Raw genomic sequence first — 115343 nt, forward strand, 5'->3', positions numbered from 1 at the left:
GCCTTAGCGATTTTTGTAGGCGCCATTGTTTTAGCTTACGCCGTGTTGAAGTTGTATGATGAGCCGGTTAGGAAGTGGTTGCGGCAAAAGTTGGGATAAATAAAACATCATAAACCAATAAAGCCTCGATACACATCGGGGCTTTGTTATTTATGTGCGGAAGAAGGGACTCGAACCCCTATAAACAACAAAGCCCCCCGATTTCTCGAGAGGCTTTGTACCCAGCGCCGGAGTCGAACCGGCACGGTTTCCCACAGGTGTTTGAGACCAGCGCGTCTACCAATTCCGCCAGCTGGGCATGCTTGTCTGAAAATGTCTTTCAACCCTCAGAAGCGGGATGCAAATGTATCTAAACTCTCTTTAATTCGCAACAGATATTTTTGCCTAAAGTAAATATTTGCAATTTCGTTGAGGCGACTTTCTTTGGCTGTATCGTTAATTTGTTCGTAATCGGCGGTCAACTGCGCCAGCTCTTCGTTTATATCCCCCTCTATTGCAAGCACTTCGTTGGTAATATTAGCCAGATCATCAGCGTCGTCAATTTCCATCAGGCGTTCGTTAATGTCCATCATCTCCATTAAAAAATCTGCAGGCAATTGCGGTTTTGCGCCATCAGATACCAAATTATGCAGGCGTAAAACATATTCCAGGCGCTTATTGGCGTCGGATAATGTTTGATAGGCCTTATTATTTAGCGTAGATAATTCGAGTATTTCCTGTTGTTTAGCCTCATCCTCGTTGGCATAAAAATCCGGGTGATATTGCTTGCTTAACTCGTAAAATTTCTTCTTCAACGCAGCAGCATCGGGAGCAAATGATTCGGGTATGGCGTAAAAATCGAAATAGTTGATCATGAAGCAAAAGTAGGAGTTTAGTAATTAAGGATAGCGACTAATATTAAGCGCAAAGTAAAATTAGATGATTGACATAGAAGCTAAACAACAAAGGGGCCGCTAATACGGCCCCTTTGCTATAATTGGTTTGAATATTTTCTATCCTTGAACAGTTGGATCTTCCGCTTCGTTAATGATATCATACGGCGATCTTTCTTTCTTAAATATCGCAGCACCTATAAGCCCTATAACAGTACCTACTACCGCGCTCCAAATAGCGGCGCCAAATGCCATGGTAACCACGCCCCATGAACTATGATAAAATGACATGGCCTTATCCATCTGCGATTGTGGCGCATTTCCCTTTTCCATTTCTGCCGATATAAATTCCAAAAGTTTATCGTACTGATCCGGACTTAAAAATTTATAGTACAAAAAAGTAAATACAGCCACCAAAAGCCCTGCAAAAACCGAATATCTGAAAGCAGTAGAAAAGCCCTGGCCAAAAGTCATATATCCGCCTAGTTCGTCTCTAAACTCCTTTTGCGCTAAAAACAGGAAGCCAAAATAGGGTAATAACGTAATATATTTAAGCGATGACGCCGGGTCGGCATCTAAAAACTCTAACGCGTAAGTTACAACTATAGCTGCCGCGGTATAGATCAGCGCCCATTTGGTAGCTACTTTTGTAGCATTTGGCTTAGGGGCCCTTGCCGTTAAATTCTCTTCCATTGTTAATTGATTTAAAGGTTATATAAACGATTGCAGTATGGCCAACACAGCCATATCGTATTCCTTGTTTACGGCCTTATCGGCTATCATGTTCTTTTCATCATCCGTTACATCCGGGTTTTGGAAGAAACACATCATTGGATAAAACAGATCCTTCAGTTCAGAATCTTCCGGTAAGCTCGCAGCTACTTTGGCTATCTCATCTACGGGGCTTTCCATTAATATCTGGTTGGCAATTACCGGTTCGTAAATACGGTATTCGTCCTGGAACTCGTCCTCATCAACCAGCAAAAACTCTTTTAAATAATCGTCCAGTTCGGGCTCAATGTCCTCGTCCTCGCACTCGTTAAGATATAGCAGCAGGTTAAGCAGTTCGGTACCTCTGTCCAGCGTATCTTCTTCAATTTGCTCCCACTCGGGGCTATCAAGGTAATCTTCTTCCAGCTTTTTTACATCGGCGCTAAAAAAATTGATCATCAGCATATCAAACAAGGTTTCGCGCAGCACCTCCATACGTGGGTTATTGTCGAAAACTTCATCTAGAGCGTCGGCTTTCTTCAGGAAGGGAGCATCAAGTGCAAATACCTTTTCAAAATCGGGCAGCAACTTGTTGGCGCTAAAATCGCTATAGGTCGAAAATGCCTGCAAGGCAGCCTTAAGCGCGGCTTGGATTTTTGGATCGATCATTTTAGTTATTCGATTTAAATACTTGTTTATTGTTACAGGTTAACAACACTTTACCTTTTAAGGTTTGGCCTATAAACGGCGAGTTGTTTGATGCTGAATAGTTATTATCGTTAGTGTAGGCCCAATCCGCGTTCGCGTCAAGCACCACTAAATTAGCCTGCTCGCCAGCTTTTATCGCCGCCGCGTCAACATTTAAAATAGCGCGCGGATTAACAGCCAGCTTCTGCACGATCAGTTCAATAGCTAAACCGGCCTGAACCGCCAGTGAGAATGCCGTTTGCAAACCTATCATACCAAATTCCGCCACTTCAAACTCCACCGCTTTAAACTCTATCTCGTGCGGGGTATGTTGCGATACAATGGCATCAATGGTACCATCATTTAAACCCGCTATAAGCGCGTCAACATCCGCCTGTATACGCAAAGGTGGTTTTACTTTATAAAGGCTGTCAAAGCCCAGTAAAGCTTCATCGGTCAACACCAAATGGTGCGCTGCCACATCGCAGCTTACCTGTAATCCTTTTTTCTTCGCTTCGCGGATCAACTCCACCGAACGCGCGGTTGACACCGTGCTGAAGTGAATTTTTGAACCGGTATATTCGGCCAGGTACAGGTCGCGGGCTATCATCAGTTCCTCGGCCAGGGCCGGGATGCCTTTCATACCTAAATAAGTACTTACTTCACCCTCATTAACTTTAGCCTTTCCAGCAATGGCAGTGTCTTCAGGATAAGAAAACACCAGGGCTTCAAAGTTTTTACTGTACAGCATCGCTCGTTCCATCAAACCGGCATCCTGTACAGGTTTAGTACCGTCGGTAAAAGCTTTAGCGCCGCTTAAGTACATGTCATACATTTCGGCAAGATCCTTGCCCTCGCGTTTGTAAGAGATGGTTCCTAAAGGATAAATGCTAACCAGGTTTCCTTGTGCGCGGTTGCGCAGGTATTCTACTTCGGTTTTAGAATGTACCGGCGGTTGGGTGTTAGGCATTAGTGCTAAGCCGGTAAAACCACCCGCGGCGGCAGCTTGGGTACCGGTTGCTAAAGTTTCTTTAGTTTCCAAACCAAGTTCGCCAATGTTGCAATTCAGGTCGAAAAAGCCGGGAGATACGTGTTTACCTTGCGCGTCAAACACTTCAACATCGGCATTAATGCTTGATGCTATCTCGGCAATTACACCGTCTTTAATTAAAATATCAGCAATTTGTTGGTTAAATGTAGAGTTGGGATCAACGATGGTAGCGTGTTTAATGAGTAAATTCATTAGCGTTGCTTTATGTGTGGATTGGTTTTGATCCGTCGGTTTGCAGTAGCACCGTGTTATCGGCTTTAAAGAAGCGTATCAGCAGTATTTCGGCAGCCAGACAAATCAATGCCAAAATTATACAAAGTTTCCATAATTGCACACCGAAATTTGTTTCATTCACCACATCTTTTAACGAAACTTTGGTAGTTTGTATAACACTGCTTGCGCCGGGTACTATTTTTTCCATATCGGCAGCTGTGTAATAGCTCATGTCCGATTCGCTGCGGTTATCATTAAAAGCCATAACCGCTACGGTGCTATCCTGTTTTTTAAGATCGTACAAGCCGGTTTCCTGCAATTGGTCTGATACGTATAACAGCGTGCTTCCTTCCTGTTGCCTTACATCAGGTATGATGCTTTGATTGCCTTTTGCCAGTTTTAACAATTGTTTTTCGGATGTTTGAACCGGGGCTGTCTCAATCACATCATCATGCCCAATGGTATAAAACAAAGGCTGGTCATATCCGCTTAACAAAGCCACCCTGAACATGATAGGCACAAACAAGGCATGGCGTGGGAAATTACTATTTTCCTCAACCAATGGGACCGCCGATAAATATACCCTACCCTTGCCAGTATTATAAACCGATAAAAAGCTTTTACCGTTTTGCAGAGCCATTAGGTTTTCGCTACGGCTACCTGAATTTGCGCTTAACTGGAAATATTTTTTTACTACCGGCAGATCAGGATTTTGCGGGAAGCTTTCGAAAATGCTTTTAAATACAGCGTTCTGCAGGTTTAGTGCCGATACTTTGGTATTCTCTTCAACTATCTTTTCCGGATAAGCCGCGCCTAGTCCTTGCAGAAATGAACGGTAACTTTGCAGATCGCCGTCCGTTGCAGGGAATACTACCAGGTTGCCGCCTTTAGTGACGTATACTTTTAATTGTTGAGCCAATCCCGGCGAGATAGCTTTAACATCGCTTACAACAATAAGCGGATAGGTGGATAAGGATGCGTAATCAACATTACCATCGGGCACCCTATTGGCCGCAAAAAACTGATCAGCACCAAAAACAGCTTTCAGGAAACTGTTAGGTATCCCGCCATCAATTAACAGCACCGGCATTTGCTGTTTTACATTAAAACTGAAGTAAAACTTATTATCAAAAGTTACCGGGTTATCCTGCAGCGTTATTTCGCCATTCTGCCAGCCGGGTGTCTGGCCCGAGAAAGTCAGCGTATCCGTTTGTGTGCCGTTGGCATCAATAGTAAAGCCGCCTAAAGCTTTTTGCTCACCATTAACCGATAGTTTTAAAGGTATTTTGGTTGATGCCTGGCTGGAATAGTTGTGCAGTTTAACAACCAGTTTCTCCGGTTCGCCGGGGCGATGGATAGCACTTAGCAACCATACAGAATCAACCGCCACATTGGCCGGTGTATTTGTTTTTAGTTGGATAAGATTAACGTTGATACCCGTATCCGTTTTTATTGGGTTGCCCTGGGCGATGTTTTTTTGAAAATCAGAAACTATATATATCGACCTGTCAGTCCCCGGTTGCATACTCAACAGGTTTTCCTGCCGACTGATAACCTGCGCCAGACTACGGCTGCGCGGACTGATCTTCACGGCATCCACCGCGTCATTAAATTCTTCCTTACTCAACAAACGCTGGTGCTTACCCTCAAAATCCTGCGTAAGCAACTGAAAGCGATCGTTCATGCTATATGCCGAGGCTATTTCTTTAGCCCGTTGCTTAGCTTCATCTAATAAAGCCCCCTCGCGGTTAAGGGTCTGCATTGAGTAAGAATTATCTACAAATACACTCACTGTCCGCTGCGCGCCCAAATTAGCCGTGTTTTGACCAGGTATATAAGGCCGTGCAAAGGCCAGCACCAAAAACAAAAGTGCCAGCAAGCGCGCCAACAATATCAAACGCTCCTTTAAATTGCGGCGCGACGACTGCTGTTCCTGTATATCTTTTAAAAACTGTACGTTGCTGAAATATACCTTTTGGTATCTGCGAAAATTAAATAAGTGAACCAATACCGGGATGGCCAGTGTTGCTAATGCAAATAAAAAGGCGGGATATAAAAATTGCATTCCGGTTTTGTGTTGTTATTTGTTCTGGCTCATTATTGTTGTGGCGGGATGCTATCCGCGCCTGCGTTTCTTTTTGGTACTGGTAGTTTTTTTCTTTTTGCTTGATGTTGATTTTTTAGCTTTTGGCTTTTCCGACGTTTCTTTTTTAACAACCGGTGCCGGTTCAGCTTTATCCATCTGGGTAGAATCTTTTTCCAGCGTGGTTATCGAAAAATTGTTATCCTGCAAACCATATTCAAAACGATACTTACCGCCCGTTAATTTACCGGTTTTATCGTTAGATGTATACGACGGAAACTCGCGGATCAGCTTACCTTCTTTAATATAGAAATTATCATTACCACGATAGTTTTTCTTTGAAGATGCCAGTTTCGGGAAATCCAATTCGCGTGCTTTGTTATCATTAAACTCATAAGCATAAATATGTGTAAAGTTTATGCTGTCGGTACCTTTAGCTTGTATAATAAGTTCGGGATTGCCGTCAAGATCCATATCCGAGTTATACACATCGGATATCGCGCCGTCCAGGTCGCCGGTTGTTGTAGTGTATTTCTTTCCTGTCGAATCAGAATGTAATATCAGATAAGAGCTTTCATTACCTGCGCCCCTTCCCCAACTTACCACGTCATAGTATTGGCCCGGTGATACCTCCATTAATTTATGAAATTTGAACGGAGCCATTAAGGTCTCTCCTTTTGGAGTTTGCGCGGCTTTAACGGCGGGCTTATCATTACCTCCGCATCCGTAAACTAATGCACAAGCAGCTAAAGCAAAAAAATAGAACCTGGTTTTCATGTTAGTTAAATAATATATCCGGTGATAATTCGCCCATTGGCCTGCCCGGGATAGTCATGTACACGCGCAAACTGCCCGTAATACCTGTGTTAAAATATTTTAAAGTAAAGCGGTGAAATCCTCTTTGCAAAGCAACAGAACCGTTTTTGCCAACCAAAGGATGCTTACCATCATTATCAACCACCGGCTGATCATCTATCAATAAAACCGAACCGTCATCCGAAGTGGTCGAAAAGCCATAAACACCATCCGTATCAATACGAATATACCCCGTGTAAATAATACCAAACGAAGGCAGCTTTTTAAATGGTGTTACATTGAAACTTTTAATGATCAATGAATCGGCTCCTAACGATGAAAGTTTAAAATCATTAACCGAAGTATATTCGCCCGGGAATAATTGGTAACGCAAGCCCGGGTTATTAACCGTATAATCTACAGCCGGTAGCATCGACTTATTGTACACCACAGTTTTGGTAACCACACTACGCTTGCCGGTTGGAGTTACTACGATGGTTTGCAACTCGCGGTATTGATCAGGCGGTATGGTGTATATTTTAGGATATTCGTATACTATATCTGTTTCGCGCGGCGTATAACCATCCATGGTGTAATATATCTTGGCACCTTTTACTGGTGGTTTCAGATCAACTTTTATTTCGTTAGCAAAGTAAACCGTGTCTTTAGCCCCGATAGCCTGCGGCACGCGGAAGAAACGATTCGTTTTTTCTATCCATGCAAGGTGTGCCGGCATGCGGGTTTCAGCAAAGTCCTGGTAGTTTTTGTTGGCTAAGGGAGTCCATGCAATTTCGGCAACCGCCATTAATCGCGGCAGCAACATATACTCCACTTTGTTTTCGGTTGCTATATACTCGCACCATAAATTGGCCTGTACGCCTTTGATGAATTTCTTTTGGGCTTCCGGCAATTCTTCAGGAACCGGATCATATCGGTATATTTTTTGCGGAGTTGAGTTTCCACCGATAGTAAGCGGCTCGGTTGTTAATTTGCCTTGCGCGTGGTCAAGGTACAAACCCTGGTTGCCTGGCGTCATAATTACATCGTGGTTTTGTTTTGCTGCCGCGATGCCACCTTCCTCACCTCTCCAACTCATTACTGTTGCATTCGGCGCTAAACCACCTTCCAATATCTCATCCCAACCTATAATACTGCGACCTTTGGCGTTTACAAATTTCTCGATACGCTGTATAAAATAGCTTTGCAAACCATGCTCATCCTTCAGTTTCAGCTTCTTGATCAGTTGCTGGCAGAAAGGAGATTTTTTCCAAACTTCTTTCGGTGCCTCATCCCCACCTATGTGGATATATTTGCTCGGGAATAGTGCGATAACTTCAGTCAACACGTTTTCCAGGAAGGTGAAGGTTTCCTCTCTCGGGCAAAAAATATTTTCAAACACGCCCCAGGTGCCCTGCACTTTGTAACCGCTTCCAGGTTCGCAGCCTAGTTCCGGGTACGCAGCCAGCGCAGCCATGGCATGACCCGGCATTTCAATTTCGGGCACTACAGTTACATAGCGGTCGGCGGCGTATTTAATAACGTCTTTGATCTCCTCCTGGGTGTAAAATCCACCTACCGGGGTGTCATCATATTGCTGTGGTTTGCGGTCGTGATAATTACCCAGAACGGTGGCATCTCGCTTTGAGCCAATCTCGGTAAGCTTTGGATATTTTTTGATCTCTATCCGCCAGCCCTGGTCATCTGTTAAGTGCCAGTGGAAGGTATTCAGTTTATAATGTGCTATCAGGTCGATATATTTCTTTACAAATTGCACCGAAAAGAAATGACGGCAAACATCCAGCATTAAACCACGGTAACCAAAACGCGGGTAATCCTCGATCTCCGCACAAGGCAATTTCACCGAACCGGCCCGCTCCAAAGGCATCATTTGAATTAATGACTGCACCCCATAAAACACACCAGAGCCTTTGGCGGCTATTGTAATTTTACCAGGCGTAATAGTCAGGCGATAACCTTCGGCAGGTAAACCTTCGCTGCCGGCACCAGTAATTACAATGCTGCTGGCCAGGCTTTGCCCGGTGTTTTGCTTTAGCGCCACTTTAAGCATGGCGGTGTTTTGCAGGTAATCGTTTAAAAAGGCTACGGCTTTGTTATTCAGGGTATCGGCTAAAAGCACAGTTTCCTGGCTTAACACAAAGGTGCCTGCCGATTTTTTAACCGATACCGGCGCCGGGATAATTCCCAGATTGGGGTCTGCATCCTGGGCTTTGGTGGTGGTAACAGAAAAAGTAAAAGAAGCTATTAATATCAGGATGGCCTTTTTGTACATAGATCTCGCTCGGTATAGACTAAATCGGTTTTAAAGATTGTGAAGTTAAAAGAATAATGAAAAAATAACGCATCGCCACTGTAAAAATTATGGCACAAAAAAGGCCGCCCGGTAAGGCAGCCTATATTTTGTAAGCTTAAGTTATGTTATGCAGTTACCACATGTTCTTTGGCAGCAAGGTAACGCTCGGCATCAATGGCGGCCATACAGCCTGTGCCGGCAGCGGTAATTGCCTGGCGGTAAATATGATCCTGCGCATCGCCGCAGCAAAATACGCCTTCCACATTGGTTTGGGTTGAACCCGGTTTGGTAATGATATAACCGGTTTCGTCCATAGTTAACCAATCTGCAAATATTTTGGTGTTAGGCTCATGACCAATAGCCACAAAGAAACCGGTTACGTCAAGCACGCGCTCTTCGTTGGTGGTTCTGTTTACAACTTTTACGGCGTTAACGCTTTGGCCATCGCCTAAAATTTCTTTGGTTTCGGTTTCGTAAAGCACTTCAATATTATGGGTGTTAAGCACGCGGTGTACCATGGCTTTTGAGGCACGGAACTCATCGCGGCGAACGATCATGTAAACCTTACGGCAAAGTTTAGCCAGGTAAGTGGCTTCTTCAGCCGCGGTGTCACCGGCTCCTACTATGGCAACGTCTTGACCTTTAAAGAAAAAGCCATCGCATACCGCGCAGGCAGATACGCCGAAACCGCTATATTTTTGCTCGCTCTCTAAACCTAACCATTTTGCTGATGCGCCGGTTGAGATGATCACCGTGTCGGCCAGGATGGTTTTGGTTTCGTCAACCACTACCTTGTGAGGCAGGCTTGAAAAATCAACAGAACTTACGTAACCGAAACGGATATCGGTGCCCAAACGCTCGGCCTGGTGACGAAAATCTTCCATCATCTCAGGGCCCATTACGCCTTTCGGGTAACCGGGGAAATTCTCAACGTCGGTGGTTTGGGTAAGCTGGCCGCCGGCTAACATACCGGTGTACAATACGGGTTTCAAATCAGCGCGTGAGGCATATATGGCAGCGGTGTAACCCGCAGGACCTGACCCAATGATCAGGCATTTTACATGTTCGGTAATTTCAGACATTTTGTTAAAAAGTGAAGAGCAAAAGTAACATTAATTGCGCTGTCAGGCAATAGGCATTGGTCACCATATTGCCATTACATAGCCATACCAATGTAAGCGCGCGGTGGCGCAAGTGTAGCGGCGTATGCGTAGCACGCTACACCGCTACACCCTATGTAGCATGCGCTACACCTCATCATCCCGGGAACGTTTCCGTAAATAGGCTTGTAACAAGTTCAAAACATTTGGTTAAGTGTTGATCATTTTAGGGATTATTGTTGCTGCTAAAAGAATAACCAATTTACTCAACACTTAACATGAAGACACTTTACCTGCGTGGCGCTGCCCTGCTGTTTTGCTTAGGCAATACCGTTGTGGCCCTGGCCCAAACATCCGGCATCACATCCGGCGCTATTTACACTTTAACTTCAAAGGCTAACAATAAACAGCTGGATATAAGCAATGCTTCGATAGCTAACGGAGCAACAGCTAATACCTGGACAGATACACATAGCGACGCCCAACGCTGGATAGTTAAACTTGCCGGTAAAAACCTGTATACGCTTACCAATGTTGGCAGCGGCAAACTGTTACACGTTGGCGATACGCCAGCTGATTCGGCCAAAGTTGATCAAAACGACGATACAAACGGCAATGATGTAAAATGGACCATCAAAAAAGTATCAGCCGGCGTTTACACGCTGCAACCTGCTGCCGACGCGGCTTATGCATTAAACCTGCATGCGGGCGGCACTGCCAATGGCACCAAAGTTAATTTAGCTAAAGCCGGAAAAGTGCCTGCACAGCAATGGTTGTTTAAAAAGGTGGATGCGCAGCAATCGCCCCTTACCCTACCCGTAGCTAACAAAGCGTTTGACGACTGGTATAATACTTTTAAACTGGAAGAGCGAAAAGGTTTTTGGGACCAGGCCGAGATGATGGAAGTTGTATTGGATGCTTATGAGGTTACCAAGGACCCTAAATACAAAACTAAATTTGATGCCTTGTACACCAACTTTATTGCAAAAAACAAAGAAGACTGGATGTACAATAAATACAACGATGATATTAGCTGGGCAGTGTTGTTCTGTGTAAGAGGCTATAATATGTTCGGAAATAAAGCTTATTTGGAGAAAGCTAAAGACCAATACGACAAGATGTTTGCCCGTGCCTTTACCAATAGCTATGGCGGCGGCTTGATCTGGTATGAAACCAAAACATCAAAAAACGCCTGTATTGAAGGCCCGGCTATGGTAGCGGCCTGCTATTTGGCGCAAGCAACCGGCGATAAAACTTATTATGATAAAGCCATCGCGCTGTATAGCTGGTCTAAAATTTACCTGTTTAACCCGGCTACCGGCAAGGTGAATGATAATATCGACCTCAACAAAACTACCGGCAAACTGCGTGGCAGCGATTGGAGTTCCACCTATAACCAGGGAACTTACCTTGGTGCAGCGGTGATGCTGTATAATTACACCAAAGAGTATACTTATTTAGAGGAAGCCGAGCGCATTGCCAAATACGCGCGCGATGTAATGTATAAAGGCGGCGTGATGAACAACGAAGAAGGCGGCAACGACCTGCCCGGCTTTAAAGGTATTTTTGCCCGCTACGCGCGTATGTATACCCTCGAAACTAAAAAAACCGACTTGGTAGACTGGTTGCAACTAAACGCTAAAGTGGCCTATAATAACCGCAACGAGCAAGGCATTATCCAAACCAATTGGGGCACACGCACCGGCGAAACCAAGCCACGCGGCGCGTTTGGAGCTTCAACAGCGGTATCATTGTTCTTCAACACTTATGGGATGACGAAATAGTGATCTACCATGATATAAAACAAAAAAAGCCGCTTGTGATAGCGGCTCTTTTTGTTTATGCTTTTGCTGTCGCGAAGCCATCGGGTAGCCCGTCGTCATTATAATTAAGCCATTCTACAAATAGCAGGTTGGGTACCCAGCTTAAAAATGCGATGATGACATAGTTGTTTTCGAAATTGATGCCCGAACCCAATACCGAAAACAGGAAGATATACAGGCGCAACGTTACCGCCGCAAATGCCAGCGCGTAGCTTCTGCGCATCATTTTAACATGGCTGTTTACCCTTCCATTTTTGATGTGTACAAACGCCATCACGGTAAACAATACCCACAAGGTGTTTTGAATAAAGAACGAGGTGGTTACCCACGTCCCCCGGCCAATAAAGCACGTCATGATGTAAGCACCGGGTGCGGCAAAAAACAATACGCCCCATACATACAGGTTCCCGAGCAATTTGTGGAGCGGCCTGTTTTGGTAAACCTTTTTAATGAACTGGAAAAAGCCGGCCAACAAAATAATGCTGCTGCCAATAATGTGTAAGTAAAAGCCGGGCAAATACCAGCCGGTTTTAATGGCCTGTTGTTTCAGATCCAGAAAAGCGCCGTGGTCTTTAAAATCATAGTATTGCAAAAAGGTAGCGATACTTAATATCGCTACCCAAAAAAATGCAAAATACCATAGCCAGCGCCCTATATGCTTCATTTAGCAGCTAACGCGACAGCTTTGCCGGCGTTAAGTTTTTTGTTAATAAAATCAATATTATACTTGTCTATCACCGTTAATGAGTCGTCAACATTGGCGTTGTACTTTCGCTTGCCATCTTTGTCATAATCGTAAAATTCCGACTCCTCAAATACAGCTTCCCAACGCTTGTCTTTAAACTTATAGCCGTAACTGGCATAAATTTCGTTTTTCATCATACGTAGCATTCCAGGCGTTACCTTGCTTACTACACGCTCCCCGCCTTGATTTTTAAGGATATAGCACCCGTTTAGATGATCGTCCGTCATTTGCACATATTTGGTAAAGCCAAATATCCGCCTGTTGTTCAATTCAACCAGGCTATTATTTTTAATAACCATATACTGATAGTAAGGCCCACCGGTAATCATTGTTGTATTATCATATAACAAGCTATTTAATCTGCTACCTATTTTAAATTCAAACAGTGAATCATTTACCATCCTAACACCATTTATATCACAAATGCCTTCCAACCGTACCGAGCCCTCGAAGCTATGATCAGGCCAAAATGATGACTGGAACACCCTGTTCTTTTTTTTATCTACGATAACAACTTTGGTATTATCATAAAACTCCGAACGGCCATCAACAAAATAATCTCTGATTGCATAAAAACTGACCGTAAACCAATTCTTATCCTCCGCGCTTCCCACTTCCTTTTTCTCCATATCTTTTACGGTATACGAACGAGGATGCCCGCTGACATAGCCAACATTCTTCCGCAGAGGGTTATCCAGTTGCTTTATGGCTGTTACCAAGCCCAGGTCTACTAAATAAGACGGAGCCATATACACACTTTCGTGCTGCTCGCGCGAATTACATTCTATCAAACTGCTTTTGGTATTCCCTACGATATTAAACGCTTCAGAACGCTTTAACGTCGGGATAACGTCGGCTAGTTTTACATCGGTTGCGTTGGCGGTAGTGTAATCTTTCTTTAGCCACAAAAAGTCGCTTCCTTTGGTTAGTAAGGCAAGGTTCTCTTCATGATCAACCGGGTAAATATGGTCATACTCCACTGGTATAACTACTTTTCCTGTTAAATCATAAAAGCCCCTTTTCGAATCTTTTTCAACCTCTATCAATCCGTCAAATGTGGCGCCCAGGTTATGTATCAGTGCATACTCAACCGGTATCACCAGTTTTGTATCAGGACCTACCAAACCCATTTTACATTTCTTTACCGAGTCTGCCCCATAATTATACATATCCCAATCACCGTTTACCACATAAAAATAGGTTTGATTGTTTACGTGCGAGAACCACACCACCGTATCGTACGACGCCTTGAGGCGGTCGGCAGTTTTAAATGCGGCTAAAGTTATTGGCTGATAGATGTCAGAATCCTTTAATGTTTTTGATACAATAAAGTTTTCGTAGCCGGTGTAGGTATCTATAAAGTGGTCGATATCTATTCTTTTTATTTTGTACTTGCCCGGCGCTTCCTGATATAGGTTAAGTAAAACAGAGGTTTCTTTGGTTTGAAACGGATCGTGCTCAAGATTTACCGGCACCTTAACAATCAGGCCACCCGTGCCGCTGTTGCTTATTTCAGCTATATCAACCAATAAGGCAATTTTAATTATAGGGGGCTTGCCATCTACTACGCCTTCTTTACCGCATAGCACGTCCACAAACTTTTTTATATAACTATTTTGCTGCTCATTATCAAAGCAAGCCAATACAGAATCTGTTCTGCCGGCTATAACATAGCCATTAAGTTGCGTCAAAAAAACCGCGATATCGTCGTTTGGCGCTGTCCCGGAATTTCGTCCTTTAACGTAAAAAAATATACCGGCAATCAATACAACAACTATTGATGCGATAAGGATAATAGGTTTGGTTTTCATACTATCAAATATATATTTTGTTTGGATATCCAATCCACTTCGCCCTAAAATAAAATTGGCATAGGTTAAGCTAATTTGTTAATTTGGGAGTATGAAATTAACTGAACTTACTATTGCATTAAATGGCCGCCGTAAAGCTACTACCTTTGCCGCGGCCCTGTTGCTATTAAGCAGCAGCACCTTTGCCCAAACGCCCAATAAAGCTGTTATTGACGGTATTATGGCCGAGGGTATGAACAACTCGCAACTGGAGCAACTGGCCCATGAGCTTTTAGATGGTATTGGCCCGCGTTTAGTGGGAAGCCCGCAAATGAAAAAAGCTAACGATTGGGCCGTTGAAAAATACAAAAGCTGGGGCGTTACTGCCCGTAACGAACAATGGGGCGAATGGCGCGGCTGGGAACGTGGCGTATCGCACATTGATATGATATCGCCCCGCGTAAAATCATTAGAAGGTACGCAGCTGGCCTGGAGCCCGGGCATGGGTAAAAAAACAGCTGTTGCGCAAACCGTTGTATTGCCTGATCTGGCGGATTCTATCGCTTTTAAAAACTGGCTGCCTACTGTTAAAGGTAAATTTGTACTGATATCTGTTTGCCAGCCAACCGGCAGGGATGATGCCAACTGGAAAGAGTTTGCTTTACCTGAGACCTTTGAGAAAATGAAAGCCGCCCGTACCGCCGCTACCGCTGCCTGGGCCAATCGTATTAAAAAAACAGGTTTAACTGCACGTACCCTTCCGGTAGCTTTAGAGAATGCGGGCGCTTTGGGTATTTTCACCAATAACTGGTCGGCTGGTTTTGGGGTTGATAAAATATTCAGCGCTTATACTAAAAAGGTGCCTACGGTTGATATTGCTTTGGAAGATTATACTTTGTTGTACCGCCTGACCGAATCGGGCAACGCCCCTACCATCAGCTTGCATACCGAATCAAAAGAACTAGGCAAAGTGCCAACCTACAACACCATTGCCGAAATTAAAGGCAGCGAAAAACCTAACGAATACGTGATGCTATCGGCACACTTTGATTCGTGGGATGGCGGCACCGGCGCTACTGATAACGGCACGGGAACGCTTACCATGATGGAAGCTTTGCGCCTGCTGAAGAAATTCTACCCTAACCCAAAACGCACGATATTGGTTGGCCATTGGGGCAGCGAAGAACAAGGATTAAACGGTTCGCGCGCTTTTGTGGAAGATCATCCTGAAATAGTTAAAAATCTGCAGGCATTGTTTAACCAGGATAACGGCACAGGCCGTGTTACCAGCCTGGCGGGACAAGGCTTTGTAGAACCGAAAGACTATTTAACCCGTTGGATAGCGGCGGTGCCCGATACCATAAAAAATCGTATTAAATTATCATTCCCTGGTCAGCCGGGTGGCGGCGGATCGGACTTTGCATCATTTGTTGCTGCGGGTGCTCCGGGCTTTTCATTAAGTTCGTTAAACTGGGCTTACGGCACTTACACCTGGCATACTAACCGCGATACTTATGATAAGATAGTATTTGACGAGGTCCGCAATAATGCCATACTGGCCGCTATTATGGTTTACATGGCCTGCGAAGACCCGGCTAAAACTGTGAATACTAAAACTGAGGGTTTGAAATGGCCTGCACAAACGAAGGCTACGCGGAAGGGAATGTTGGAATAAAAGTTATACGTTTTACGATTACTTGTAAGCGTTGGTGTTAAAAAGAAAACGGGTGTTAGTCAAAAACTAGCACCCGTTTTTAAATTAATGCAATATCAACGTATCACGTAAGACGTCTAACGTACAACCCTTCTAAGCTGAGTTTCTTTTCGGTTCCAGCTTTACTACGCTGGGTACTTCCGTATCTGTAGGGGGGTTGAATTTTGGTTTAGCCTTACCCAGTACTTTGGCTTTGATCAACTCGTACACAAACGCGGGGCCGTAATATAGGTAACGCCTTGCCATACGTTTTGGCTCTTTCACTAAACGAATGAACCACTCCAGGCCAAGGTTTACCCAGAAACTTGACGGGCGGGTAACGGTTTCGGCATAAAAATCAAACACAGCGCCTATCGGGGCTATAATGGTAGCATCCAGTTCATCACGGAATTTGTAAGACCATTTTTCCTGCTTAGGGGCCGTCATGCCTACAAACAGTACACTCGGTTTAAAATCGTTAACCACTTTGATCATCTCCGCATTCTCCTCATCACTAAACTGCGATTTAAATGGCGGCGAGTAAGTGCCTACTTTTATCTTGGGGAATTCTTTAGAAAGTTTCTTTTTGATCTTAGCCAACGTTTCGTCTGATGCGCCCAGGTAGAAGCATTTGCCCCCTTCGGAGTTTAGCTTTTTTAATAGGTGTTCGTGCAAATCGGCACCGGCAATTTTTTTGATGGTCTCGCCGTTCAGCATACGGGCCGCAGCCACTATTCCTACTCCGTCAGGCAATAAAATATCTGATCCCAACAACGCGTTCTTAAACTCCTCATCCTTCTCTGCAATCATATACGAATATTGATTTACAGTGCTTATCAGACTCTTTTTATCAAAACGTAAGTTGCTCAAACTGCTATTAAAAATAGAATAGTCGAGCACATCTACAGTGGAATAATCGAGGATTTTCTTGAGCGTAAATGTTGTCATTAGTTTTTTTGGTAGTTCGTCGTGTTTATAGTTAAACAAATACCAGACCTAAATTCAAAAATCAAATAAATTATCTAATAATACGTAAAAAATACGTTTTAGTGCTAAAACAATATGGTTGTAGGCCATCTCGTGTTTAACAAGCTCTCTACAAGCGGGGTCTTCATTACCCAATCTGTGCCCCAATTCTCTGCCTCATTTCTACGCTAAAGATACACAGTTATACAGATATGAAATATACTTAACAATATTTTAATGATCTGTATTTATTGCCATAATCTAACTAAACGCATATACCGTTATAAAAACGAAAGGCCGGTTGTTTGCCGGCCTTTCGTTTACTGATCTATATTTTTTAAAAACTATTTCCAGATTGAGTTTTAAAGTTAAAATCGTTCAGATTAGTAATAGCACCGGTTACGGTATTATTAATTAGCGTTAGGTTAAAAATTTGATTGGTGTTACCGCTTATACCCCAAACCCGTGAACCGCCGGCGGTGATATCATTCCCGTTTATGGTGTTATTGCTAACTGTGGTGTTATCGGTACCTATCATGATACCTGTTTCGGTACCCGAACCGCCGTTTGCTGAACTGCTGTAAGTGATAGTGTTATTATCCAGCGTTAAATTTTGGGCACCTGCGTTGTGTGGCAGTTCTGTGTAGGATTCAATTCCTCTGCGATCCTGCTTGTTTGGTGTGGTGAAGGAAATATTGTTATCCACCACATCAAGCTTGTAATCTGGTGATGCACCGTCAATGTGTATGCCTTTAGCTACCGGGTTTTTAATAGTATTACCTTGAACAACGCTTTGGTGAGTGTTATCGCCAAATACAAATATGGCTATCTGGGTACCATTAATAGTATTATTAGTTACTGTTGAACCATTGTGCTGCGCCCTGGCTGCCAGTGAGTCACGTACGTTAACGATAATACCCACCGCAAGGCCCTGGCTATCGTTGATAATATTACTATCAATGGTTTGATGACGGTTAGATGCCGATTCGATGTAATAGGTCTGGCAATCGGTTATACGGTTACCTACCACTTTTGAGTTAACACCTACTACTGATATACCCATACCGTCGGCTTTGTTTGCGGCATCTTTGCCGGTACCGGTTATGGTGTTATTACGGATGATAGTGCCATCGATATTTCCCCAATCCTCAATACCCATGATGCCGGAGTTTTCGATCGTATTATTAACGATCACGTTGCCGGTGCAGTAGGTTGATGTATTGCCATGGCCTACTATACCATCGTGCGGGGCATGTTTTATGGTGTTACCGTCTACCGTAGTACGGCTTGCACCGTCTTCGCAGTATTCAATGCCTACGTTATTCATTACGTTACCTTTGATCAGGTTATCGCTTGATCCTTCGCCGCTAACCCATACGCCCATTAAACCATTACGGTTATATGGCAGGGTAAATGAGAAGGTGTTGTATTTAATAACAGTATTTGTGCTGTGATAAACCAAAATAACGGAATTATACCAATTGCTTAACTTATAAGCTTTGGTTGATTGCGCGAAGGTTAAATTGTTTATTAAGCAATTATCATCATTAGTAAGGTTGATGTAACGACCGTTGCTTAATAAGGTTCCGCTCATGCTATTGCCGCCTTTTAAGGTGGCGCCGGTGGCAGCATATATCTTAACACCCGAACGCATATCAAGCGTTTTGTTAATAATAAATGTGCCTTTTGATAGTGTGATAACGCCCTCGGCGTTAATGGCGTTTTGGATTGCTTTGGTATCGTCGGTAATACCGTCGCCTTTGGCGCCGTATTTTTTTACATTTACCGCGTTTGCCGGCACGAGCGTATCTGCAGGTGAAGGGACCAGGATTGGTACGATTGTTGATAAAGTATTATCAACGATGCCGGTTAACGGATCTAATGGTAATATTCCGTTTAAACTAAACTCCTGTTTTTTGCAAGAGCATAATGAGAACAGAATAGCCAAAATTAACATAGGGGTATAATTCTTAGCCATAATATTGTAACTGTCTGACCTATTACGGTATAGACTGCTGCAAAGTTACAGCTATGTCCTTTTTTTTCTACATTTTTTTCTAAAACACAACCGTTAGTTTTGTTTATTTCAAAATAGCGTATTTTATCAAACTAATAGTTAATTCGTTTTATCCCAGCTTGCTACATTGTAGGCACCGTCCCATATTTTAATGAACAAAGAAGCTAAAATACCAGGCACTTTGCGCTTTTGATTTTGAATTTGAGGAATGGCTGCGAGTAAGCTTTTCCCCATATTTTCATAATTCATCTGGTTGATGAGCTGTAAAGACGTCGAGCCCATATTTTTTTTTGCAGCTTCATCAAGGTTTATGAACTTTAAAATTTGGGCGGCCATCTGTTCAATATCCAACGGGTCGAAGCTGTAACCGTTCTCCCCTTCTTTTAATAATGGTACTGCGGCGTTTATCTTATTGCTTAGCAAAACAGGCAGTTGGGCCGCCATTGCTTCGTTTACGACAAGGCCCCAGCTTTCACTTAAACTGGCTAGTAAAAACGCGTCAGCATTAAACAATTGCTGCGGAAGCTCGTTGTTGGGTACCATGCCCGCAAACTCAATCCGTTCTATGTTAAGCTCGGTCACCAACTTGTTTAGGGTGTCTTGCTCGGGGCCGGTGCCTATTATCTTTAGTTTGTAAGCGCTGCTATTGGTCTCTACAATTTTCCACGCTCTAAACAGGCGTTCCAGGTTTTTAATATAAACCAACCGGCCTATGTATATCAAAGTATTATGGTTGAACCGCTTTTCGCCTTCTACTTTAAAAAGCTCGTTATCGATGGTATTGTAACCATAGAACGTTAAGGTACGCGTATTGAAAAGCCCCACATATTCACTATCATAATCGGGCGATGGCAGCCATAGCGCATCAACCTGGCTTGTTATGGTATTTTTTACGAAGTTGGTAACGAAACTGCGTTTCAAACCCGAAGGTTTGCCATCATCAAACATCACAAACCTTTTGTTATTTTTTTTACACCAACGCAAACCTAACGCGCCTGCAAAAAAAACTATCGAGCCACCTATGATGATATCAGGATTGATCTCGTCAAGCTTTTGAAACAGCTTTTGTTTGATATCGGCCTTGGCAAGCTCTTCATGGCTATTATTGGGGAACAGGCAATTATCGCTGTCAAGGGCGTCAAAAGCATAGGGCGAACCTTTGCCAAACAATTCAATAGACGCCAGTTTAATATCATGCCCCGCTAAAAGCTTACGCAGGTAAGCGATGCGGCCTTTCCAGTAAACACGCAGGTCATTGTGAAGTATCAGAATGGTCATACAGCCTATGGTATTGATTTTTTATACTTATCCCAAATACCCGGGAACAGCGTTTTCATCCACAGTTTAAAAAATGCCTCAGGGTAATATAGCGGGAAAAACTTACGGATGTATTTCAGATAGCCTTTAGACTCTAAACCCTTAGGGCTATGCAGGAAAGCGATACGCTCTTTCAAAGTGCTGCCCGGAGACAGCCATGAGTTACCATGATCAAACTCGCAAACGCCATAGTAACCCGGCGCTACCCAAACTTTCGAGCCGTGGCGTTTGGCGTTAAGCGTGTAATCGTAATCGGCAATTCCGTGTATATAGTCGCCGGAAAGGATACCTATTTTCTCCACAGTGCCTTTGTCAACCATCATGATGTTAGCATTACCCAGGTCGCATTCCAGCAATTTAGTATCATCCGGTTCAACCCAAACAGCGTCGCCATTGTAGCCGTTCAGCAATTTACGTCCACCGTAGGTGATACCTGTATGCTCAAAGTTTTTAACCGAACCGACTACTACGTTATCTTTGTTGGGAGACAGTTTATAGGCTTCTAACAACCTCGCTACAGCACCTTCAAACAGCTTCACATCATCATTAAACAAAATATAAAAGTCGTAATCGTCATGCTCGCGCACTTTGCCCCATAACTGACGCATGCCGCCTGCCCAGTACAAACGACCGGTACCTATAATCAAGTGTACCTGCGGAAAATGCTCGCGCACATGATCGGCAGTACCATCCGGCGACTGGTCATCCAGCAAAAAGACATCCATTTTATACTCGGCCGGTAAAACCTGTGATGTAACGCTTTCTAAAAAAGACGTGGTTTTTTTTATCCGGTTGTATGAGGCTGCCATGGCAGCTATTTTTAAAACTTTATTTGCCACTTTTTTATCGTTATACTTTGTTTAAAACCTGGTTATAAATAAGCAGCAAATCGTTGCTTATTTTCTCGACGTTGTGCCTTACTAAACCTCTTATGCGTGCGTTTCTGCCTAATTTGGCGGCCAGTTCATAGTTATTGGCCAGTTCCATTATAGCGCCGGCCATAGAGTACGGATCGCCATCCTGTATCAAAATGCCATCTTGATTTTCATCAATCAGGCTATTGGTACCGCCGGCATGGGTTGCTATACATGGCAGGCCCATCAGCAGCGCTTCACATAAACTATTAGGACTATTCTCGATGTGCGATGTGCCGATATATATATTAGTAGTCATCAAATGTTCGACCAATTGCTGCTCGCTAAGGCCGCCCATAAATAAAATATTTTTTGACAAAGGTTTGCCGGTGCTTTTTAAGGCAATATTAATGATCTCATGATCGGCAGGAATACCTGCTACACGCCATTTAAATTTAATGCCGTTTTTCTCTAACAGATCGGCACTATACATTATCGTTTCGATGCCTTTATACAGGTTGGGCCCGTTAATAGTCATCAAATTCAACTCATCGCCGGGCTTGCAGTTCCACTCCTGTGTGTAAAAGGCATCGCGCAGTATCTCATCATTATGATAATAAGCTGCTTTGGGTGCTAACACTAGTGATACCCGCCTATCCCAGGCCGTACGACCTATTAAATGTTTTGAATGCTTAAATATCTCCAACTCGCGCTCGCGCATTTTGGTGAACATATTGAATACGTTATTATAAGCACGAAAGAACAGCTGGCTTTTAAGGCTGGCATGCTTCATTACATCCCACCAGGTTATCTTGGAGTAAAAACGGTAATGATAAACGGTTATAATACCTTGTAGGGAAATAACTGTTGGTATATCGGTATATTTTTGGATCAGCCCGAATGCGCCTTCCGAGCCATGTACATGTATTACATCCGGTTTTACCTGGTTTATGATCTGTACAAAACGGTCAACATGCTGCTGCGGTTCCAGCCTGTTAAATACCCGGCGGGTGATCTTTGACCATTCGCCGTGAATCAGATCTTTTACGGGATAATAAGTGGTATCGCCATACTTAAAAGGCTCCATGTCTTGGTCGTGATAAAACACAACCGAAAGCTCAACCTTGGTCTGCAGGCTTTTCTCTAAGGATTTGATCCAGCCCCCGCCCATCGGCTTATCATTCAGATACGATTCGGCTAATGATGGGTATAAAGAAAACCACAGTACTTTCAAAATATAAATATTTAATGGTTACAAATTATGCGGCTAATACCACTTTTGCCTCACTGTCCTCGTCCACTTCGTCATTAGCCGGTTTTACGTAATAATATAAAAAGCAAAAAGCCGTAATTATCGGTAATATAAATATCGCTTCAGAAAAACCTTGTATTAAAATCAGCAGGATACAGTAGAACACCTGTTCAAAATTATAAACAAAGTTCTTGAAAAACAACCCGGCTCTACGCATAACAAATGCTAATCCAATTACGCCGAACCTTGCAAAATAATCAATCAAACCGTTAGATAAACTGATGTTTTTCATCAACGGGATACTTTCATCGTAGATGTTGGACATACCCCATATCAGGTGCTCCCTAAGCGCATGGTACAGAAACAGAATACTCGAGAAACGGTTGAGCGGCATAGTTATACCCATTTTGATATAATAATCAGCCAGGAACTCAATACGCGTTAAATCCTCCATATCCTGGTGGTAGGTCTCGATGATCTTTCCGGCCAAAAACGGCAGCGTGGTAGCAGCTATAACACCTAAGGGGACCGCTATAGCCATTACGGTTGACATTTTGGCTCCCCTGGCCCTAAAGTATAGCAAAAACACCACTACCAGGCCAAGATACGTGGTGGTAGACATAGTAGTAATTACCGCGAACACAACTAGTTTGGCGCGCTTATCAAACTGAAAGTTATTATACAAAAAGTGCAGAATAAGGCCCAGGTTTAAAAAAAAACCAAAAGCGCCGGGCTCCCATGAAAAACCGGCATTTTGAAAATGGTGTATGGGGATGTAGGTAAAAATGACAAAGTTGGTATAGTCATACCCCATATCGGGCGGCAGGTTTATGGCGCGGCCGATGGAATACAGCGCGTCGCCGGCTACAACCTGCAAAAAGAAAAGCGGTATGGAAATGATAGCGCCGTCAACTATAAGCCGGGATAAATAATATAAGGCCTTGTCTTTTAAAACCGCGCAGAACAGGAAGGCCGGCAATATATATTTAAACAGGTACACAATGTCGCTCACTAAAAAACGCACCGGCAAGTGTACTAAAAAGGTTGACCTGAATAAACAGTAACCGATATAGATAAACGAAAATTGCGCAAACAGGCGGATATCACGCTTGGTAAACCTGTTATACTCCAGCCCTACCCAGATAAATATAAAATCAAGTATAAACCAATTGATATTATAGAAATACAGGAACGTAGCTTTTGCCGAAAGAAGCAGGAAAAGAAGCGTTACAAAGTAAAACATAACAAATGGTTAAAAAATTCAATTCGCGAAGCTTAAACAGCATTGCCTGTTTCGGGCGAAGCTGCTGCGTGCCGCTCGCGTAAAATTACAGCTATTTCTCGCCGCCACATTACAACCTGTATGGCACTCCACAATATACTTGCATAAACAATAGAGCTTAAACCCCAGTGCAAATGATCAATAAAGAATAAAACTACAGGTATATGCAGTACTGCTGTAATAATTGACACTATTGATTGCATTTTAACCTTACCTGTACCATTTAAAACAATGGTATATACCTGCGTAAACAAACTGATAGCAAAGTAAATTGCCATATCAATACTTAAGTCAAACGGCACCACAATGGCATCCCCCACCCAAATTTTAAATACCGGGTTTACCAGTAAAACCTGAACTACTATAACCGCCACAAATAGTATAGCTATTTTAACCAGCTTTTTAATACCATTCTCTATCCACACAAAATCTTTCAACGCATAGGCATTGGTAAATGCACTCCAGTAGCTCGCCAATATAATGTTAATAGCCATCATGGTGGCCGAATAGTATTTATATAGCGAAACATATACCGCAACCTCGTGTCCGCCAAATTCGCGCGCTACTATCAGCTCTGTGGTTGAGTACAGGAATACGCCCGCAATCTGTACGATAAAGAATCCTATGCTTAACTGGAAAAGCGACTTGCTTTTTTTCAAGTCGACCAGGCTAACAGCGGGGCTTATATTTTTATATCGCTTTGCAAAAAGAATAAGGGTATAAACAAATAGTACAAAAACCGGCAAAATGGTTTGCGCTATAGCCAGGTAAACCATTGATCCGTGCAAATACTTAGCACCAACTATAATAGGCACTAGCGGTATAAAATTGCAAATCAGTTGGATCTGGTTGGCTTTGTATATTTTTTGATCACCCTGCAGAATAGATGAAATAGGTTTTAATATAAACTGAAATGATAAGCCCCCGAAAACTACAATCAATGTGTAAAGTAGTTCATCGTTATCCAGATGCGTGTTAAAAACGCTGTTCCAGTTTATTAAATGCGCTGCTATGGTAAATATTATTACTATAGGCACTATAATAAGTGTTAAAATAGCATAGGTAGACGATACGGCAACTTTGGCTTCTTTATACTCTTCTAAAGCTATATACTCGGCCACTTTATTGCGCAAGCCATTAGCCAGGCCAATATCTAATATGCTTATCCAGCTTACTGTAGAAGATATGGCCAGCCATATACCATACTTGTTAGTATCAAGTAGTTTTAATGAATATGGAACGATAAGGTAAGAAACCACAACGCTGATGGCCCTTATCAGGAAGGATACGCCTATATTAAAATTTACACTGCCTGTGCGCGCTTTATCGCCGCCTAATAACCCTTGTAAGTAAGCTTTACCTGATTCTATAATACCCATTAACCATTTGCTCTGTCGGGAAAGTAATCCCGGTATCCATCTCTAACTTTATCAACACCATTAAATATGATACCCATATTCGGCAACTGCTGATCTTCGTATAATTTCGTAATAAATGGTAATTCGGTTTTTGAGGTGAAATTTTTACGTACCAGGTACAAGGTAATATCGCACAAACGCGCCACTATGGTTGCATCGCCAATAACCTCTAACGGCGAGGTGTCTATCAGGATGTGATCATAGTTAAGGCGAAGCCAATCTATCAGTACTTCAATACGTTTACGATCAAGTAATTCAGAAAAGTTTGGCAAAAACTGTCCGGCTGTAATAATGTCCAGGTTTCGGTATGTTGACGAGTTTTGTATCACTTCCTCTTTTAACGAAGCCCAGTTTAAATAGTTACTCATACCCGGATAATTTTCGGGCAAATTAAATATTTCGCCAATGGCCGGCTTATACAGGTTAAGCTCTAATATAATAGTACGCTTGCCCGATGTGGCCAAAGCCACCGCCATATTACTAACCACAAAGCTTTTACCCTCGCCCGATACGCTTGAAGCTATCATGGTTACCCTACCCTTTGCATCGGTACCGTGCAGGTAGTGCAATTGGGTACGCAGGCTCCTAAATTGCTCAATGATCATAAAATTGGCTTTCGGATGCTCGGTAACTATAGGCGATCGCAGCCTTGCAAATTCAAACTCGCCGATAACTGGTATCGGCAAACCTTTTTCTACCTCGCGGCGGGTGTATATCTGGTTTTTAATAACATCGCGCAGGTAAATTAAAGCCCCCGGTATTAACAGCCCCAATACAAATGCCGCTGCATAGGGCATCAACGCTTTTGATCTGTTTGGCGGTAAGGTGTAAGCCACATCAACCATACGGGCGTTGGCCAAAGTTGACGCATAGCTTAATGATACCTCCTCGCGTTTTTGCAGCAGGTACGTATACAGGTTTTCTTTAATGCCGGTTTGGCGCTTAAGGCCGGTTAATTGCCGTTCCTCGCCCGGAATGCTTTGTATCGAGCTTCTGTTAACGGCGCCTATAGATTGCAACTGTCGTTGTTGCGCGGTTAGCGAATTCCTGATATTCTTGATGTTTTCACGGATGGCCGTGCGGGTAACGATGATCTCGCGATTGATAGGATCGAATATCGGGTTTTTTTCAGGCGTAGTAGCCAGCAGCCGGCTCCGCTCCTGTTGCAGGTTAATAAAATTTTGTACCGAGGTGATCAGGTTTTGATCAGATATATTAATGGTTGATGGTACGGCACGTTCGGATACATCCGGGGCATTAATATAATCCTCGATAGATTTGATCACCCGTAACTGCACATTAACGTCATTTAACTTAGCCTCGTTGGCCTGCTCGTTTTGTAGGTAAACCTGCGATTGCGCGTTAATATCAGTTAAGCGCTTATCGCTTCTGAAGCGCTCAACTTGTCCCTCGGCGTTGTTTAGTTCAATGGTTAACGAGTCAAGTCGTTTGTCGATAAAATCAAGGGTACTTTTAGTTAAGCGGTTTTTTTCGGCCGTTTCTTCCTGGTTGTAAACCATGATCAGGGTGTTGGCAAAATCCTCGCCTTTTTCCGAATCTTTATCCATCACTGTTATCTCAACAGTTGATGCCATTTTATCTTTCAGTGCCACATCTACAGCTCCCTGGTAACCATCAATAGTGGCTGTCTTATCACTAATGGTAATGCTGACGGTTTTACCTACATAACGATTAAAAAACCTGGTAGGCATCAATTTCCAGCTGCCCAGTGCGGTACGTATGGTATCGCCAAAGCCACGCTCCTGGCCTCTTAACTCCGGATCGTCAGAAGTTTTCAGCATGAAGGTTTGCTGGTCTATAATTTCAATAGTGAGCTTCTGGCTGGTTCTGCCCGATTCTTTTACATACTCAAACTTTACCGGGCTTTTACCATACAGGTTTTCATTAGCCGGTTTTCGTTCTAAAGTATAAGTTGCCCAAAGTTGCAGTTTATTAACCACCATCTCCACCAGTCTACGAGATTTTAATATCTCCATCTGGTTCTCCACCAGTTTAGGCGGATTGGTCAGATCAAGCTCCTGCAAAGTTGATCTTAAGGCGTTTGAGTTATCATGGCCATTATTCTGCAGTTGCATGGTAGCTTTGATCTCGTACACAGGCTTAGCTACCCGTTTATAAGCGTACGCTAAGGCCAGCATAATAATAACGCTTACTATAAAAAAAGGCCAGTAACGTAAATACTTCATCAGGTTGCCCCGCAAATCAAAATCATCTTCGGCTATAGGGGGCTTGCGTGTAGAATAAGAAGTAGTTTTTTGCGACGCCATATTTAGCTATATAGAATACTACTGGTTGTTATTGATTAAATAAGCCGAGAAAATAATTGCTGCTGCCGATATGCCCGTAAACACCAGGGATGCAAAACGATACGCCCTATCAAACGGCGCGTATTTAATTCTATCCGGATCGACCACGATCACATCATTGTTTTGCAGATAATAATACGGTGAGTTGAATAGTTTTTTCGAGGTCAGATCAACAGGGAAATACTGGCGTGTGCCGTCATACTCGCGTATCAGCATCACGGTTTTACGTTTACCGGTAATGTTCAGGTCGCCGGCAAGGCCAAGCGCCTCCATAATGGTTATACGTTCGTTTTGTACGTTGTAAACATCAGGCCGCAACACATCGCCCAAAACAGATATTTTAAAATTAAGTATACGTACGGTAACCATTGGCTTTTTGGCGTAGGCCTCAAGCTCTTTGCTAATTTTATCTGCAAGTTCATCGGTGGTTAGGCCGGTAACTTTCATAACACCCAGGTAAGGTAACTCCACCTCGCCTTTTGACGTTACTTTATAGCCAAAAACCGGGTTAGTATTACTACCATCGGCACCTAAGCGGCTGTTTGGCCTATTGGTATTGTTACCACCTTCGGTATTACCGGTAACGCGACTAAGGTTTGAATTAAACAGAGCCGTTGCCTCTGGGTTTAAACTGTTTACGTTGATACCCAACTGATCGCCAACCTGTATTTTCAAGGTATTGTAATTGGTGATCTCTTCCTCGGTTTTCTTTTTATGATCAAGGTCTTGAAAGTATGGGATACGGCTATAAGGACCGCATGACGCGCAAAGAAAAATTACTGCTACTAAAAGAATTTGGGTAAAGGTAGATCTCATCATCGTCAGTATATATATATAGTCGTTTCGAAAGTAGGCAATAAAAAGCGAAGCATGTAAGGGTAGTTACCAACAAACAGCCAGTAATTAACATTTCTTTACACGCCTATTTTACGTTACAACGTACAAGAATGATGCACGAAATAAACTTTACTGCGATAATTTAAGGGCGTTTAGTACTGCTGTAATCATATGCACCTGTAACACAAACACATCTTCGACATGACTATTGGCTAAAAAACTTTAAACATTACAACGTACAAAGAGTTTTGCACTTGTTAGATTTAACGGTTGTAGATTTACTTCCCCGCTATTTGTGAAAAATAGTTCTTAATTTGTGCGCTTAAACCATTATATGCTTATCGTTAGCGAGCTATACATTTATCCCATCAAGTCATTAGGCGGCATTAAATTGAATACTGCCGTGGTGACCGATCGCGGCCTGCAATATGATCGCCGATGGCTGCTCGTTGACGCCAACAACCGCTTCCTCACGCAACGCGAAAACGCTAAAATGGCCCTGCTTAAAACGGCTATTACCGACGAGCATTTAGTAGTGACAGACATTACAACAAACACTTCAGTTAAAATACCGTTAAACACTTATAAACATGAAGTTATAAATATTACTATATGGGATGACACATGCCAGGCAAACCTTGTTGACGAAGAGATCGATCAGTGGTTTAGCGCAGCCCTATCCATAGGTTGCAGGCTGGTTTATATGGCCGATAACAGCCACCGTTTTACCGACCCAAAATATGCTCATGAAGACAGCATCACATCGTTTAGCGACGCCTATCCTTTTCTCTTGATCGGCCAAAGTTCGATGAATGAATTGAACGGCAGGTTGGAACAAGCTATACCGATAGATCGCTTCCGCCCCAATATAGTATTTGCGGGTGGCGAAGCTTTTGAGGAGGACCTGATGGATAGCATAAATATTAACGGAATCAGCTTTAACGGGGTAAAACTTTGCGCCCGTTGCAATATTCCAACTATAGATCAGGATACCGCTATCAGTAGTAAAGAACCAACCCGTACACTAGCCCGGTATCGTGTTAAAAACAAAAAGATCATGTTCGGGCAAAACCTGGTACATGCAGGTACGGGTACGATATCCGTTGGCGATGAGCTCATTGTTAATAGCCTGCATACCGAAGACCGCTTTATCCTCACATCCTAAAAATGAAACCAACTATAACTATAGAATACTGCCCAAAATGCCGCTGGCTGTTACGTGCCGCCTACATGGCGCAGGAGCTGCTGACTACTTTTGAGGATGATTTAAACGGTGTTACTTTGAAACCAAGCGAGGTGTCGGGCCGTTATACTATTTTTATTGACAATGAAACTTTGTTTGACCGTAAACGCGAGGGACGTTTCCCCGAAATTAAGGAGCTGAAACAGTTGGTGCGTGATACTGTTGACCCGGGGAAAGACCTCGGCCACTCGGACAAAGCAGATAAAACCTAAAAAAAGTATACCTAATTGGTATTTTTAATTGTATTAAAATTCTTTACATATATTTGTTTTTATAACATAGATAAATGCTGTCGAAAAAAACTAAGTATGCCATTAAGGCATTAGTAATTTTGGGGAAGAACGCGGACAAACCTCCCATGCAGATCTCGAAGATCGCGGAGCTTGAACATATCCCAAAAAAATTCCTGGAGCAGATATTACTCGATATGCGTAATGCCGGCTTTTTATACAGTAAAAAAGGCGCCGGTGGTGGTTATGCCTTAAATAAAGACCCCAAAGAAATTTTCCTGGTGCAGATAATGCGCATTACCGATGGCCCTATTGCTATGCTGCCTTGCGCCAGCTTAAATTTTTACCATAAATGTGATGAATGCCATCAGGAAACCACCTGCGGTATACGTGATGTTTTTGTTGAAGTGCGTGATGCCTCATTAAAAATACTGACCGAAACCAGTATTGCAGATATCATTTCACGCGAAACCAACCTTACCTCGCTCAACTAACAAAATCTCACAGAATTGTTAAAATCGTAAAATTTTACAATAAATTCTACCATTTCCATATACTATATATATCTTTGGGGATGCGATCCACCATTGCATAGTTCGTTGTGCGCAATTAGCTTTTGTGATTTTCACATTTTTGCCGCATGAACTATAACTAAAAAGAAGATATAAGAGAATATGCAAAGCTTCAGAACAGAGCTTGAAAACCCGGTTGTTGAGAAAGACATTATAGATCTTGAGAAAAAGATAAGGGAGTTTCGTGAAGGAAAGATACATGACGAGAAATTTAGAAGCCTTCGTTTAGCACGTGGTATTTACGGCCAGCGCCAGCCCGGTGTGCAAATGATCCGTATAAAATTACCTTTTGGTAAGGTAACCTTTAAACAGCTACTGCGCATATCCGAGGTTAGCGACAAGTACGCCAACAGTAACCTGCACCTAACTACCCGCCAGGATATACAAACGCACTACGTTAGCCTTGACCGTACGCCCGAACTTTGGGCTGAGTTAGAGCAAGATGATGTAACATTGAGAGAAGCCTGCGGTAACACCGTACGTAATATTACAGCCTCACCTACCGCTGGTATAGATCCGAAAGAACCGTTTGACGTGTCGCCTTACGCGCATGGCGCGTTTGAATATTTACTGCGTAACCCGGTTAACCAGGATATGCCTCGTAAGTTCAAAATTGCGTTTTCGGCAAGTGATGAGGACACAGCATACTCTTACGCGCACGATTTGGGCTTTATACCAAAGATAAATGACAAAGGTGAACGCGGTTTTAAAGTAATGTTAGGTGGTGGCCTTGGCGCGCAGCCTATTTTGGCGCATATTGTTGACGACTTTTTACCCGAAGACCAACTGGTGCCTTACATCGAATCGACAATCCGCGTGTTTGATCGCTACGGCGAACGCAACAACCGTAATAAGGCCCGTTTAAAATATGTGGTGCAGAAGTTCGGTATTGAAGAAACTTTGAACCTGATCAAAGCCGAGCGCGTTGCCAATAAGGTGAAAACCTATAAGATAAACACCGAAGCGGTAGAAGTACCTGTATTGCCACCGGCTATTGAATTTGGCGAAGTTGTTATTAGCAATCCACTAGGTTATGAGCAATGGTTGGCAACTAACGTTTTCGAACAAAAGCAAAAAGGCTTTTACGGCGTATATATTAAAGTAGAAACCGGCGATATTCCAACTGATAAGGCACGCAAACTGGTAGCCCTGTTGCAACCATTAGCCGGCGACGAGATCCGTATCACGCAAAACCAGGGCTTATTATTAAAATATGTTCGCCCTGAAGCTTTCCCTACCCTATACAATGGCCTGGCCGAAATTGGTATGGCAGCACCGGGTTTTGATAGCGTAGCTGATGTTACTACCTGCCCGGGTACCGATACCTGTAACCTGGGTATATCAAACAGTATGACCTTTGCACGCGTATTGGAAGATCTGATCTACAATGAATATGAGGACCTGATCTATAATCGCGACATTAAAATAAAAATCAGTGGTTGCATGAACTCATGCGGCCAACACAGCATGGCGCATATTGGTTTCCACGGCAGTTCGTTAAAAGCGGGTGCAAAAGTGTTGCCATCAATGCAGGTTATGCTGGGCGGTGGTACCGTAGGCGACGGCGTTGGCCGCGCCGGCGACCGTGTGATCAAGATCCCATCAAAACGTGCTACGCAGGTTTTACGCGATCTGTTAGATGATTATAAAGCTAACTCAATCGAAAACGAGCTTTTCAACGACTACTATGATCGCCAGGGTAAAGACTATTTTTACCAGATGCTGAAACCATTGGCCGACCTTACCACTCTTACCGAAGAGGATTATGTAGACTGGGGCCATGTGGAAACTTATGAAAAAGCCATAGGCGTTGGCGAGTGTGCCGGTGTTGTGATTGATTTGGTTGCTACCTTATTATATGAAAGCGACGAGAAACTAGGCTGGGCAAACGAAGCTTACGCTAACGGTGCCTGGGGCGATGCTATTTATCACTCATATAACGTATTCATTAACTCGGCTAAAGCTTTGTTGTTAGATAAAGGCATTAACATAGGTACCCAAGCCGGTATTATGCGTGAGTTTGATGCACAGTATGTTTCGGTTGGTGATTTTGAACTGGCTGGCAGCTTTAATGAACTGGTAATGCAGATCAACCAAAATGAACCGTCTGAAGAATTCGCGTCAGCATACAAAGCACAGGCAACTCAGTTTTTAGAAAACGTTAAGGCTAAAAGAGAAGCTGTTTTACAGTCATAATAATTGCATGTCTATGGCATCTCTATCCGAAAATAAGGAATTGCTGACTGCTCCTGCCGAAACCCCGGCAGGTAACCAGTTATTCCCCGTTTTCCTGAAACTAAACCAGCTGCATACTGTGCTTATTGGCGCAGGCAATGTTGGTTTGGAGAAACTGACCGCCGTTTTAAATAACAGTCAAAACGCCACGGTAACTGTTATTTCCGAGCAGGTTTTGCCCGAGGTACAGGCACTAGCTGATAAATACTTAAAGGTAAACATAGTTCAGAAATCATTTACGGATGATGACCTGGATAATGCCGACCTGGTTATAGCAGCTACCAACGATAGCAAGCTTAATCAATACGTACGCGAATCGGCACATCAGCGCAAGCTACTGATAAATGTTGCCGACAAACCCGAATTGTGTGATTTTTATCTGGGCTCCATCGTACAAAAAGGCGATTTGAAGATAGGTATATCAACCAACGGCTTATCACCAACGGTAGCTAAACGCTTACGCGAGGTATTGGACGAAAGCATTCCATCCGAACTGGATACTACCCTGCAGCAGTTAAGCCAACTACGCAACACCCTTACCGGCGATTTTGCACACAAGGTAAAAGAGCTTAACCGGGTTACGTCTATATTGATAGAGCCTAAGGTTGAGCGCAAAAACCTGAAATGGCTGATATGGTTGTCTATCATTTTTTCGATAGGCATTGCCGTAACAGCGTTATGGATGAATGAGCCTGAGTTTAGAACCTATGCCCAACAGATCGACCCGCATTTTTATTACTTTTTAGCGGCAGGTTTTGTGTTTGCTATGGTTGATGGTGCTATAGGTATGTCATACGGGGTTACTTCTACCGCGTTTTCCATATCGATGGGTATCTCGCCTGCCTCGGCAAGTATGGCGGTGCATTTATCCGAGATCATGAGTAACGGTATAGCCGGTTGGATGCACTACCGCATGGGTAATGTAAACTGGAAATTGTTTAAACTGCTCATCTTACCTGGCATCCTGGGTGCCGCGGTTGGTGCAGGTTTAATTTCATCATTGGAGCATTACTCCATGTACACTAAGCCTTTGGTTTCGGTTTACACTTTAATATTGGGTGGTGTCATTTTATCAAAAGCTGTTAAAACACAGAAAAAGAAATCAGGAGATAAGATCAAACGCATATCATTATTAGGCTTAGGGGGCGGTTTTATTGACGCCGTAGGCGGAGGCGGCTGGGGCTCTATCGTACTGTCATCGTTGATCGCCGGTGGCCGCCATCCTCGTTTTTCGCTGGGTACAGTTAAGTTAACGCGATTCTTTATCGCCATGATAGGCTCACTTGTATTTTTAACTATGCTAAATGGCGCGCCATGGAGCGCAATAGCCGGTTTAATTATTGGTAGCGCTCTGGCAGCCCCTATCGCCGCCAGGATATCAAACCGTATATCGGTAAAAGTGATCATGGTGGCTGTAGGTATAATTGTGATATTGGTAAGCTTTAAAAGTATCTTTGGCTTTATTAGTAAAGTAATATAATGAACACGTCAGCAGAACATATAAAACAACTAACAGCAGGCCTGCAACCTGTTGAGGCCCTGAAAAAACTGGCCGAACACTTTGCTGGTGAAATAGTATTTTCAACAAGCTTTGGTTGGGAAGACCAGGTGATAACCCACATGATCTTCGCCAACAATATCCCCATAAAAGTTTTTACGTTAGAAACCGGCCGCTTATTCCCCGAAACTTACTATGTTTGGAACCGCACAATGGAGATGTACGGTCAGCCTATTCATGCTTACTATCCAAACAACGATGCTTTGGAGCGCATGGTAAATAGTAAAGGCCCTAACAGTTTTTATGAGTCGGTAGATAACCGTAAAGAATGTTGTGGCATACGCAAACTGGAGCCTTTGAACCGTGCCCTGGCCGGCAACAAATGCTGGATAACCGGCATACGTGCCGAGCAATCGGTAAACCGCCAGGATATGCATAATGTGGAATGGGACGAAGGTCATCAGCTGGTGAAGTTCCATCCCATCTTCGACTTTACGCTGGATGATGTAAAGGCTTACGTTAAACAATACAACGTGCCCTACAACACCTTACATGATAAAGGTTTCCCGAGCATTGGCTGCTTGCCTTGCACCCGAGCCATCCGCGAAGGGGAGGATTTTAGAGCCGGCCGCTGGTGGTGGGAAGATCAAAGCAAAAAAGAGTGCGGTTTGCACGAGTTGATCATAGACGAGAAATAATTATTGGATTGCCTTACCGCAATTCAATCCCTCAATAATTAATAACATACATGAGTAACAACAAACAACTGGACTATTTAGACGAGCTTGAAGCAGAAGCGATACATATTCTGCGTGAGGTAGCCGGCCAGTTTGAGCGCCCCGCGCTTCTATTTTCGGGTGGTAAAGATTCCATCACCCTGGTACGTTTGGCCGAGAAGGCTTTCCGTCCGGGTAAGTTCCCATTCCCGCTGGTACACATTGATACCGGCCATAACTTTATTGAAACCATTGAGTACCGCGACAACATGATAGCCCGCCTTGGCGAAAAGCTTATTGTTGGCCATGTGCAGGACTCGATAGACCAGGGTAAAGTGGTTGAGCAGAAAGGTAAAAACGCTAGTCGTAACCCTTTGCAGACCGTCACCCTGCTGGATACCATTGCCGCCAACAAGTTTGATGCTTGTATAGGTGGTGCCCGTCGCGATGAGGAGAAAGCCCGTGCCAAGGAGCGTATCTTTTCGGTACGTGATGAATTTGGCCAATGGGACCCGAAACGCCAGCGCCCTGAGCTTTGGAACGTTTACAACGGCAAGATCCACAAAGGCGAAAACGTTAGGGTATTCCCTATTAGTAACTGGACCGAGCTTGACGTTTGGAACTACATCCGCCGCGAAAAAATTGAACTACCTTCCATCTACTTCGCGCACGAGCGTGATACCATTACCCGTAACGGCCAGCTAATGGCTGCCCACGAGGTATTGAATATGGATGAGCAGGATGTGATCACCCGCCGTACCGTACGTTTTCGTACCGTGGGCGATATGACCTGTACCGCGGCAGTAGCATCTGACGCGTTTTTAATTGACGACATCATAAACGAAATAAGCGAATCAAAAATAAGTGAGCGTGGCGCCCGTATGGACGACAAGGTATCTGAAGCCGCAATGGAAGATCGCAAAAAGGGAGGATACTTTTAAGCCATGGATATACTAAAATTTTTAACTGCAGGTAGCGTTGACGATGGCAAAAGTACGCTAATAGGTCGTTTGTTATATGATAGCGACTCGATCCTGCTTGACCAACTGGAAGCCCTGCAGGCATCAAACCGCAAAAACGACGACGGCACCATTGACCTTGCCATTTTAACCGATGGCTTGAAGGCCGAGCGCGAGCAAGGCATCACTATTGACGTTGCTTACAAATACTTCCAAACCGATAAGCGCAAGTTCATTATTGCCGATACCCCAGGCCACATTCAATATACCCGTAACATGGTTACAGGCGCTTCGAACGCTAACCTGGCCATTATATTGATCGACTCGCGCAAAGGTGTAATTGAGCAAACCATCCGCCACTCCTTCCTGGTGTCATTACTAGGCATACAGCAAATTGTGGTAGCCATTAACAAAATGGATATGGTTGACTATAGCGAAGAAACTTACAACAACATTGTGGCCGACTATAAAGCCCTTGCAGAAAAGGTAGGCCTTAAAAACGTACACTACATACCGGTGAGCGCGCTGAAAGGCGATAACATTGTTAACGACTCAACCAACATGGCATGGTACCCGGGCAAAAGCTTACTGCACTTCCTGGAGACGGTTGACGTGGCTGTTGATAACAGCACCGAGCACGCGCGTTTGCCTGTACAATGGGTTATACGCCCGCAAACTGATGAATTGCATGATTACCGTGGCTATGCCGGTCGCGTGTCAAGCGGTTCGTTTAAGGTGAACGATAAGGTTACCGTATTGCCTTCGGGCTTTACATCGACCATTAGCAAAATAGAGGTATTCGATCAGCAGCCTGAAGAGGCAACGGCAGGCATGTCGGTAACGGTACATTTGGAGGATGAGATAGACATTAGCCGCGGCGACCTGTTGGTGAACAGCAGCTACCAGCCACAGGTTTCACAACTGATTGAAGCCGACCTTTGCTGGATGGATACCCGCGCACTGGATACCAGCCACACCTACTTCATCCAACACAACAGCAAAGTAACCCGTTGCAAAATACAGGAGACGCTGTACAAAGTGAACATCAACACGCTGGAGAAAGAACAAAGCGAAGATTTCAAACTAAACGACATCGGCCGCATTGTGATCAAAACTGCCGATCCGTTGGCGTTTGATGCCTACGAAGAGAACAAAGCTAACGGCGGCGCTATCATTATTGATAGCCGTACCAACGTTACCGTTGGTGCTTTGATGCTGCGTAATGTAGCTGATTAAGCGTTAACAGCACAAGAAAAAAGGCGACCTGAAATGATCAGGTCGCCTTTTTTGTTTAGGGTGTTCCACTTTTTTGAAGTAAAACACGTGGCACACCATATTTTACTTAATTAATTGTATTTCAGATAATTAAATACAAAAGCGAAACACCCTGGCACACCCCGCTAAAAACTTCAACTATTTAATAATCAATAACTTAATTTTTTATAGATTATTTACGGGTGTTCCAAAGTGGCACACCTAAAATTTACTTTCCGTAACAGCTACTGACAAAACACTGTCACCATAAATAAGCGAGAATACTCTGACCTTGCAGCACTCCCCAATTTTATGAGCCAGTATAACACCCCCCATCACTATTATGAGCGACCGCTCGAGATCGAACTCATTCGCTCTGCCGCCCGCGGCACCATCACCGCCAAACAAAATCAACAATTAAATAATCTGCTACGTAGTCCGGCTGATAGTAAGGATGCTTTTATTATTAAGCCTGCGGCAGATTTCCTGGAAACCGATTCCGGCCAGTACGAGGCCCCAATGCTTTTCGGCGATTTTTGGTACGAGGGCGAACTATGCATCCTGTTTGCCGATACCAATGTAGGCAAGTCTATACTCGCCGTTCAAATTGGCGATGCGCTGAGTCGTGGGGTACCTATCCCCTGCTTTAACGCTACAAAAGCGGCAACTGTGCTGTATTTCGATCTGGAACTGAACGACCGGCAATTCGCGCAACGTTACACCAGTTCTGTTTACGGCAAGCACCAATTTGCCGATAACTTTTACCGGGTAGTTTTCAACCCGGAAGCCATGGGAGCGCATAAGTTTGACAACTACCACGACTATATTAATAACGCGCTCGAAAACATGCTCATCACCAGCAAGGCCCGGGTATTGATCATTGATAACATTACCTGCTTACGCACCGGTACCCAGGCAGCAGCCGCGGCGGTAAGCCTGATGCAAAAGCTGCAAACGCTCAAAAATAAGTACAATCTTTCCATCCTGGTATTGGCGCATACGCCTAAACGCAACCCATCCAACCCCATTACCCGCAATGATCTGCAAGGCAGTAAAATGCTCATCAACTTTGCCGATAGCGCCTTTGCCATCGGCGAAAGCCAGGCCCATCCCTCCACGCGTTACCTCAAACAAATTAAGCAACGCAGCGGCAAACAGATATATGGTGCAGGCAATGTGTACCTGTGTCAAATTATTAAACCCTACAACTTTCTCCAATTCGAATTTACCGACCTGGCCCGCGAAGCGGATCATCTGCTGCACATCACCCAGCAGCAACGCAAAAGCCTGGAAGACCGGGTAATGGAATTGCACGGGCAAGGCAAAAGCCTGCGGCAGATCGTTGCCGATACAGGGAGGCCTTTGAGTACGGTGAGGAGGTTGGTGAAAAGGTTGGGTGAGGAAAACTAAATATTATATCATCAATCTAAATTATTTCTGCAAAACAAAATTTGCGATGTACGCTATGCAAATAATACCCAATATGTAGACAACAACTATATACAATGTCCCTTTTTTTTGTTTTACTTTCAAATTATCTACTTGAATTTTCAGACTAAAAAAAACAATCAATGTATATATAAATGAAGACCAAAGTCTTATTCCAAAATTATCTAGCGAGAATTTATTTACCCAATGCTCTTGGAATGGGATACATTTTATTTTATAAACGTATTTATTGAGATCATGTAAATACAAATATGTAATGGTGGTAAATAAGCCTATAAAAAACAATGTCCACAGAAAAATATATTCTTTATTGTAACCGAAATTCCACCATAGTTGCAGAAACAAGCCTAGCCAATTGTATCCTTTCGTACTCCATTTAAATCTTTGATACTCAATATCCAGTAATTTATAACTTTCAACTTGTCCATTATTTTTAAAGTTATTTAATAGCTGCTCATACACTGAGACCTTTTGTTCGTATGAAACGGAAATTTTCCTCGAATCAAAATCATTTAATTCTACAGAATCAGGCAACAATAATTTAAAGTGGGTGTAGTCAATATGAAGCTTAGCGATATTAGAATTTAACAGATTGATTAATATTCTACGAGGTTTGTTAGTTTTAATATCGAATCGTGAATTGTGAGTAAAATTTGCATTAGTAAAAAACACATCATGTTTTAAATCTAAGATATTCGAAAATAATATTGTATCAGGGAATACCGTGTTATTAAAATCAAAGTAAGTACTATCTGTAGTATGCATACTATTAAAATTCAAAGTAGCCTTTTCTTCAAATAAGGCGTTTTTAAAAAATGCATAGGCATAAAATGTGGTAAAAAAGAAATTTACACGACTCTCAAATTTAACGTCTCGAAATTGCACTACCTTGAATGACGATACATTGAAATCTACCTTTCCGTTGAACACACACTTTTGAAAAATGGCTATTTGCTTGAATCTCGAAGTCGAAAAATCTACTTTTTTTTCAAATATTGTTCCACCGAAATCTACATCGGAATCAAATTGACATGAATGGAATTTTACATTTTTTTTAAATATTGAATTTTCGAAGAAAAGATTTTTTCTAAAATCTGACCAACTAAAATCCGCAGCATCAAAACAACGAGTATAATCAAAATCAGTTTCCGTCTGGAATACGCAATGGTCAAAAAAAGCTGATTTTAAGAATTTTGAATATCGAAAATTGCATTCTTTCCCAAAAAAAGTTACTCCATGAAAAGCAGCCTCGACATTATATTTTTTTTGATATCCTAAATTTCGCCCTGCAGAAATCGGAGATTTTACCGGAAAAGATATGTCTCCTTGACAAAAAGCTTCGGTGATATTAAAAAAAAACAGTAATGACAATAAAATATTTTTCATAAAAGTTTTATTATATAAAACTAATAATATTTTTTTCCATCAAAATGTCATTAATAGCCCCCGTTTGTTCAAGCATCCACACCTGAACACAAAAAATTTTAACCGTCCACGCTTACACGCAAAAAAAAGCGGGCCGGCAACTGCCGAACCCGCTTTCACTATAAATCAACCTAAAGAAAAATCTTTTTATAAAGTATAACGTAAGGTTACACCCAGTGTACGTTGGTCGCCCAATACACCTGCGTAGTGACCCGCGTTACCACCTGCGGGTAGCAACTGCTCAAAATAGTTTTGGTTAAGCAGGTTGCGGCTCCAAATATAGGCACCAAAACCGTGTACTGCTTTAAAGCCTAAACGTGCGTTAAGCAAGCCGTAACCGGCAATGTTTAAGTAAGCCGAAGGCGAAGCGCTTGATGAGAATGATGAACGGAAAGAACCATCAACCGCCAGGAAAAATTTTGACGCCGGGTTGTTTAAAAACTTAGCATCGGTAGCAAACTCGCCGCCTAATGAGCCGGCCCATTTTGATACCCCCGGAAGTACACCACCCGAGATGTCTTTAAACGGAGGCAACAAACCGGTTTCTTCTAACGGAAGCGGCGCGTTGGTAAACTTCACGTATTTGGCATCGGTGTAAGCAACGTTACCATAGAAGGTAAAGTTTTGATCAACGCGGTAGTTACCATCTAACTCTGCACCTTTTACGTTTACTTTTTCGGCATTGGCAATGTAACCACGGTTCACGGTCAAATCGGCCGATTGAACATTGGTTTGGTAGTTGTCTATATCAGAATTATGGAAAGTTAAATTCAATATCAGGTTGGTAATTGGGGTACTTTTAAAACCTAACTCATAATGACGTGTTTTTTCAGGTTTGATAACCGCGTAATCCAATATAGTTTTACCGGCTTCAGGCGATGGCAAACCGGCTACGTTTACACCTACCGGCTTGTAGCTGGTTGAGTAGGTAGCAAAAACGTTAAGTCTGCTATCCGGGCGATAAGCCGCGGTTATAGAATAGGTAAAGTTCTTCTCGTCGGTGTTAGTAGTATAGTTTTGGCTGCTGTATACACCATTTTTAATTTTCACCAATTCGGCTTTAACCGCTGGGCTGTAAGCACTGTTGGCTATATCTAAACCGCCTCTGGCCTGACGATCATAAAACACATCTTTTTTATCATAGTTGATACGTACACCAGGTACAATGTGGAAGCCTTTGGCAAACTCGTAATCAACACTGGCAAATGCCGCGGCACTTTTTGATTTGATGGACGCGTTAGTATAAATACCGTAACCTTCTAACAAGCCCGGAGTAGCCCAAAGCTGATCATTAGTAGTACCCGGAGTGTTAGCATTATTACCTGTTGAGCTTTTTGAGAAACGTGCTTGTGCAGCGCCTGATTCCTCGGTACCGGTGATTTTCACTTCCTGGTCAAGGTAAAATAAACCTACCACGCCGCTTAAACGTTTTGAAAATTCGCCGGCGTAGCGTACCTCTTGCGACCAGTTTTTATGCTTGGCCGGGTTTTGTGACTTGGCCAGTACAGGTAAGCCGGTAAAATCACGGTCGTTTGATGGGTCCCAGTTCCAATAACGGTATGCTGTAGTTGAGGTTAATGTTCCCGGGCCAATTTTAAAATCGCCGTTTAAGGAAAGGCCACCTAATTGGTTGCCTGATCTCCACGGCGTGTCATGATCTATTTTACGATCGAAAGCATTCAGGCTTGGCAGCGAGTAACCCAGATCGGCAATAATAGCGTTAAACTGGCGATATGCTGCACGTTTAGTAGGCGCAACACCTGCAACTACCTGGGCGTAACCGTCGGGCTTTTGATCAGATACATCACCCGATAAAGTAATGGCTATATCCTGCGTAGGCTGAAATAACAATTGTGCACGTAAACCTAAGTTATTTACATCGTTAGTAGCACGGCCGGTGCGTACGTTATCAACCAAACCATCGCGCTGCGTACCCGAAAATGAAACACGTGCAGCCAAAGTTTTGCTTAACGGCCCGGTTACCGAAGCTTTAGCTTGTATGTAACCAAAATTACCAAAGCTGCTCTCTAAAGCTAAACCCGGGGTAAAGCTGGCTTTGCGGGTAGTAATGTTGAAGGCGCCCGCAGCCGTATTTTTACCAAACAAGGTACCTTGAGGGCCCCGTAATACTTCAATGCTTTCTACATCGATAAAGTCAAGTGTAGCGGCAGCAGGGCGAGCGTAGTAAACACCATCTACATAAAAACCAACACCCGGATCCAAACCATCGTTAGTTAAACCAAACGGTGAACCAATACCACGAATGTTTATACCGGTATTACGCGGGTTTGAAGTGTACAATTGCAGCGATGGTACAAACTGCTTCACCAGGTTTACGTTAAACGCGCCGGCCTCGTCAATTTGCTTACCACCTACTACCGATACCGGGATAGGCACGTCCTGCAAGGCCTCGCGGCGGCGGCGCGATGTTACCACGATCTCGGCCAACTGGTCGTCTTCAACCAGGGTTAGTTCTATCGGGGCATCTTTAAATTCTAATATCTGAAAATCCTGTGGCTTATAGCCTACAGAACGTATTTGGATATAAAACGGCGGTTGTTGTTTTGGGTCTATGCTAAATTTGCCTTCATCATCGGCGCTTACAGCTATTGAGGTTCCCCTAACCAGCACGGTTGCACGTGGCAGCGGCTCGCCTTTTGAATTTTTCACAGTACCGGTCAGTTTATTTTGCGCGTAAGCCGGCGCGCTTATGAATAAGGTTAATAGTAAAAGTTTTACCGTATAGGATACAAGTTTCATTGTCAAATAATGTGTAGGATGTTGAGTAAAATATTTTAAAGATTGAATAATGAGATGGTGTTGTTCAGCAACAACAGCAGGCAAGGCTTTGCATTAGTGGAGCGGTGATCTGTTTTAAAGTATACATAATATGTATTGTCTATAGAATTACTAGACAAAAGTAAATAAATAAATCAAACCACAAGTTTTTTTTGAAAATAATTTGTGGAGGGGCTTTTCTAACGGTTTCAAGATAGGCGAAGAATCATTAATAATTCTTCATTTTTATATCATAATAAATCAAAAACAATTAGAATAATTCATTTTTTGTCTTTCTACGCCCGTTACCCTACTATACAAGGGTCAAAATCTGCCACTTTTACTATATTTCATTTAATTTCTATCAAAAACATAGCAAAACCAGTAATTTTTATGATATTTATGGCGATTTTAATATCGTTTCTAATGTCATTCAACTACAAGCGGATAGTCATCAAAATTGGTTCGAACGTGTTAACGCAGACCAATGGTCTCCCCGATCAGCAGCGGATTAGCGCTTTGGTGGAGCAAATGGTGGCTATTAAAAATCGGGGTATTGAGGTAATTCTGGTATCCTCGGGCGCGGTTGCAGCAGGGCGGAGTTTGATCACCGTGTCTGATAAATACGATGCCATTGCCGCCCGCCAGTTGCTGGCCTCTATCGGGCAGGTAAAGCTCATTAATATATATGCTCAGCTGTTTGAACAGCATGATATGCTATGTTCGCAGGTGCTGGTTACTACGGAAGATTTCAAGGGCCGCCAGCACTACCTCAACATGAAAAACTGTTTAGAGATATTGCTGCAACACAATGTTATCCCGATTGTAAACGAGAACGACGTAGTATCCGTGACAGAATTAATGTTTACCGATAACGACGAACTGGCCGGCTTAATGGCATCTATGCTGAACGCCCAGGCTTTGGTTATTCTAACTAACGTTGATGGTATTTATGACGGCCCGCCGAATGAGGCCGGTTCTGCTCTGATAGAAGAGGTGAATGATAATGGTATTGATTTCGCCTCGTTTGTAAGCACAGGTAAATCTCAATTTGGCCGTGGCGGGATGATCACCAAATCAACCATGGCACAAAAAACTGCACGACTGGGCATCGCCGTGCATATCGCCAACGGCACTATAGACAATATATTAACAGACGTTTTATCCGGCGAAGCCCGACATACGCGCTTTGTACCGGTAAAAACGGCTTCGGATAAAAAGAAATGGATAGCGCACTCCGAGAAATCGGCCACTGGTGTGGTGCAGGTTAACGCGGGGGCCAAACTGGCGCTTACTTCTAACGGTAAAGCTATTAGTTTGCTGCCGGTTGGTGTAACCGATGTATTGTCGGATTTTAAAAAGGGCGAGATCATTAAACTGGTGGATGATAACCAACACCTCATCGGCCTCGGCATAGCCGAATACGGTGCAGACAAAGCCAAAGAAACCATCGGCCAAAAAAACCAGAAACCGCTGGTGCACTATGATTACCTTTATTTACTAGGCTAACGCGATGAACTATAATACCTACTTTGAGAACGCCCAACTGGCAGGCCGGAATTTCAACCTCGCTCCTGCTACCATAAACCAGATTTTGACAGATCTGGCCACCGAAGCCATCGTGCAAACCGCTTACCTGCTTCAGGAAAACCAGAAAGACCTGGAGCGCATGGATAGCAACAATCCAAATTACGACCGCTTAAAACTAACCGAAGTACGGATACAGGATATCGCTAAGGATATCGTCAATGTTTCTCGTCTGGAAAATCCGCTGGGCCATATTCTGTCTGATAAAACATTACCTAACGGTTTACAGGTATCTAAAGTTAGCGTGCCACTAGGTGTGGTAGGTGTTATTTACGAGGCGAGGCCGAATGTTACGTTCGATGTTTTCGCCTTGTGTTTTAAAACCGGCAACATCTGCATATTAAAAGGCGGCAGCGATGCTGATTTTTCTAATCGCGCCATTATAGCCATTATTCACAACGTGCTGCAAAAGCATGATATTGATGTCAACGTAGCACTATTGCTCCCTAAAGAACGCGACGCCGCTGAGGCTTTGATGCAGGCTGTTGGTTATGTGGATGTGATCATTCCGCGCGGCAGCCAAGGCCTGATAAACAGCGTGCGCCAAAATAGCAAGGTGCCTGTAATTGAAACCGGTGCGGGTATTGTGCATACTTATGTGGATGAATCGGCGGATTTGAAGATTGCGACGGATGTGATCTTTAACTCTAAAACACGTCGCGTAAGTGTCTGTAATGCATTGGATTGTGCTATTTTTCATTCGGCAAGATTAAGCGATCTGATCGCGATAGCAAAACCATTGGGTGACGCCGGTGTAACTGTTTATGCTGATGAAGCGGCCTATACATCATTGACAGGCAACTACCCTGTTGAACTGCTACACCCCGCCAACGCCGACCATTTTGGTACCGAGTTTTTATCGATGAAAATGGCCATCAAAACGGTGGATACTTTTGAGCAGGCATTACACCACATTGCCGCTCACAGCTCGAAACACAGCGAGGCCATCATTACAGAAAACGCCGCCAATGCCGAAACTTTTTTAAACCGGGTTGACGCGGCAGCCGTTTACTGGAATACATCCACTGCCTTTACTGACGGTGCCCAGTTTGGCCTTGGTGCCGAAATTGGCATCAGTACCCAAAAGCTCCATGCCCGCGGCCCTATGGGTTTGCAGGAATTGACCAGCTACAAATGGCTGATACGCGGCAATGGGCAGGTGCGCGCTTAATTATTGAACCTTTACTTTTCCACTTATAAACCAAACCAGCCCTTCCGTACCAATCGGAAGGGCATTTTTTGTTAGGCTGTAGCCGAAAAAATTTCCGTATAATGTATTATTATTATCCAAACGCATTTTGTTATGGACATCATCGCAATAAATCCCGCCAACGGCGAAACTATTGGTAAATACAAAGCACACTCGGGCAAACAGGCCGCTAAAAAAATTGAGCAAACTCATGAGGCCTGGCTAAAGTGGAGACACACGCCGCACAGTGAACGCAGCAAGCGCCTGTTAAAAATGAGCAAAGTATTGCTCAGCCAAAAGCAGGAACTGGCGCACCTCATGGCACTCGAGATGGGCAAACCCATCCAACAAGGCGTAGCCGAAATTGAAAAGTGCGCTTCTGTATGTGATTACTATGCTAAAAACGCAACTATCTTTTTAAAAGATCAATTGATACAAACCGAGGCCAGCAAAAGCTTCGTCACTTTTAAGCCCATTGGCGTGGTACTGGCCATTATGCCCTGGAACTTTCCGTTTTGGCAGGTGTTTCGCTTTTTGGCACCGGCATTAGCCGCGGGTAACTGCGGAGTTTTAAAACATGCCAGCAATGTGCCGGGCTGCGCGCTGGCTATTCAAAAAATAGTGGAAGATTCCGGGTTCCCCGAAAATGTATTTCAAACGCTGTTAGTGGGCAGCGATAAGATCAATAAGGTTATCGAACATCCGCTGGTTAAGGCGGTAACCCTTACCGGCAGTACCAACGCCGGTCGAAAGGTAGCCGAAAAAGCAGGTTCGCTCATCAAAAAAACAGTGTTAGAACTGGGCGGCAGCGATGCCTACGTAATACTGGAAGATGCCGACCTGGAGCTGGCCGCCGAAACCTGCGTAAACAGTAGACTGATCAATGCCGGGCAAAGCTGTATTGCGGCCAAAAGGTTTATTGTGGTTAAATCAGTTGAGAAACAGTTTACAGAACTCTTTCTCCAAAAAATGAAAGCCAAAAAAATGGGCGATCCGTTGGATGCGGCTACAGAGATCGGCCCGCAGGCACGGGTTGATTTGCGGGATGAATTGCATAAGCAGGTGAAGCAATCTGTTAAAAAAGGAGCCAAATGTATTTTGGGTGGCGAGGTGCCTAAAGGTGATAATGCCTTTTATCCGCCTACCATCCTTACCAAAGTAAAGAAAGGCATGCCGGCTTATGATGAAGAACTGTTCGGTCCGGTGGCGGCTATTATTTCTGCGAAGGACGAGGCCCAGGCTTTGGCCATGGCCAACGATAGTATTTTCGGTTTAGGCGCAGCCGTGTTCACCCAAAACAAGAAGAGGGGAGAGTTTATCGCGGCTACGGAATTGGACGCCGGTGCCTGTTTCGTCAATTCATTGGTGAAGTCTGATCCGCGTTTGCCGTTTGGAGGTATCAAAGAATCGGGCTATGGGCGAGAGTTGGGCATGTTCGGGATACATGAGTTTATGAATATTAAGACGGTTTATGTGGCGTGAGAAAATACGAACCCTTTAAGATACGGAACGGCCCGGCCCTGTAAGGGCCAAAGCTCGGTAGCTCATTACCATATTATAGATAGCGTGTGCCGTAGGTACACAACCTATCAAATGGGGTTTCGCACCTACGGAGCGAAATTGCTTTTCTCATGGTGTTTCTACCAAGCTTTTGCTCCTAACGGAACAATTTGGGGTGTTCAATTCAGTAATTATTCATTTATTAAATATTTATTATTCAGGCTTGATACAACGCTTGTTAAAAGTACAATAACTTCATATAAAATACATAAGTATTTGATATACAATATATGTTTCTTTTAAAGAAAATACCTCTTAAGAACAATTTTCACATACTTTCACCCTTCCAACACGCCTTTTTACCATCTGCTGACCAAGCCTTTATCAACATAAAAAGCAAAGCCGTATCTTTGCAGCCATTATGAGTAAACACGGAAGGATATTAGTGGCAATGAGCGGTGGCGTTGATAGTTCGGTAGCAGCAGTGATGCTGCATGAGCAGGGCTATGAGGTTATCGGCCTTACCATGAAAACGTGGGACTATGCCTCAGCCGGTGGTAGCTCGAAAGAAACCGGTTGCTGCAGCCTTGATAGTATTAACGATGCCCGCGCGCTGGCAGTTGGTTATGGCTTCCCCCACTACATTCTGGATATCCGTAACGAGTTTGGCGATTACGTGATCGACAACTTTGTTGACGAATACCTGGCCGGCCGCACTCCTAACCCATGCGTGCTTTGCAACACCCATATTAAATGGGACGCACTTTTAAAACGCGCCAATAAACTGGATTGCGAATTTATAGCAACAGGACATTACGCCAATATCCGTTTACAGGATAATGGCCGTTACGTTATATCAAAAGGTAAAGACGAAAATAAAGACCAGTCGTATGTACTGTGGGGTGTTTCGCAGCAAAACCTGGCACGTACCAAATTCCCGTTAGGTAGTTTTTCGAAACCCGAGATCCGCCAGATGGCGCTTGATATGGGCCAGATTGAACTAGCAGGTAAAAGCGAGAGCTACGAAATATGCTTTGTACCGGATAACGACTACAGAGCCTTTTTAAGACACAAAGTAGAAGATCTGGATACACGCATAGGCCCGGGCGACTTTAAGCTCACAGACGGCACCGTAGTGGGCAAACACCAGGGATATCCTTTCTACACTATCGGTCAGCGTCGTGGTTTGGGCATTGCTTTGGGGCAGCCTATGTTTGTTACTCATATCGACGCGCATACCAATACCGTTGTTTTAGGTACCGAAACCGAACTGCAACGCAAACAGGCCTGGGTTAAAAATCTGAACCTGATCAAATACGAAAGCATAAAAGAACCCATTAACGCCATTACCAAAGTACGTTATAAAGATGCCGGCACCGAAAGCAGCATTGTACAAATGGGCGAACACATGAAGGTTGACTTTACCCACATGGTATCGGGCATAGCGCCGGGCCAGTCGGCTGTGTTTTATGAGGGTAATGATCTTTTGGGTGGCGGCTTCCTGATGTGATATTGTTGTTGTAAGGTTGTAAAGTTGAAAGGTTTGAATGTTGCCTTGTGAACTTTAGGTGTGAGAGCTTTCTTAAAGTTTTGATGTCGGTATTCAGCCTTAAAACCTTTCAACCTTTCAACTTTACAACCTTCCAACTTTACAACAACCACCAAACAATCCTAATTAAAAGTTTGTGTTTCGCATACTTTATCCTTTATTTGCAAAAAAACACAGACTAGATGGCTAAAAATTTATTGATAGTAGAATCTCCGGCGAAAGCAAAAACCATTGAAGGATACCTGGGTAAAGATTTCACCGTGAAGTCGAGTTACGGCCATATTCGTGATCTGGTTAAGTCGGAAGACGCTATTGATATAGCTAATAATTTTCAACAAAAATATGAGGTACCTGCGGATAAGAAGCAGGTAGTTAGCGAGTTAAAGAAATTAGCTAAAGAAGCCGAAACGGTATGGCTCGCATCCGATGAGGACCGCGAGGGAGAAGCCATATCATGGCACTTATTTGATACTTTAAATTTAAAGGAAGCCAATACCAAGCGTATCGTATTTCACGAAATAACCAAGCCGGCTATTATGGCGGCAATTGAAAACCCGCGTCAAATAAACTATAACCTGGTAAATGCGCAACAGGCACGCAGGGTATTAGACAGGCTGGTGGGCTTTGAGCTTTCACCAGTTTTGTGGAAGAAGGTTAAACCATCCTTATCGGCCGGCCGTGTACAATCCGTAGCTGTACGTATTATTGTTGAGCGTGAGCGCGAGATCAATAAATTCCAATCAGAAGCAGCATTTAAGATCGTCGCTATCTTCGGTAGCGGCAGACAAGCTTTTAAAGCTGAACTGGCCGAGCGTTATAGTAAACAGGAAGACGCCGAGAAGTTTTTACAGGATTGTATTGGTGCCGATTTTAACGTTAATTCGTTAGATACCAGGCCAACCAAACGCTCACCTGCAGCACCGTTTACTACCTCAACCCTGCAACAGGAGGCTAGCCGCAAGCTGGGTTACTCTGTATCGCGTACGATGCAGATAGCACAGAAGCTATACGAATCGGGCCACATCACCTACATGCGTACCGACTCTGTTAATTTATCTGACACGGCTTTAAATGCTGCTACACAGGAAATTATATCTGCCTACGGCACGCAGTATCATCAACAAAGAAAATATAAAACCAAAAGCGCAGGCGCACAAGAGGCTCACGAGGCCATACGCCCTACTTACTTTAATAACCATTCGGTAAGCGGTGAAAGTGCGGAAACACGCTTATATGAATTGATCTGGAAACGCGCTATCGCTTCGCAAATGAGTGAAGCCCAGTTTGAGAAAACTACCGCTAAGATCGGCATATCAACCCGTAAAGAGGAACTGACCGCTAATGGTGAAGTAATGAAGTTTGACGGCTTCCTGAAAGTATACCTTGAATCAAACGATGACGAGGAAGATACGCAACAGGATGACGACAACGCGATGCTGCCGCCACTAAGCAAAGGGCAGCAACTCGACTTGCAGGAAATGAGCGCTACCGAGCGTTTCTCTCGTCCACCGGCGCGTTATACCGAGGCCAGTTTGGTAAAGAAATTAGAGGAGCTGGGTATAGGCCGACCATCAACCTATGCCCCTACCATATCTACCATACAAAACCGTGGTTATGTAGTTAAAGAAGAACGCGAAGGCAGGCAACGTAACTTCCGCGTATTGACACTTAAACAAGGCACCGTTACCAAAGAACAACGTACTGAAAACACAGGTGCCGAGCGTGGTAAATTATCTCCTACTGATATTGGTTCGGTAGTGAATGATTTCCTGGTGCAGCACTTCCAGGGTATTGTTGATTTTAACTTCACCGCCAAGGTGGAGAAACAGTTTGACGAGATAGCCCAGGGTTTGGAAGAATGGACGCATATGATCAGCAATTTCTACGCGCCGTTTCACCAGGATGTAGAGAACACTATTCAAACAGCTGATAAAGCTACCGGCGAACGCGAGCTGGGTATCCACCCGGAAAGTGGCGAGAAGATATCAGTACGTATCGGTCGTTACGGTCCGTTTGTACAGATAGGCGAGAACGCGAGCGACGACAATAAGGATTATAAGCCACAGTACGCCAGTTTACGTACAGGCCAAAGCATAGAGACCATCTCGTTAGAAGAGGCCTTAGAACTGTTTAAATTGCCTAAAAACGTAGGCGAATATGAAGGCAAGGTAATGAAAGTGGCCATAGGCCGTTTCGGACCTTATATCAGCCACAACAGTGCATTCGTATCATTACCAAAAGAAATAGACCCACTGGATGTTACCGAAGAACAGGCTATTGAACTGATATTAGCCAAACGTAAAAAGGATGCTGAAAAGCTGATCAAAAGCTTTGACGAGGATCCTGCTGTTAAAGTACTGAATGGCCGTTGGGGCCCGTATATTGAGTTTGGCAAGCAAAACGTTAAAATACCAAAAGACATAACCGACCCTACCACCCTAACTTACGCCCAGTGCAAGGCTCTAGCCGATGCTGAAGCCAAAGCGCCTAAAAAAGGTGGTAAGAAGTTTGCTAAGAAGAAGTAATTGGCGTTTAAAGGTTGTAATGTTGGAAAGTTGTAACGTTAACTTTGCAACATTACAACCTTTCAACTTTACAACAACAACCATGATAAAAGACCTCCCCGATAACGAAGTAAAGGATATAGCTGTTGCAGTGGCGCTTGAGGGCGAGGGGCCGGAGAGCAAAACGTGGTATGTTTATTTGATCAATCTAAAAAAGGAGGTGATCGAAAACGTAATGATCACTTCAAAGGGTTATGGCGATAAAGATGGCGAACAGGTTAAAACCTCTACACTTCGCCACATGTTTCCGTTGGTAGAACCAGGCACGACAAAGGTTATTGAGCCTATTGATGAGCAAACTTTTGGTTTAACCAACGAATACTGGGTAAGCTATTACATTGGCACACAGATATACGACAAGAAATTCATCTTCCTGCCTGAGAGTATTGTGGAATCTAATTTTATTAAGCTACCGGTGGTGAATAAGCCGGGGGTGATGATTCGGTAACACTATTTCATGTATTTCATATACTTATACAAATCCAATAACAAAACGTCATTTTCATAGATAGTTATATCGTAATTACCTTTTGATTCAGGACATAGTTGGATGCCACCACCACCGCCTAAAATGGCCCAGTTAAATGGCGAATCACATTGTGCTACAAATTTTAAAGTAGTTTTAGGACTTACCATAAAAAGTATAGGTTCAGGTTCTAGTTGCACCGTATATGGCTCCTCCTTATCATGACAGAGAAATTCGATTACCGCTTCTGGCATTTCCTGTTACTTTTTACGTAAATCAACTATCAAACTTCTCCAACAACTTCAACAGCGTTTCAAAGTCTTTAGGATATGGGGCATGAATGCTGAGTTCTGCGCCGTCCAATTTTTTAAATGTTACCTGATACGCGTGCAGGGCAAAACGCTTCATGATGGGCAGCTCTTCCTGATCCTTGCCCAAACGATACTTACGCTTGATCTCTGACAGGTAAACCGGCTTACCTTTATACATTTCATCGCCCGCTATTGACGCACGCTGTGTAGCTAAATGTATACGAATTTGGTGCATGCGCCCGGTAACCGGCCTGCACTCCACCAAAGTATAATGCTTAAAAAACTTTAATGATTGAAACCAGGTCTCGGCACGTTTGCCTTCCTGTCTACTGATAGTTACGCTGCCTTTGCCTACGTTTAGTATCGGCAGATCAACAAACAGGTTATCAAAAACATGGGTGCCATCAATAACCGCGTGGTACACTTTATTTACCTGCCGACGCTCAAACTGCATGGATACTGTACGATATGCTTCCGGATTTTTAGCTATAATCAAGGCACCCGAAGTTTCTTTATCCAATCGGTGGCATATCTGCGCGTCGTCGCTGTAGGCCTTGGCCATACGTAATATGCTTATCTCGCTGCTGCCCTCTCCCCGCTCATCAAGCGAGCTGATAAAGGCCGGCTTGTTTATCACGATCAGGTCGTCGTCTTCAAATAATATCAGGTCAGTAAACTTGGGTATTTTCATGTGGCTGCAAAAATACGGTTAATTTCAAGACTTACGAAGTTTCTAAAACTTCGTAAGTCTGCGCGTTGTAAAACAAACCACAATTGGCGTGGTTATTGTATTTCAAAAAACATCTATTAACTACCTAAAATAAAAACATAATGAGTACTAACGCAGACAGACCCGAAGAAAAAGGCTTTTTCGAAAGGGTTAAAGAAACAATAGAGGAACTTTGGGAAGGCACTAAAGAAACCGCCGAAGATGTTAAGGAAACCGTAGAAGAAAAATACGAGGACCTGACCAAAAAAGCAGCTCCTGCAAAACGCACCGTAGCTAAAAAGGCTACAGCTGCCAAAAACACTGTAAAAAAAGCGGCCGTATCCGCGACAGCAAAAACTAAAGCTGCTGTAAAGGATGCTACTGTAAAAGCCAAAGCAACCGTTAAGGAAGCTAAAACAAAAGCTACCGAGGTAAAGTCCAAAGCTGATAAACAGGTGAAGGACATTGCTGCTAAAGCGAAAACTGAAGCTAAGGAAGTAAAAGCTAAAGCCGAAACAAAAGCCAAAGCAGTTACCGATAAAGCTAAAACTGAAGTCGCGGCAGCAAAAAAAGCAACTGCGCCAAGAGCTACAGCCACTAAAGCTAAGAGCACGGCTACAAAAACAAAACGTAAGCCTTTGCTGTAATGCCTAATGGCTTATAACAAAAAGGCCCCGATAAATCGGGGCCTTTTTGGTTATGCTTCAAATTTATAACCTACGCCTTTTACGGTAGATATGATATCGTCGCCCAGTTTCTCGCGTACTTTACGGATGTGTACGTCGATGGTACGATTGGTTACCACTACCGAGTCTTCCCAGATGTTTTTCAGGATAACTTCGCGGGTGTATACTTTGCCGGGTTTTGAGGCCAGCAGGTAAAGTAATTCAAATTCTTTTTTTGCTAAAACTACTTTCTCGCCATTTTTGTAAACCAGGTAGGCTTCGCGGTCAATCACCAGGTCGCCTATTTCCAGTTTATTGTCGATAACTTCTTCGGCAGGGGCATTTCTGCGTAGTATCGCGTTTATACGGCTAACCAATGCGCGTGGCTTAATAGGTTTGGCAATGTAATCATCCGCACCTACATTAAAGCCTGCAATTTCTGAATACTCTTCGCTGCGTGCAGTTAAGAATACCATAAAAGTGCTTTTAAACTCGGGCATAGTGCGCATAATCCGACAAGCCTCGATGCCATCCATTTTAGGCATCATAATATCGAGTACGATCAGATCAGGTAATGAGCGTTTAGCTTCGGCAACGGCTTCTTGGCCATTGCGGGCCAAAAACACCTGGTAACCTTCTTTTTTAAGGTTATATTCAATAAGCTCTAAGATATCGGGTTCGTCATCAACGATCAATATTTTCTGTTTAGCAGTGGTGCTCATGGATAATGTGATTTTTATGCTGTAAAAGTATACGCTTAATGAAAGCTTACAGTTACGCCAATATTAACAAATTGTTAAATATCACATTATTTTAACATACTATTGAATCTTATTAAACGTTTTGTTTAAAAAAGCTTCAAGATCAGCACCAGTCACATTTTTGGCTACAATAACGCCCTGAGGGTCAATTATGAAGTTTGACGGGATAGCCAAAATATGGTACAACGACTCGGTTGGCCCTTCAAAACGTTTCAGATCCGAACCATGCGCCCAGGTTAATTTATCGTCGACTACGGCTTTTTCCCAAGCGCCTTTTTCCGAATCCAGCGAAATACCCAGGATATTAAAACCTTTGTCTTTGTACAGGTTGTATTGCTTAACCACGTTCGGGTTTTCGGCACGGCAAGGGCCACACCATGATGCCCAGAAATCCAGCATTACATATTTGCCTTTATAGTCTGATAGTTTAATAGCTTTACCATCAATGCCTGCAATATCAAAATCAGGCGCTTTATGACCGATAGAGATAGGTTTAGCTATCAGCATTTGCTGCACAAAGCGGGTTACCGAAGGATTTCCTTTAAAATACTCTTTGCTGTTCAAAACATCGCCGTAAGCAACCATGTCTTTTTCAAAACGCATAGGATCAAGCGTGCTTACGCCATAAAAAGCGGCCAGTGATGATTCATTTTTCTTAGCAAAATCTAAAATGGCGTTGCCGGATTCAGTTAAGTTTTTAAGGTATCCCGGCATCAGTACTTTCATCAACGAATCAGATTGTTTGCCTGTTCGCTGTACAAACTCCTGGTATTTTGCAACTATCTGGTTGTTTTTCTCTACGTAGATGTTTGTGATCTTGTTTAGCTCTTTTAATTTTTCAGATTCATCCGAACCCTTTACTTCATAAACATGGGCTTTATCATTCAGATCGGTACTAAACTCAACCTCCTCGCCATTTTGTACGATCAGGTCGAAGCCACTCTCCCCTATGCGTAATTTATACAGGTTAGCGTAAGGTGTAGCGCGTTTAAATTGAAACTTGCCATCTTCGCTTAGGTTTGACGAGTCTACAGCCACTACCTGCGTGGTATCAGCCTGCAATAAGTATATTTTTGTTACCTGGCCCGGGTTTTTAACCGTTCCGTTAATAGTGAAATCTGTTTTGCTTTTGCATGATGCTGTTAACAAAGCCAGCGCACCTAGGCCGTAAATTACTGAACGTATTCTCATTTTGATTCTTCTAATGCTTTAATTAATATCTGGTTTGTTTTCTGCGGATCGATCTTGCCTTTTGAAAGCTTCATTACTTCGCCCATAAACAAACCCAAAACGCCTTTTTTACCTTTTTGGTATTCTTTTACCTTGTCAGGAAATTTTGCTATAGCGGCTTTAATAAATTCGTCTACGTCGTTACCGTCCGCGGTGATCAACAGGTTCAGCTCTTTAGCTAACTCCTCTGCCGTTTTATCCGGCGACCTTAACAAGGCCGGAAACAACTTATGCCCCGCTACCGAGTTGTTGATAGCACCAGCATCCACCAATTTAATGATACCGGCCAGTTGCTCAGGCTGCAAATGCAGATCATTTAAGTGTGTACCGGTTTCGTTCAAATGCGATTTTACCGGGCCCATCAACAAGTGCGCAGCCGCTTTGTAGTTTTTGGTATGCTTTATCAGCTCTTCAAAATAAAAGGCAACCTCTTTGTCAGCGGTAATAACCGAGGCATCGTAATCTGACATACCCAGGTCAATATATTTTTTGTGCAACTCGTGCGGCAAGGCCGGCATCGATTGGCGGATGTTTGCTACGTAAGCCTCATCCAGCTTTAAAGGCATCAAATCAGGCTCGGGGAAATAGCGGTAATCGTTCGCCATTTCTTTTGAGCGCAGTACCGATGTTTCGCCGGTGTCGGCATTAAAGTTTAAAGTGTTTTGATCTATGTGACCGCCGGCTTCAATAACAGCAACCTGGCGCGCGAATTCATGCTCAATAGCACGTTGCACGTTACGGATAGAGTTGAGGTTCTTCACTTCACAGCGATTGCCATATTCGGTAGCGCCGCGCAGGCGTACAGATATGTTGGCATCGCAACGCATGCTGCCTTCTTCCATGTTACCGTCGCATACATCTAAATAACGCAGCAGCTTACGTAGTTCCGTCAAAAACTGACCGGCTTCTTCGGCGCTGCGCATATCCGGTTGGGATACAATCTCTATTAGTGGCACCCCTGCCCTGTTCAGGTCGATGAAAGAATCATCCGCATGGTTATCATGCATACTTTTGCCTGCATCATCTTCCATGTGGATGTGATGGATGGCCAGATCTTTGGTAGTTCCGTCGTGCAGTTTAACAGTAACGTAGCCGCCTAAACATACCGGGTGCTGATCTTGCGTGGTTTGAAACCCCTTGGGCAGATCGGCATAAAAGTAATTTTTGCGGGCGAAGCTATTATTAAGGTTGATGGTACAGTTACAGGCCAGGCCCATTTTAACGGCATACTCTACCATGCGTTTGTTCATACGCGGCAAAGTACCCGGATGGCCTAATGATATAGCACTTACGTGCGTATTTGGGTCGGCGCCAAATGTTGCAGAATCTGGTGAAAAAGACTTGCTTTGGGTTGATAGCTGGGCATGCACCTCAAGGCCAACAACCAATTCGTACTTTTCACTCATTTCGCCGGTAGTAGTACTCATAAGTATTAAAGGTCAACAATAAATTACGTCAACGGGAGCCAAATATATAAATTTCAGCTTAACCCCAGTAAAAACGTAGCTGTTAAAAAAAATCCTCTCCCGATTTTACGGAAGAGGAATATGATGAAGTTTTAGAGTGAGGTAAAATTAAAATACCTGGTCGAATTGGTTCACAGAGTCCTTACTTTCTAATACAGAGTGACCCATTAAAAATTCATCAACCTTGCGGGCACATTCGCGGCCCTCAGATATTGCCCAAACAACCAATGACTGGCCCCTGCGCATATCGCCTGCAGCAAATACTTTGCTTACGTTGGTGCGATAAACACCTTCTTTAGCGTTAACATTCTTACGACCGTCAACCTCAACACCCAGGCTTTCCAGCATACCAACATATTGTGGGTTAAGGAAACCCATTGCCAGGAATACACGCTGACAAGGAATCTCGCGCTCAGAACCTTCAACCTCAGTAAATTTAACCGGGCGGCCCAGGAAGTCAACTTCCCATTCAACGTCGGCTATACGTAAAGCACGCAGGTTACCGTTCTCGTCGCCTAAAAACTCTTTGGTATTGATACCCCAGTGGCGCTCAACCCCTTCATCATGCGATGTAGTGGTTTTTAACAGCATTGGGTAAGTTGGCCAAGGCATGTGCTGTGTACGCGCCTGTGGCGGCTGAAACATCACCTCAAATTGTTTGATAGATGCTGCACCCTGGCGGTTTGATGTTCCTACGCAGTCAGAGCCGGTGTCGCCACCGCCAATAACTACTACATCTTTGCCTGTAGCCAGGATGTCTTCAACTTTAATTGGCGAATTACCAACACGTTTGTTTTGTTGTTTCAGGAAATCCATGGCGAAATGAATACCTTTCAACTCACGGCCCGGGATAGGAAGATCACGAGGGATAGTTGACCCGCCCGCTAAAACTACCGCATCAAAATTGCGGGTAATTTCATCAGCAGCTACATCCTTACCTATTTCGGTATTAGTTTTAAATACCACACCGTCTTTTTCCATTACTTCGATACGACGATCGATAACAGTTTTCTCCAGTTTAAAATCAGGGATACCATAGCGTAACAAGCCGCCAACTTTATCGTCGCGCTCGTAAACAGTTACTTCGTGGCCGGCTTTAGCCAATTGCGCGGCAGCCGCCAAACCGGCAGGACCTGAACCAACCACTGCAACAGTTTTGCCGGTTTTGATCAATGGCGCGGTCGGTTTAACCAAACCTTTTTGGTAAGCTATCTCGATAATGTGTTTTTCTATTTCTTCAATAGCTACCGGTGGTTTGTTTATACCCAATACGCAGGCGCTTTCGCAAGGTGCGGGGCAAATACGGCCGGTAAACTCAGGGAAGTTATTGGTTGACGATAATATCTCATAAGCATCTTCCCATTTCTCTTTATAAACAGCATCGTTAAACTCGGGAATAATGTTACCCAGCGGGCAACCCGAGTGGCAAAAAGGTACACCGCAGTTCATGCAGCGAGCCGATTGCTTATTTAACTGTTCGTCAGAATACAAGCTTTCAAATTCGTTGTAGTTTTTTACACGTTCTGCAGGAGGTAATTTGTGGGGCATTTCCCTATCAAATTCCATAAATCCAGTTGCTTTTCCCATCTAAATTATTTGCTTGTAGTTTGTAATTGTAATTTTTCAATAACCCTCTTGTACTCTTTAGGATATACCTTGATAAACTTGGTCGATGCTTCGCTCCAGTTTTTGATGATATCCTGCGCCAGCTTACTTTTAGTTAAGGCTACGTGTTTACGCAACAGGGTTAATATTTCTTCTTCGTCTTTGGTTGATAGCGGATCAAGGTCGACCATCTCCGTGTTGCAGTTTTCGGCAAAAGTACCGTCAACGTTGTACACCCAGGCTAAGCCACCGCTCATACCTGCCGCGAAGTTACGGCCTGTTTTACCCAGGATAAGCGCGCGGCCACCGGTCATGTACTCGCAACCATGATCGCCTATACCTTCAACAACCGTGGTAGCACCCGAGTTACGTACTGCGAAACGTTCGCCGGCCATACCTCTTACAAATAACTCACCTGAAGTAGCACCATAAAGGGCTACGTTACCGATGATGATGTTATCCTCAGGAACAAAAGTAGAATCGGTATAAGGATAGATGGCTAACTGCGCACCCGATAAACCTTTACCTACATAGTCATTCGACTCGCCTTCCAACTCAAAAGAAACACCTTTGGTAGAGAATGCGCCGAAGCTTTGGCCGGCAGGGCCTTTGAATTTATAGTTAATGGTATTATCAGGCAAACCTGCTGAACCGTATATTTTAGATATCTCGTTTGATAGCAAAGCGCCAATAGTACGATCTGTGTTCACAACGTCGTAGCTGCCAAATACCGGGGTTTTATCAGCCAATGCAGGTTTTGCATCTTCCCATAATTTCCAATCGATGATCTCGGCCATGCCATGATCCTGCGACTCGCTGTTATATAAGGTTAAATGTTTATCGTTAGTTACCGGATGCAACATGCCAGAAAGATCAACTTTCTTAGCTTTCCAGCTTTTAATGTTGTCCCTTACTTTCAGGAACTGTACGCGGCCAACCATTTCGTTAATAGTACGGAAACCTAGTTCAGCCATTATCTCGCGCATCTCTTCTGCCAGGAACTTGAACAAGTTAACTACGTGCTCTGGTTTACCAGAGAATAGTTTACGCAATTCAGGATCCTGGGTAGCAACACCTACAGGGCAGGTATTTAAGTGACACTTACGCATCATGATACAACCGCCTGCAACTAAAGCTGCTGTTGCTACACCCCACTCTTCGGCACCCATTAAACAGGCAATTGCCAAATCGCGACCTGTTTTTAACTGACCATCGGCCTGTAATACCACACGGCTGCGTAGTTTGTTGCGTACCAATGTTTGGTGGGCCTCGGCCAAACCAAGTTCCCACGGTAAACCCGCGTGCTTGATAGAGCTTATTGGCGATGCACCTGTACCACCATCATAACCTGCTATCAGGATAACATCGGCGTGTGCTTTAGCAACACCCGCTGCAATGGTACCTACGCCTGCTTTTGATACCAACTTTACGTTGATACGCGCCTGGCGGTTAGCATTTTTAAGGTCGAAGATCAGCTGGGCCAAATCCTCGATAGAATAAATATCGTGGTGCGGCGGCGGAGATATCAAACCTACACCAGGCGTTGAGTGACGGGTTTTTGCAATCCAGTCGTCAACTTTATCACCAGGTAACTGGCCACCTTCGCCCGGTTTTGCACCTTGCGCCATTTTAATTTGCAATTCGTCGGCATTGGTCAGGTAATTTGATGTTACACCAAAACGGCCAGAAGCCACTTGCTTGATAGATGAACGCATAGAGTCGCCGTTAGCAAGCGGTGTGTATCGGATCTCGTCCTCACCACCCTCGCCGGTATTGCTACGACCGCCAATGCGGTTCATCGCGATAGCTAAAGTGCTGTGCGCCTCGTGTGATATGGAGCCGAATGACATCGCACCCGTAGCAAAACGCTTCATGATGCTCTCTGCCGGTTCAACCTCGTCTAACGAGATCGCTTCGCGATGATGAACAAAGTCAAGCAAACCACGGATGGTGTAATGCTTCTCGGTTTGTTCGTTTATCGCTTTAGCGTAGTTTTTATACACATCATAGCTGCCGCTGCGGGTAGCATGTTGTAATAAGTGAACTGTAGTTGGATTGAACAAGTGTTCTTCACCACGGCGTTTCCACTGGTAAATACCGCCTTCAGGTAATAATTTGCTTTCGCTGGTTTGCGCGCCAAAACCGATGCGGTGTTTGCACAGGGCCTCACGGGCGATCTCGTCTAAACCAAGACCACCGATACGGGTAACCGCGCCGCTGAAGTATTTATCAACTACGGCTTTGTTCAAACCTAATATCTCAAATACCTGCGAACCATGGTATGACTGTAAAGTTGAGATACCCATTTTTGAGAAGATCTTCAACAAACCATCATTGATGGATTTTACATAGTTCTTTAACAGGTATTTTTTATCCAGCTTGGTGTCAAGCACGCCGCTGTCTTTCAAATTCTCGATAGTCGCTTGTGCCAGGTAAGGGTTGATAGCAGTAGCACCAAACGCTAATAATGTAGCGAAATGGTGTACTTCCCAAACATCGCCGGCCTCGGCCACGATACCTACCGCGCCACGTAAACCTTTTTTGATCAGGTGGTGGTGTACCGCAGATACAGCTAATAATGAAGGGATAGGCGCGTGTTCCGAATCCAAAGCGCGATCTGAAAGGATCAATACCTCGAAACCATCGGCAACAGCGTCTTCCGCGTAGCGGCAAATGCGCTCGATACCTTTTTGTAACGAACCCGGGTTACCGTCAGCATTAAAATACGTTTGCAGCGTTTTAGCATGGAACATGCCGGTGTCAATACTACGCAGTTTTTCTAACTGGTGGTTTTTAAGTACCGGGTGCTTAAGCGTTACGCAATGGCAATGCATTTTATCCTCGTCCAACAGGTTGCCGTTGTTACCGATGAAGGTAGCCAAGCTCATTACCAAACGCTCACGGATAGGATCTATCGGCGGGTTGGTAACCTGTGCAAAGAATTGCTTAAAGTAACTTGATAAGTGCTGTGGTTTATCAGATAAGATAGCCAAAGGCACATCGGTACCCATTGAACCGATAGGCTCTTTACCATCAAGCGCCATTGGCTTAATGATGGTCTCGATATCCTCGCGGCTGTAACCAAATACTTGCTGATAACGGAAAACCGCGTCGGCACTCAGGTTAGCAAAGGCTAAACGTGGCTCTTTAAGGTCTTCCAGTCTTATTTTATAGTTCTCTAACCAACGATCATACGGCTGGCGGGAAGCTATTTGTTGTTTAATTTCTTCGTCGGTAATGATCATACCTTTTTCGGTATCGATCAATAACATTTTACCCGGCTGTAAACGGCCGTTCTGTACGATGATCTTAGGGTCTATCTTAACAGCGCCTGTTTCAGAAGCAGCTATAACTCTACCATCGCTGGTGATAGTATAACGCAACGGGCGCAGACCGTTACGATCAAGCACCGCTCCAACCAATTTACCATCGGTAAAGCTGATCGCCGCAGGGCCATCCCATGGCTCCATTAAAGTAGCGTGAAACTCATAGAAAGCTTTCTTGATCGGGTCCATTTGCTCGTTGCCATCCCAAGCTTCAGGGATCAGCATCATCATTACGTGTGGTAATGAACGACCAGTATGTTGTAATATCTCGATGATGTTATCTAAACAAGCAGAATCCGACTGGTTGTTATCAATAACCGGCAATAACATCTCCATCTCTTCGGCTGTAAAATAGCTCGAAGCATATGACTTTAAGCCTGAGTAGAACCAGTTCAGGTTACCGGTCAAGGTATTGATCTCGCCATTATGTGCTATCATTCGGAATGGCTGAGCCAGCTTCCATGACGGAAATGTATTGGTTGAAAAACGAGAGTGAACCAATGCCAGACCAGACTTTAACCGCGGATCGTTCAAATCGTTTGCATAATACTGGCGTACCTGGTAAGTGGTTAACTGGCCTTTATAAATAATAACCTTGCATGAAAATGAAGGGAAATAAAACATATCACGTGCGCCCGGTAAGGTCTCGGTAACAGTTTTATTAATATAGCGACGCAAAACGTAAAGTCTACGCTCAAAATCTTCAACATTGGTGATCGAATGCGGACGGGCAACAAACAGTTGCTCTACTTCCGGCTCGGCACTGCGTGCAGTTTCACCAATAACAGATGAATCAACCACTACTTTACGGTAACCTAAAGTAGGTATGCCCAACTTATCAACCGCGTTATCAATAATGGTGCGGCAGGCTTTTCTAAGTGCAGGGTCTTTTGGTAAAAATACCATACCTACACCATATTCGCCGGGTTGAGGCAAGCTTATCTCTAGATCCGAGCATTCCTCCATAAAGAATTCGTGCGGTATCTGGAATAATATACCAGCACCATCGCCCGAGTCAGGGTCACAGCCGCAGGCGCCGCGGTGTTCCATGTTAGCCAACATGTTCAGCGCGTCGTCAATAAGTTGGTGATTTTTATGTCCGTCGATATGAGTTATAAAACCTGTACCGCAAGAGTCGTGTTCAAATTCGGGCCTGTACAAGCCTTGTTCACTTTCAGTTTGATCCATCGTAAAAATTAAACCGTGTTATAATAAATTTATAGTTGTGGTGTAACCACGAAATTACAGAAATGATAAAGCATTTTAAAATATTAGCAAACTTTTTAAATAATCTCAAATAACATTGTATTTATAAGTCCTAAAATTATCAATTTGTTAATAATTAGGTTACAATATTATGAATCGGCAAAATAGAACTTGCCGAAAATAGCCTCACTTTAGTCTTTCTTTTCGCATTAAACCTATCCTAAATTATTAAATTTTGGTGATAATTACCAGTATTGTTTAATTTTTTATGGTTTAGAGCGGATACTAAAAACTGGTTTTTTATAATTATTACCTTTGCCAAAAATTGAATTAAATGTCTGCAAAAAATAAAGCTGTTTTTTTGGATCGCGATGGGGTGTTGAACCGCGAAATGGGTGATTATGTACGTACCCTGGAAGATTTTCATATCCTTGATAACTTTGAGGCTCTTAAAACTTTACAGGACAAAGGCTACCTGTTAATTGTAGCTACCAACCAGGGCGGCCTGGCCAAAGGCTGGTATACCGAAGAAACACTTGGACAAATGCACCAGCAATTGCGCGATGCCTATGCCCCTTACGGCGTTAAGTTTACAGACTTTTACTACTGCCCGCACCACCCCAATTTTACCGGCGACTGCGATTGCCGCAAACCTAAACCCGGTTTATTGGTTAATGGAATTGAAAAATATAACATCGACCCATCACAATCATACTTTATAGGCGACCGCGAGCGCGATGTTGAAGCCGGCACCGCTGCAGGTGTAACCGGGATTTTGATAGATAGCGACCAGCCTATTAGTAGTGTATTGGGGATGATAAAATAAAAACCCACTTGTCATTTCGACGAGGAACGAGGAGAAATCTTATACTAGCGACCTGTCCCGCGTATAAGATTTCTCGCTACGCTTCGAAATGACACGAATTATTAAAGCCCATGCCTATAACCCGCTACCTCAAAAGTCTTGATTCCTTCATTGCGGCCTTTATAGGGTTTTATATAATACAGCTGTTTACTGCTTACAGCGGCATCGGCATCTCGCCCGATTCAATTATGTACACCAGTGCGGCGCGTAGCTTGCATGACGAGGGCACTTTCACTACTTTTAATGGCTTGCCACTGGTTGATTTTCCGGTATTTTATCCGCTCTTTCTTTTTGGGGTATTCGGCATTACCGGCTTTGATCCTATCGCGGCAGCACCTATATTAAATGGCTTGCTGTTTGGCGCAGTAATTTTTTTAAGCGGATGGATAATGGAGCGTTTTGTAAACGTTACCCGGATTTACAAAATATTGGTGTTGGCGGCTATTGTGCTTAGTCCGGCGTTGTTGCAGGTTTATACTTATTTATGGTCTGAGACTTTATTTATACTGTTAAGCCTGGTGTTTATCATCGCCTATAAACAATACATTATTAAGCACAATATGGCTACTTTGTTGCTGATAGCTTTTATTGCAGCCATTGCCACCATCACCCGTTATGCCGGGGTTACTATCATAGGCACAGGCGGTTTATTATTATTGTTTGATAGACAATTGCAGATAAGAAAAAAAACGATTCACGTGATTACTTACGGAGCGGTTTGTATTTCGTTATTGGTAGCTAATCTTATTCGCAATAGTATACTTACCAAAACGGTGACCGGGCCCAGGGAACCATCCATAACGTCATTCGGCAAAAATATGCAATATTTTGGCGAGGTGATGTGCGAGTGGCTTAACCTGTCGGTTAAAACGGCGACTACAGTCGCTTCACCATTAGCCTGGCTGATATTAGCGGGATTGGTAGCTTTATGGATATATAATACCATCCGTAAACGCACCAGTGGTTACGAGCATATCGCATTAACCTTTGCTTTAGTGTATGGTTTATTCATAGTAATATCGGCTACCTTTTCACGGTACGAGCGTATTAATCCGCGTTTGTTATCGCCCATTTTCATTCCCTTGGTATGGAGTTGTACTTATTGGGTTTTAAATGCAATAAAAAACATCCGCTTTGAAAAACCCAAGCGTTTTATTGCCTGGGGAGTGTTTGCTGTCGCGATGCTGACCTTTACCGTTAATGAATATTATGCAGACCACGACCGTTATTACGATCAAAACGAATACGGCAACCCGGGTTATACTGATGACGACTGGAATAAATCGCAATTCGTAGTTTTCCTTAAAACACACAAACATATTTACAAGCCCGGCATCCCAATTTATTCCGATGCTAACGAAGCAGCTTACTTCACGGCCGGCATCAGGTGTAAACTACTACCCCATCATTTTTTCACCAAAAAAATCGAAGCCTTTTATAATGTAAAACATTACTATTTAATATGGTTTAACGCGCTGGATAACCCTGAATTGATCAGTATAAAAGATATTGAGCAAAAACATAAACTTATGAAACTACACGAATATCCGGAAGGGGCCGTTTACGAGGTTTTTGGCGAATAATGGCTTTTAACAATATTTCATTATTCATAATACCCTGCAATCATTTTCATCAAAAAAATCCTAGTTCGTTTTGATTTTTTAAATAACTGACTATATTTGCAGAACTAATCTATAGTTTTACTATATAATAAAAATGGGAAACTTACAACTACATCATCTGCATCTGCACCATCACCACTATGTGGTGAATAGATAATGTATGTTTCTACGCGAAATAACAACCCCCGTTTGTAATTTTTATTATATTTTTTCCTTTAATCATAATTTGTGAAGACACTTAAAATAGCGATCCAAAAATCGGGTCGACTTAACGAAAAATCTGTTGAGTTACTAAAAAATTGCGGCTTAAATTTTGAGAATTATAAAAGCTCGCTGATCTCTCCTGTTTCTAATTTTCCGCTTGAAATATTATTCCTTCGTGATGATGATATTCCTGAATACGTGCAGGACGGCATAGCTGACTTGGGCATTGTAGGCGAAAACGTTATTGAAGAAACTGAAGTTTCTGTTAGCTACCTGCAGCACCTTGGCTTTGGCAAGTGCTCATTAAAAATTGCGGTAACTAATAACAGCGACATTACCGCGTTAAGCGACCTGGGCGGGAAAGCTATAGCTACCACCTACCCGGTTATATTAGGTAAATTCCTTAAAAAACAAAAAATAGAGGCTGATATCCGCACCATTTCCGGTTCGGTAGAGATCTCTCCGGGTTTGGGTTTGAGCGACGCGATCTGCGACCTGGTATCAACCGGCGGCACGCTAAAAAGCAACGGACTAAAACCATTTGCCGATGTAATGTCGTCTGAAGCTATTTTAATAGGTTCAAAAGGCAGTGAGAACAACCCTTTGATACAGGAGTTGATCCAACGTATACAATCGGTGTTACGTGCAAAGGAAACTAAATACGTAGTATTAAACGTTGAGAAAGCGAAACTTGACGGGGTATTAGCATTATTACCTGGCGTTAAAAGTCCATCGGTATTACCATTGGCCGAAGAAGGCTGGGTTGCCGTACATACAGTTATCCCGGAACGTGATTTTTGGGATCGCATAAGCCAGCTGAAACAAGCCGGCGCGCAGGGCATTGTGGTAATGCCTATTGAGAAGATAATATTTTAGTAGGCAGTTTGCAGTGGGCAGTTTGCAGTGTATGCAGCTTGCCAACTGCAAACTGAAAACTGCCAACTGATATGGAGACATACAACTATTCAAACTTAAGCAAAGCCGATATAGCCAACCTGGTACAACGCAACGTTGATCCGGCTAACGAGATACGCGCCATTGTCGAAGACGTTTTAGCTAACGTACAACAACATGGCGACAAAGCTTTGTTAGATTATGCCGAAAAGTTTGACAAGGTTACTTTAAGCAAACTTTACCTTGATAAAACCGAATTGGATGAGATTGCTTCTGTAATTACCGAAGAGCAGAAAGCCGCTTTACAAACGGCTTATAATAACATCTACAAATTCCATCAAACCCAGCTAAAAACCGAGGACAAGGTAGAAACCATGCCCGGTGTTACCTGCTGGCGCGAGTTAAGGCCGATAGAGAAAGTTGGCCTGTACATTCCTGGCGGGACAGCTGTATTACCAAGCACCTTTTTAATGCTGGGGATCCCTGCACGTATTGCCGGTTGCCATGAGATTATAGTGTGTTCGCCACCGCAGAAAAATGGCAAGGTGAATGCCTTTATTGCTTATGTGGCTTTGTTATTAGGGGTTGATAAAATTTACCTGGCGGGAGGCTCACAAGCGGTTGCTGCCATGGCTTTCGGTACAGAAACTATTACTAAAGTTGATAAAATATTTGGACCTGGAAACCAGTTTGTTACCAAAGCTAAAACTATTATACAATCAACTACAACAACGGCTATCGATATGCCTGCGGGTCCGTCGGAAGTTTTGGTAATTGCCGATGAGACGGCTAACCCAGCCTTCGTAGCCGCTGACCTGCTAGCACAAGCCGAACACGGTATTGACAGCCAGGCCATATTGGTAACCACATCGGCCCAAATAGCCGAAGCAACCTTGGCCGAAGTAGAAAAACAAAACGCCGTATTACCACGCGCCGAGATCGTTAAACAAGCGTTGGAAAACTCATACATCGTCATCACCCGAACACTGGATGAGGCGATGGATTTCAGCAACCAGTACGCGCCCGAGCACTTGATTTTAGCTACCGAAAAATGGCAGACCATTACCGATAAGATCATCAACGCGGGATCTGTTTTCCTGGGTAATTTAACCCCTGAAAGCGCGGGCGATTATGCCTCGGGCACTAACCATACCTTGCCTACCAGCAGTTATGCAAGAGCTTATTCAGGCGTTTCGGTTGATTCGTTTGTGAAGAAAGTAACATTTCAGCATATCAGTCCGGAAGGGATACAAAATATCGGTCCTGCGGTTGAGATACTGGCGGAGCTGGAAGGTTTGCATGCGCATAAAAATGCGGTGACGGTTAGAATGAAATAAATAAAATTTAATCCGTCATTGCGAACAACGAAGCAATCGCACGGGGAAAAGTAAAGACTTGTAGAGTTCGCGATTGCCACGCTACGCTCGCAATGACATAATGAAGAAGACAAATGTTCGACATTAATAAAATATTAAGACCAAACATTAAAAACCTCACCCCTTATTCATCCGCACGTGATGAATTTCAGGGAGAGGCAAGTGTGTATTTAGACGCGAATGAAAATGCCTTCGGTTCGCCGTTGGACGAGCAATATAACCGCTACCCTGATCCATTGCAATACAACGTTAAAAAGCGTTTGAGCGAGATCAAAGGCGTGCCTATCCGTAATATATTCATTGGCAACGGCAGCGATGAGGCTATTGATATCCTTTTCCGCAGCTTTTGTAACCCAGGTGTGGATAATGTAATTTTAGTACCGCCTACCTATGGTATGTACGAAGTATCGGCTAATATCAATGATATCCAAACCAAAAAAGTACCGCTAACTGAAGAGTTTCAATTAGACCTGGAAGGTATATCAGAAGCTATCGATAAAAACACCAAACTGATATTCATCTGTTCGCCAAACAACCCTACCGGCAACTCTATCAATCGTGATGATGTGGAAACCTTGCTGGCCAACTTTAGCGGTATTGTGGTGGTTGATGAGGCTTATATTAACTTCAGTCGCCAAAAAACATTTATACAGGAGCTAACCGAGTATTCAAACCTGGTGGTGTTACAAACCCTGTCAAAAGCCTGGGGCCTCGCCGGTTTGCGTGTGGGTATGGCTTTTGCCAGCGAAGAGATCATTGAAGTGATGAACAAGGTAAAGCCACCTTACAACATGAACGAAGCATCGCAGCAACTGGCGCTAAAAGCTTTAGCTAATGTTGACCAGGTGAATGGCTGGATCAAAGAAACATTAACCCAACGTGATAAATTAGTACTGGAACTGAAAAACTTCGATTTTGTGCTGGATATTTACCCATCCGACGCTAATTTTATCCTCGTTAAAACAACAGATCCGAAAGCGATCTATACCTTCCTGGTTGAACATGGTATTATCGTGCGCGACCGTTCGAAAGTAGAGCTTTGCCAGGGCAGCTTACGCATAACTGTAGGTACGCCGCAGGAAAACGAAATGTTGTTAAAAACCTTACAGAATTTTAAATGAGCAATCTGCAAAAAATACTCTTTGTCGACCGCGACGGCACCATGATCAAGGAACCTGCCGATGAGCAGATAGATTCGTTCGCTAAGCTTGAATTTTACCCGGGCGCCATACCTAACCTGGCCAAAATAGCTAGGGAGCTGGATTTTGAATTGGTAATGATCACCAATCAAGACGGCTTGGGCAGCGATAAATATCCGGAAGATACCTTTTGGCCGGTGCATAATTTCATACTGCAAACTTTCGCTAATGAAGGTGTAAAATTCAGTGCCATCTATATCGACAAAACATGGCCCACAGATAACGCTCCTACCCGCAAGCCGGGCACAGGCTTACTTACCCAGTATTTTGATACGACCAAATACGACCTGGCCAATTCATTCACCATTGGCGACAGGCGTAACGATATTCTGCTAGCCAAAAATCTGGGCGCAAAGGCTATCTGGCTAAACGATGAAAGAAATCTTGGCGGCCACGAAGCACAAAACGTTGGTGATATCGAAAGCGTTATCGCTTTAGAGACCACCGACTGGAATAAAATCTACGAATTTTTAAAATTGGGCGAACGCGTTTTCGAAAGCAAGCGCACCACCAAAGAGACCGACATCCACGTAAAAATAAACCTGGATGGCACCGGCGAAGCTAAAATATCAACCGGTCTGCATTTTTTTGATCATATGTTAGATCAGATCGCCCGCCACGGCAGCATCGACCTGGAGATAACTACCAAAGGCGACCTTCATATCGACGAACATCATACCATTGAAGATACCGGCATTGCCTTGGGCGAGGTTTTCGCGATAGCTTTAGGAAACAAAAAAGGCATTGAGCGCTACGGTTTCTGCCTGCCAATGGACGATTGCCTGGCACAAGCCGCCATTGATTTTGGCGGCCGTAACTGGCTGGTATGGGATGCCGATTTTAAACGCGAAAAAGTTGGCGATATGCCAACCGAGATGTTCTACCACTTCTTTAAATCATTCAGCGATGCCTCAAAATGTAACCTGAACATTAAAGCCGAAGGACAAAACGAACACCATAAAATTGAAGCTATCTTTAAGGCCTTTGCCAAAGCCATAAAGATGGCCGTAAAAAGGGATGTAAATAAGATGGTTTTGCCGTCAACAAAGGGACTTTTGTAAATAGAATCAAGAGCCAAGAATCAAGAGCCGGGACAGGCTATTTTGATTCATGGCTCTTGACTCTTGATTCTCAATAAAATGATAGGTATAATACGCTACGGAGCCGGTAATATATTTTCGCTTACAGCAACGCTGGATAGGCTGGGCATCGCCTACGGCATGGTGCATACGGTGGAAGATCTGGAGCAGTTTGATCGTTATATCATTCCGGGTGTGGGTCATGCAGGCGCGGCCATGCAAAAATTGGAGCATACCGGTTTGGTGCCTGCAATAAAGGCCCTAAACAAACCAACGCTGGGTATTTGTGTGGGGATGCAGTTAATAACCGCCCATTCCGAAGAAGGTGATGCGGATATGCTGAACATCTTCCCCATAAAAACAAAGAAATTTACCAGCGACGCTACACACAAAGTACCGCATACCGGGTGGAACCAGGTGTTTGCCGAAAAGGAGAATCCCCTTTTTGAAAATATTCCGCATGGGTCACACTTTTACTTTGTACATTCATACTTTATTGAATACAGTAACGTATATACATTAGCATCAACAGACTATAACCTGAAATTTTCGGCATCAATTTGGCAGAACAATTTTTATGGTGTACAGTTTCACCCCGAGAAATCAGGCGTTTACGGTGAAACTTTATTAAAAAACTTTTCAAAAATATAGAACACATGTACATAATTCCTGCAATAGATATTTTGGATAAAAAGGTAGTGCGTTTGCGCGAAGGCGATTACGAACAAGTTACTACCTACGATGTGACGATTGAAGAAATGATTGAAAAATATCAGTCAAACGGCACAAACTTTATCCACATCATTGATTTGAATGGTGCTAAAAACGACTTTTCTAACCAGCAATACCTGTTTGATGTTATTAAAAAAACAGATATGCAGGTGCAATACGGTGGTGGCATCCGCAGTATTGATAAAGTTAAAGAATTGATAGACGCAGGCGTTCACCGGGTTATTGTAGGCACTCAGGCTATTACCAACCCAATGTTTTTGGATGAGTTAAGCAAAGCCGTTTGCGGTCGCGACAAATGTTCAGACCAGGTAGTTATTGCTATCGATGTACTGGACGAAGTGATCAAATACTCAGGTTGGATGGAAAGTTCGCCAATAAAACTGATGGATTATGTTGACAAATGCTTATCGCTTGGCTTCTTCCGGTTTTTGTGTACCGATATTAATAAAGACGGTAAATTGGGCGGTGCAGGTATCGAGCTTTACAGCAAACTTCTTGACCACTCTCCTTTCATTAAACTAATCGCCTCAGGCGGTGTAAGCTCAATGAAAGATATCGAAGACCTAAGCAAACTGAAAGTAGAATCGGTTGTGGTTGGTAAAGCTATATACGAGGGCAAAATTACAGTGGATGAAGTGAAACACTGGAATTTAGACTCATTAATGTCAATTTAGCCCCCTAGCCCCCTTTAACAAAAATGTCATTGCGAGCGTAGCGTGGCAATCGCACGGAGAAAAGTTCGCGACTGCCACGCTACGCTCGCAATGACAAACACAAAACTATGCTAGCCAAAAGAATAATCCCCTGCCTTGACGTTAAAGACGGCCGCACTGTAAAAGGTGTGAACTTTGTTGACCTGCGCGATGCCGGCGACCCGGTGGAGCTGGCCTGGAACTACTCGCAACAAGGTGCCGATGAGCTGGTGTTTTTAGATATAACCGCTACCCACGAACGCCGCGGCACCACCATTGATATGGTGAAAGCCGTAGCCAGGCAAATCAATATTCCGTTCACTATCGGTGGCGGCATCAGTAAAATTGAGGACGCTGATGCTTTGTTAAATGCTGGTGCTGATAAAGTTTCTATCAACTCAGCAGCTGTACGTAATCCGGCTTTGATTGATGAATTAGCGAGAGCTTTTGGGGTACAGTTTGTTGTGGTAGCTGTGGATACCCGCCATAATAATGGTACCGATATAGTATACTTAAACGGTGGCCGCATTGCTACCGAACTGGAGACGCTAAACTGGATAAAAGAAGCCGAAAGCCGTGGTGCCGGTGAGATACTATTAACCTCGATGGATCATGACGGTACCAAAGGCGGTTTCGATCATGGTTTATTGAAGACAGTAAATGATGCGGTGAATATCCCGGTTATCGCTTCAGGCGGCGCGGGTTCTGCACAGCATTTTGTAGATGTGTTTGAGCGTACAAATGTGGATGCTGCTTTAGCGGCATCGGTGTTCCACTACGGAGAAATATTGATCCCTGACCTGAAAGAGATCTTAAGAGGCAGGGATATTGAAGTTAGATAATAAAAATGAATATAGATTTTAGCAAAACAGACGGTTTAGTACCCGTAGTGATACAGGACGATAAAACCCTTGAAGTATTAATGCTGGGCTACATGAACCAGGAAGCTTATGATAAAACCGTTAAGGAAAATATCGTCACCTTCTTCTCCCGCTCAAAAAACCGTTTATGGACAAAGGGCGAAACCAGCAATAACTTTCTGCATGTTAAAAGCATCCATATTGATTGCGATAAGGATACTATCCTGATCAAAGCCTCACCCGATGGCCCTACCTGCCACACCGGCGACCGTAGCTGCTTCAAAACAGAATACAATCAAAACTTCATCCTGCAACTGGAGCAAATAGTAGCCGACAGGTACGAAAACCCACAAGAAGGATCATACGTTAACAAACTACAACAAAAAGGCCTCAACAAAATAGCCCAAAAAGTAGGCGAAGAAGGCGTTGAAACCGTTATAGCCGCCTTGGCCGAAACCGAAACAGACCTGATCAACGAAGCATCGGATTTGATGTTTCACCTTATCGTTTTACTACACGAAAAAGGTTTGACACTGGAAACTATAGCAAAGAACCTGGAACAAAGACATAAATAAGTCCAGAGTCTTTATGGACTATGAGCTATGGACTATCGACTAAAAAATGATCACCGTACAAAAAACCGCTGAACTTACCGGGCATAGTAACCCTATTTTTGCGTTAGCACTATCGCAGAAGCCGGGTATATTGTTTACCGGCGGTAATGATAAAGGTGTGGTGGAATGGAGTTTAAAAACAAACTCATTCATCAAGGTGATGTTCCCTGTGGCTACTTCCATCTATAGCATTCATTGCCCTGAGGGCTATCCTTTGATGTTTACCGGATTGCGCAGTGGCGAAGTGTTGGTGTTTGATTTTATTAAGCAGCAACTCCTGACGCCTTTACGTGTGCACCGTAAACCTGTGTTCGATATCAAATCGGTTAACGGCAAAAAGGAACTGCTTATCGCTTCCGAAGACGGTACCGTTACTATTTGGAGTTTGGATACTCTGCAGTTGCTGCACACGCTCCAGGTATCTACCGATACCGTTCGTTGCATCAGTATATCGTCCGATGAAAAACAGGTAGCTTTTGGCTGTCGCGATAATACGGTGCGTGTTTACGATCTGGAAGATTACACACCGATCAGTGTATTACAAGGCCATACCATGGCTGTTTTCTCTTTGCAATATTATCCTGCCGGAGATTACCTGGTATCAGGCAGCAGGGATGCCCAGGTGAAAATCTGGGATACCACCTCCTTCGAGCTAATTCAAAATATCCCCGCGCATCTTTTCGCGGTTAACCATATCGCCTTCCACCCCACTCAACCTTATTTTGCTACAGCCAGTATGGATAAAAGCATTAAGCTTTGGGGATCGGATGATTTCAAGCTTTATAAAGTCATTAGTCGCGAAAAGGGTTACGAGAGCCACCGCCTGTCTATAAACAAGGTTGCGTGGAACGAAAATCAGCTTATTTCTTTGAGCGATGATAAGCGCGTTATTCTTTGGGATATAACACTTTAAACTACCCAATTTTTCTTAATTAACCTATAGTTAATCAAAGCGCTTGCTCAAAGATTAAAAGTGACCATTCTTGTTCATTTTGTTCATTACTGTGCATAAACAAACCATTCCTTAATTCAGTCGTACAACAAATTAGAATAAACTAATTTCTCGGTAATTAATTTTTTATCAGAGACGAAAGTTTAAAACTAAGGTTTTGTATGAAAAAGTGGTGGATTTTTACGGTTGTATTTGGTGTACTTGGCTTGTGTTCAAATTGTTCGGCAGCTGACATTATTTGGTTAGGCACAACCAATTCAAATTGGAACACACCGTCCAATTGGTCTCCCGCTACTGTTCCGGGAGCTACCGACAATGTTTACATAGGTTACACCCTATCATTTAACAACCAACCTACCGTAAACGTAACTACTACGGTACAAGATATAACCATTGGCGTTTTAAAAGCTGTTACATTTACTGTTAACAGCGGCATTACATTAACCACCCGCGATTTTATACAACGTCACTCCACTACCACTAATACATCTGTTACAAACACTATTACAGGCCCAGGCACCATATCCTGCAGAGGATTTTACGCCGGTGACGTTGGCGCTCCGCCTGCACCCTTCCTGGGTATTGTAAATGCAAATTTAACCAATCTAACAACTGTCAATCTATCAATACAAAACTTAAATGTGAGCGATAACCTATTTGTTAACACCGCGTCATCAACAGCTACCGTAGGAGGTAACACTTCAGGTAATGTGAACAACAATACTTTAAATATACTGAGCGGTACGGTAAAAGTAACAGGGCACATCCAAGTAAGCCACTCAAACTATATAAGCCTGCCCAGCTTCAACATAACTATTATCACCTATCCGGCGGTTTCAAACAGCGCCAAACTTCTACTTAACCCTACAGGCAACTCTACCGGTAATATTGCAACCCTAAGTATTGGGGGTAACTTTTATAGTGGTGCCGCAGGCGCAACTTATGATTTTTACGGCCCCGGATCAGGTACCTCAACTTTAATTTACGCGGGCACTTCGGCCCAAACTGTTTATACAAGCCCGGCCTCATTTGATACTTCGCCCAGCGTTTATCAAAATCTAAGTTTTTCGGGCGCTGGCGTTAAAACCGTTCAATCTGGCAGCACCACTATAGCAGGCGACTGGAACTCAACAGGCGGAAAAGTAGATATTACAACCAATGGTGCTGCATTAACATTTAACGGGGGCGCGCAGGCTTTAACTGATGTTAGCAGCGACAGCGGTAATGGCGTAATATTTGCCAATGTTAATTTTCAAGGTACAGGTACTAAAACCATGAGCGGAAAGTTTGCAGTTGCCAGCGCCAATGTACTTACCATGGCCGGTACAGCCACGCTGGCTTCGGCCGGCAATTTAACACTTAATTCCGATGCTACGGGTTCGGCAAGCGTGGCTGTAATGCCTTCGGGCACTGCTGTAACAGGCAATGTAAACGTTCAGCGTTTTTTTAAAGGCAGCAGCACCAATTTGAACAAGCGGGGCTATCGTTTAATTTCATCGCCGGTTTACAGCGGTAGCCCTGGAGGTTATCGTTCATTCGATCTGAATTATTTGTTAAATGATTCCTACGTATCAGGTTCTGGCGGAAGTGCCGGCGGATTTAATGCCCCTAGCGGCACTAACCCAAGTCTGTACCTCTATCGTGAGGACATTGCTTCAAGTAATGCCACATTTACTTCGGGCAACTACAAAGCCATCACCAAAATCAACAATACTAACGCTTACGATATCGGCACCCAAAACAGATTTAAAACCGCTAACACAAACGACACAACTACCAATATCCCGATAGGCAACGGTGTACTTTTCTTCTTCAGGGGCAACAAAACCGATAATGCTACACAAACAGGTAGCAAAGTTGTATCACCTTATGATTATCCGGAAGATGTAACCTTTACACAAACCGGCACCCTCAATACGGGAAGGGTTAATGTTAAGCTTTGGTTTAGGTCAAACACTTACTTATCGTACACCAATAACGCAGCAATAGCAAACTCGGTTATACGTGGCTTTGCCTTAGTGGGCAATCCCTACGCGTCAACTATCAACTTCGAGAAATTTAACCGCAACGGTAGCAGTTCTACCATTTATGGCGGAAACTTTCCGGCTGCCTCAACTACCCAAGGCAAAATATGGGTATTTAATCCTACCACGAAACAGTATGATAGCTACGTACAAACATCAACCCCAACATTTCCTGCCGATACGACAAGCACAGTACGACCTGCCGGAAGTTTATACACCGGGGATGCCAGCAACATGATTGCCAGCGGGCAAGGCTTTTTCATACGCGCCACAAGTACCACGCAAACGCTTAGGTTCCACGAAGCAGCAAAAACAACTACACAGCCTACAGCCGCCAACCTCATCAGGATAATGAGCACCCGAAGTGAGCTGGCATCATTAAACAATACGGTGCCGATAACTCTTAAACCAATACTGCGTTTTAAGATCATTAAAGATTCGCTTAACACCGACGATGTCGTACTTGCCTTCAATAACAAAACAGGCACAACTTTCAATGAAGATGACGACGTGGAAGACCTGGGCGGCAACGGCGCACTGGTAAGCCTGTCGCTAATGTCAAGCGATAATATCAGCGCGGCTATTAAACAAATGCAACTACCGGCAACAGGACAGGTAGTTATACCTTTGGCTGCCGACGGTACAAATACCGGCATATACCAGCTTAAACTGGCCGAAATGCAAAATATGCCGAAGGATTATGATCTGTGGCTAAAAGATGCTTTTACCAACGATTCGCTCGACATAAAAAACAACGACACCTACAATTTTAATATTTACAAAGACAAAGCTGCCTCATTCGGTTCAAAACGCTTTACACTGGTAATACGTAAAAACCTGGCGCTTGCTATGCGTGCACTTGGTTTCAATGCGCAAAAAACGGTCGGAGGCTCGCGCTTAACCTGGACTACCGAAAACGAAGCTACTGATTATCGTTTCAACGTAAATCGCAGTTTAGATAATGGCTTATCATACCAAACCATTGGCCAGGTACAATCATCAGGCAGTGGTAGTTATTTATATGTAGATATTGACCCGGTTAAAGGAAAAAACAAGTACAGGGTTAGTATTGAAAGCTTAAAAACAGGGCTGGTAAACTACACCAACGATATTACATTGACCTACAGCGATACCGCGGCCAATAACGTGGCAAACATCACCGTGTTTCCTAACCCTACCGCGCAAGTCGTGAACGTTAAAATTCCGGATACGAACACCAAGACCAACGAATCATATACTATCAGCATACTAAGCAGTTCCGGACGGATCATGAAACGATCGACCACCAATGAACTTACCTGGCAGGAAAACGTAGCCGAATTGCTACCAGGCACTTACGTAGTACAAGTAACAAATAACCGCGACAATAAAATTGAAGGAAAAACCAAGTTTGTTAAATTGTAAGGCGATACTTTAAAAGTAACGCCTTACAACGGTTAGTTTATGGGTATATTTCTTTTGCTCTTCAGAATAGATGCCCTTATCATCAATTACATCAATTTTCACTTTACCCGATGCATGGATGATATGTTCTTTATTAAGCAACATGCCTACATGGGTTATTTTACCATCGGCGTTTTCAAAAAAAGCCAGATCGCCCATTTTGCCTTCGCTTAGGTTTATTTCCCTGCCCTGTTCGGCCTGCATGCTGGCATCGCGCTTTAATTTAATGCCTTTTAGTTTAAATATAGATTGTGTGAAACCCGAGCAATCTATACCGAAATGTGTGCGCCCACCCCATAGGTATGGCGCGTTAATAAAAGTTTTGGCAATCAGGTCAATATTTTCGCTCTCGCCTATCTGGCCTATAATCTCAAACTTCTCTTTATCAATATAGCAGGTAGTACCATTTAAAAATGCTAATGAGCTGCCAACAGGCAGGTAAAGCACACTATTATCTCTTATCTTCCAGGCCTGGGTAATGGCCCTGTAGGTTAATCGCGGTTGGTTTAATTGCAATTCCTGGTAAGCTATATGGCCCAACATTACAAACTGTAACCTACCTATCCAGCCTTTATATTCATCATAAGCGGTTACTATCTGTACCCAGTTTTCCTTCCACTCTAAAATTTCAAAAGCTTCGCCAAACAACAATTGCGACACCTGTTCGCTGCGCTCACTTGGTTCGGCACGCATGGGTACTATAGCTAAATTGCAAATTCCGTATTCCATATTAAGGTATATGGTGGTTTGTACGTCAATAGTTTTTTAAATGTTTCAGGCAACAAAAAAGGGAATACATTACGCATTCCCTTTTCTTTATACTTTTAAACTGATTATTCGTTTATGTGTAACCAGTCTTTTTTTGCTAAAAGCTCTTCGCGGGTTTCGCGTATATTTTCGTCGTCTACACAGCAGTCAACCGGGCAAACAGCGGCACATTGTGGCTCGTCGTGGAAACCAACACACTCAGTACACTTATCAGGCACTATGTAATAAATATCGTCAGACAACGCCGCCTGGGTGTCTTCGGCACCAATGGTAACACCATCGCCAAAATCAATAACTCCCCTTAAGCCGGTACCGTCTGAAAATCTCCAGGCCGCACCCGCATCATAAATTGCATTATTTGGGCATTCGGGTTCGCAAGCGCCGCAGTTTATGCATTCATCGGTGATTATAATCGCCATATTTCTTTATAATTCTTATATCTAGTTTACCTTTGTGGCAAACAACAAACTTGTGCAAATATAACAAAAAAACGTTTTCAGAGTTTGTACAGTTAACATATATATGTCAAAATTTAGCCCTATACAACTTACATACGCCTTTACAACCTTAGGAGAACGCCTGGCTACCCCTACCCAGGAGCTGACGCATATCATTAATACCGAACATAGTTACAATGCCTGGTTTACCCCGGCAAGCGTTGAAAAAGCCATTAAAGCTATCACGGTAATGCTTTACGCTACGGATATTGAGCAATGGCTATCACACTATGATCTTACCAAAAACAACACCCCAAAAAAGGTTGGATTGATTCTTGCCGGCAACATTCCGCTGGTTGGGTTTCATGATGTGCTGAGCGTTTTGGCCAGTGGTAATCATGCTTTGATCAAAGCCTCTACCCAGGACGCCCGCCTGATTAAGGCTGTTTTGCAAATACTGATTGATATTGAGCCAGGCTTTGCCGATAGCTTTACATTTGTTGACAGGCTGCAAGGCTTTGATGCCGTTATCGCCACCGGAAGTAATAATTCTTCGCGCTATTTTGATTATTACTTTAGCAAGGTGCCTAACATCATCCGCAAAAACCGGAATAGTATAGCGGTATTAACAGGCAAAGAAACCGAACACGAAATATTCCAGCTGGGGCATGACATTTTTGATTACTTCGGCCTGGGCTGCCGCAACGTATCAAAAATTTTAATACCGAGGGATTATGAGCTGGCTATCTTCTTTGAAGCCATAATGCCATTTCAGCCAATCATCAATCACCACAAATACAATAACAATTACGATTACAACAAATCAATATACCTGGTAAACAGCTACAAGCATTTTGATAACGGCTTTTTGTTACTGAAGGAAGATAACGAGCAACTAAGCTCGCCACTTGCTGTGTTGTACTTTAGCTATTATGATGACATAGCCGCTGTGCAACAGCTTATTGATGCTCAACAGGACAATATACAATGCGTAGTAAGCAAAACGCCACTTGCAGTTAGCTCCCAGGTAGTTGAACCGGGCGGCAGCCAGCAACCCAAACTTTGGGATTATGCCGATGGTGTAGATACGATGGATTTCTTGGCAAATCTTTAAAATAACAATACCTTTGAAAAGTGGTTGTTAGCTCATTGAGCCATTAGTCGTTTCACCAATGACTTAATGACGCGAAGCGAATGACCAATGACTAAAAAACATGTATATTATAAAAGTAAAAGGCGTTGCCAAAATACCGGATTATGTGCAGCTGCGCGATGACAAGTTCACTCTGCTGGCCTATTTCAGGGTTGACAGGCCCGACAAATCCCTGGATAAGGTTGGCCTGGCGGATAAGGCCGATTATATAATGAACGTCATTAAAGACCTGCCGTTTGGACAGATATTAAAATTAGAACTATAAGGATCATGATAGGAAACTCTATTATAAAGCTAAACAACGTTAGCATTTTTCAACAAAAACATCTGGTACTGTCAAAAGTTAACCTGCATATTGATAAAGGCGATTTTGTGTGGCTTATCGGGCAAACCGGCTCGGGTAAAAGCAGTTTACTAAAAGTGATCTACGGCGATCTGAGTGTGAACGATGGCACCGGCCACGCCTGCGGTTACGAGTTACAAAAACTGGCGGATAAGGACATCCCCTTTTTACGTCGCAAACTGGGCATCGTATTCCAGGATTTTCAATTACTGACAGACAGAACAATCGAACAAAATCTGCAGTTTGTGATGCGCGCCACCGGCTGGAAAGACCCTAAACTAATAGCAGACAAAACGCTTGATGTATTAGAGAAAGTTGGCCTGCGTTCAAAACTAAAGAAAATGCCTCACGAGCTTTCTGGTGGTGAGCAGCAACGTGTGGTTATTGCCCGCGCGTTGTTAAATGATCCTGAAATTATCCTGGCGGATGAGCCTACCGGTAACCTTGACCCGGATACTTCAGAAGAGATTGTATTATTACTAAAACAGATCAGCCAATCGGGCACCGCTGTAGTTGTAGCCACGCACGATTATCATATTATCCGCACTTTCCCATCGCGCATTATCAAATGCGAGAATGGTAAAGTTTTAGAAGACGCTGAGATCTAATATGCCATTGGCAGTATAACAACTGCCAAAGCATACATCCCACTGACATCCCTACCTGTTAAATAACGAAGTGCTGACAGCTTGTCCATTTTATTACAATGGCAAGGTACTTGTTTGGCACTATTAGCTATGAATTTTAACGACATGTTGAAGAAAAAGAAGACCACTGACTCAGAAAATCCTGAAGTTACGCCAGAGAACGTAGATACTACTGCCACGGAAGCAAACGCTACCGAAGAGAATGCTAAAAGTGCAGAAGATGTACTAAAAGAAGAATTAGCATTAGCTAACGATAAATACTTGCGCCTATATGCCGAGTTTGATAATTTCCGTCGCCGTACCAGCAAGGAGCGTGTAGAGTTGTTGCAAACTGCCGGCAAAGAGGTTATCGTATCATTGATCCCCTTACTGGATGATTTTGAGCGTGCCGCCAAAGCCATGGAAAACGCTACCGAAGTAAGCGCGGTTAAAGAAGGCGTTAACTTAATTCAAAATAAATTAAACAGCATATTAACGCAAAAAGGCTTAAAACCTATGGAATCAATAGGCCAGGCGTTTGATGCTGACATACATGAGGCCATAACCAATATACCTGCGCCTAACGATGCCATGAAGGGCAAAGTGATTGACGAAATGGAAAAAGGTTATTACCTTAATGATAAAGTTATCCGCTTCGCGAAAGTAATTGTAGGAGCGTAAGGGAGATATCGGATTTCGGATTTTCAATTTCGGATTTAATTGAAAGCAGAAATACCGATTAGCATAACAAATAAAATAAATCCGAAATCGAACATTCGATCCGAAATTAATAAAATGTCAAAACGAGATTACTACGACGTACTGGGCGTATCAAAAGGTGCCGATGCTGACGAGATAAAAAAAGCCTATCGTAAGATGGCTATCAAATATCACCCTGATAAAAACGAGGGCGATAAAGACGCGGAAGAAAAGTTTAAAGAGGCTGCCGAAGCTTACGAGGTATTGAGCAACCCCGAGAAACGTCAGCGTTATAACCAGTTTGGCCATGCAGCCAACGCGTCGTCTGCCAGTGGTGGCGGTGGTTACGGCGGCGGCAGCATGAATATGGACGACATATTTAGCCAGTTTGGTGATATTTTTGGTGGCGGAAGTCCGTTTGAAGGTTTCTTTGGCGGCGGCGGAGGAGGTGGCGGCAGGCAACAAGGCGGCAGGCGTGTAGCCCGCGGCAGCAACCTGCGCATCAAGGTAAAACTTACACTGGAAGAGATAGCCAACGGTACCGAAAAGAAAATAAAAGTTAACAAGCAGGTTTCCTGTAAAACCTGCGATGGTACAGGCGCCAAGGATAAATCATCATTTCAAACCTGCAAAACCTGTGGTGGCCAGGGAGCTGTGCGCCGGGTAACCAATACCATTTTGGGCCAGATGCAAACTACCAGCACCTGCCCTACATGTAATGGCGAAGGTTCGGTTATTACTTCAAAATGTACCGTTTGCCATGGTGATGGTGTTGTGCGTGGCGAAGAGACCATCAGCATCAATGTACCTGCGGGCGTAAGCGAAGGCATGCAGCTAAGCATGAGTGGCAAAGGCAACGCTGCCCCACGTGGTGGTGTGCCGGGAGACCTGATCATCCTGATTGAAGAAGTTCCGCACGAAACTTTGAAGCGTGATGGCAGCAACGTGGTTTACGATCTGCATATTACTTTTATTGATGCTGCTTTAGGTACCAGCATTGAAGTACCAACCATTGACGGTAAAGCCAAAATTAAAATTGAACCGGGCACCCAGGGTGGCAAAATACTGCGCCTTAAAGGCAAAGGCGTGCCCGAGGTTAACTCCTACCACCGCGGCGATCAATTGATCCACATCAATATCTGGACGCCGAAAGCGTTAAGCAACGAAGAGCGAGCATTGTTAGAGAAACTGCAAAACTCGCCAAACTTCAAACCTCAACCGGGTAAAAACGAGAAGAGTTTTTTTGAGCGAATGAAGGAATATTTTGAATAAGACCTGAAGACGAAAATCTCGGAAGAATATATAATAAAGAGCCCTGGATATTTTCAGGGCTTTTTTGTTACCTTCAATTTGTAACTTAAAACATCTCAACCTAATGACAATAACCCGTACCAATACACACCTTATATTTATTTTAAACATCCTTCATGTCGTTACTCAAATAACTATTAGGTCCCTAAACCTTCAAGATGTAGCCGTTAACGAAACACTTTACACTTCGTTGTCTTATTTTTCACAAGTCTGTTACCTATGTACACTCATCTACCTTGTCATAGCTTTTAAACATTTTAACGGGTCAGAGAAAATCGTGTGGTTATATCTCTACCTGGCCTTGCATCTTGTAGCAATTTTGGGTACTACATTTATGTCTTATATTGTTGAACCCGAACATGCCTATTACTATTTCGCGCCGCTTAACTTACTGATCTTGATCGTAAATGTATATTGCGGCTTATTATCTCTAAAAATGAAATATAAAACGCTCGGCAACGCGTATGCTTTATTTTTCTTTTCATCCATTTTTGTCATGATTGCGACCATGCTAGCGCCTTTGATAATTATTACCCTATTTAAAATGGATAATTTAATATATGTGAGGTATTTTGGATTCATTACTCTGCTAGCTAGCCTGCTCATATTTCTTATCCTGCAAAGAATCTCGACACAACTAAAAACTGATAATCAACTCGTGTTTAATGAGACATTATAAAACCTTTTACCCAATTATAAGTTTAAGAGTGATATGAATAAATCGGTTGCCGTTATGGACCTCGGCACAAACACTTTTCACTTATTGATTGCTGAGGGCAGCGCAACTGATTACCGCGAACTGGTGCATGAACATATTGCCACCAAATTGGGCGAAGGTGGTATTAATAAAAGCTACATACAAGACGCGGCTTTTGAGCGTGGCTTACAAACCATGCAATTGTTTAGAAAAGATATTGACGAGAATAATATAACAGAAGTACGTGCCATAGCTACATCGGCCATACGCAATGCGGCTAACGGGCAGCATTTTATAGAGGAAGTAAAAGCCCAAACCGACATACAAATAGAGATCATCACGGGCGAACAGGAAGCCGCTTACATTTATAAAGGCGTAATATTATCTGGTGTTTTAGGTGCCAAAACCGCCCTGGTGATGGATATTGGCGGTGGTAGTGTAGAGTTTATTCTGGGCAACAACGAAGGGATTATCTGGAAGCAAAGTTTTGAAATAGGTGCCGCCCGCCTGATGGATAAATTTCATGACGTTGATCCCATCCCACAGCAATCTATAGTCGAACTTCAAACTTATGTAGAAGGTCAGCTGGCTGATCTATTTGCCGCTACGGCCCAACATCCGGTGGAGGCTATTATTGGTTCATCGGGCGCGTTCGAAACCTTTGTTGAGCTGGTTGAATTGCAAAAAGGCCACGCCTTCAACATTAAAAAAATTAAGAACTACACTTTTGATACTGACGATCTGGTATCCATAACCGATACGCTCATCGAATCAAGCCACGAGCAACGCAAACAAACACCCGGCATTATACCTGTCCGCGTGGACATGATCGTGGTGGCCTCGCTCATTACCCGCTTCATTATGGAGAAATTGAGCATCAGCAAAGTTTGCATGTGTACCAACTCGTTAAAAGAAGGTGTACTGGCGGAGATGCTTGAACCACATCACACTTTCCCCGAAGGGAGGGACTAACATTAAAGTCTCCCCTTCGGAGAGATTTAGAGGGGTAATTCGTATCTTGCCTTTACTTAACTGACACGCATGAAATTACACCACCTTGCCATTGGCGCGTTATCGCTATTGGCTACCTTCAGCTCGCAGGCCCAACGTCGCGAACGAAATACTTCCAACGATACCATCAGCTCCAATTATTACCCGCAGGCTTTATTCGCCCCTGGCTTTTATACCGAAAAGGGTAATGAGTTTCATTCTGCCAACGGCGACCCTGGGCCTAAGTATTGGCAGAACCGCGCGGATTATGTGATTAAAGCCAATATTGATACAGCGAGCAAGGTTTTGAGTGCTACGGCAAATATTACTTACGCCAATAACAGTCCGGATGCTTTGCCTTACCTATGGCTGCACATGGATCAGAATATGTATCGTAAAGATGCACGCTCCAACTTTGTTACCGGCAACCAGCCCAAAGCTGCCGACCATACCAATGGCTACCAGGTTGAATCGGTTTCTCTTATTCAAAACGGCGTAACCACTAAAGCTACGTTTGTAGTAACCGATACGCGCATGCAAGTGCGCCTGCCGAAGGCCCTATCTGCTAAAGGCGGCAAGATCAATATCCTCATCAAATATCATTACACCATTCCAGGCGCATTTGGCGGTCGCACAGATTTCGCCGATACCAAAAACGGAAAGATATATGAGATAGCCCAATGGTTCCCACGCATGTGCGTTTATGATGATCTGCATGGCTGGGACACGATGCCTTTTGTTGGCAGCGGCGAGTTTTATTTAGATTATGGCGATTTTGATTACAGCGTTACCGTACCCTGGGATATGATCGTAGCCGGCTCGGGCGAGTTGGTTAACCCCGCTGAGGTGCTTACAGCCAAACAACAAGCCCGATTAGCTGCCGCGAAAAATAGCGACAAAACTATCATGATCCGTACGCCTGAAGAGGTTAACGCTCCATCATCCCGCCCGGTAAATAAAGGCACTCTTACCTGGCGCTTTAAAATGCTGAACACCCGTGATGTAGCTTTTGGCGCTTCCAGGGCATTTGTTTGGGACGCGGCGAGAGTTAACTTGCCCGGAGGCAAAAAGTCGCTGGCGATGAGTGTTTACCCTGTAGAAAGTGTTGGTAATGATGCCTGGGGAAGATCAACCGAATACCTGAAACATTCTATAGAATATTTTTCTGCCAAATGGTTTGTTTACCCATGGCCGGTGGCTGTTAATGAAGCTGGTATTGCAGGGGGCATGGAATATCCGGGTATTTTGTTTGATGGCATCAACGACAAAGGTAAGGAGTTGTTTTGGGTAACCGCGCACGAGATTGGCCACAACTGGTTCCCGATGATCGTAGGCTCCAACGAACGCCGCTATGCCTGGATGGATGAAGGTTTTAATACGTTTATTGACGTATATGCTTCGGACGTGATCAATAAGGGTGAATACGCGCCTAAGCGCGATGGTGAGTATGCACCGGGCGGTGGTAATCCGGCAGATGAGATCATTCCGTCCTTAACAGATCCGGCTTCGCCAAGTATCATGACGCATCCTGACGCTATTCCCGAAAAATATCGCCATCCCCTAACCTATTTTAAACCGGCCTTTGGTTTGATCTTGCTGCGTGAGCAGATTTTAGGTAAAGACAGATTTGATTACGCTTTTAAAAACTACATAGCTAAATGGGCCTACAAACATCCGCAACCGCAAGACTTCTTCCGCTCTATGGACAATGCCGCAGGCGAGGATCTGTCGTGGTTTTGGCGCGGTTGGTTCTACAATAATTATAAGCTGGATATAGCTCTCATAAGCGCCAAATATGTTAACGGGGATCCTAAAAACGGCATTGAAGTGGTGGTAGCTAATAAAGAGCCTATGGCTATGCCTTTTAGTATTGAAGCGAAGCTGAAAGATGGCAGCAAACACCGCATGAAACTACCGGTGGAAACCTGGCTGCAAAATAAAGCGACGACGTTCATCATCCCAACTACAACCGAAGCCGAACTGGTAAGCGTTGACCCCGACGCGGCTTTGCCTGATGTGAACAGGAAGAATAATAGTATCAAGGTGAAAAAGTAGCATTAAGACTTACGAAGTTTTTAAAACTTCGTAAGTCTGGCAGTATAAAACAAAGGGCTGGTTCTTCACAGAACCAGCCCTTTTCACTTATTAAACCGTATCAATCAAAAATTCACTTCCTGGTAAGCATGACCGGTGACATCGGCCACTGCTTTATAAGTTACCGCGCCATTGTAGGTATTTAGACCTTTTGCAAGAGCGGCGTTGTCGGCCAATGCTTTTTGGTAGCCCTTGTTAGCTATCTGCAAAGCATAACCTAAAGTTGCGTTGGTTAATGCTATGGTTGATGTGTAAGGCACAGCGCCCGGCATATTACCTACCGAGTAGTGTATCACATCGTTTTTAACATAAGTTGGATTTTCGTGCGTGGTAACACGATCGGCGGTCTCAAAAATACCACCCTGGTCAATAGCCACATCAACAATAACTGATCCGGGTTCCATGGCTGCAACCATAGCTTCGGTAACCAGTTTTGGCGATTTAGCGCCAGGGATCAATACCGCACCAATAACCAGGTCAGAACATTTAACAGTTTGCGCGATGGTGCTGCTGTTTGAAGCTAAGGTAGATATCTGGTAGCCGAAAATATCATCTAACTGGCGTAAACGCTCCAGGCTGGTATCAAGTATGGTAACCTCGGCACCCAAACCAATTGCTATTTTAGCCGCGTTGGTTCCGGCTACGCCGCCACCAATAATGGTAACTTTAGCACGACGTGCTCCCGGCACGCCACTTAGCAATACGCCTTTGCCGCCATTAGGTTTCTCTAAAAAGCGCGCTCCTATTTGTACTGCCATACGGCCTGCAACCTCGCTCATTGGGGTTAGCAACGGCAATGCACCGTTAGGTAATTGGATGGTTTCGTAAGCGATGCCGATAACACCTTTTTCAACCAATGCGGTGGTTAGCGCCGGCTCCGCAGCAAGGTGCAAATACGTGAACAGGATAAGATCTTTACGAAAATACTGAAACTCGGCAGCAATAGGTTCTTTCACCTTCATTACCATCTGCTGTGCCCATGCTTCGGCGGCAGTATCAACCAGTTTGGCACCGGCTTGCTCATAAGCGGCATCAACAAAGCCCGAACCTGCGCCCGCGCCTTTTTCAACACTTACCTGGTGGCCGGCGGCTACCAATGCCTCAACACCTGCAGGCGTAGCGGCTACACGATTTTCGTTGTTTTTAATTTCCTTAGGGATACCAATGGTCATAGTATATTTATATAAAATGTAAATAACCGACCATTATAAGGGGGCCCATTACAGGCCCCAACCAAGCGCATAAATTGGTTTTAATACCTGGTAATAATAAGTCAGTTAATACCACAAAATTAGGTACAAAAACGGTAGCTGCATCTCGTTACAAATAATAAAATTAATTGAGAAGTAAATTTAAGAAACACCAAATAAGTGCTTATCTGCACGTTTAAAATGTGAAATTTAATTTCACAAACAACTTAACATCCAGAGGGTTGTTAACATAAACATAATATTAAATAAATATATACATAACCTAAATTTGCGCCAACAAACAACAAAAGATAACCTTATTGTATTCTATTGATATATGAAAAAAGACAACGTTAAAGCCCAAGCCAAAAAACAACGCAAAGAATTTAAGAAAAGCCTGACCGATAAATTGGCCGCTCAAATTAAAGCTATAGTTGCCGAATTAGAGCCAAATTTGAAGAAAGCCGAAAAAGCTATTGAAAAAGCCGCAAAAAACCTGGCTAAAAAACTATCAAAACAAGCACCTGCCGCAAAAAAATCGGCACCTAAAGCTGCAAAACCCGCTGCACCTAAAGCTGTCGCTAAGATAGCTGCCCCGACTGCACCTAAAACTGCCGCTTCGGCTAAAGCTGTTGCCCCGGCCGCCGCAAAACCTGCTGCACCAAAAGCCGCCCCAGCTAAAGCTGCTGCGCCTAAAACTGCTGCCCCGAGCGCAAAAGCAAAAGCGCCGGTAAAAAAATAAATATTGTGTGATTTTTATAGAAATGGCCGATAAGCAGGTTAAAACCGGCTTTCGGCTATTTTATTAAACCGGCATACCATTGGCCGGATGCCTTTACAATACGCTCCTGCGTTTCAAAGTCAACATGAATAATACCGAAGCGCGGCTTATATCCTTCGGCCCATTCAAAATTATCGGTAAGCGTCCATATAAAATAACCGCTAACCTCGCAACCTTCGTTTTTTGCTTTTAGTACTTGTTGCAAATAGGCTTGCAGATATTCTACACGTAGCTTATCATTCACCGCTCCTTCATTCACTTCATCCGGGAACGCGGCACCGCTTTCAGTAAGGTATATTTTTCTGATCTGCGGATAGTTGTTATACTTTTTGAGCAGATGGTATATGGAAGCCGGGTAAACTTCCCAGCCCATTGTTGTAACCGGTACGCCGCGGTTTTCGGCCTTTACTAAACTAGCGCCTATATAAGGGGTGAAAAACGAGTACTTGACGATCTCGCGCGTATAATTCTGTAGCCCGATAAAGTCAAAATCAAAATGCAGGTTATCCTCATCACCAGGCAACATGTATTTGGCCAAACCTTTTAAAACAGGCAGGTCATTCATTGGATAACCAAGGCCTAATATCGGTTCAATAAACGTACGATTAAGCAATGTATCCACACGGTTTGCAGCGGCGATGGTGCGTGGTTTATCATTATAAGGCTCAACGTGCGAACAGGAAAAAGTGGTACCAATTTCCGCATCCGGCAATTTGCTTCGTAACACTTTAGCCCCCGAAACCATACTTAAAACCGCATGGTGTATAGCAGGCAGGAAGTTTTTTAGTCCCCGGCGCCCCGGCGCGTGTATACCGAAAAAATATCCCGCACCGGTAAAAACCATTGGCTCGTTCATCACCATCCAATGTTTTACACGGTCGCCAAAGGCATTGGCACATATGTCAACGTAATTGGTGAACCAGTTTACTACTTCGCGGTTTGTCCAGCCGCCCTTGGCTTCCAGCGCTTGCGGCAGGTCCCAGTGGTATAGCGTTAACCAGGGCTGGATACCCTGGCTTAAACAATAATCAATAACTTTATTATAATGAGCTATGCCTGCCTGGTTTACCGCTCCTTCCCCATTGGGCAATATACGTGGCCATGCTATAGAGAAACGGAAGTTAGGAATATTGAGTTGCTTGATGAGATCTATGTCGCGCTGGTAGCAATTGTAAAAATCGCAGGCTACATAGTGATGAGCGTTTTTTAATACCCGGCCTTTTTGGGCTACAAAAGCATCCCAAACAGAAAGGCCTTTACCATCAACATCATGGGCACCCTCTACCTGGGTGGCTGCAGTTGATACGCCCCAGATAAAGTCGTCGCCAAAAAGTTGCTTAGTTAACGGTGTGTCGGGAATAATAGCTTTCATGTGTTTGGGCCAAACGCGCGGCCCAAAAGTATGTTATAAATGCCTTAACGAAAAATTTTCGCTAAATGAATTAGTGGATAAATGATGAACGCATGCTTCTCAAAAATATCCATTCGCGTAAGCTGTTAAATAAATTGATGATAACTTTCATGATTTTTACTTTTTGTTAATACTAAGATACATCAGCTATATAACCCCATGATGTGTTAATTGTTACGTAATTATGAAGTTTATTAAACCTGTTTGGCGTACGTTTTTTGCCCTTTAGCTATTACCTTTGCAGCACAATCCCTGTTGCCATGAAAAAACATTTTATCCGCCTTTTTGATTACGACCGCTATTGCAACCTGCGCATTGTCGACGCGATCACAGCCAACAATACGCCGGAAAAACCGGCTCAGCTATTTACACATTTATTAACCGCCAGCGAAGTATGGCTTAACCGTTGTTTGGGTCGCCCGGCTAATAATGTTGAGTTATGGTCGACTGACTTCCCTGAGAGTTTCGATTATAAAATAAACGAGATCCATAACGATTGGATAATGTATTTAGAAAGCTTAAGCGAAGCTGATTTTGACAAGAACATCAGCTACCACAGCATAGCCGGCGATCCGTTCAATACTCGCTTAGAGGATATATTGATCCATGTGATCAATCACGGCACTCACACCAGGGCGCAAGCCGGACAACATCTTAAACTAACCGGCGTTGAAACTCTGCCACCTACTGATTACATTTACTACGTACGCAACTTATAATATGATGAGGAAATTTTTAGCTATAGCCGCAGCAGTAATAACCTTGAGCGCCTGCAATAACGACAAAAAACAGGAAGAAGCTCTGCTTAAGGACGTAATTAAGTTACACGACGAGGTAATGGGCCAGGAAGAAAAGCTGATGCAAAACAAAATGCAGTTGGATACTTTAATGCTTAACAGTACCGACACTACCGAAAAAGCGGCAATGAACACCATCAGCCAAAAATTGGTTAAAGCCGACGGCGAAATGGAAAGTTGGATGCAGAACTTCGATCCTTCCCAAAAAGGCAAATCGCATGAGCAAATTGTGACTTACCTGGAAGGTCAGAAAAAACAAGTGATCGGCATTGATTCGCAGATTACGCAAGCGGTTAAAGAGTCTGATACCTATCTGCTTAAAATAAAGAAAAACTAATGAGAAAATACTTAGCCCTTGCCACAATTGCTTTACTATTTACTGCTTGTAAATTTAACGATGCTACACAAAAACTCCCCATATCCGGCAACCGCGATGTGGTAACTAAAATGGTTGACGGCAAAGAAGTTACCGATACCGTTTACAATACTATCCCGGCTTTTAAAACCGTAAATCAATACGGTGATAGCATCAGCAACAAAAACCTGGATGGCACCATTTACATTGCCGATTTCTTTTTCACCACCTGCCCTTCGATATGCCCTATTATGCACCGCAATATGATGAGTGTTTATGAGGCTATTAAGGATGCTGAGGATGTAAAGATCATATCATACACCATTGACCCTAAACATGATACCGTGGCTGTACTAAAGCAGTATGCAGATAAATTGGGCATAACTGGTAATAAATGGTGGTTACTCAACGGCAAAAAAGAAGATATCTACACACTCTCTAAAAGCTACTTGGTTACAACTCCTGCCGAGGACGCCAAGGAAAAATACATCCACGATGGCTACTTTATTTTGATCGACAAACAAAAACGCATCCGCGGACAATATGATGGCACCGTGCCCGAACAAGTCGAAAAGCTAATAGCTGATATCAAAATACTTCGTGCCGATCCTGAGCAAAATGCAGTCAAATGAAAGTAAAAGCAATTACCGGCATTTTCATTCTACTCTTTGCATTGGCCGCCTGTCAAAACGAGGGCGACATTGAATACATGCGCTATTATACCGCCGGCAAACTGGTTTACCAGAACAAATGCCAGAACTGCCATGGCGGGGACGGACAAGGCTTACAGGCCCTGATCCCACCACTGACGGACACTGCTTACCTGAACAAAAACAAACATCAGCTGGCCTGCATTATCAAACACGGCCTGAAAGGCGACATCAGCCTGGCTGGCAAATTTTACCAGGGCGAGATGCCGCCGGCTGAACTTTCGCCGGTTGAGATTGCCGAAGTGCTTACCTATGTTACCAACTCGTTTGGTAACAAAATGGGGACGGTTACTACCGATGCTGTTAATGCTGATCTGAAAGGATGTAAGTAAGACTAAAAACCCTACCTTTACCCCTGCAAAACGTTCTATCGCTGCTGCCTTCGGGTGGTTGAGGAAAGTCCGGGCAACATAGAGCATCCTGCTTCCTAACGGGAAGGCGCCGACAGCCGGCGACAGCAAGTGCCACAGAGAATATACCGCCCGCTTCGGTGGGTAAGGGTGAAAACGTGAGGTAAGAGCTCACGGCTTTTCCGGGCGACCGGAATCGCGGTAAACCTCAGGAGTTGAAAAACCAAATAGGTCCTGAAAGCGGGGTTGCTCGCTCCCTGTCCCGGGTAACCGGGGCAGTCAGGATGGGTAGGTTGTTAGAGTCTGCCGGCAACGGCAGAACAAGATCAATGATAGAAGACGTCCGCCAGTAATGGCGGATGTTACAGAACCCGGCTTACAGCTTTGCTGCTGTACAACGCCTCTTCCTTTTGGAGGGGGCGTTTTTTATTTGGGCGCGATAGGGCGCAGTGTAGCGGCGTATGCGTAGCACGCTACAGCGCTACACTTGGTGTAGCATGCTACACTTCTGATTATCAACTACATAATAAAAACAACATCATCACACTAACATGCCTGCTACACGCTTCATATTTATCATTAGGTATAAATTTTCCCTTGTGTGTAGCATTGCCCGCTACGCTACCGTTTTACCTGTAAAACCATTAAACCACACTTATGAAACAGTTTTTAATCAAATTAAAAATCGTTAGCTACACACTATTAGCGTTTGTAATAATTTCTTTATCAGCATGTAAAAAAGATGCTTTGAAGGTTGATAAAGAAAAAACCTACGTACAATCAAATGCTGAAATTACAAACCATTTAATGGGTGGTGGTGTATGGCTTAGCTTAAAACCCGGCGGAAAAGCGGATATTAACCCGGGCGGCGATATTATTTGGCAGGCACGCTATGATATCAGCGGTAGTCGTATCACCGTTAAAGTAGAAGATATGGCCTGGACCTTTAAATTCACTATTATATCCGACAATGAATTACGTGGTGAAAACGGTGAAGTATTAATACTGAAACTGGATTAGATTGAGAACGTCCTGCCTTCTATAGCTAATCCCGTTTCCGGGAAAACACTTTGACTTTCCCCAAGCAGCTCATCCAGCGTTTTATAGCGGGCCGAAAAATGGCCTATAAGCAGTTTTTTTGCGCCGGTGGCTACTGCTACCTCGCCGGCTTGCAGGGCGGTGGTGTGATGCGTTTCCAGCGCTCTGTCCAACATATTGTGCAGGAAAGTGGCTTCATGATATAGCAGGTCGGCATTGGCTATTTGCGCGTAGTAGCGCTCTGTGCATTTTGTATCCGAGCAGTAGGCGTATATTTTTGGAGTGTCCGAATCGGTGGTGAGCTCTTCGTTCTTCCAGGTTTTGCCTTCGTTATTGGTATAGTCGGCACCTTTTTTTAAGGCGGTGTACAGTTCAATGGGCACTCCTATCCTTTCCAGCTTTTCCTTCATCAGTTTGCGCAAGCGCTTTTTCTCTTTAAACAGGAAACCTGTGGTAGGGATACGATGATCCAGCGGAATGGTCTCCACCGTTACATCTTCGTTGGCTATTAATACCTGCGATTGTGTAGCATCTGTAGCAACAAAATCTAAAGGATATTGAAGGGTAGTTTCAGAGTATTTTAGTTGAAGCTCAATGATCTCCATCAGCGCCGCCGGGCCAAACAACTTAAGCGGCTTTTTGCGACCGTTTAAATGCAGGGATGATAGCAGCCCCACCAGCCCCAGGTAATGATCGCCATGCAGGTGACTGATGAAAATATGATCAATACGACTGGCCTTAACGTCAAAACGCAACATTTGCTGTTGCGTTCCTTCGCCGCAGTCTACCAGGTACAGGCGCTCGTTAATATTGAGTACCTGTGCGGTTGGGTTGCGGTTATAAATGGGTGTTGCAGAACTACTGCCTAAAATGGTTACCTCAAATCTCATAGCAGGTAAACAAATTAGGTACTATCTTGCTTCTTTTTTTAATTCTTTTTCTATCTCTTCCATAAAAATAATGTCAATAGCTTCTTCGCATTTCGGCACTATAGTTAATACGTTCTCTAACTGAGAGATAGTTACCAGGCGTTGTACCGCGTCATTTAATCCCGCCAGGATAAATGAACCCTCGGCGTTTTTGCATAAACGATGACCAACCAATAAACTGCTTAAACCTGATGAATCGGCAAACTTAACCTGCGACAGGTCAAGGATGATATTGCGCTGGCCTTCGGTGTTGATCAAAATCAATTCTGATTTTAACTGTGGCGTAACCAATGAATTCAGTTTAGACTCATTGAGTTTAAGCAATATATATTTCTCGTGTTTATCTACTGTAAATTTCATTGTTGTAAATTATTGAAATGCTAAGATATAATATTATTTACAAATAAAACTATAGTGCAGACAACGCTTTTGTAATGGCGGTTTCTACCCTATCCAATACGTTAGCAGCATCGGGCTTCACAAAAGCTTCGCCGGTTATTTGTTCGTAAAGCTCAATATATCTTTCAGATATTGATTCTACTTTCTCAGGTGTCATCTCAGGCACTACCTGCCCGTCTTTACCCTGAAAATTATTTTCGATCAACCATCTGCGTACAAACTCTTTTGAAAGCTGTTTCTGTGGTTCGCCACTGGCTTGTCTTTCAGCATAACCTTCGCTGTAGAAATAGCGCGATGAATCCGGCGTGTGGATCTCATCAATTAAATAAATGGTATCGCCCATTTTGCCAAACTCGTACTTGGTGTCCACCAAAATCAAACCTTGTTTGGCAGCTATTTCGGTACCGCGTGCAAACAGTGCGCGGGTATAGTTTTCTAACTTAACGTAGTCCTTTTCAGATACAATGCCTTTAGCTAAAATATCTTCTCTCGAAATATCCTCATCATGCCCTACAGCAGCTTTTGTTGTCGGGGTGATGATAGGCTCCGGCAGTTTATCGTTCTCTTTTAAACCTTCGGGTAAGTTTACGCCACAAACCTGGCGCTTGCCGGCAGCGTACTCACGTGCAGCATGTCCCGCCAGGTAACCACGTATTACCATTTCTACTTTAAACGGTTCGCAAATGCGGCCGATGGTAACACTAGGATCGGGTACGTTCACCACCCAGTTTGGCACAATATCCGCGGTAGCAGCCAAAAACTTGGCCGCTATCTGGTTTAGTACTTGTCCTTTATAAGGTATTGGTTCCGGCAGCACCACATCAAAAGCAGATATGCGGTCGCTCACCACCATTACCAGGTATTTATTATCAATAGTGTAAACATCCCGCACCTTACCTTTATAAAAGCTGGTTTGGTTAGGGAAATTGAATTGGGTTTCTTTTATTGCATTCATTGTGTTTTAGATTTGAGATGTGAGATTTGAGATGTGAGACCTTAGCAGGTTCAGCTCTCCTCTCATATCTGTTTGATGGAGATGCGATATCTAAAACATCAAACAACCCGAAGCTGTCTCATATCTCAAATCTCACATCTCATATCCCTACTGTATATCTCCGTACGCAGCCAAAATCTTACGTACCAGTTTGTGGCGCACTACGTCTTCGCCGCTTAGGTATACTATGTCAATACCTTTAATATCGGTTAGTATGCGCAGGGCGGTGTGCAGGCCCGATTGTTGTTTTTTGGGTAAGTCTATCTGTGTTACGTCGCCGGTTACGATGAATTTTGCCGATGGGCCCATACGCGTTAAAAACATTTTTAACTGCATATCGGTGGCGTTTTGTGCCTCGTCCAAAATTACGAAACAGTTATCCAGCGTACGACCGCGCATAAATGCCAGGGGAGCAATTTCAATGGTACGGTTTTCCAGGTATACTTTCAGCTTTTCGGCTGGTATCATATCGTCCAACGCATCATAAAGCGGACGCAGGTACGGATCTATTTTTTCTTTCAGATCGCCGGGAAGAAAACCCAGGTTCTCTCCTGCCTCAACCGCCGGGCGGGTAAGGATAATGCGTTTTATCTCTTTGTTTTTTAAAGCGCGAACGGCCAAAGCAACGGCGGTATAGGTTTTACCGGTACCGGCGGGGCCGATAGCGAAAAGGATATCGCTTTTGTTAATACTGTCAACCATTTTGCGTTGGTTGGCAGTACGGGCCTTCACCATTACGCCGTTAGGGCCAAATACAATAACTTCGCCGCTGGCAAACTTGTCAGCAGTGGCATCAGGCGAAGCCGATACTTCTACCTTCGATCCCAGGATGCGCTCCAGGTCCTGCACGTTCAAATTCTCAAACTTTTCTATGTGCTGCAGCAGGTAGTTAAATTTTTCTTCGAAAATGACCAGCTCGCGTTCATCTCCCAACACTTTAACCTCACTACCACGCGCAACTATTTTAAGTTTAGGGTATTGCTTTTTTATGATCTCAAAATGATCATTGTTCGGTCCCCACAAAACGGCGGGGTTTACATTTTCGATAGATAGTTTTAGCTCGTTCAATCGTAATTTGATTATATTGTTGCCGACATTTGTGAATTAAAAATTGAATATTTGCAGCGTCTAACGCTTGTACAAGATTAGCAATAAATATTTAAAAAACTTAATGGCAATAATAACTTTAACTACTGATCTGGGCGATAAAGACATCTATCAGGCCGCCCTGAAAGGAAGCATCTACAAGCTGCTCCCAACAGTAAATATCGTTGATATTACCAATAACGTTTCTGCCTTTAATATACAGCAAGCCGCGTTCATTTTAAAAAATAGTTTTTATTATTTTCCGGATGATACGGTACATCTGATAGGCATTGATACCGTTTTTAACGAACATACCAGGTACCTGGCTGTGCGTTACAAAAACCACTATTTTGTTGGGGCCGATAACGGCATTTTCTCGCTGATGTTTAACGCTGAACCACAGGAGATTGTAGAGATCAACATTATGCAGGATTTGAAGTTTTTGCATTTCCCGCTGGCGGATATTTTTGTAAAAGCGGCCTGCCACCTGGCCAAAGGCGGCGCCCTTAACGAGATTGGCTTACCGGTTAGCGGTGTTGAAAACAAAATGAACCTGCAACCCGTTATTGAGAAAAACATGATCAAAGGCTCGGTTATTTACATTGATTCGTTTCAAAATGTGATAACCAACATCACCAAGGAGTTTTTTAACCGGGTGCAGCAGGGCCGTAAATTTGTATTGTACTTTAAGCGTAACGAAACCATTAATCACCTGAGCTGGCACTATAACGAGGTGCCCGAGGGCGAAAAGCTTTGCCTGTTTGGTATTAGTGACCACCTGGAGATTGCCATTAACAAAGGCAATGCCAGCGGTTTGCTGGGCCTTAATTTGGGCGACAGCGTGATCATTGATTTCGCATAACATTTCACATCACCATGAAAAAACTTGTACTGCTTGCTTTGCTATGCTTTTTGTTTACTGTCGCGAAGGCCCAACCCAATGCCGACTCGTTAGCCTACGAACTACAGCGCAAAAAGATAAATAATATGCTGAGCCTGCGCGATCAAAAATTTGGGCAGTATGATGTAAGCCTGAGCCAGCACACCGGCATATTCGGTTTACAAACCAAAAAAGATATACGCCGCAGTAACGAAATATTGATGGACATTGTGCGCACCGATAATGAGTTGTACAAGCAGATAAAAATATTGCTTGATCATCGCACCTTTCAGCAAACCGAAGCGATAGATAAAAGCAAAGAAAGCGAAAAAGCTGCTTTGGGGTTAATGTATACCGTTAACCGCCAGCGCGATCAGATAGATAAATTAAAGGCAGAAGCCGAAGAGTTACAGAAAAAGAAAAAACACTCATCCAAAAACTATACATTGGTTATTATTTTGTTAGCTATCGTGATAATTATTTTGGTGCGAAAACTACAAAAATCCAAACAAACAGGTGCCAATAGTGCAAACGGCCCAAACCTTTAAAAGGTAATACTTACACATGAAGTTAACTATACACGGCGCGGCCCAGCAGGTAACCGGCAGCATGCATTTATTAGAGGTTGGTCAGTACAAAATATTGGTTGATTGCGGGCTGGATTACGAGAAAGATAAAAACGTACAAAGCAACGAGAATTTTGATTTCGACCCCGCATCGATAGATGTAGTGGTGCTAACCCACGCGCATATCGATCACTCGGGCAATATACCTACGCTGGTACGCCTGGGCTTTGAGGGCCAGGTGCTGTGCACCCCACCTACTGCCGACCTTACCGAGCTTTTACTATTTGATTCGGTAAATATTTTTTTGAGCAAGGCCGCCAAGGGCAAAAAATTTGGCAAAAACCGCGGCAAGTTTAACAGCAGCGTGCAGCCCCTGTATTTACAGAAACACGTAATGGATGCCATGGAGCGCTTTGTCACCATCGGCTTTAATAAACCATTTCGCCTAAATGGCAATGTTGAACTAACCTTTGTGCCCGTTGGCCATTTATTAGGTGCCGCCGCCGCGATATTTAAAATAGACGACAACGGCACTGAAAAAACCATAGGCTTCACCGGCGATATCGGCCGCAAAAACTACCCGGTGATGAATGATCCGCAGCCATTGCCTCCGGTTGATTTCCTGGTATGCGAATCTACCTATGGTGGTCGCGTACATACTACAGGCAAATCTGTTGAGGAAACTTTGGTTGAGGTGATTGATAAATGCTGCGTGAAAGAACAAGGCCGCCTTATCATCCCGGCTTTTAGCATAGGGCGTACGCAGTCGCTGGTGTTTTCGTTAAACAAAATATTTAGCAGCGGTTTACTGCCGCCTGTAAAGGTTTTTGTAGATAGCCCAATGGCGGGTCGCGCTACGCAGATCTATCGTAAATACCATAATTTGGTGAGCGATGAAGCCAAGGATTTTTATAACCACAAAGGTGATGAGTTTGATTTTGATAATCTGACCTATGTAGAGAGCCTGCAGGATAGCCGCCAGGTATCTAATTATTACGAGCCTTGTATCATCATATCATCTGCCGGCATGCTGGAAGGCGGACGCATACAGGATCACCTGTTTTATAATATTCAGAATTACTACGCTACTATCCTATTCATCGGCTATTGTGCTAAAGGAACTTTGGGTCACCGGTTATTAAGGGGCGATTCCATCGTACACATCAAAGACCGCGATCTGGCTGTTTATGCTACTATTAAACAAACAGACGTGCTGAGCGCCCACGGCGATCATGATGATTTGCTTAACGTGGTGCATAACCAGGATAAAAACAAACTAAAAGGTGTTTATTTAGTGCATGGCGAAACTACCAGCATGCAATTACTATCAGATGCTTTGACGGCGGATGGTTATAGTGTGACAATACCGGAGAAGGGTGTGAATTATACCTTGTAATTATTTAAACCAGTTTGCAAATAAGATGACAGTTGAATTCTTTTTAGAGAAAATAGGTTTCCGCAAAAATCAGAAATGGATTTTATGGGGTAATGATATGTCTTATGAGCTTTACCTGGAAAAGGTCAAAGGATTTGAATCTCCTTTTGATTTTGGAAAAGATGTAAGTGACATGGAAGACAAATATTTTATTATTATTGGTCGAATTCTTCTGGAAGGGTACAAAGCGAGACCATTTATAGCTGCCGACTATTTGATGGCGGCAAAAAACAGATTAAACGAAGTTGAAAAACAGCAAAAACAAAAGCCGGACTGATCACAGTCCGGCTTTGTTGCAATTATGAGGGTGTAGTTTTAGTTTTTAAAGTGGCCGATGATCAGGCTGGCCAGCTCAACACCTATACGCTCCTGTGCTTCGTTGGTAGCCGCGCCAATGTGCGGGGTTAACGAAATTTTAGGGTGCGACAAGATCTCGGCACGTGGGGTTGGTTCGTTATCAAACACGTCTAAAGCCGCGAATGATACCTGGCCGCTGTTCAAGGCGTCGATCAAAGCCAACTCGTCGATCAAGCCACCGCGTGAACAGTTAACCAGGCCAACGCCTTTTTTGGTTTGGGCCAGTTCTTCGGCACCTAAAAGGGCTTTGTCAACAAATGGTGTATGCAGGGTGATGAAATCAGCAGTTTTGATGATCTCATCTAATGTTGCTTTTTTAACAGTTACTTTGGCTGTAGTGCCGCCGCTTCCTAGTACAATTTCAACCTCTGGGTTAAACTCGAACAGGTCATAAGCCAATACATCCATACCAACGCCGATAGCTATTTTAGCCACCTCGCGGCCAATACGGCCAAAACCTACAATACCTAAAGTTTTGCCACGCAGCTCAACACCTTTAGCATAAGCTTTTTTCAGGTCGTTAAATTTAGTGGTGCCTTCAACCGGGGTACGGCGGTTACTGTCATGCAAAAAGCGCACACCGGTAAACAGGTGACCGAACACCAGCTCAGCTACTGACAATGATGAAGAAGCAGGCGTATTATAAACGCCAATGCCTTTTTCTTTAGCGTAGTCAACGTCAATGTTATCCACACCAACACCACCACGGCCAATCAGTTTCAGGTTAGGGCACGCGTCAATTAAAGCTTTACGCACTTTAGTGGCGCTACGCACAGTAATGGCATCGTAGTTTTGTAATTTAATAGGCAGTTCGTCCTGCGGTATATTGTTAGTATCAACCTCAAAACCGGCATCCTCTAACATCTTTTTGCCGATGGGATCAATACCATCGTTAGCTAATATTTTGATCATCTGTTTGGTCATTGAGTCATTGGTCACTAAGTCATTGGTCTTCTTAATGACCTAATGACGCAATGACCTAATGATTATTAAACTATTTATTCTTTTCAGCAAATTCTCTCATCGCGTCAATCAGCACGTAAACGCTGGTTATTGGCAATGCGTTGTAAATTGAAGCGCGGAAACCGCCTACGCTACGGTGGCCTTTAATGCCTACGATGCCTTTTTCGTCGCATAGTTTCAGGAAAGGTTTCTCTAGTTCGGCATTCTCCATCACGAAGCAAACGTTCATATGTGAGCGATCTTCAACCGCGCAAACAGCTTTGAACAGTGGGTTACGCTCAATTTCTTCGTATAGTACAGCAGATTTTGCTTCGTTCTCTTTTTGAAGGGCAGCAACACCACCTTTTGATTTAACCCAGTTCAAGGTTAACATAGAAACGTAGATAGCAAACACCGGTGGGGTGTTATACATAGAACCACCTTCAATTTGCACCTGGTAGTTGTACATGGCCGGGATCTTACGGTTGGTTTTACCCAGGATCTCGTCTTTAACAATAACTAAAGTAGCACCTGCAGGGCCCATGTTTTTCTGCGCACCGGCGTAGATCAAATCAAAATCGGCCACGTCAAACGTACGGCTGAATATGTCTGACGACATATCGCAAACCATAGGTACTGGCGATTTAGGGAACTGATGTAACTGCGTACCGTAAATAGTGTTATTAGATGTAATATGGAAATACGCTGCGTCTGCAGGTATTTCAAAATCCTTAGGGATATAAGTGAAATTAGCTTCTTTCGAAGTAGCAACAACAGCCACCTCGCCAAAAAACTTAGCTTCCTTTAGTGCTTTATTGGCCCACACACCGCTTTCCACGTAAGCAGCTTTACCACCTTCAGGCAACAGGTTATACGGCGCCATTGCAAATTGCGAACTTGCACCGCCTTGTAAAAACAATACCGAGTAACCTGCAGGTACGTTTAACAGTTCCTTCACCAATTTAACAGCTTCATCCAAAACACCTTCAAACTCGGGCGATCTGTGCGAGATCTCCAGGATAGAAAGTCCGGTACCGTTAAAATCAACTACAGCGGCTGATGCCTGTTTTAAAACTTCATGTGGTAAAATGCCGGGTCCGGCACCAAAGTTGTGTTTCATATGATCTAATATTGGTTAAAATTGCCAATTAATATTAGCAACTTCATATTTTATGGGGGCAAAGGTAATTAATTTGACAAATTAAACAGACATTAATTACATTTTTTTTAACAAATGCGTAATAATGTATTAGTATTTGCACATTTTGCCAATATTAAATTTTAAGGACTTATAAAATGGCAATTATTAACAAAGTAATAATGCTTATGCGGTTTTCATTGCAGAAATTGTAGCCATAGGATCAGCCGATTGAAATACCGCGCTGCCGGCAACAAATGCATTAGCACCGGCGGCTATTAACTTGACAATATTATTACTGTCTACTCCCCCATCAACCTCTATATGAAGGGAGGGATTAAGCACGTTACTCATTGCTTTAACGTCGCGTATTTTCTTGTAGGTATTTTCAATAAAGCTTTGTCCGCCGAAGCCCGGGTTTACAGACATGATCAACACCAGGTCAAGGTCGCCGATGATATCTTCCAATACAGCAACCGGTGTGTGTGGGTTAAGAGCCACTCCCGCTTTACAACCCAATTGCTTAATGGCTTGAACGGTACGGTGCAAATGTTTACAGGCTTCGTAGTGTACCGTTATAACCGTTGCACCCGCGTCCGCGAAACCTTTCAGGTAACGGTCGGGGTCAACTATCATTAAATGCACATCGAGGGGCTTTGTAGCATGCTTTTTGATAGCGCTCATCACCGGGAAACCAAACGATATGTTAGGTACAAACAATCCATCCATCACATCCACGTGCATCCAATCAGCTGCGCTGGCATTAAGCATTTCAACGTCGCGTTGCAGGTTAGCAAAATCGGCAGCTAGTATTGATGGGGAGATTAGATGGCTATTAGTCATTGGTCAATGGTCATTAGTTGTCGCAAATATATTAAATCAAAACCCCAATGACTAATGACTTAATGACGAATGACAGCTTTAGTCGCAATTTTGCAATAGATCAAGATACTTCCTCATCAGCACCAGATCGTAGTTTACTAAAGAATTGTAGGCTTCGTTAACCAGTTCGGTCAATATAGAGGCACCAAGCTGCCCGCCACCGTTGGGGATGGACTCGTAATAGGCAATAAGATCTTTCACCCTTATAATTTCATATAATAACTCCTGCACCAGGTCTGCTTCCGGCACATTACGGGGGGTACCCGAATTGGTGTTATTATTCAGAAAATCTAAAGGATCACTTGGCGTAGGGGTCATTTCAATATATAAGGATCGCTCTTTCAGACTTTACATGTTTTAACTCCTAACTTATACAAACCTTAGCAAAGTTTGTTTTAAGCAAATGTTAAAAAAGTTGAACCAAATCCAAATAAAACATCAAAAGCCTTATTGCTAAGGCTTTTGCTGTTATTGTAACAAATTAATTACTTAGCCGGTTGCTCTGGCTTAGGTAATAAAACTTTACGCGAAAGTTTCAATTTACCTTGCTTATCAACGTCAAGCAATTTAACACGCACTTCGTCGCCCACCTGGAATATTCCGTCCATGGTTTCAAAACGTTTGTGGTCAATTTCTGATATGTGCAGTAAACCATCTTTGCCCGGCATGATCTCAACAAACGCGCCGAAAGGCATGATAGATTTCACTTTACCTTCGTAGATCTCGCCTACTTCAGGGCGTGCTGCAATATTTTTAATGCGGGTAACAGCAGCATCAATAGCGGCTTTGTTATCTGCAAATATTTGAACGATACCCTGGTTGCCAACTTCCTCGATAGAGATGGTAGCACCGGTTTCGCGTTGCATTTCCTGGATAATTTTACCACCGGGCCCGATAACTGCACCAATAAACTCTTTGTCTATTTTAATGGTAATGATACGTGGAGCGTGTGGTTTGTAATCTTCGCGAGGCTCGGTAATGGTTTTAGCCATTTCGCCTAAGATGTGTAAACGACCATCCTTAGCCTGGTTTAAAGCGTTGGTTAATACTTCGTATGATAAACCGTTGATCTTTAAATCCATCTGCACAGCAACAATACCGTTTTTGGTACCGGTTACTTTAAAGTCCATATCGCCCAAGTGATCCTCGTCACCCAAAATATCAGAAAGGATAGCGTATTTAGTACCCATTTCGTTGGTGATCAAACCCATCGCGATACCCGATACCGGGTTGGTAATTTTAACACCCGCATCCATCAAAGCCAATGTACCCGCGCAAACGGTTGCCATTGATGATGAACCGTTAGATTCTAAAATATCAGATACTACACGGATTGTGTAAGGGTTTGAATCATCAGCAGGTAAAACACGTTTTAACGAACGCATAGCCAGGTTACCGTGACCAATTTCACGACGACCGGCACCACGGTTAGGACGAACCTCACCGGTTGAGAAACCAGGGAAATTGTAGTGTAACAGGAATTTTTGGTAGCCGTTGATGAACGCGCCATCAATCATTTGCTCATCATCCTTAGCACCTAAAGTAACGGTGGTTAATGATTGTGTTTCGCCACGGGTAAATACCGCCGAACCGTGAGCTGCAGGCAAGTAACCCACTTCGCTCCAGATAGGACGAATTTGAGTAGTGGTACGGCCGTCTAAACGTTTACCTTCATCTAATACCAGGTTACGGATAGCGTCATATTCTACATCATGGTAGTATTTTTTGGCTAATGATTTGGTGATATCATCAATCTCGCCCAAAGTAGCTATATACTCATCACGGATAGCCTTAAATTTAGCAGCGCGCTCATCCTTAGCTGAAGCTTCGGCAGCGGTTGCATAAACTTTATCATAAGTAGCAGCGTAGATAGCTTTTTCAAGCTCGTCATTACTATGCTCATGGCTGTAAGTACGTTTCTCAGTTTTGCCAACCTCAATAGTCAACTCTTTTTGAGCTAAACATTGAATTTTGATAGCTGTGTGGGCAAATTTAATTGCTTCAACCAACTCTTCTTCCTGGATCTCGGCACTTTCACCTTCCACCATGTTGATGTCGTGCTCGCTACCTGCAACGATGAATTCCAAAGTAGCGTTAGCTAGTTGGCTTAAAGTTGGGTTGATAACCAATTGGCCATCAATTTTAGCTACACGAACTTCAGAAATAGGACCGTTGAAGGGGATATCAGATACAGACAGTGCCGCCGAAGCTGCTAAACCTGCCAATGCATCGGGCATAATATCTTTATCGGCTGATATCAATGAAATCATTACTTGCGTATCAGCGTGATAATCTTCAGGGAATAATGGGCGTAAAGCGCGGTCAACCAAACGCGAGATCAAAACCTCATAGTCTGATAAACGGGCTTCGCGGCGTAAAAAGCCACCCGGGATACGGCCTGTAGCCGCGTATTTTTCTTGATAATCAACAGAAAGCGGTAAAAAATCTACGCCTTCTTTTGCCTCAGGCGATGATACCACAGTAGCCAATAACATGGTGTCACCCATTTTTACTACTACTGATCCATCCGCTTGTTTGGCCAGTTTGCCGGTTTCGATCTCGATGGTTCTGCCATCGCCCAGATCAATAACCTTTTTAATTACGTTTAAACTCATCTTTTTTGTGTTGTAATGTGCTTTTCATCTTTTAGAGCACATCGTTTTTTATATTGTGTGTAATTTGTTTCAAAAAGTAAAAAAGCCATCCAACTAAAGGCGGATGGCTTTTTGTAAAAAATAACTTAAAGTTACTTGATGATATCTCTTAAACCTAAGTTTTTGATGATAGCACGGTATCTCTCAATATCTTTTTTGTAAAGGTAAGCTAGCAAACCACGACGTTTACCTACCATTTTTTGCAGTGATAACTGGGTTGAAAAATCGTGTTTGTTTTTTTTCAGGTGAGCAGTTAAATGTGCGATACGGGTTGTAAATAATGCAACCTGACCTTCAGTTGATCCTGTATCCTGAGGACCCTTACCATGTTTTGCGAAAAGCTCTTGCTTTCCTTCTTGACTTAAATACATTACGTAAATAATATTAAAGCGTGTATAATAATTAATTAATTGGGTGCAAAGGTAAGTAATAAATTCAAAAGTAAAAATTCAAAATTTAAAAGCCTTTCGGTTGTCCGTCAGCGGGTGTAGCCTTATGATAAGGTATGGACGATTTTACTCCCGGAAGCATGAATCGCTTCAAATGGTCGGGCCTCTTACCTAACTTATAAAACTGGATGCGCATTGCACTTTTATTTACAAAAACCAGCAAGCCTTCCTCCACAACCTTACCGTCTTGATAAAGGTTTATTGTTATTGGTTGCCTGGTGAAATCAACAACATATTTTAGTTTCCTTGCTCCCTCCCTGTTGTTGTAATAATTCACAACACTATCGTTTACAAATGTAAGCTGATAAGTATCGCGCGCATTTTTGAAACTAAAGATCCAAAAGCCAAGCAAATCATTAAACGAGTGTGGGCGCATGGCTGCACTTGGCTGTTCGTGCTTTATTCGCTTATAAACTTCCACCTCCGGGCTGCTTGTATCTGCTTTAGCCGGTATCCTTTTACTCCTTGTGGTAATAAAAACGCTGTCATTAAGAAACTTATAATAATAGGTATCATAGTTAGGATTAGCGCTGTTGATATCGGTAGTAGTTTTAAGTTCAATAATGTCGTTACTTCCTTTGCTCGCGAACCGAATCTTATTTTTCAAGAATCCGTCATTACTTAAAAACGCCCCGGTCGATTCGCTGAAGAAAGCCAAATTTGATTCCTTATCGCGGGTGTTTTGCCAACGGCCTATCAGGTGTTTAACCGTAAAATGCTGCGCATTGGCTAACGCGATATTAAAGAATAAAATGAAAGTGAAAATGACTTGTTTGATCATGTGATATTGAATTCAGGTTTTACCAAACATACAAAACACGTTTAAATAAAATACTTAATGTTGATATTTGTTAAATGACCACAACTACCAACTACGCCACCTTTCAAACCGAATACCGGGTACGCCCTGACGATATAGACATGTACCGCCATGTGCACAACAGCAAATATTTTGACTATGTGCAGGCCGCCCGTTATGATCATATGGAGCTTTTTTACGGCATGGCCATGGACAAGTTTACCGAACGCGGTTTTGGCTGGCTGGTGCGCAGTGTTTACATGGACTACAAACGCCCGTTGCTGTTAGGCGACTACTTTACCGTCGCCACCGGCATTGAAAGCATTGACGAAAAAGTGTGCCGCGTAAAATTCGCCATTACCAAAAAAACGAACAACAAATTGTGCTGCGATGGGTGGTTTGATTTTGTAATGATAGATATGAACAGCGGCAAGGCACTAAAAATACCCGATGATGTTGTAATACATTATCAATCATTTACAAACTAAACAACCGTCTGTATTTTATTAAGAGGCAATAATCTTGCTGATGTATCTGGTTTGTTACAATTCTTTTTTCTTTGAAGTAGAATTAATTTCACAACTTTAAATCGCACCCTTAAACTAAATGAACCATATCACATGCCGCAATGTTTTTTGCTTAGTAAGGGTAAGTTAAATAATTATAATCCGTTCAACAACCATTTTAAAGCCCTTCCTGTACTAAAAATGCCTGTTAACCGCCATCTACAGCCCGGCAATTTACGTAAACAAGGTATGCTCAGCTTTTTTATAAAACCTGATTTAAGCAATGCAGTAAAAAGTCTTGCTCAAAATGAGGGTACAAATTCTGAAGTAGTATACCTGGCGGCATTTAAGGTCCTCCTGCATCGCTATACCGGGCAGGATGATATATTTTTAACGCAGGCTTTTATACAACAACATAACGGCCAAACATCGCAGCCATTATTTAATGCCATACGAACCCGGTTTGATGGCAACACAGCTTTTACAACTTTACTAAAAAACCTTAGTCAAACCAGGCAAAGCGAGGATGGCCGCGAACAATTAACATTTGAGGCTTTAACACAATTTGTAACAAGCATGCAGGCGGGTCTTGAAGTATTTCAAACCCTGTTCATGTTCGATCAGCCACAAAACCTGATATCGGCCGAGGTGCTTGAAGAAACTATCAAACAATTTACAGACTTTACCCTTTGCTTATTTGTTAGCGAAACCAGTGCCGGGGCCGATGTACAGATCTATTATAACGAAGGCAAGTTTAACAAAGGTTTCATATCAGCCTTTGCGCAGCATTATACCACCCTACTAAAAGCCATAGTTGAAAAACCAGCTAAAGCTGTAGGTGCCTATCAAATACTAACCGACCAGGAATGGCAGCAAATTATTGTTGACTTTAACAATACCGTTGTACCCTACCCTAGGCATAAAACACTGTTTCAGTTATTTGAAGAACGCGCCGCTTTAGCACCTGGCCAGGTTGCCCTGCGCAAAGGGAATAAAAAAATAACTTACGCGCAGCTAAACGCGGACGCCAACCAATTGGTGCATTTTTTAATCAGCAAAGGCGTAAAACCGGCAGATAATATTGGGCTGCTGGTAACGCGCGATTTTGAGATGATCATCGGTATGTTGGGCATACTAAAAGCCGGCGGCGCCTATGTACCCATTGATCCGGATTATCCTATAGACAGGCAGGAATATATTTACAATCAATCATCATTAAAACTGGTTGTTGCCGATAAAAGCTATCCGCTAAAATCTATACTTACCGAAAATGAATTTTTAACTATAGATTTTGATGAGCTTAAAAACTTTGCCGATACTGACCCTGCTTTAAAAATAAGTAGTGATCAGTTGGCTTATACCATATATACTTCAGGTTCAACCGGCAGGCCTAAGGGTGTAATGATAGCTCATCACTCTGCGGTAAACCTGGTGTTGTGGGTTAACAAGCATTTTAATGTAGGGGCCGATGATAGCCTGCTATTCATTACCTCTATGTGTTTTGACCTGTCGGTGTATGATATCTTTGGTATACTGGCAGCGGGCGGAACCCTGGTTATTGCCGAACAAAACGAGATACAGGATGTAAAAAAACTACAGCGCATGCTGATAGACTATAATATTACCTTCTGGGATTCGGTGCCCACCACCATGGATTATCTCATCAAAAACCTGGAACTTACCAATATCAAATACAACTGTAAAAGCCTAAAAACCGTTTTCATGAGCGGCGATTGGATACCTGTCGATCTGCCCGATCGTATTAAAAAATTCATGCCCCAAACGCAGGTAATAAGCCTGGGTGGTGCTACCGAAGGTACGGTTTGGTCAAACTTCTTTCCCGTTACAAAAACTGATAAAAACTGGCCAAGCATCCCTTATGGCAAACCACTGGATAATAACTTCTTTTATGTACTAAATGAGCACCTGCAGCCCGTACCTTACGGTGTTGTAGGCGATTTATATATTGGCGGTGCAGGGGTATCAACAGGATATGCTAATGAGCCTGAAAAAACGACCGCTGCTTTTATCGCCGATCCGTTTAATAAACAACCTGGCGGGATGATGTACCGCACCGGCGATTCGGGCAAAATATGGCCTGATCTGAATATGGAGTTTATCGGTCGTAAAGATAACCAGGTAAAAATTCAGGGTTTCAGGGTTGAGTTGGGTGAGGTAGAAAGCGTACTGAATAGTAGCGATATAGTAGACAGCGGCGTGGTGTTAGCTAAAAACGATGCTGATGGTAAAAAACGCCTGGTAGGTTATGTTGTGCCTAAAGGTACTTTTAACCGGGATGCGCTGTCATCATACCTTAAAACCAAACTGCCTCAATACATGGTGCCGGCGGTTTGGATAAACCTGCCCAATCTGCCACTTACAGCTAACGGTAAAATTGACCGTAAAGCGCTATCAGACCTTGAGGAAACAACAAACGAAAAAAACAAAGTACAAGCATCCACCCCTACCGAAAAAATGGTTAAAGCTGTATGGTTGGATTGCATGGAGCTAAACGACCTGAGTATAACCGATAACTTTTTTGACCTGGGCGGACACTCGTTAATGGCCGTGCAAATTTTAACCGAGCTGGAAAAACAAACCGGTCTTAAACTGCAACTGGCTATCCTGTTTAAATACCCCGACGTAAGATCACTTGCCGGGTTTATTGATGGTAATACTAAAGCCGAAGAGGTACATAAATGCCTGGTGCCTATAAAACCTTCGGGCACTAAACCGCCCTTATATTTAATACACGGCGAAGGCCTCAACGTATTAAACTTTAGCAAACTGGCAGCTTTGCTTGATAACGAGCAACCGGTTTTTGGCCTGCAGGCTCTGGGTTTAAATGGTATTGACGAGCCATTTGATAACATGCAAGCCATTGCCGGGCAATACCTGGAGGAAATTTTGCGGCATAACCCAAACGGGCCATACATTTTCGCAGGCTATTCTTTCGGCGGTTATGTAGCTACCGAGATGGAGCGCCAGATGGAAAGCATGGGCAAAAAAATTGATATGCTTATTATGCTTGATACCGATGCCGAGCGCCCGCAGCCTAAGCCATTGTATAAGTTATGGTATCGTAAATTAAAACGCAATGTGATTGCGTTGGCCGGTAAATTACGTACCGCATTGCTTAGCCTGCCGGGCGAGCCTATTTACAAACCCGAAAACTACTATAAAGACAACGAAAGCTTTTTTAAGCAAATAAACAGCATCCAGCAAAAACACCACATCGCTTTCAAGAACTTCAGGATGCAGCCATTTGATAATAAAGTATACCTGTTTAGGGCAAACATATCTGTACACTATGCCGATGATATGGCTTTGTTTGGCTGGAAAGAATTTGCGCGTAAAGGTGTGGAAGTATTTCATGTCCCCGGTGATCATCGTTCCATGTTTGAGCCGCCGTACGTTGGCACGCTGGCTAAAACCATGCAGAGCCTGCTTGACCGCCGTAACAATCCCTTTTAAAGCCACTTAAATGGAAATACAACCGCTTACTATTGATAAACTCGACGACTGCGTTGACATTTTTATAAAAGCATACAACGGTTCGCCCTGGAATTGCGATTGGACCCGCGAAAAAGCCGGCCAATACCTGTCAGAGTATACAAGCTCGTCTTATTTTACAGGTTTTTTGTTGTATGATGACCAGCAACTCATCGGCGCAACACTTGCACATACAAAAACCTGGTGGACAAGCCAGCAACTGGTGTTAGACGAGTTTTTCATCACGCCCGAAAAACAAGGCATGGGCTACGGCAAAAAACTAATGAAACACTGTGAAAGTTATGCCAAACAAAACAACCTGGCTATACTGTTTTTAATGACCAACAAGTTTATGCCATCCTATAAATTTTATGAAAAAATAGGCTATACCACTGTAGAACAATTTGCATTTATGTTTAAGCAGGTTACCTAAACACAAACAAAACAACCGGCGCCCCTATACCCCCTGATTAATGACAAAAACTATTACGGACAGGCTTAACCTGTTCAACTCAAAATTCATTCTGCGCGAAAACCGCTTTGTGTGGTTAGATTATGATAAAGGCATCAGTATTATATTGGTGTCCTACGGGCATGCCTTCTCCCTGCTTACCGCACACGAAGTGGATATGACGCGCTACCCTGTACTAAACTACCTGGCTGTATTTTTATATGGTTTCAGGATGCCTTTATTTTTCATCGTGTCGGGTGTGTTGATATCGCGCAGCCTGGCAAAACGCGGTTTAGGCGCATATTTGATAAACCGAACCAATAACATTTTATATCCCTTACTGGTGTGGGGAGGCATACAGGTAACGCTGGCTTTACTTACCTCGCACTATACGCACTCGGGCGTTAGTCCAAAATTCTACCTAAACTTATTAATAGAACCACGGGAAGTGGGGCATTTTTGGTACCTCAATGCTTTGTTTTTTATAGGAATGACATATGCGATATTAAGGTCTAAATTAAACTTATCAGCATATATACAACTGGTAATTGGTGCTGGCTTATATTGCGTATCCAGCTATATACATATCAATGATATCAGGGCTGGTATGCTAACTGATATCTGCCAGTTTTACATTTTCTTTGCTTTGGGCGATGCCATATCCAACATATTCCTGAACCAAACCTATGTGGATCGTTTTACGTCCTGGAAGATATTTGTGCCTTTGTTAGTACTGTTTTTGGTTATGCAATACTACTTCGCCGAACTTAATATCAATACCTTACCGGAAGGTATTAACTACGTAGAACACAAATTGCCTTGGTTCTACTTTTTTGAGGCTTTAGTCGGCTGCGCTACCTCTATCAGTTTATCTTTTTTATTGCAAAAGTATCGTGTGCTGTCTTTCCTTCGTGTAATAGGTTATCACTCGTTGTTTATCTACTGTATGCAAATAGTGGTAATGAGCGCCTTACGTATCGTGCTGCAAAGCATCCTTAAAATAAACGTGGCACCGGTATTGTTCTTCTCCATCTGGATAGCTGGTATTATTATCCCCATGGTAATGTACACGCTATTTTTAAAGCTGAGGATGTGGTGGTTATTCACCTTTAAGCGACCCAATCAACATTACGCGCTTATCCAGCAGGCACAATTGCAATAAACAAAAATGGCTCGCCGATAAGCGAGCCATTTTTGTATCAATTAAGTTTAAAACCATTAGTTAGCTTCGACATAATTTTTAAAGTTATTTAAGATAGCCTGCCAGCCGCCTTGCTGCATTTCAAGCGGGTTTTGGTCTTCCGGGTCGAAGGTTTCAATAACGCGGGTGGTATCGCCCTCGCTTACAAAGGTAATTTTTACCGTACGGCCATCGCCCATGGTGTAAGCCATAAAGCTGTTTTCCTGCACATCGGTATAAGTTCCGCCAAAATCAAAGCTAAAGCTGCCGTCTTTTGCAGCCATAGTGGTTTTAAAAGTACCGCCTACGCGCAGGTCGTTATCGGAGTAAGGTGCGTGCCAGTCTTCTGATGCCTGGCACCATTGGGTGATATGTGTAGGTTCTGACCATAATGCCCATACTTTCTCTATCGGCGCGTTAATAGTAGCTTCTACGGTAATTGTTGGTTTTGCTGCGGTTTCCATTTTTTTATTTTTTAAGGATGATCTGTTTTGATTTGATTAGCAATTCAAAGGTACAGCCACCTGTTTAAAACGCGAAGGTGCAAACAGGACGAATGTGGGGTGCATTTTGCAACCTGATTTGAGCCTGCCGGGGTGCGCCACTATATTAAACCCATATCAGGATATTTTAAATAACAGCTTGAAAATAAACAATTTAACTATTTTTACAGGGTGCGCCGCATTGCGCCGCTTTTTTGCATAAAAAATTAATATTCAATTAGTTATAAAAAACGAGTGCGCCACATGCGCCACTTTAAAAGTGGCGCACCTTATTACATCGCCCCCTCTATCAGCCTGCCATAAAAATCCTGAACGCTCATACCAGCAGCACGCACCTGTTGTGGTATCAGGCTATTGGCTGATTGGCCTGGCGTGGTGTTTATCTCGATAAAGTAGAAATTATTGGTTTCTTCCTGCAAAATAAAATCAACGCGCACCATGCCGCGGCAGTTAAGGCGCATATAAACCTCGGTTAGTATCTCGGCTATTTCTTTATTCTTTTGTGGGTCGATGTCGCCCGGGGTTATCTCCTCGGTTACGCCGGTAGTGTATTTAGCTTCGTAGTCAAAAAAGTCTTTCGAGCTTTTGATCTCGGTATTAGGCAACACCACTATCTTACCATCCAGGTGTACTATACCCTGGCTAAACTCGCGGCCTTTAATAAACTCTTCAACCAATATCTGGTCGTCCTCGTCAAAAGCGCGGGTAATAGCATCGGGCAAACCGGCAACGTTGTAAACCTTGCTCATGCCTACACTGCTGCCCCCGTTATTGGGTTTAATAAATAAGGGGAAATGAAGTACGGCAGCAATAGCGGCAATATCATGCCCGTCGCGTTTCATCAGTTTTAACGAACGCGCGGTGTGCAAACCATGTATACCGTTTACAATAGCCTTGGTGTAAGCCTTGTTCATGCTAATGGCAGACGTTGTAGCATCGCAGGTATTGTAGGGGATATTTAACAGATCGAGATAACCCTGCAATTTACCATCCTCGCCCGGCGTGCCGTGAACAGTGATAAACGCGAAATCGAATTTTATCTTTTCGCCCTCAAGGGTAATCGTAAAATCATTCTTATCAATATCTGTTTGCGTAGCACCGTCGGTGTAAAACCAACGGTCGCGGTTTATTAGTATGGTGTAAACCTTATATTTCGCCGGATCGAGGTTAGCGGCAATATTTTTAGCGCTGTTAATAGATACTTCATATTCGCCGGTAAAACCGCCGGCCAGTAATGCAATGTTCTTGATGCTCATACGGTCAAATATAGCTAAATTTAAAAGTCGTGCTAAACAAAAATGCGCACCATTAATACAAGCGCTTATGCCTTACCTAATTGCTTTATTTAAGCCCGTCAAACTATATAAATTAAAAATTTTAAGCTATGTTTGATACTTAATTAAGTAGGATTTACTTAGTAACAAACAATGAATAAATTTACAGCCTATATAAAAACCAAGTCTTTCCGTAACACGCTTTTAATGGCTATAGGCTCTGTTGTCGCCGTAGTTTTAATAGCATTTTTTAGCTTAGGTTGGTATACCGACCATGGCGTTGGCGTACCGGTACCCAAGCTAAAAGGCCTTAGTGCCGAACGTGCCATAGCTTTACTGGAAGAGCAAGGTTTTACCGCCCAGGTAGATTCGGTTTACCAGGGCGATGCAGAGCCGGGCACCGTAATTGAGCAAGACCCCGATCCCGGAACCAATGTTAAAGAGCACCGGGTGATATATATTACGGTTATAACACGCCAGGCGCCGCCGGTTGCTATGCCCGAAGTTGAGCAACAGCCTTTCGTCAGCGCAGCCGCCATACTATCAAACTACGGCTTAAAAGTAGGTGACACTACCTACCGTGCAGATATTGCCCGCGATATGGTGCTTGAAGTGCGCCTGGGTGGCCAGATCATCAAAGCTGGTACCAAAATACCTAAAGGTTCAAAACTTGACCTGGTATTAGGCGACGGCGCAGGTGCCAGCGAGGTGGAGATACCTGATTTTACCGGTCGGGATTTGGATGAGGTGCGTTTTGTTATCCCGCGTTCGGGCTTAACTTTGGGTAATATTACTTACCGGGGCGCCATTACCGATTCAAGCAATTTGGTAATTGTTAGCCAAATGCCTTTACCGACAGATTCGGTTACCAAGGCCAGCATAGGCACCCGTGTTAATTTAACAGTTTCGCAAGGCGGTAATTAAAGGCACATGAAAGAGATGGATGCCGTTGCATTGCAAGGTAAATTACACGCCGGAGAAGAGGTGATACTGCTTGACGTGCGCGAAATTATTGAATATCATACTTATAATATAGGCGGCACAAACGTTCCCTTATCTACCCTTGAAAACAATTTAACCAAACTGGCTTATAACAAAACCGACGAAATAATTGTTATATGCAGGGCCGGCATACGCAGCCAAACGGCACAGGCAATTTTAATACAAAACGGCTACCTTAATGCAACAAATTTAACAGGCGGTTTACTGGCCTTACAACGACATCAACAACAAAAACATTCATAAAATAATCATGGCTACAAAAGCATCATCAGGCGGAACGTTCAGGAAATTCATCATTGCCCTGGTAGTTTTGATCGTTATTGGTTTAGCCGGTACGGGATTCTTTTATTACATCAGGTATTTTGGCCCCAATGTTACCGGTAAAGAAGATTACTTATACATACGCACAGGCGAAGGCTACAACGAAGTTTACCAAACCATCCGCGAAAAAGGCATAGTAACAGATACAACTTATTTTGATT

At 43.4% G+C, this 115343-nt stretch carries 100 protein-coding genes, 1 tRNA gene and 1 other RNA gene (2 of these 102 only partly in view); 56 read left to right on the forward strand and 46 right to left on the reverse strand.

From position 1 onward, the window contains the following. Window positions 1-99, forward strand: partial view of an acyltransferase family protein gene (locus tag AC59JT_RS09045; RefSeq protein WP_497397954.1) — the 3' end only. The gene continues 1008 nt to the left of window position 1, outside the view; the window shows 99 of its 1107 coding nt (coding positions 1009-1107); its start codon lies off the left edge, out of view; its stop codon occupies window positions 97-99. A gap of 119 nt (window positions 100-218) precedes the next feature. On the opposite strand, the gene AC59JT_RS09050 is transcribed toward AC59JT_RS09045, so the two are convergent. The 9 genes from AC59JT_RS09050 to trxB form a co-directional block, all read right to left on the reverse strand. Next, window positions 219-298, reverse strand: a tRNA-Leu gene (locus tag AC59JT_RS09050). Window positions 299-326: 28 nt separating this feature from the next. Further along, complete coding sequence (gene hscB / locus AC59JT_RS09055; RefSeq protein WP_497397956.1) at window positions 327-854, reverse strand: Fe-S protein assembly co-chaperone HscB; 528 nt, start codon at window positions 852-854, stop codon at window positions 327-329. A gap of 138 nt (window positions 855-992) precedes the next feature. Beyond that, on the reverse strand, window positions 993-1565 hold the full coding sequence (locus AC59JT_RS09060; RefSeq protein ID WP_497397958.1) for a DUF4199 domain-containing protein: 573 nt from the start codon (window positions 1563-1565) through the stop codon (window positions 993-995). A gap of 18 nt (window positions 1566-1583) precedes the next feature. Further along, window positions 1584-2249, reverse strand: coding sequence for a hypothetical protein (locus AC59JT_RS09065; RefSeq protein WP_497399353.1), 666 nt, complete (start codon window positions 2247-2249; stop codon window positions 1584-1586). A gap of 4 nt (window positions 2250-2253) precedes the next feature. Further along, window positions 2254-3513 carry a dihydroorotase gene (locus AC59JT_RS09070; protein WP_497397960.1) on the reverse strand — a complete coding sequence of 420 codons (1260 nt, stop codon included), beginning with the start codon at window positions 3511-3513 and terminating at the stop codon, window positions 2254-2256. Between the two features lie 10 nt (window positions 3514-3523). Further along, entirely contained in the window at window positions 3524-5599 is a 2076-nt protein-coding gene (locus AC59JT_RS09075; protein WP_497397962.1) for a BatA domain-containing protein, read from the reverse strand. Between the two features lie 51 nt (window positions 5600-5650). After that, window positions 5651-6394, reverse strand: coding sequence for a hypothetical protein (locus tag AC59JT_RS09080; RefSeq protein WP_497397964.1), 744 nt, complete (start codon window positions 6392-6394; stop codon window positions 5651-5653). 1 nt (window position 6395) lies between these two features. After that, window positions 6396-8702: a family 20 glycosylhydrolase gene (locus AC59JT_RS09085; protein ID WP_497397966.1), complete on the reverse strand. Its 2307-nt coding sequence runs from the start codon at window positions 8700-8702 to the stop codon at window positions 6396-6398. Window positions 8703-8848: 146 nt separating this feature from the next. Continuing rightward, on the reverse strand, window positions 8849-9805 hold the full coding sequence (gene trxB, locus AC59JT_RS09090) for a thioredoxin-disulfide reductase (protein WP_497397968.1): 957 nt from the start codon (window positions 9803-9805) through the stop codon (window positions 8849-8851). Between the two features lie 296 nt (window positions 9806-10101). Between trxB and AC59JT_RS09095 the strand changes: the two genes are divergently transcribed. Then, window positions 10102-11607 carry a glycoside hydrolase family 76 protein gene (locus AC59JT_RS09095; protein ID WP_497397970.1) on the forward strand — a complete coding sequence of 502 codons (1506 nt, stop codon included), beginning with the start codon at window positions 10102-10104 and terminating at the stop codon, window positions 11605-11607. 55 nt (window positions 11608-11662) lie between these two features. On the opposite strand, the gene AC59JT_RS09100 is transcribed toward AC59JT_RS09095, so the two are convergent. Together AC59JT_RS09100 and AC59JT_RS09105 are read right to left on the reverse strand one after the other, a co-directional pair. Further along, window positions 11663-12310: a DUF2306 domain-containing protein gene (locus tag AC59JT_RS09100; RefSeq protein WP_497397972.1), complete on the reverse strand. Its 648-nt coding sequence runs from the start codon at window positions 12308-12310 to the stop codon at window positions 11663-11665. Next, window positions 12307-14202 carry a YARHG domain-containing protein gene (locus AC59JT_RS09105; protein WP_497397974.1) on the reverse strand — a complete coding sequence of 632 codons (1896 nt, stop codon included), beginning with the start codon at window positions 14200-14202 and terminating at the stop codon, window positions 12307-12309. Before AC59JT_RS09105 ends, AC59JT_RS09100 begins: the two co-directional genes overlap by 4 nt. Before the next feature lie 91 nt (window positions 14203-14293). Here AC59JT_RS09105 and AC59JT_RS09110 point away from each other — a divergent pair, with 91 nt between their 5' ends. Next, window positions 14294-15856 carry a M20/M25/M40 family metallo-hydrolase gene (locus AC59JT_RS09110; protein WP_497397976.1) on the forward strand — a complete coding sequence of 521 codons (1563 nt, stop codon included), beginning with the start codon at window positions 14294-14296 and terminating at the stop codon, window positions 15854-15856. Window positions 15857-15988: 132 nt separating this feature from the next. Here the strand turns inward: AC59JT_RS09110 and AC59JT_RS09115 are convergent, their stop codons facing one another. The 9 genes from AC59JT_RS09115 to AC59JT_RS09155 form a co-directional block, all read right to left on the reverse strand. Beyond that, entirely contained in the window at window positions 15989-16822 is an 834-nt protein-coding gene (locus tag AC59JT_RS09115; RefSeq protein ID WP_497397978.1) for a WecB/TagA/CpsF family glycosyltransferase, read from the reverse strand. Window positions 16823-17177: 355 nt separating this feature from the next. Then, on the reverse strand, window positions 17178-18818 hold the full coding sequence (locus AC59JT_RS09120; protein WP_497397980.1) for a right-handed parallel beta-helix repeat-containing protein: 1641 nt from the start codon (window positions 18816-18818) through the stop codon (window positions 17178-17180). A gap of 138 nt (window positions 18819-18956) precedes the next feature. Next, complete coding sequence (locus AC59JT_RS09125) at window positions 18957-20135, reverse strand: glycosyltransferase family 4 protein (protein WP_497397982.1); 1179 nt, start codon at window positions 20133-20135, stop codon at window positions 18957-18959. A 5-nt stretch (window positions 20136-20140) separates the two neighbouring features. Further along, window positions 20141-20983, reverse strand: a complete 843-nt coding sequence (locus tag AC59JT_RS09130) for a glycosyltransferase family 2 protein (RefSeq protein WP_497397984.1) — start codon at window positions 20981-20983, stop codon at window positions 20141-20143. A 40-nt stretch (window positions 20984-21023) separates the two neighbouring features. Then, window positions 21024-22262 carry a glycosyltransferase family 4 protein gene (locus tag AC59JT_RS09135; RefSeq protein ID WP_497397986.1) on the reverse strand — a complete coding sequence of 413 codons (1239 nt, stop codon included), beginning with the start codon at window positions 22260-22262 and terminating at the stop codon, window positions 21024-21026. Window positions 22263-22287: 25 nt separating this feature from the next. Then, entirely contained in the window at window positions 22288-23523 is a 1236-nt protein-coding gene (locus tag AC59JT_RS09140; RefSeq protein WP_497397988.1) for a hypothetical protein, read from the reverse strand. A gap of 32 nt (window positions 23524-23555) precedes the next feature. Further along, the gene (locus AC59JT_RS09145) at window positions 23556-24941 is read right to left on the reverse strand and encodes an MATE family efflux transporter (protein WP_497397990.1); all 1386 of its coding nucleotides are present in this window, start codon (window positions 24939-24941) and stop codon (window positions 23556-23558) included. Then, complete coding sequence (locus tag AC59JT_RS09150) at window positions 24941-27268, reverse strand: GumC family protein (protein WP_497397992.1); 2328 nt, start codon at window positions 27266-27268, stop codon at window positions 24941-24943. Before AC59JT_RS09150 ends, AC59JT_RS09145 begins: the two co-directional genes overlap by 1 nt. Window positions 27269-27286: 18 nt before the next feature. Beyond that, the gene (locus tag AC59JT_RS09155; RefSeq protein WP_497397994.1) at window positions 27287-28126 is read right to left on the reverse strand and encodes a polysaccharide biosynthesis/export family protein; all 840 of its coding nucleotides are present in this window, start codon (window positions 28124-28126) and stop codon (window positions 27287-27289) included. 352 nt (window positions 28127-28478) lie between these two features. Here AC59JT_RS09155 and AC59JT_RS09160 point away from each other — a divergent pair, with 352 nt between their 5' ends. The 9 genes from AC59JT_RS09160 to AC59JT_RS09200 all read left to right on the forward strand — a co-directional run bounded on the left by AC59JT_RS09160 (window position 28479) and on the right by AC59JT_RS09200 (window position 38261). Continuing rightward, entirely contained in the window at window positions 28479-29309 is an 831-nt protein-coding gene (locus AC59JT_RS09160) for an MOSC domain-containing protein (protein ID WP_497397995.1), read from the forward strand. Window positions 29310-29311: 2 nt separating this feature from the next. Beyond that, window positions 29312-29599, forward strand: coding sequence for an Rdx family protein (locus tag AC59JT_RS09165; protein ID WP_497397997.1), 288 nt, complete (start codon window positions 29312-29314; stop codon window positions 29597-29599). A 74-nt stretch (window positions 29600-29673) separates the two neighbouring features. Beyond that, entirely contained in the window at window positions 29674-30111 is a 438-nt protein-coding gene (locus AC59JT_RS09170; protein ID WP_497397999.1) for an RrF2 family transcriptional regulator, read from the forward strand. Window positions 30112-30291: 180 nt separating this feature from the next. Continuing rightward, the gene (locus tag AC59JT_RS09175; protein ID WP_497398001.1) at window positions 30292-32385 is read left to right on the forward strand and encodes a ferredoxin-like domain-containing protein; all 2094 of its coding nucleotides are present in this window, start codon (window positions 30292-30294) and stop codon (window positions 32383-32385) included. A gap of 13 nt (window positions 32386-32398) precedes the next feature. After that, window positions 32399-33904, forward strand: a complete 1506-nt coding sequence (locus tag AC59JT_RS09180) for a TSUP family transporter (protein ID WP_497398003.1) — start codon at window positions 32399-32401, stop codon at window positions 33902-33904. Continuing rightward, entirely contained in the window at window positions 33904-34620 is a 717-nt protein-coding gene (locus AC59JT_RS09185) for a phosphoadenylyl-sulfate reductase (RefSeq protein ID WP_497398005.1), read from the forward strand. Before AC59JT_RS09180 ends, AC59JT_RS09185 begins: the two co-directional genes overlap by 1 nt. A gap of 50 nt (window positions 34621-34670) precedes the next feature. Beyond that, window positions 34671-35579, forward strand: coding sequence for a sulfate adenylyltransferase subunit CysD (gene cysD / locus AC59JT_RS09190; RefSeq protein ID WP_497398006.1), 909 nt, complete (start codon window positions 34671-34673; stop codon window positions 35577-35579). A gap of 3 nt (window positions 35580-35582) precedes the next feature. After that, entirely contained in the window at window positions 35583-36833 is a 1251-nt protein-coding gene (locus AC59JT_RS09195; protein WP_497398008.1) for a sulfate adenylyltransferase subunit 1, read from the forward strand. A gap of 330 nt (window positions 36834-37163) precedes the next feature. Continuing rightward, window positions 37164-38261: an AAA family ATPase gene (locus tag AC59JT_RS09200; RefSeq protein WP_497398010.1), complete on the forward strand. Its 1098-nt coding sequence runs from the start codon at window positions 37164-37166 to the stop codon at window positions 38259-38261. Window positions 38262-38282: 21 nt separating this feature from the next. Here AC59JT_RS09200 and AC59JT_RS09205 read toward each other — a convergent pair whose 3' ends face one another. Together AC59JT_RS09205 and AC59JT_RS09210 are read right to left on the reverse strand one after the other, a co-directional pair. Beyond that, window positions 38283-39686: a pentapeptide repeat-containing protein gene (locus AC59JT_RS09205; protein WP_497398012.1), complete on the reverse strand. Its 1404-nt coding sequence runs from the start codon at window positions 39684-39686 to the stop codon at window positions 38283-38285. 186 nt (window positions 39687-39872) lie between these two features. Further along, a complete protein-coding gene (locus AC59JT_RS09210) occupies window positions 39873-42485 on the reverse strand; it encodes a TonB-dependent receptor (protein WP_497398014.1) in 2613 nt (870 codons plus the stop codon). A 444-nt stretch (window positions 42486-42929) separates the two neighbouring features. Between AC59JT_RS09210 and proB the strand changes: the two genes are divergently transcribed. The 6 genes from proB to AC59JT_RS09240 all read left to right on the forward strand — a co-directional run bounded on the left by proB (window position 42930) and on the right by AC59JT_RS09240 (window position 51340). Continuing rightward, on the forward strand, window positions 42930-44012 hold the full coding sequence (proB, locus tag AC59JT_RS09215) for a glutamate 5-kinase (protein ID WP_497398016.1): 1083 nt from the start codon (window positions 42930-42932) through the stop codon (window positions 44010-44012). Window positions 44013-44016: 4 nt separating this feature from the next. Continuing rightward, the gene (locus AC59JT_RS09220) at window positions 44017-45261 is read left to right on the forward strand and encodes a glutamate-5-semialdehyde dehydrogenase (protein ID WP_497398018.1); all 1245 of its coding nucleotides are present in this window, start codon (window positions 44017-44019) and stop codon (window positions 45259-45261) included. A gap of 132 nt (window positions 45262-45393) precedes the next feature. Continuing rightward, complete coding sequence (locus AC59JT_RS09225) at window positions 45394-46761, forward strand: NAD-dependent succinate-semialdehyde dehydrogenase (protein ID WP_497398020.1); 1368 nt, start codon at window positions 45394-45396, stop codon at window positions 46759-46761. 439 nt (window positions 46762-47200) lie between these two features. Beyond that, window positions 47201-48289 carry a tRNA 2-thiouridine(34) synthase MnmA gene (mnmA, locus tag AC59JT_RS09230; protein WP_497398022.1) on the forward strand — a complete coding sequence of 363 codons (1089 nt, stop codon included), beginning with the start codon at window positions 47201-47203 and terminating at the stop codon, window positions 48287-48289. A 221-nt stretch (window positions 48290-48510) separates the two neighbouring features. Next, complete coding sequence (gene topA, locus AC59JT_RS09235; protein WP_497398024.1) at window positions 48511-50853, forward strand: type I DNA topoisomerase; 2343 nt, start codon at window positions 48511-48513, stop codon at window positions 50851-50853. 82 nt (window positions 50854-50935) lie between these two features. Further along, complete coding sequence (locus tag AC59JT_RS09240; RefSeq protein WP_497398026.1) at window positions 50936-51340, forward strand: hypothetical protein; 405 nt, start codon at window positions 50936-50938, stop codon at window positions 51338-51340. Window positions 51341-51342: 2 nt separating this feature from the next. On the opposite strand, the gene AC59JT_RS09245 is transcribed toward AC59JT_RS09240, so the two are convergent. Both AC59JT_RS09245 and AC59JT_RS09250 read right to left on the reverse strand, forming a co-directional pair. Further along, window positions 51343-51612: a hypothetical protein gene (locus AC59JT_RS09245; RefSeq protein ID WP_497398028.1), complete on the reverse strand. Its 270-nt coding sequence runs from the start codon at window positions 51610-51612 to the stop codon at window positions 51343-51345. A 22-nt stretch (window positions 51613-51634) separates the two neighbouring features. Next, on the reverse strand, window positions 51635-52360 hold the full coding sequence (locus AC59JT_RS09250) for an RluA family pseudouridine synthase (RefSeq protein WP_497398030.1): 726 nt from the start codon (window positions 52358-52360) through the stop codon (window positions 51635-51637). Between the two features lie 140 nt (window positions 52361-52500). On the opposite strand from AC59JT_RS09250, the gene AC59JT_RS09255 reads away from it, so the two are divergent. Continuing rightward, the gene (locus AC59JT_RS09255; RefSeq protein ID WP_497398032.1) at window positions 52501-53025 is read left to right on the forward strand and encodes a hypothetical protein; all 525 of its coding nucleotides are present in this window, start codon (window positions 52501-52503) and stop codon (window positions 53023-53025) included. A 50-nt stretch (window positions 53026-53075) separates the two neighbouring features. Here AC59JT_RS09255 and AC59JT_RS09260 read toward each other — a convergent pair whose 3' ends face one another. The 5 genes from AC59JT_RS09260 to gltB form a co-directional block, all read right to left on the reverse strand. Then, window positions 53076-53765 carry a response regulator transcription factor gene (locus AC59JT_RS09260; protein ID WP_497398034.1) on the reverse strand — a complete coding sequence of 230 codons (690 nt, stop codon included), beginning with the start codon at window positions 53763-53765 and terminating at the stop codon, window positions 53076-53078. Between the two features lie 99 nt (window positions 53766-53864). Beyond that, window positions 53865-54995, reverse strand: a complete 1131-nt coding sequence (locus tag AC59JT_RS09265; protein WP_497398036.1) for a redoxin domain-containing protein — start codon at window positions 54993-54995, stop codon at window positions 53865-53867. Then, entirely contained in the window at window positions 54992-56461 is a 1470-nt protein-coding gene (gene gatB / locus AC59JT_RS09270; RefSeq protein WP_497398038.1) for an Asp-tRNA(Asn)/Glu-tRNA(Gln) amidotransferase subunit GatB, read from the reverse strand. Before gatB ends, AC59JT_RS09265 begins: the two co-directional genes overlap by 4 nt. A 147-nt stretch (window positions 56462-56608) precedes the next feature. Next, window positions 56609-58087 (reverse strand): glutamate synthase subunit beta, encoded by a 1479-nt coding sequence (locus AC59JT_RS09275; RefSeq protein WP_497398040.1) that lies wholly within the window; start codon window positions 58085-58087, stop codon window positions 56609-56611. A gap of 5 nt (window positions 58088-58092) precedes the next feature. Next, entirely contained in the window at window positions 58093-62619 is a 4527-nt protein-coding gene (gene gltB, locus AC59JT_RS09280) for a glutamate synthase large subunit (RefSeq protein WP_497398042.1), read from the reverse strand. A gap of 352 nt (window positions 62620-62971) precedes the next feature. On the opposite strand from gltB, the gene AC59JT_RS09285 reads away from it, so the two are divergent. The 12 genes from AC59JT_RS09285 (at window position 62972) to AC59JT_RS09340 (ending at window position 77154) form a co-directional block, all read left to right on the forward strand. After that, window positions 62972-63463: a D-glycero-alpha-D-manno-heptose-1,7-bisphosphate 7-phosphatase gene (locus AC59JT_RS09285; protein ID WP_497398044.1), complete on the forward strand. Its 492-nt coding sequence runs from the start codon at window positions 62972-62974 to the stop codon at window positions 63461-63463. A 110-nt stretch (window positions 63464-63573) separates the two neighbouring features. Further along, on the forward strand, window positions 63574-65085 hold the full coding sequence (locus AC59JT_RS09290; RefSeq protein WP_497398046.1) for a hypothetical protein: 1512 nt from the start codon (window positions 63574-63576) through the stop codon (window positions 65083-65085). A 267-nt stretch (window positions 65086-65352) separates the two neighbouring features. After that, a complete protein-coding gene (gene hisG, locus AC59JT_RS09295; RefSeq protein WP_497398048.1) occupies window positions 65353-66204 on the forward strand; it encodes an ATP phosphoribosyltransferase in 852 nt (283 codons plus the stop codon). A gap of 71 nt (window positions 66205-66275) precedes the next feature. After that, window positions 66276-67559, forward strand: coding sequence for a histidinol dehydrogenase (gene hisD / locus AC59JT_RS09300; RefSeq protein ID WP_497398050.1), 1284 nt, complete (start codon window positions 66276-66278; stop codon window positions 67557-67559). A gap of 113 nt (window positions 67560-67672) precedes the next feature. Then, window positions 67673-68719, forward strand: coding sequence for a histidinol-phosphate transaminase (gene hisC, locus AC59JT_RS09305; RefSeq protein ID WP_497398052.1), 1047 nt, complete (start codon window positions 67673-67675; stop codon window positions 68717-68719). Further along, on the forward strand, window positions 68716-69858 hold the full coding sequence (hisB, locus tag AC59JT_RS09310) for a bifunctional histidinol-phosphatase/imidazoleglycerol-phosphate dehydratase HisB (RefSeq protein ID WP_497398054.1): 1143 nt from the start codon (window positions 68716-68718) through the stop codon (window positions 69856-69858). The genes hisC and hisB overlap by 4 nt, the downstream gene beginning before the upstream one ends. Before the next feature lie 78 nt (window positions 69859-69936). Then, on the forward strand, window positions 69937-70527 hold the full coding sequence (hisH, locus tag AC59JT_RS09315) for an imidazole glycerol phosphate synthase subunit HisH (RefSeq protein ID WP_497398056.1): 591 nt from the start codon (window positions 69937-69939) through the stop codon (window positions 70525-70527). 5 nt (window positions 70528-70532) lie between these two features. Next, on the forward strand, window positions 70533-71282 hold the full coding sequence (locus AC59JT_RS09320) for a 1-(5-phosphoribosyl)-5-[(5-phosphoribosylamino)methylideneamino]imidazole-4-carboxamide isomerase (protein WP_497398058.1): 750 nt from the start codon (window positions 70533-70535) through the stop codon (window positions 71280-71282). Between the two features lie 107 nt (window positions 71283-71389). After that, the gene (gene hisF / locus AC59JT_RS09325) at window positions 71390-72142 is read left to right on the forward strand and encodes an imidazole glycerol phosphate synthase subunit HisF (protein WP_497398060.1); all 753 of its coding nucleotides are present in this window, start codon (window positions 71390-71392) and stop codon (window positions 72140-72142) included. Between the two features lie 5 nt (window positions 72143-72147). After that, the gene (gene hisIE, locus AC59JT_RS09330; RefSeq protein ID WP_497398062.1) at window positions 72148-72735 is read left to right on the forward strand and encodes a bifunctional phosphoribosyl-AMP cyclohydrolase/phosphoribosyl-ATP diphosphatase HisIE; all 588 of its coding nucleotides are present in this window, start codon (window positions 72148-72150) and stop codon (window positions 72733-72735) included. Between the two features lie 46 nt (window positions 72736-72781). Further along, entirely contained in the window at window positions 72782-73687 is a 906-nt protein-coding gene (locus AC59JT_RS09335) for a WD40 repeat domain-containing protein (RefSeq protein WP_497398064.1), read from the forward strand. Window positions 73688-73887: 200 nt separating this feature from the next. Continuing rightward, window positions 73888-77154: a DUF8693 domain-containing protein gene (locus AC59JT_RS09340; RefSeq protein WP_497398066.1), complete on the forward strand. Its 3267-nt coding sequence runs from the start codon at window positions 73888-73890 to the stop codon at window positions 77152-77154. 9 nt (window positions 77155-77163) lie between these two features. Here the strand turns inward: AC59JT_RS09340 and AC59JT_RS09345 are convergent, their stop codons facing one another. Continuing rightward, window positions 77164-77922: a C40 family peptidase gene (locus AC59JT_RS09345; protein ID WP_497398068.1), complete on the reverse strand. Its 759-nt coding sequence runs from the start codon at window positions 77920-77922 to the stop codon at window positions 77164-77166. A gap of 104 nt (window positions 77923-78026) precedes the next feature. Next, window positions 78027-78380, reverse strand: a complete 354-nt coding sequence (locus AC59JT_RS09350) for a 4Fe-4S dicluster domain-containing protein (protein ID WP_497398070.1) — start codon at window positions 78378-78380, stop codon at window positions 78027-78029. A 103-nt stretch (window positions 78381-78483) separates the two neighbouring features. Here AC59JT_RS09350 and AC59JT_RS09355 point away from each other — a divergent pair, with 103 nt between their 5' ends. From AC59JT_RS09355 to AC59JT_RS09385, 7 genes are all read left to right on the forward strand, one after another. Next, a complete protein-coding gene (locus AC59JT_RS09355) occupies window positions 78484-79512 on the forward strand; it encodes a uroporphyrinogen-III synthase (RefSeq protein ID WP_497398072.1) in 1029 nt (342 codons plus the stop codon). Between the two features lie 100 nt (window positions 79513-79612). Beyond that, the gene (locus AC59JT_RS09360; RefSeq protein WP_497398074.1) at window positions 79613-79816 is read left to right on the forward strand and encodes a fructose-6-phosphate aldolase; all 204 of its coding nucleotides are present in this window, start codon (window positions 79613-79615) and stop codon (window positions 79814-79816) included. 5 nt (window positions 79817-79821) lie between these two features. Continuing rightward, entirely contained in the window at window positions 79822-80502 is a 681-nt protein-coding gene (locus tag AC59JT_RS09365) for a cell division ATP-binding protein FtsE (protein WP_497398076.1), read from the forward strand. Window positions 80503-80631: 129 nt separating this feature from the next. Continuing rightward, window positions 80632-81201, forward strand: a complete 570-nt coding sequence (locus tag AC59JT_RS09370) for a nucleotide exchange factor GrpE (RefSeq protein WP_497398078.1) — start codon at window positions 80632-80634, stop codon at window positions 81199-81201. A gap of 114 nt (window positions 81202-81315) precedes the next feature. Next, window positions 81316-82491 (forward strand): molecular chaperone DnaJ, encoded by a 1176-nt coding sequence (gene dnaJ, locus AC59JT_RS09375; RefSeq protein WP_497398080.1) that lies wholly within the window; start codon window positions 81316-81318, stop codon window positions 82489-82491. Between the two features lie 751 nt (window positions 82492-83242). Continuing rightward, a complete protein-coding gene (locus tag AC59JT_RS09380) occupies window positions 83243-84199 on the forward strand; it encodes a Ppx/GppA phosphatase family protein (protein WP_497398082.1) in 957 nt (318 codons plus the stop codon). A 69-nt stretch (window positions 84200-84268) separates the two neighbouring features. Further along, window positions 84269-86272 (forward strand): M1 family metallopeptidase, encoded by a 2004-nt coding sequence (locus AC59JT_RS09385; RefSeq protein WP_497398084.1) that lies wholly within the window; start codon window positions 84269-84271, stop codon window positions 86270-86272. A 104-nt stretch (window positions 86273-86376) separates the two neighbouring features. Here the strand turns inward: AC59JT_RS09385 and ald are convergent, their stop codons facing one another. Beyond that, window positions 86377-87483: an alanine dehydrogenase gene (gene ald / locus AC59JT_RS09390; RefSeq protein ID WP_497398086.1), complete on the reverse strand. Its 1107-nt coding sequence runs from the start codon at window positions 87481-87483 to the stop codon at window positions 86377-86379. 355 nt (window positions 87484-87838) lie between these two features. Between ald and AC59JT_RS09395 the strand changes: the two genes are divergently transcribed. Next, window positions 87839-88243: a hypothetical protein gene (locus AC59JT_RS09395; protein WP_497398088.1), complete on the forward strand. Its 405-nt coding sequence runs from the start codon at window positions 87839-87841 to the stop codon at window positions 88241-88243. A gap of 55 nt (window positions 88244-88298) precedes the next feature. On the opposite strand, the gene AC59JT_RS09400 is transcribed toward AC59JT_RS09395, so the two are convergent. After that, the gene (locus tag AC59JT_RS09400) at window positions 88299-89654 is read right to left on the reverse strand and encodes a GH1 family beta-glucosidase (RefSeq protein WP_497398090.1); all 1356 of its coding nucleotides are present in this window, start codon (window positions 89652-89654) and stop codon (window positions 88299-88301) included. 299 nt (window positions 89655-89953) lie between these two features. On the opposite strand from AC59JT_RS09400, the gene AC59JT_RS09405 reads away from it, so the two are divergent. From AC59JT_RS09405 to AC59JT_RS09430, 6 genes are all read left to right on the forward strand, one after another. Next, a complete protein-coding gene (locus AC59JT_RS09405; protein ID WP_497398092.1) occupies window positions 89954-90412 on the forward strand; it encodes a DinB family protein in 459 nt (152 codons plus the stop codon). A gap of 1 nt (window position 90413) precedes the next feature. Further along, window positions 90414-90827, forward strand: coding sequence for a hypothetical protein (locus AC59JT_RS09410; RefSeq protein WP_497398094.1), 414 nt, complete (start codon window positions 90414-90416; stop codon window positions 90825-90827). Beyond that, window positions 90827-91477, forward strand: coding sequence for an SCO family protein (locus tag AC59JT_RS09415; protein ID WP_497398096.1), 651 nt, complete (start codon window positions 90827-90829; stop codon window positions 91475-91477). Before AC59JT_RS09410 ends, AC59JT_RS09415 begins: the two co-directional genes overlap by 1 nt. Then, window positions 91474-91887 carry a c-type cytochrome gene (locus AC59JT_RS09420; RefSeq protein ID WP_497398098.1) on the forward strand — a complete coding sequence of 138 codons (414 nt, stop codon included), beginning with the start codon at window positions 91474-91476 and terminating at the stop codon, window positions 91885-91887. Before AC59JT_RS09415 ends, AC59JT_RS09420 begins: the two co-directional genes overlap by 4 nt. Before the next feature lie 22 nt (window positions 91888-91909). After that, window positions 91910-92300: RNase P RNA component class A (gene rnpB, locus AC59JT_RS09425), an RNA gene on the forward strand. 262 nt (window positions 92301-92562) lie between these two features. Continuing rightward, on the forward strand, window positions 92563-92925 hold the full coding sequence (locus AC59JT_RS09430) for a hypothetical protein (RefSeq protein WP_497398100.1): 363 nt from the start codon (window positions 92563-92565) through the stop codon (window positions 92923-92925). Here the strand turns inward: AC59JT_RS09430 and AC59JT_RS09435 are convergent. The 4 genes from AC59JT_RS09435 to AC59JT_RS09450 form a co-directional block, all read right to left on the reverse strand. Continuing rightward, a complete protein-coding gene (locus AC59JT_RS09435; protein WP_497398102.1) occupies window positions 92922-93833 on the reverse strand; it encodes a ribonuclease Z in 912 nt (303 codons plus the stop codon). The two genes, AC59JT_RS09430 and AC59JT_RS09435, sit on opposite strands and share 4 nt — an antisense overlap. A gap of 21 nt (window positions 93834-93854) precedes the next feature. Further along, window positions 93855-94232, reverse strand: coding sequence for an STAS domain-containing protein (locus AC59JT_RS09440; RefSeq protein WP_497398104.1), 378 nt, complete (start codon window positions 94230-94232; stop codon window positions 93855-93857). Between the two features lie 49 nt (window positions 94233-94281). Next, window positions 94282-95226 carry a phosphoribosylaminoimidazolesuccinocarboxamide synthase gene (locus AC59JT_RS09445; RefSeq protein ID WP_497398105.1) on the reverse strand — a complete coding sequence of 315 codons (945 nt, stop codon included), beginning with the start codon at window positions 95224-95226 and terminating at the stop codon, window positions 94282-94284. 147 nt (window positions 95227-95373) lie between these two features. Then, on the reverse strand, window positions 95374-96333 hold the full coding sequence (locus AC59JT_RS09450; RefSeq protein ID WP_497398107.1) for a PhoH family protein: 960 nt from the start codon (window positions 96331-96333) through the stop codon (window positions 95374-95376). Window positions 96334-96436: 103 nt separating this feature from the next. Between AC59JT_RS09450 and AC59JT_RS09455 the strand changes: the two genes are divergently transcribed. Genes AC59JT_RS09455 through AC59JT_RS09470 form a run of 4 tightly spaced genes read left to right on the forward strand, consistent with a single transcriptional unit; the run spans window position 96437 to window position 99509 of the window. Further along, window positions 96437-97213, forward strand: coding sequence for an SAM hydrolase/SAM-dependent halogenase family protein (locus AC59JT_RS09455; protein WP_497398109.1), 777 nt, complete (start codon window positions 96437-96439; stop codon window positions 97211-97213). Window positions 97214-97227: 14 nt separating this feature from the next. Further along, entirely contained in the window at window positions 97228-97779 is a 552-nt protein-coding gene (locus AC59JT_RS09460) for a hypothetical protein (protein WP_497398111.1), read from the forward strand. 16 nt (window positions 97780-97795) lie between these two features. Then, window positions 97796-99193: an MBL fold metallo-hydrolase gene (locus AC59JT_RS09465; RefSeq protein WP_497398113.1), complete on the forward strand. Its 1398-nt coding sequence runs from the start codon at window positions 97796-97798 to the stop codon at window positions 99191-99193. 25 nt (window positions 99194-99218) lie between these two features. Beyond that, the gene (locus tag AC59JT_RS09470; RefSeq protein WP_497398115.1) at window positions 99219-99509 is read left to right on the forward strand and encodes a hypothetical protein; all 291 of its coding nucleotides are present in this window, start codon (window positions 99219-99221) and stop codon (window positions 99507-99509) included. A gap of 38 nt (window positions 99510-99547) precedes the next feature. Here AC59JT_RS09470 and AC59JT_RS09475 read toward each other — a convergent pair whose 3' ends face one another. The 7 genes from AC59JT_RS09475 to AC59JT_RS09505 all read right to left on the reverse strand — a co-directional run bounded on the left by AC59JT_RS09475 (window position 99548) and on the right by AC59JT_RS09505 (window position 106435). Continuing rightward, window positions 99548-100501 (reverse strand): D-2-hydroxyacid dehydrogenase, encoded by a 954-nt coding sequence (locus AC59JT_RS09475; protein ID WP_497398117.1) that lies wholly within the window; start codon window positions 100499-100501, stop codon window positions 99548-99550. Window positions 100502-100583: 82 nt separating this feature from the next. Continuing rightward, the gene (gene serC / locus AC59JT_RS09480) at window positions 100584-101651 is read right to left on the reverse strand and encodes a 3-phosphoserine/phosphohydroxythreonine transaminase (protein WP_497398119.1); all 1068 of its coding nucleotides are present in this window, start codon (window positions 101649-101651) and stop codon (window positions 100584-100586) included. Between the two features lie 204 nt (window positions 101652-101855). Then, window positions 101856-102512 carry a ribulose-phosphate 3-epimerase gene (rpe, locus tag AC59JT_RS09485; RefSeq protein ID WP_497398121.1) on the reverse strand — a complete coding sequence of 219 codons (657 nt, stop codon included), beginning with the start codon at window positions 102510-102512 and terminating at the stop codon, window positions 101856-101858. A gap of 78 nt (window positions 102513-102590) precedes the next feature. Further along, window positions 102591-102869, reverse strand: coding sequence for a hypothetical protein (locus tag AC59JT_RS09490; protein WP_497398123.1), 279 nt, complete (start codon window positions 102867-102869; stop codon window positions 102591-102593). Window positions 102870-103036: 167 nt separating this feature from the next. Continuing rightward, window positions 103037-105166: a polyribonucleotide nucleotidyltransferase gene (gene pnp, locus AC59JT_RS09495; protein WP_497398125.1), complete on the reverse strand. Its 2130-nt coding sequence runs from the start codon at window positions 105164-105166 to the stop codon at window positions 103037-103039. A 131-nt stretch (window positions 105167-105297) separates the two neighbouring features. Further along, complete coding sequence (rpsO, locus tag AC59JT_RS09500; RefSeq protein ID WP_497398127.1) at window positions 105298-105576, reverse strand: 30S ribosomal protein S15; 279 nt, start codon at window positions 105574-105576, stop codon at window positions 105298-105300. An 85-nt stretch (window positions 105577-105661) separates the two neighbouring features. After that, on the reverse strand, window positions 105662-106435 hold the full coding sequence (locus AC59JT_RS09505) for a hypothetical protein (protein ID WP_497398129.1): 774 nt from the start codon (window positions 106433-106435) through the stop codon (window positions 105662-105664). 74 nt (window positions 106436-106509) lie between these two features. Here AC59JT_RS09505 and AC59JT_RS09510 point away from each other — a divergent pair, with 74 nt between their 5' ends. The 4 genes from AC59JT_RS09510 (at window position 106510) to AC59JT_RS09525 (ending at window position 112064) form a co-directional block, all read left to right on the forward strand. Continuing rightward, complete coding sequence (locus tag AC59JT_RS09510) at window positions 106510-106941, forward strand: acyl-CoA thioesterase (RefSeq protein ID WP_497398131.1); 432 nt, start codon at window positions 106510-106512, stop codon at window positions 106939-106941. Between the two features lie 132 nt (window positions 106942-107073). Beyond that, window positions 107074-110433 (forward strand): non-ribosomal peptide synthetase, encoded by a 3360-nt coding sequence (locus tag AC59JT_RS09515; protein ID WP_497398133.1) that lies wholly within the window; start codon window positions 107074-107076, stop codon window positions 110431-110433. Window positions 110434-110443: 10 nt separating this feature from the next. Further along, window positions 110444-110884, forward strand: a complete 441-nt coding sequence (locus AC59JT_RS09520) for a GNAT family N-acetyltransferase (protein ID WP_497398135.1) — start codon at window positions 110444-110446, stop codon at window positions 110882-110884. A 40-nt stretch (window positions 110885-110924) separates the two neighbouring features. Beyond that, on the forward strand, window positions 110925-112064 hold the full coding sequence (locus tag AC59JT_RS09525; protein ID WP_497398137.1) for an acyltransferase family protein: 1140 nt from the start codon (window positions 110925-110927) through the stop codon (window positions 112062-112064). 56 nt (window positions 112065-112120) lie between these two features. Here AC59JT_RS09525 and AC59JT_RS09530 read toward each other — a convergent pair whose 3' ends face one another. After that, a complete protein-coding gene (locus tag AC59JT_RS09530; RefSeq protein WP_497398139.1) occupies window positions 112121-112546 on the reverse strand; it encodes an SRPBCC family protein in 426 nt (141 codons plus the stop codon). A 311-nt stretch (window positions 112547-112857) separates the two neighbouring features. After that, window positions 112858-113841 (reverse strand): D-alanine--D-alanine ligase, encoded by a 984-nt coding sequence (locus AC59JT_RS09535; protein WP_497398141.1) that lies wholly within the window; start codon window positions 113839-113841, stop codon window positions 112858-112860. Window positions 113842-114012: 171 nt separating this feature from the next. Between AC59JT_RS09535 and AC59JT_RS09540 the strand changes: the two genes are divergently transcribed. The 3 genes in view from AC59JT_RS09540 to mltG are tightly spaced (at most 7 nt apart) and all read left to right on the forward strand, a layout consistent with a single transcriptional unit that may run on beyond the window. Then, a complete protein-coding gene (locus tag AC59JT_RS09540; RefSeq protein WP_497398143.1) occupies window positions 114013-114783 on the forward strand; it encodes a PASTA domain-containing protein in 771 nt (256 codons plus the stop codon). A gap of 6 nt (window positions 114784-114789) precedes the next feature. Beyond that, window positions 114790-115104: a rhodanese-like domain-containing protein gene (locus tag AC59JT_RS09545; protein WP_497398145.1), complete on the forward strand. Its 315-nt coding sequence runs from the start codon at window positions 114790-114792 to the stop codon at window positions 115102-115104. Window positions 115105-115111: 7 nt separating this feature from the next. Next, window positions 115112-115343, forward strand: the 5' portion of a protein-coding gene (gene mltG / locus AC59JT_RS09550) for an endolytic transglycosylase MltG (protein WP_497398147.1). Its footprint extends 821 nt past the window's final position; the window shows 232 of its 1053 coding nt (coding positions 1-232); its start codon is at window positions 115112-115114; its stop codon lies off the right edge, out of view.

The organism is Mucilaginibacter sp. A3364, from assembly GCF_059690715.1.

Coding starts and splice junctions, on each gene's coding strand:
- AC59JT_RS09285 (WP_497398044.1), top strand. CDS start 62,972: ATGTCTGCAAAAAATAAAGCTGTTTTTTTGGATCGCGATGGGGTGTTG.
- AC59JT_RS09255 (WP_497398032.1), top strand. CDS start 52,501: ATGAGTACTAACGCAGACAGACCCGAAGAAAAAGGCTTTTTCGAAAGG.
- AC59JT_RS09100 (WP_497397972.1), bottom strand. CDS start 12,310: ATGAAGCATATAGGGCGCTGGCTATGGTATTTTGCATTTTTTTGGGTA.
- AC59JT_RS09080 (WP_497397964.1), bottom strand. CDS start 6,394: ATGAAAACCAGGTTCTATTTTTTTGCTTTAGCTGCTTGTGCATTAGTT.
- AC59JT_RS09225 (WP_497398020.1), top strand. CDS start 45,394: ATGGACATCATCGCAATAAATCCCGCCAACGGCGAAACTATTGGTAAA.
- AC59JT_RS09365 (WP_497398076.1), top strand. CDS start 79,822: ATGATAGGAAACTCTATTATAAAGCTAAACAACGTTAGCATTTTTCAA.
- AC59JT_RS09465 (WP_497398113.1), top strand. CDS start 97,796: ATGAAGTTAACTATACACGGCGCGGCCCAGCAGGTAACCGGCAGCATG.
- AC59JT_RS09435 (WP_497398102.1), bottom strand. CDS start 93,833: ATGAGATTTGAGGTAACCATTTTAGGCAGTAGTTCTGCAACACCCATT.
- AC59JT_RS09400 (WP_497398090.1), bottom strand. CDS start 89,654: ATGAAAGCTATTATTCCCGACACACCGTTAACTAAGCAACTTTTTGGC.
- gltB (WP_497398042.1), bottom strand. CDS start 62,619: ATGGATCAAACTGAAAGTGAACAAGGCTTGTACAGGCCCGAATTTGAA.
- cysD (WP_497398006.1), top strand. CDS start 34,671: ATGAGTAACAACAAACAACTGGACTATTTAGACGAGCTTGAAGCAGAA.
- AC59JT_RS09240 (WP_497398026.1), top strand. CDS start 50,936: ATGATAAAAGACCTCCCCGATAACGAAGTAAAGGATATAGCTGTTGCA.
- hscB (WP_497397956.1), bottom strand. CDS start 854: ATGATCAACTATTTCGATTTTTACGCCATACCCGAATCATTTGCTCCC.
- AC59JT_RS09405 (WP_497398092.1), top strand. CDS start 89,954: ATGAAAAAACATTTTATCCGCCTTTTTGATTACGACCGCTATTGCAAC.
- AC59JT_RS09130 (WP_497397984.1), bottom strand. CDS start 20,983: ATGGCAGCCTCATACAACCGGATAAAAAAAACCACGTCTTTTTTAGAA.
- AC59JT_RS09475 (WP_497398117.1), bottom strand. CDS start 100,501: ATGATCAAAATATTAGCTAACGATGGTATTGATCCCATCGGCAAAAAG.
- AC59JT_RS09385 (WP_497398084.1), top strand. CDS start 84,269: ATGAAATTACACCACCTTGCCATTGGCGCGTTATCGCTATTGGCTACC.
- AC59JT_RS09470 (WP_497398115.1), top strand. CDS start 99,219: ATGACAGTTGAATTCTTTTTAGAGAAAATAGGTTTCCGCAAAAATCAG.
- AC59JT_RS09350 (WP_497398070.1), bottom strand. CDS start 78,380: ATGGCGATTATAATCACCGATGAATGCATAAACTGCGGCGCTTGCGAA.
- AC59JT_RS09210 (WP_497398014.1), bottom strand. CDS start 42,485: ATGAAACTTGTATCCTATACGGTAAAACTTTTACTATTAACCTTATTC.
- AC59JT_RS09335 (WP_497398064.1), top strand. CDS start 72,782: ATGATCACCGTACAAAAAACCGCTGAACTTACCGGGCATAGTAACCCT.
- AC59JT_RS09180 (WP_497398003.1), top strand. CDS start 32,399: ATGGCATCTCTATCCGAAAATAAGGAATTGCTGACTGCTCCTGCCGAA.
- AC59JT_RS09355 (WP_497398072.1), top strand. CDS start 78,484: ATGTCAAAATTTAGCCCTATACAACTTACATACGCCTTTACAACCTTA.
- AC59JT_RS09440 (WP_497398104.1), bottom strand. CDS start 94,232: ATGAAATTTACAGTAGATAAACACGAGAAATATATATTGCTTAAACTC.
- AC59JT_RS09455 (WP_497398109.1), top strand. CDS start 96,437: ATGGCAATAATAACTTTAACTACTGATCTGGGCGATAAAGACATCTAT.
- AC59JT_RS09115 (WP_497397978.1), bottom strand. CDS start 16,822: ATGACAACATTTACGCTCAAGAAAATCCTCGATTATTCCACTGTAGAT.
- AC59JT_RS09160 (WP_497397995.1), top strand. CDS start 28,479: ATGCTTATCGTTAGCGAGCTATACATTTATCCCATCAAGTCATTAGGC.
- AC59JT_RS09530 (WP_497398139.1), bottom strand. CDS start 112,546: ATGGAAACCGCAGCAAAACCAACAATTACCGTAGAAGCTACTATTAAC.
- AC59JT_RS09260 (WP_497398034.1), bottom strand. CDS start 53,765: ATGAGCACCACTGCTAAACAGAAAATATTGATCGTTGATGACGAACCC.
- AC59JT_RS09150 (WP_497397992.1), bottom strand. CDS start 27,268: ATGGCGTCGCAAAAAACTACTTCTTATTCTACACGCAAGCCCCCTATA.
- AC59JT_RS09320 (WP_497398058.1), top strand. CDS start 70,533: ATGTACATAATTCCTGCAATAGATATTTTGGATAAAAAGGTAGTGCGT.
- rpsO (WP_497398127.1), bottom strand. CDS start 105,576: ATGTATTTAAGTCAAGAAGGAAAGCAAGAGCTTTTCGCAAAACATGGT.
- AC59JT_RS09395 (WP_497398088.1), top strand. CDS start 87,839: ATGAAAAAAGACAACGTTAAAGCCCAAGCCAAAAAACAACGCAAAGAA.
- serC (WP_497398119.1), bottom strand. CDS start 101,651: ATGAAACACAACTTTGGTGCCGGACCCGGCATTTTACCACATGAAGTT.
- AC59JT_RS09155 (WP_497397994.1), bottom strand. CDS start 28,126: ATGATGAGATCTACCTTTACCCAAATTCTTTTAGTAGCAGTAATTTTT.
- AC59JT_RS09290 (WP_497398046.1), top strand. CDS start 63,574: ATGCCTATAACCCGCTACCTCAAAAGTCTTGATTCCTTCATTGCGGCC.
- AC59JT_RS09165 (WP_497397997.1), top strand. CDS start 29,312: ATGAAACCAACTATAACTATAGAATACTGCCCAAAATGCCGCTGGCTG.
- AC59JT_RS09410 (WP_497398094.1), top strand. CDS start 90,414: ATGATGAGGAAATTTTTAGCTATAGCCGCAGCAGTAATAACCTTGAGC.
- AC59JT_RS09125 (WP_497397982.1), bottom strand. CDS start 20,135: ATGACCATTCTGATACTTCACAATGACCTGCGTGTTTACTGGAAAGGC.
- hisF (WP_497398060.1), top strand. CDS start 71,390: ATGCTAGCCAAAAGAATAATCCCCTGCCTTGACGTTAAAGACGGCCGC.
- hisH (WP_497398056.1), top strand. CDS start 69,937: ATGATAGGTATAATACGCTACGGAGCCGGTAATATATTTTCGCTTACA.
- AC59JT_RS09545 (WP_497398145.1), top strand. CDS start 114,790: ATGAAAGAGATGGATGCCGTTGCATTGCAAGGTAAATTACACGCCGGA.
- AC59JT_RS09505 (WP_497398129.1), bottom strand. CDS start 106,435: ATGATCAAACAAGTCATTTTCACTTTCATTTTATTCTTTAATATCGCG.
- AC59JT_RS09540 (WP_497398143.1), top strand. CDS start 114,013: ATGAATAAATTTACAGCCTATATAAAAACCAAGTCTTTCCGTAACACG.
- AC59JT_RS09060 (WP_497397958.1), bottom strand. CDS start 1,565: ATGGAAGAGAATTTAACGGCAAGGGCCCCTAAGCCAAATGCTACAAAA.
- AC59JT_RS09360 (WP_497398074.1), top strand. CDS start 79,613: ATGTATATTATAAAAGTAAAAGGCGTTGCCAAAATACCGGATTATGTG.
- topA (WP_497398024.1), top strand. CDS start 48,511: ATGGCTAAAAATTTATTGATAGTAGAATCTCCGGCGAAAGCAAAAACC.
- AC59JT_RS09265 (WP_497398036.1), bottom strand. CDS start 54,995: ATGAGAATACGTTCAGTAATTTACGGCCTAGGTGCGCTGGCTTTGTTA.
- AC59JT_RS09445 (WP_497398105.1), bottom strand. CDS start 95,226: ATGAATGCAATAAAAGAAACCCAATTCAATTTCCCTAACCAAACCAGC.
- hisC (WP_497398052.1), top strand. CDS start 67,673: ATGTTCGACATTAATAAAATATTAAGACCAAACATTAAAAACCTCACC.
- proB (WP_497398016.1), top strand. CDS start 42,930: ATGTCATTCAACTACAAGCGGATAGTCATCAAAATTGGTTCGAACGTG.
- AC59JT_RS09380 (WP_497398082.1), top strand. CDS start 83,243: ATGAATAAATCGGTTGCCGTTATGGACCTCGGCACAAACACTTTTCAC.
- AC59JT_RS09420 (WP_497398098.1), top strand. CDS start 91,474: ATGAAAGTAAAAGCAATTACCGGCATTTTCATTCTACTCTTTGCATTG.
- AC59JT_RS09490 (WP_497398123.1), bottom strand. CDS start 102,869: ATGACCCCTACGCCAAGTGATCCTTTAGATTTTCTGAATAATAACACC.
- AC59JT_RS09200 (WP_497398010.1), top strand. CDS start 37,164: ATGAGCCAGTATAACACCCCCCATCACTATTATGAGCGACCGCTCGAG.
- AC59JT_RS09110 (WP_497397976.1), top strand. CDS start 14,294: ATGAAATTAACTGAACTTACTATTGCATTAAATGGCCGCCGTAAAGCT.
- rpe (WP_497398121.1), bottom strand. CDS start 102,512: ATGACTAATAGCCATCTAATCTCCCCATCAATACTAGCTGCCGATTTT.
- AC59JT_RS09510 (WP_497398131.1), top strand. CDS start 106,510: ATGACCACAACTACCAACTACGCCACCTTTCAAACCGAATACCGGGTA.
- AC59JT_RS09250 (WP_497398030.1), bottom strand. CDS start 52,360: ATGAAAATACCCAAGTTTACTGACCTGATATTATTTGAAGACGACGAC.
- AC59JT_RS09415 (WP_497398096.1), top strand. CDS start 90,827: ATGAGAAAATACTTAGCCCTTGCCACAATTGCTTTACTATTTACTGCT.
- AC59JT_RS09515 (WP_497398133.1), top strand. CDS start 107,074: ATGCCGCAATGTTTTTTGCTTAGTAAGGGTAAGTTAAATAATTATAAT.
- AC59JT_RS09095 (WP_497397970.1), top strand. CDS start 10,102: ATGAAGACACTTTACCTGCGTGGCGCTGCCCTGCTGTTTTGCTTAGGC.
- AC59JT_RS09525 (WP_497398137.1), top strand. CDS start 110,925: ATGACAAAAACTATTACGGACAGGCTTAACCTGTTCAACTCAAAATTC.
- AC59JT_RS09195 (WP_497398008.1), top strand. CDS start 35,583: ATGGATATACTAAAATTTTTAACTGCAGGTAGCGTTGACGATGGCAAA.
- AC59JT_RS09345 (WP_497398068.1), bottom strand. CDS start 77,922: ATGGAATACGGAATTTGCAATTTAGCTATAGTACCCATGCGTGCCGAA.
- AC59JT_RS09370 (WP_497398078.1), top strand. CDS start 80,632: ATGAATTTTAACGACATGTTGAAGAAAAAGAAGACCACTGACTCAGAA.
- AC59JT_RS09205 (WP_497398012.1), bottom strand. CDS start 39,686: ATGAAAAATATTTTATTGTCATTACTGTTTTTTTTTAATATCACCGAA.
- gatB (WP_497398038.1), bottom strand. CDS start 56,461: ATGAGTACTACTACCGGCGAAATGAGTGAAAAGTACGAATTGGTTGTT.
- AC59JT_RS09070 (WP_497397960.1), bottom strand. CDS start 3,513: ATGAATTTACTCATTAAACACGCTACCATCGTTGATCCCAACTCTACA.
- AC59JT_RS09340 (WP_497398066.1), top strand. CDS start 73,888: ATGAAAAAGTGGTGGATTTTTACGGTTGTATTTGGTGTACTTGGCTTG.
- AC59JT_RS09140 (WP_497397988.1), bottom strand. CDS start 23,523: ATGTTTTACTTTGTAACGCTTCTTTTCCTGCTTCTTTCGGCAAAAGCT.
- AC59JT_RS09145 (WP_497397990.1), bottom strand. CDS start 24,941: ATGGGTATTATAGAATCAGGTAAAGCTTACTTACAAGGGTTATTAGGC.
- hisB (WP_497398054.1), top strand. CDS start 68,716: ATGAGCAATCTGCAAAAAATACTCTTTGTCGACCGCGACGGCACCATG.
- mnmA (WP_497398022.1), top strand. CDS start 47,201: ATGAGTAAACACGGAAGGATATTAGTGGCAATGAGCGGTGGCGTTGAT.
- AC59JT_RS09085 (WP_497397966.1), bottom strand. CDS start 8,702: ATGTACAAAAAGGCCATCCTGATATTAATAGCTTCTTTTACTTTTTCT.
- AC59JT_RS09105 (WP_497397974.1), bottom strand. CDS start 14,202: ATGAAAACCAAACCTATTATCCTTATCGCATCAATAGTTGTTGTATTG.
- AC59JT_RS09185 (WP_497398005.1), top strand. CDS start 33,904: ATGAACACGTCAGCAGAACATATAAAACAACTAACAGCAGGCCTGCAA.
- trxB (WP_497397968.1), bottom strand. CDS start 9,805: ATGTCTGAAATTACCGAACATGTAAAATGCCTGATCATTGGGTCAGGT.
- AC59JT_RS09170 (WP_497397999.1), top strand. CDS start 29,674: ATGCTGTCGAAAAAAACTAAGTATGCCATTAAGGCATTAGTAATTTTG.
- AC59JT_RS09520 (WP_497398135.1), top strand. CDS start 110,444: ATGGAAATACAACCGCTTACTATTGATAAACTCGACGACTGCGTTGAC.
- AC59JT_RS09460 (WP_497398111.1), top strand. CDS start 97,228: ATGAAAAAACTTGTACTGCTTGCTTTGCTATGCTTTTTGTTTACTGTC.
- hisD (WP_497398050.1), top strand. CDS start 66,276: ATGGAGACATACAACTATTCAAACTTAAGCAAAGCCGATATAGCCAAC.
- dnaJ (WP_497398080.1), top strand. CDS start 81,316: ATGTCAAAACGAGATTACTACGACGTACTGGGCGTATCAAAAGGTGCC.
- AC59JT_RS09120 (WP_497397980.1), bottom strand. CDS start 18,818: ATGGCTAAGAATTATACCCCTATGTTAATTTTGGCTATTCTGTTCTCA.
- AC59JT_RS09245 (WP_497398028.1), bottom strand. CDS start 51,612: ATGCCAGAAGCGGTAATCGAATTTCTCTGTCATGATAAGGAGGAGCCA.
- AC59JT_RS09535 (WP_497398141.1), bottom strand. CDS start 113,841: ATGAGCATCAAGAACATTGCATTACTGGCCGGCGGTTTTACCGGCGAA.
- AC59JT_RS09220 (WP_497398018.1), top strand. CDS start 44,017: ATGAACTATAATACCTACTTTGAGAACGCCCAACTGGCAGGCCGGAAT.
- pnp (WP_497398125.1), bottom strand. CDS start 105,166: ATGAGTTTAAACGTAATTAAAAAGGTTATTGATCTGGGCGATGGCAGA.
- AC59JT_RS09175 (WP_497398001.1), top strand. CDS start 30,292: ATGCAAAGCTTCAGAACAGAGCTTGAAAACCCGGTTGTTGAGAAAGAC.
- hisIE (WP_497398062.1), top strand. CDS start 72,148: ATGAATATAGATTTTAGCAAAACAGACGGTTTAGTACCCGTAGTGATA.
- AC59JT_RS09275 (WP_497398040.1), bottom strand. CDS start 58,087: ATGGGAAAAGCAACTGGATTTATGGAATTTGATAGGGAAATGCCCCAC.
- AC59JT_RS09075 (WP_497397962.1), bottom strand. CDS start 5,599: ATGCAATTTTTATATCCCGCCTTTTTATTTGCATTAGCAACACTGGCC.
- ald (WP_497398086.1), bottom strand. CDS start 87,483: ATGACCATTGGTATCCCTAAGGAAATTAAAAACAACGAAAATCGTGTA.
- AC59JT_RS09430 (WP_497398100.1), top strand. CDS start 92,563: ATGAAACAGTTTTTAATCAAATTAAAAATCGTTAGCTACACACTATTA.